The organism is Novosphingobium sp. PhB165 (genome assembly GCF_004341845.1).
Classification (GTDB): domain Bacteria; phylum Pseudomonadota; class Alphaproteobacteria; order Sphingomonadales; family Sphingomonadaceae; genus Novosphingobium.
Map to the genome: position 1 here is coordinate 461,374 of NZ_SLVB01000003.1, position 111,662 is coordinate 573,035.

General features: G+C 66.2%; 105 protein-coding genes, 1 tRNA gene and 1 riboswitch (1 of these 107 running past the window's edge). Of the genes, 51 read left to right on the plus strand and 55 right to left on the minus strand.

Features of this window, described 5'->3' with window-relative positions; translation table 11 throughout:
• Positions 1-1,605, plus strand: the 3' portion of a protein-coding gene (locus tag EDF56_RS10630; protein ID WP_132387087.1) for a TonB-dependent receptor. It extends 687 nt beyond the left edge of the window; only the last 1,605 of its 2,292 coding nucleotides appear in the window; the start codon falls outside the window, past its left edge; it ends in the stop codon at positions 1,603-1,605.
• A 270-nt stretch (positions 1,606-1,875) separates the two neighbouring features.
• Here EDF56_RS10630 and EDF56_RS10635 read toward each other — a convergent pair whose 3' ends face one another.
• From EDF56_RS10635 to EDF56_RS10650, 4 genes are all read right to left on the minus strand, one after another.
• Positions 1,876-3,609, minus strand: coding sequence for a tannase/feruloyl esterase family alpha/beta hydrolase (locus EDF56_RS10635; RefSeq protein ID WP_132387089.1), 1,734 nt, complete (start codon positions 3,607-3,609; stop codon positions 1,876-1,878).
• Positions 3,610-3,748: 139 nt separating this feature from the next.
• Positions 3,749-5,539 carry an acyl-CoA dehydrogenase C-terminal domain-containing protein gene (locus EDF56_RS10640; RefSeq protein WP_132387091.1) on the minus strand — a complete coding sequence of 597 codons (1,791 nt, stop codon included), beginning with the start codon at positions 5,537-5,539 and terminating at the stop codon, positions 3,749-3,751.
• A gap of 169 nt (positions 5,540-5,708) precedes the next feature.
• Positions 5,709-8,039, minus strand: coding sequence for a 3-hydroxyacyl-CoA dehydrogenase/enoyl-CoA hydratase family protein (locus tag EDF56_RS10645; protein ID WP_132387093.1), 2,331 nt, complete (start codon positions 8,037-8,039; stop codon positions 5,709-5,711).
• Positions 8,036-9,172 (minus strand): thiolase family protein, encoded by a 1,137-nt coding sequence (locus EDF56_RS10650; RefSeq protein WP_132387095.1) that lies wholly within the window; start codon positions 9,170-9,172, stop codon positions 8,036-8,038. The genes EDF56_RS10645 and EDF56_RS10650 overlap by 4 nt, the downstream gene beginning before the upstream one ends.
• 188 nt (positions 9,173-9,360) lie before the next feature.
• On the opposite strand from EDF56_RS10650, the gene EDF56_RS10655 reads away from it, so the two are divergent.
• The 5 genes from EDF56_RS10655 to EDF56_RS10675 all read left to right on the plus strand — a co-directional run bounded on the left by EDF56_RS10655 (position 9,361) and on the right by EDF56_RS10675 (position 14,265).
• On the plus strand, positions 9,361-9,807 hold the full coding sequence (locus EDF56_RS10655) for a DUF2147 domain-containing protein (RefSeq protein ID WP_132387097.1): 447 nt from the start codon (positions 9,361-9,363) through the stop codon (positions 9,805-9,807).
• Between the two features lie 88 nt (positions 9,808-9,895).
• Positions 9,896-11,194 carry a porin gene (locus EDF56_RS10660; protein WP_132387099.1) on the plus strand — a complete coding sequence of 433 codons (1,299 nt, stop codon included), beginning with the start codon at positions 9,896-9,898 and terminating at the stop codon, positions 11,192-11,194.
• Positions 11,195-11,280: 86 nt separating this feature from the next.
• Entirely contained in the window at positions 11,281-12,927 is a 1,647-nt protein-coding gene (locus tag EDF56_RS10665; protein WP_132387485.1) for a long-chain fatty acid--CoA ligase, read from the plus strand.
• Positions 12,928-13,022: 95 nt separating this feature from the next.
• The gene (locus tag EDF56_RS10670; RefSeq protein WP_132387487.1) at positions 13,023-13,418 is read left to right on the plus strand and encodes a MerR family DNA-binding transcriptional regulator; all 396 of its coding nucleotides are present in this window, start codon (positions 13,023-13,025) and stop codon (positions 13,416-13,418) included.
• Entirely contained in the window at positions 13,411-14,265 is an 855-nt protein-coding gene (locus EDF56_RS10675) for an acyl-CoA thioesterase II (RefSeq protein ID WP_132387101.1), read from the plus strand. The genes EDF56_RS10670 and EDF56_RS10675 overlap by 8 nt, the downstream gene beginning before the upstream one ends.
• Before the next feature lie 126 nt (positions 14,266-14,391).
• Here EDF56_RS10675 and EDF56_RS10680 read toward each other — a convergent pair whose 3' ends face one another.
• A complete protein-coding gene (locus EDF56_RS10680; RefSeq protein WP_132387103.1) occupies positions 14,392-15,552 on the minus strand; it encodes an isovaleryl-CoA dehydrogenase in 1,161 nt (386 codons plus the stop codon).
• Between the two features lie 113 nt (positions 15,553-15,665).
• On the opposite strand from EDF56_RS10680, the gene EDF56_RS10685 reads away from it, so the two are divergent.
• From EDF56_RS10685 to EDF56_RS10695, 3 genes are all read left to right on the plus strand, one after another.
• The gene (locus EDF56_RS10685) at positions 15,666-16,565 is read left to right on the plus strand and encodes a LysR family transcriptional regulator (RefSeq protein WP_132387105.1); all 900 of its coding nucleotides are present in this window, start codon (positions 15,666-15,668) and stop codon (positions 16,563-16,565) included.
• A 247-nt stretch (positions 16,566-16,812) separates the two neighbouring features.
• Positions 16,813-17,730, plus strand: coding sequence for a LysR family transcriptional regulator (locus EDF56_RS10690; RefSeq protein WP_132387107.1), 918 nt, complete (start codon positions 16,813-16,815; stop codon positions 17,728-17,730).
• Positions 17,731-17,815: 85 nt separating this feature from the next.
• Positions 17,816-18,349 (plus strand): phosphoribosyltransferase domain-containing protein, encoded by a 534-nt coding sequence (locus tag EDF56_RS10695; protein ID WP_132387109.1) that lies wholly within the window; start codon positions 17,816-17,818, stop codon positions 18,347-18,349.
• 194 nt (positions 18,350-18,543) lie between these two features.
• On the opposite strand, the gene EDF56_RS10700 is transcribed toward EDF56_RS10695, so the two are convergent.
• The 13 genes from EDF56_RS10700 to EDF56_RS10760 form a co-directional block, all read right to left on the minus strand.
• Positions 18,544-19,560 carry an adenosine deaminase gene (locus EDF56_RS10700; RefSeq protein WP_132387111.1) on the minus strand — a complete coding sequence of 339 codons (1,017 nt, stop codon included), beginning with the start codon at positions 19,558-19,560 and terminating at the stop codon, positions 18,544-18,546.
• Entirely contained in the window at positions 19,557-20,840 is a 1,284-nt protein-coding gene (gene guaD, locus EDF56_RS10705; protein WP_132387113.1) for a guanine deaminase, read from the minus strand. Before guaD ends, EDF56_RS10700 begins: the two co-directional genes overlap by 4 nt.
• Positions 20,840-22,204: an NCS2 family permease gene (locus tag EDF56_RS10710; RefSeq protein ID WP_132387114.1), complete on the minus strand. Its 1,365-nt coding sequence runs from the start codon at positions 22,202-22,204 to the stop codon at positions 20,840-20,842. Before EDF56_RS10710 ends, guaD begins: the two co-directional genes overlap by 1 nt.
• A gap of 94 nt (positions 22,205-22,298) precedes the next feature.
• Entirely contained in the window at positions 22,299-25,829 is a 3,531-nt protein-coding gene (locus tag EDF56_RS10715; protein ID WP_132387116.1) for an SdrD B-like domain-containing protein, read from the minus strand.
• 41 nt (positions 25,830-25,870) lie between these two features.
• Complete coding sequence (locus EDF56_RS10720; protein ID WP_132387118.1) at positions 25,871-26,815, minus strand: hypothetical protein; 945 nt, start codon at positions 26,813-26,815, stop codon at positions 25,871-25,873.
• A gap of 76 nt (positions 26,816-26,891) precedes the next feature.
• Positions 26,892-27,425, minus strand: coding sequence for a DUF4402 domain-containing protein (locus EDF56_RS10725; RefSeq protein WP_132387120.1), 534 nt, complete (start codon positions 27,423-27,425; stop codon positions 26,892-26,894).
• A 120-nt stretch (positions 27,426-27,545) separates the two neighbouring features.
• On the minus strand, positions 27,546-28,043 hold the full coding sequence (locus EDF56_RS10730; protein WP_132387122.1) for a DUF4402 domain-containing protein: 498 nt from the start codon (positions 28,041-28,043) through the stop codon (positions 27,546-27,548).
• A 189-nt stretch (positions 28,044-28,232) separates the two neighbouring features.
• Positions 28,233-28,823: a DUF4402 domain-containing protein gene (locus EDF56_RS10735; RefSeq protein WP_165912170.1), complete on the minus strand. Its 591-nt coding sequence runs from the start codon at positions 28,821-28,823 to the stop codon at positions 28,233-28,235.
• Positions 28,824-29,005: 182 nt separating this feature from the next.
• Positions 29,006-29,542: a DUF4402 domain-containing protein gene (locus tag EDF56_RS10740; RefSeq protein WP_243652548.1), complete on the minus strand. Its 537-nt coding sequence runs from the start codon at positions 29,540-29,542 to the stop codon at positions 29,006-29,008.
• Between the two features lie 115 nt (positions 29,543-29,657).
• Complete coding sequence (locus EDF56_RS10745; protein ID WP_132387128.1) at positions 29,658-30,230, minus strand: Pycsar system effector family protein; 573 nt, start codon at positions 30,228-30,230, stop codon at positions 29,658-29,660.
• Between the two features lie 70 nt (positions 30,231-30,300).
• On the minus strand, positions 30,301-31,575 hold the full coding sequence (locus EDF56_RS10750; RefSeq protein ID WP_132387130.1) for an MFS transporter: 1,275 nt from the start codon (positions 31,573-31,575) through the stop codon (positions 30,301-30,303).
• A 1-nt stretch (position 31,576) separates the two neighbouring features.
• On the minus strand, positions 31,577-32,458 hold the full coding sequence (locus tag EDF56_RS10755) for an alpha/beta hydrolase (protein ID WP_132387132.1): 882 nt from the start codon (positions 32,456-32,458) through the stop codon (positions 31,577-31,579).
• 35 nt (positions 32,459-32,493) lie between these two features.
• Complete coding sequence (locus EDF56_RS10760; protein ID WP_132387134.1) at positions 32,494-34,872, minus strand: TonB-dependent receptor; 2,379 nt, start codon at positions 34,870-34,872, stop codon at positions 32,494-32,496.
• 130 nt (positions 34,873-35,002) lie between these two features.
• Here EDF56_RS10760 and EDF56_RS10765 point away from each other — a divergent pair, with 130 nt between their 5' ends.
• Both EDF56_RS10765 and EDF56_RS10770 read left to right on the plus strand, forming a co-directional pair.
• Positions 35,003-35,638, plus strand: coding sequence for a TetR/AcrR family transcriptional regulator (locus EDF56_RS10765; RefSeq protein WP_132387489.1), 636 nt, complete (start codon positions 35,003-35,005; stop codon positions 35,636-35,638).
• Positions 35,639-35,780: 142 nt separating this feature from the next.
• Positions 35,781-36,422: a L,D-transpeptidase family protein gene (locus tag EDF56_RS10770; RefSeq protein WP_132387136.1), complete on the plus strand. Its 642-nt coding sequence runs from the start codon at positions 35,781-35,783 to the stop codon at positions 36,420-36,422.
• A 370-nt stretch (positions 36,423-36,792) separates the two neighbouring features.
• Here EDF56_RS10770 and tilS read toward each other — a convergent pair whose 3' ends face one another.
• The 5 genes from tilS to EDF56_RS10795 form a co-directional block, all read right to left on the minus strand.
• Entirely contained in the window at positions 36,793-37,794 is a 1,002-nt protein-coding gene (gene tilS, locus EDF56_RS10775) for a tRNA lysidine(34) synthetase TilS (RefSeq protein WP_243652534.1), read from the minus strand.
• Positions 37,775-38,797, minus strand: coding sequence for a hypothetical protein (locus EDF56_RS10780; RefSeq protein ID WP_243652535.1), 1,023 nt, complete (start codon positions 38,795-38,797; stop codon positions 37,775-37,777). Before EDF56_RS10780 ends, tilS begins: the two co-directional genes overlap by 20 nt.
• A 204-nt stretch (positions 38,798-39,001) precedes the next feature.
• A complete protein-coding gene (locus EDF56_RS10785) occupies positions 39,002-39,967 on the minus strand; it encodes a helix-turn-helix domain-containing protein (RefSeq protein WP_132387140.1) in 966 nt (321 codons plus the stop codon).
• 236 nt (positions 39,968-40,203) lie between these two features.
• Entirely contained in the window at positions 40,204-42,480 is a 2,277-nt protein-coding gene (gene ptsP / locus EDF56_RS10790) for a phosphoenolpyruvate--protein phosphotransferase (RefSeq protein ID WP_132387142.1), read from the minus strand.
• A 190-nt stretch (positions 42,481-42,670) separates the two neighbouring features.
• The gene (locus tag EDF56_RS10795; RefSeq protein ID WP_132387144.1) at positions 42,671-42,826 is read right to left on the minus strand and encodes a DUF465 domain-containing protein; all 156 of its coding nucleotides are present in this window, start codon (positions 42,824-42,826) and stop codon (positions 42,671-42,673) included.
• Between the two features lie 290 nt (positions 42,827-43,116).
• Here EDF56_RS10795 and EDF56_RS10800 point away from each other — a divergent pair, with 290 nt between their 5' ends.
• Both EDF56_RS10800 and EDF56_RS10805 read left to right on the plus strand, forming a co-directional pair.
• Positions 43,117-43,314 (plus strand): DUF465 domain-containing protein, encoded by a 198-nt coding sequence (locus EDF56_RS10800; protein ID WP_132387146.1) that lies wholly within the window; start codon positions 43,117-43,119, stop codon positions 43,312-43,314.
• 289 nt (positions 43,315-43,603) lie between these two features.
• The gene (locus EDF56_RS10805; protein WP_132387148.1) at positions 43,604-44,071 is read left to right on the plus strand and encodes a DUF1465 family protein; all 468 of its coding nucleotides are present in this window, start codon (positions 43,604-43,606) and stop codon (positions 44,069-44,071) included.
• Positions 44,072-44,356: 285 nt separating this feature from the next.
• Here the strand turns inward: EDF56_RS10805 and glpK are convergent, their stop codons facing one another.
• Positions 44,357-45,835, minus strand: a complete 1,479-nt coding sequence (gene glpK, locus EDF56_RS10810; RefSeq protein ID WP_132387150.1) for a glycerol kinase GlpK — start codon at positions 45,833-45,835, stop codon at positions 44,357-44,359.
• A gap of 68 nt (positions 45,836-45,903) precedes the next feature.
• On the opposite strand from glpK, the gene EDF56_RS10815 reads away from it, so the two are divergent.
• From EDF56_RS10815 to EDF56_RS10830, 4 genes are all read left to right on the plus strand, one after another.
• Positions 45,904-46,791, plus strand: a complete 888-nt coding sequence (locus EDF56_RS10815; RefSeq protein ID WP_132387152.1) for an MBL fold metallo-hydrolase — start codon at positions 45,904-45,906, stop codon at positions 46,789-46,791.
• A gap of 110 nt (positions 46,792-46,901) precedes the next feature.
• Positions 46,902-47,612, plus strand: coding sequence for a hypothetical protein (locus EDF56_RS10820; RefSeq protein WP_132387154.1), 711 nt, complete (start codon positions 46,902-46,904; stop codon positions 47,610-47,612).
• Positions 47,613-47,715: 103 nt separating this feature from the next.
• Complete coding sequence (gene nadA, locus EDF56_RS10825; RefSeq protein ID WP_132387156.1) at positions 47,716-48,702, plus strand: quinolinate synthase NadA; 987 nt, start codon at positions 47,716-47,718, stop codon at positions 48,700-48,702.
• 683 nt (positions 48,703-49,385) lie between these two features.
• Positions 49,386-49,472, plus strand: a tRNA-Leu gene (locus tag EDF56_RS10830).
• 91 nt (positions 49,473-49,563) lie between these two features.
• Here EDF56_RS10830 and EDF56_RS10835 read toward each other — a convergent pair.
• A complete protein-coding gene (locus EDF56_RS10835) occupies positions 49,564-50,445 on the minus strand; it encodes an NTP transferase domain-containing protein (RefSeq protein WP_132387158.1) in 882 nt (293 codons plus the stop codon).
• Between the two features lie 147 nt (positions 50,446-50,592).
• On the opposite strand from EDF56_RS10835, the gene EDF56_RS10840 reads away from it, so the two are divergent.
• Positions 50,593-51,270 (plus strand): response regulator transcription factor, encoded by a 678-nt coding sequence (locus EDF56_RS10840; RefSeq protein WP_132387160.1) that lies wholly within the window; start codon positions 50,593-50,595, stop codon positions 51,268-51,270.
• A 142-nt stretch (positions 51,271-51,412) separates the two neighbouring features.
• Here EDF56_RS10840 and EDF56_RS10845 read toward each other — a convergent pair whose 3' ends face one another.
• Together EDF56_RS10845 and EDF56_RS10850 are read right to left on the minus strand one after the other, a co-directional pair.
• Complete coding sequence (locus EDF56_RS10845; RefSeq protein ID WP_132387162.1) at positions 51,413-52,339, minus strand: MipA/OmpV family protein; 927 nt, start codon at positions 52,337-52,339, stop codon at positions 51,413-51,415.
• Between the two features lie 91 nt (positions 52,340-52,430).
• Complete coding sequence (locus tag EDF56_RS10850; protein WP_132387164.1) at positions 52,431-52,979, minus strand: GNAT family N-acetyltransferase; 549 nt, start codon at positions 52,977-52,979, stop codon at positions 52,431-52,433.
• A gap of 119 nt (positions 52,980-53,098) precedes the next feature.
• Between EDF56_RS10850 and crtY the strand changes: the two genes are divergently transcribed.
• The 6 genes from crtY to EDF56_RS10880 all read left to right on the plus strand — a co-directional run bounded on the left by crtY (position 53,099) and on the right by EDF56_RS10880 (position 58,420).
• A complete protein-coding gene (gene crtY, locus EDF56_RS10855; RefSeq protein ID WP_132387166.1) occupies positions 53,099-54,313 on the plus strand; it encodes a lycopene beta-cyclase CrtY in 1,215 nt (404 codons plus the stop codon).
• Positions 54,310-55,803, plus strand: a complete 1,494-nt coding sequence (locus tag EDF56_RS10860; protein WP_132387168.1) for a phytoene desaturase — start codon at positions 54,310-54,312, stop codon at positions 55,801-55,803. Before crtY ends, EDF56_RS10860 begins: the two co-directional genes overlap by 4 nt.
• Entirely contained in the window at positions 55,800-56,237 is a 438-nt protein-coding gene (locus tag EDF56_RS10865; RefSeq protein ID WP_132387170.1) for a hypothetical protein, read from the plus strand. The genes EDF56_RS10860 and EDF56_RS10865 overlap by 4 nt, the downstream gene beginning before the upstream one ends.
• A 1-nt stretch (position 56,238) precedes the next feature.
• A complete protein-coding gene (locus EDF56_RS10870) occupies positions 56,239-56,835 on the plus strand; it encodes a TIGR00730 family Rossman fold protein (RefSeq protein WP_132387172.1) in 597 nt (198 codons plus the stop codon).
• 7 nt (positions 56,836-56,842) lie between these two features.
• Positions 56,843-57,829, plus strand: coding sequence for a phytoene/squalene synthase family protein (locus EDF56_RS10875; protein WP_132387174.1), 987 nt, complete (start codon positions 56,843-56,845; stop codon positions 57,827-57,829).
• 444 nt (positions 57,830-58,273) lie between these two features.
• Positions 58,274-58,420, plus strand: a complete 147-nt coding sequence (locus tag EDF56_RS10880; RefSeq protein WP_132387176.1) for a lmo0937 family membrane protein — start codon at positions 58,274-58,276, stop codon at positions 58,418-58,420.
• 12 nt (positions 58,421-58,432) lie between these two features.
• On the opposite strand, the gene EDF56_RS10885 is transcribed toward EDF56_RS10880, so the two are convergent.
• The 4 genes from EDF56_RS10885 to EDF56_RS10900 form a co-directional block, all read right to left on the minus strand.
• Positions 58,433-59,704 carry a multidrug effflux MFS transporter gene (locus tag EDF56_RS10885; RefSeq protein ID WP_132387178.1) on the minus strand — a complete coding sequence of 424 codons (1,272 nt, stop codon included), beginning with the start codon at positions 59,702-59,704 and terminating at the stop codon, positions 58,433-58,435.
• Positions 59,705-59,775: 71 nt separating this feature from the next.
• Positions 59,776-60,165, minus strand: a complete 390-nt coding sequence (locus tag EDF56_RS10890; RefSeq protein ID WP_132387180.1) for a type II toxin-antitoxin system death-on-curing family toxin — start codon at positions 60,163-60,165, stop codon at positions 59,776-59,778.
• A gap of 5 nt (positions 60,166-60,170) precedes the next feature.
• Positions 60,171-60,398, minus strand: a complete 228-nt coding sequence (locus EDF56_RS10895; RefSeq protein ID WP_132387493.1) for an AbrB/MazE/SpoVT family DNA-binding domain-containing protein — start codon at positions 60,396-60,398, stop codon at positions 60,171-60,173.
• 40 nt (positions 60,399-60,438) lie between these two features.
• Positions 60,439-61,197, minus strand: a complete 759-nt coding sequence (locus tag EDF56_RS10900; RefSeq protein WP_132387182.1) for a DUF72 domain-containing protein — start codon at positions 61,195-61,197, stop codon at positions 60,439-60,441.
• 72 nt (positions 61,198-61,269) lie between these two features.
• Between EDF56_RS10900 and EDF56_RS10905 the strand changes: the two genes are divergently transcribed.
• Positions 61,270-61,578, plus strand: coding sequence for an alkylphosphonate utilization protein (locus EDF56_RS10905; protein ID WP_132387184.1), 309 nt, complete (start codon positions 61,270-61,272; stop codon positions 61,576-61,578).
• 164 nt (positions 61,579-61,742) lie between these two features.
• On the opposite strand, the gene EDF56_RS10910 is transcribed toward EDF56_RS10905, so the two are convergent.
• Positions 61,743-62,027 carry a hypothetical protein gene (locus EDF56_RS10910; protein WP_132387186.1) on the minus strand — a complete coding sequence of 95 codons (285 nt, stop codon included), beginning with the start codon at positions 62,025-62,027 and terminating at the stop codon, positions 61,743-61,745.
• Positions 62,028-62,159: 132 nt separating this feature from the next.
• Entirely contained in the window at positions 62,160-64,040 is a 1,881-nt protein-coding gene (gene thiC, locus EDF56_RS10915; protein WP_132387188.1) for a phosphomethylpyrimidine synthase ThiC, read from the minus strand.
• A gap of 48 nt (positions 64,041-64,088) precedes the next feature.
• A riboswitch (TPP riboswitch) is annotated at positions 64,089-64,234 on the minus strand.
• Between the two features lie 46 nt (positions 64,235-64,280).
• Here thiC and EDF56_RS10920 point away from each other — a divergent pair.
• The gene (locus EDF56_RS10920) at positions 64,281-64,913 is read left to right on the plus strand and encodes an SOS response-associated peptidase family protein (RefSeq protein WP_132387190.1); all 633 of its coding nucleotides are present in this window, start codon (positions 64,281-64,283) and stop codon (positions 64,911-64,913) included.
• Positions 64,914-64,916: 3 nt separating this feature from the next.
• Here the strand turns inward: EDF56_RS10920 and EDF56_RS10925 are convergent, their stop codons facing one another.
• Complete coding sequence (locus EDF56_RS10925; RefSeq protein WP_132387192.1) at positions 64,917-65,315, minus strand: hypothetical protein; 399 nt, start codon at positions 65,313-65,315, stop codon at positions 64,917-64,919.
• 107 nt (positions 65,316-65,422) lie between these two features.
• On the opposite strand from EDF56_RS10925, the gene EDF56_RS10930 reads away from it, so the two are divergent.
• On the plus strand, positions 65,423-66,019 hold the full coding sequence (locus EDF56_RS10930; RefSeq protein ID WP_132387194.1) for a uracil-DNA glycosylase family protein: 597 nt from the start codon (positions 65,423-65,425) through the stop codon (positions 66,017-66,019).
• 990 nt (positions 66,020-67,009) lie between these two features.
• Here EDF56_RS10930 and EDF56_RS10935 read toward each other — a convergent pair.
• Positions 67,010-69,154 carry a PAS-domain containing protein gene (locus tag EDF56_RS10935; RefSeq protein WP_243652536.1) on the minus strand — a complete coding sequence of 715 codons (2,145 nt, stop codon included), beginning with the start codon at positions 69,152-69,154 and terminating at the stop codon, positions 67,010-67,012.
• A gap of 129 nt (positions 69,155-69,283) precedes the next feature.
• Between EDF56_RS10935 and EDF56_RS10940 the strand changes: the two genes are divergently transcribed.
• From EDF56_RS10940 to EDF56_RS10950, 3 genes are read left to right on the plus strand one after another with little or no spacing between them, the layout of a single operon-like run.
• Positions 69,284-70,756: an ATP-binding protein gene (locus EDF56_RS10940; protein WP_132387196.1), complete on the plus strand. Its 1,473-nt coding sequence runs from the start codon at positions 69,284-69,286 to the stop codon at positions 70,754-70,756.
• Between the two features lie 9 nt (positions 70,757-70,765).
• On the plus strand, positions 70,766-70,966 hold the full coding sequence (locus EDF56_RS10945; RefSeq protein WP_132387198.1) for a DUF4169 family protein: 201 nt from the start codon (positions 70,766-70,768) through the stop codon (positions 70,964-70,966).
• Entirely contained in the window at positions 70,966-71,169 is a 204-nt protein-coding gene (locus EDF56_RS10950; protein WP_132387200.1) for a hypothetical protein, read from the plus strand. The genes EDF56_RS10945 and EDF56_RS10950 overlap by 1 nt, the downstream gene beginning before the upstream one ends.
• 184 nt (positions 71,170-71,353) lie before the next feature.
• On the opposite strand, the gene EDF56_RS10955 is transcribed toward EDF56_RS10950, so the two are convergent.
• The gene (locus tag EDF56_RS10955; RefSeq protein WP_132387202.1) at positions 71,354-71,842 is read right to left on the minus strand and encodes a hypothetical protein; all 489 of its coding nucleotides are present in this window, start codon (positions 71,840-71,842) and stop codon (positions 71,354-71,356) included.
• A 246-nt stretch (positions 71,843-72,088) separates the two neighbouring features.
• Here EDF56_RS10955 and EDF56_RS10960 point away from each other — a divergent pair, with 246 nt between their 5' ends.
• Positions 72,089-73,123 (plus strand): MBL fold metallo-hydrolase, encoded by a 1,035-nt coding sequence (locus EDF56_RS10960; RefSeq protein ID WP_243652537.1) that lies wholly within the window; start codon positions 72,089-72,091, stop codon positions 73,121-73,123.
• A 305-nt stretch (positions 73,124-73,428) separates the two neighbouring features.
• Here the strand turns inward: EDF56_RS10960 and EDF56_RS10965 are convergent, their stop codons facing one another.
• Complete coding sequence (locus EDF56_RS10965; protein ID WP_132387206.1) at positions 73,429-74,496, minus strand: L,D-transpeptidase family protein; 1,068 nt, start codon at positions 74,494-74,496, stop codon at positions 73,429-73,431.
• Between the two features lie 312 nt (positions 74,497-74,808).
• On the minus strand, positions 74,809-75,765 hold the full coding sequence (locus EDF56_RS10970; protein ID WP_132387208.1) for a GAF domain-containing protein: 957 nt from the start codon (positions 75,763-75,765) through the stop codon (positions 74,809-74,811).
• A 162-nt stretch (positions 75,766-75,927) separates the two neighbouring features.
• Between EDF56_RS10970 and bioF the strand changes: the two genes are divergently transcribed.
• The 6 genes from bioF to EDF56_RS11000 all read left to right on the plus strand — a co-directional run bounded on the left by bioF (position 75,928) and on the right by EDF56_RS11000 (position 81,191).
• The gene (bioF, locus tag EDF56_RS10975) at positions 75,928-77,091 is read left to right on the plus strand and encodes an 8-amino-7-oxononanoate synthase (RefSeq protein WP_132387210.1); all 1,164 of its coding nucleotides are present in this window, start codon (positions 75,928-75,930) and stop codon (positions 77,089-77,091) included.
• Positions 77,088-77,708 carry an alpha/beta hydrolase gene (locus EDF56_RS10980; RefSeq protein WP_132387212.1) on the plus strand — a complete coding sequence of 207 codons (621 nt, stop codon included), beginning with the start codon at positions 77,088-77,090 and terminating at the stop codon, positions 77,706-77,708. Before bioF ends, EDF56_RS10980 begins: the two co-directional genes overlap by 4 nt.
• On the plus strand, positions 77,705-78,451 hold the full coding sequence (locus EDF56_RS10985; protein ID WP_132387214.1) for a methyltransferase domain-containing protein: 747 nt from the start codon (positions 77,705-77,707) through the stop codon (positions 78,449-78,451). Before EDF56_RS10980 ends, EDF56_RS10985 begins: the two co-directional genes overlap by 4 nt.
• Before the next feature lie 7 nt (positions 78,452-78,458).
• The gene (gene bioD / locus EDF56_RS10990) at positions 78,459-79,103 is read left to right on the plus strand and encodes a dethiobiotin synthase (RefSeq protein WP_132387216.1); all 645 of its coding nucleotides are present in this window, start codon (positions 78,459-78,461) and stop codon (positions 79,101-79,103) included.
• On the plus strand, positions 79,100-80,353 hold the full coding sequence (locus EDF56_RS10995; RefSeq protein WP_132387218.1) for an adenosylmethionine--8-amino-7-oxononanoate transaminase: 1,254 nt from the start codon (positions 79,100-79,102) through the stop codon (positions 80,351-80,353). Before bioD ends, EDF56_RS10995 begins: the two co-directional genes overlap by 4 nt.
• A 178-nt stretch (positions 80,354-80,531) precedes the next feature.
• The gene (locus EDF56_RS11000; protein WP_132387220.1) at positions 80,532-81,191 is read left to right on the plus strand and encodes a peroxiredoxin; all 660 of its coding nucleotides are present in this window, start codon (positions 80,532-80,534) and stop codon (positions 81,189-81,191) included.
• 181 nt (positions 81,192-81,372) lie between these two features.
• Here the strand turns inward: EDF56_RS11000 and EDF56_RS11005 are convergent, their stop codons facing one another.
• Positions 81,373-82,149, minus strand: coding sequence for a class I SAM-dependent methyltransferase (locus tag EDF56_RS11005; RefSeq protein WP_132387222.1), 777 nt, complete (start codon positions 82,147-82,149; stop codon positions 81,373-81,375).
• 81 nt (positions 82,150-82,230) lie between these two features.
• Here EDF56_RS11005 and EDF56_RS11010 point away from each other — a divergent pair, with 81 nt between their 5' ends.
• A complete protein-coding gene (locus EDF56_RS11010; protein WP_132387224.1) occupies positions 82,231-83,016 on the plus strand; it encodes a helix-turn-helix transcriptional regulator in 786 nt (261 codons plus the stop codon).
• 167 nt (positions 83,017-83,183) lie between these two features.
• Here the strand turns inward: EDF56_RS11010 and EDF56_RS11015 are convergent, their stop codons facing one another.
• The 3 genes from EDF56_RS11015 to EDF56_RS11025 all read right to left on the minus strand — a co-directional run bounded on the left by EDF56_RS11015 (position 83,184) and on the right by EDF56_RS11025 (position 86,123).
• The gene (locus EDF56_RS11015) at positions 83,184-84,233 is read right to left on the minus strand and encodes a hypothetical protein (RefSeq protein ID WP_132387226.1); all 1,050 of its coding nucleotides are present in this window, start codon (positions 84,231-84,233) and stop codon (positions 83,184-83,186) included.
• 107 nt (positions 84,234-84,340) lie between these two features.
• Complete coding sequence (gene map, locus EDF56_RS11020; protein WP_132387497.1) at positions 84,341-85,171, minus strand: type I methionyl aminopeptidase; 831 nt, start codon at positions 85,169-85,171, stop codon at positions 84,341-84,343.
• A gap of 88 nt (positions 85,172-85,259) precedes the next feature.
• On the minus strand, positions 85,260-86,123 hold the full coding sequence (locus EDF56_RS11025; protein WP_243652538.1) for a DUF4163 domain-containing protein: 864 nt from the start codon (positions 86,121-86,123) through the stop codon (positions 85,260-85,262).
• Positions 86,124-86,170: 47 nt separating this feature from the next.
• Here EDF56_RS11025 and EDF56_RS11030 point away from each other — a divergent pair, with 47 nt between their 5' ends.
• The 8 genes from EDF56_RS11030 to EDF56_RS11065 all read left to right on the plus strand — a co-directional run bounded on the left by EDF56_RS11030 (position 86,171) and on the right by EDF56_RS11065 (position 94,157).
• Positions 86,171-87,571, plus strand: a complete 1,401-nt coding sequence (locus EDF56_RS11030) for a leucyl aminopeptidase family protein (RefSeq protein WP_132387228.1) — start codon at positions 86,171-86,173, stop codon at positions 87,569-87,571.
• A gap of 186 nt (positions 87,572-87,757) precedes the next feature.
• Entirely contained in the window at positions 87,758-88,069 is a 312-nt protein-coding gene (locus EDF56_RS11035; RefSeq protein WP_347812979.1) for an SH3 domain-containing protein, read from the plus strand.
• Positions 88,069-88,992: an N-acetyl-gamma-glutamyl-phosphate reductase gene (gene argC, locus EDF56_RS11040; RefSeq protein ID WP_132387232.1), complete on the plus strand. Its 924-nt coding sequence runs from the start codon at positions 88,069-88,071 to the stop codon at positions 88,990-88,992. The genes EDF56_RS11035 and argC overlap by 1 nt, the downstream gene beginning before the upstream one ends.
• 413 nt (positions 88,993-89,405) lie before the next feature.
• Positions 89,406-89,744: a P-II family nitrogen regulator gene (locus EDF56_RS11045; protein WP_021233466.1), complete on the plus strand. Its 339-nt coding sequence runs from the start codon at positions 89,406-89,408 to the stop codon at positions 89,742-89,744.
• A gap of 209 nt (positions 89,745-89,953) precedes the next feature.
• Positions 89,954-91,363: a type I glutamate--ammonia ligase gene (gene glnA, locus EDF56_RS11050; RefSeq protein ID WP_132387234.1), complete on the plus strand. Its 1,410-nt coding sequence runs from the start codon at positions 89,954-89,956 to the stop codon at positions 91,361-91,363.
• Positions 91,364-91,522: 159 nt separating this feature from the next.
• Positions 91,523-92,641, plus strand: coding sequence for a hypothetical protein (locus EDF56_RS11055; protein ID WP_132387236.1), 1,119 nt, complete (start codon positions 91,523-91,525; stop codon positions 92,639-92,641).
• A gap of 23 nt (positions 92,642-92,664) precedes the next feature.
• Positions 92,665-93,264 (plus strand): fasciclin domain-containing protein, encoded by a 600-nt coding sequence (locus EDF56_RS11060; RefSeq protein WP_132387238.1) that lies wholly within the window; start codon positions 92,665-92,667, stop codon positions 93,262-93,264.
• A gap of 257 nt (positions 93,265-93,521) precedes the next feature.
• Positions 93,522-94,157 carry a lysozyme gene (locus EDF56_RS11065; RefSeq protein ID WP_132387240.1) on the plus strand — a complete coding sequence of 212 codons (636 nt, stop codon included), beginning with the start codon at positions 93,522-93,524 and terminating at the stop codon, positions 94,155-94,157.
• Between the two features lie 11 nt (positions 94,158-94,168).
• On the opposite strand, the gene EDF56_RS11070 is transcribed toward EDF56_RS11065, so the two are convergent.
• Complete coding sequence (locus EDF56_RS11070; RefSeq protein ID WP_132387242.1) at positions 94,169-94,687, minus strand: Lrp/AsnC family transcriptional regulator; 519 nt, start codon at positions 94,685-94,687, stop codon at positions 94,169-94,171.
• Between the two features lie 115 nt (positions 94,688-94,802).
• Here EDF56_RS11070 and EDF56_RS11075 point away from each other — a divergent pair, with 115 nt between their 5' ends.
• A complete protein-coding gene (locus EDF56_RS11075) occupies positions 94,803-95,783 on the plus strand; it encodes a DMT family transporter (protein WP_132387501.1) in 981 nt (326 codons plus the stop codon).
• 7 nt (positions 95,784-95,790) lie between these two features.
• On the opposite strand, the gene EDF56_RS11080 is transcribed toward EDF56_RS11075, so the two are convergent.
• The 3 genes from EDF56_RS11080 to EDF56_RS11090 all read right to left on the minus strand — a co-directional run bounded on the left by EDF56_RS11080 (position 95,791) and on the right by EDF56_RS11090 (position 98,640).
• A complete protein-coding gene (locus EDF56_RS11080; RefSeq protein ID WP_132387244.1) occupies positions 95,791-96,147 on the minus strand; it encodes a VOC family protein in 357 nt (118 codons plus the stop codon).
• Between the two features lie 74 nt (positions 96,148-96,221).
• Complete coding sequence (locus tag EDF56_RS11085) at positions 96,222-97,058, minus strand: arginyltransferase (protein WP_132387246.1); 837 nt, start codon at positions 97,056-97,058, stop codon at positions 96,222-96,224.
• 328 nt (positions 97,059-97,386) lie between these two features.
• Positions 97,387-98,640, minus strand: coding sequence for a threonine ammonia-lyase (locus tag EDF56_RS11090; protein ID WP_132387247.1), 1,254 nt, complete (start codon positions 98,638-98,640; stop codon positions 97,387-97,389).
• Between the two features lie 180 nt (positions 98,641-98,820).
• Between EDF56_RS11090 and EDF56_RS11095 the strand changes: the two genes are divergently transcribed.
• Together EDF56_RS11095 and EDF56_RS11100 are read left to right on the plus strand one after the other, a co-directional pair.
• Positions 98,821-99,717, plus strand: a complete 897-nt coding sequence (locus tag EDF56_RS11095; RefSeq protein ID WP_132387249.1) for an NAD(P)-dependent oxidoreductase — start codon at positions 98,821-98,823, stop codon at positions 99,715-99,717.
• Entirely contained in the window at positions 99,714-101,420 is a 1,707-nt protein-coding gene (locus EDF56_RS11100; RefSeq protein WP_132387251.1) for an amidohydrolase, read from the plus strand. Before EDF56_RS11095 ends, EDF56_RS11100 begins: the two co-directional genes overlap by 4 nt.
• A gap of 233 nt (positions 101,421-101,653) precedes the next feature.
• Here EDF56_RS11100 and tatC read toward each other — a convergent pair whose 3' ends face one another.
• From tatC to argS, 8 genes are all read right to left on the minus strand, one after another.
• Positions 101,654-102,472 (minus strand): twin-arginine translocase subunit TatC, encoded by an 819-nt coding sequence (tatC, locus tag EDF56_RS11105; RefSeq protein ID WP_132387253.1) that lies wholly within the window; start codon positions 102,470-102,472, stop codon positions 101,654-101,656.
• A gap of 30 nt (positions 102,473-102,502) precedes the next feature.
• Positions 102,503-102,937: a Sec-independent protein translocase protein TatB gene (tatB, locus tag EDF56_RS11110; RefSeq protein WP_132387255.1), complete on the minus strand. Its 435-nt coding sequence runs from the start codon at positions 102,935-102,937 to the stop codon at positions 102,503-102,505.
• A 23-nt stretch (positions 102,938-102,960) separates the two neighbouring features.
• On the minus strand, positions 102,961-103,209 hold the full coding sequence (locus EDF56_RS11115; protein ID WP_132387257.1) for a twin-arginine translocase TatA/TatE family subunit: 249 nt from the start codon (positions 103,207-103,209) through the stop codon (positions 102,961-102,963).
• A gap of 158 nt (positions 103,210-103,367) precedes the next feature.
• On the minus strand, positions 103,368-103,985 hold the full coding sequence (scpB, locus tag EDF56_RS11120) for an SMC-Scp complex subunit ScpB (protein ID WP_132387259.1): 618 nt from the start codon (positions 103,983-103,985) through the stop codon (positions 103,368-103,370).
• Positions 103,986-104,014: 29 nt separating this feature from the next.
• Positions 104,015-104,797: a ScpA family protein gene (locus EDF56_RS11125; protein WP_132387261.1), complete on the minus strand. Its 783-nt coding sequence runs from the start codon at positions 104,795-104,797 to the stop codon at positions 104,015-104,017.
• Between the two features lie 45 nt (positions 104,798-104,842).
• Positions 104,843-105,853 carry a beta-N-acetylhexosaminidase gene (gene nagZ / locus EDF56_RS11130; RefSeq protein WP_132387263.1) on the minus strand — a complete coding sequence of 337 codons (1,011 nt, stop codon included), beginning with the start codon at positions 105,851-105,853 and terminating at the stop codon, positions 104,843-104,845.
• A gap of 90 nt (positions 105,854-105,943) precedes the next feature.
• On the minus strand, positions 105,944-106,780 hold the full coding sequence (locus EDF56_RS26590) for an SPOR domain-containing protein (protein ID WP_132387265.1): 837 nt from the start codon (positions 106,778-106,780) through the stop codon (positions 105,944-105,946).
• A 3-nt stretch (positions 106,781-106,783) separates the two neighbouring features.
• Positions 106,784-108,529 (minus strand): arginine--tRNA ligase, encoded by a 1,746-nt coding sequence (gene argS / locus EDF56_RS11140; RefSeq protein ID WP_132387503.1) that lies wholly within the window; start codon positions 108,527-108,529, stop codon positions 106,784-106,786.
• A 411-nt stretch (positions 108,530-108,940) separates the two neighbouring features.
• On the opposite strand from argS, the gene miaB reads away from it, so the two are divergent.
• Both miaB and EDF56_RS11150 read left to right on the plus strand, forming a co-directional pair.
• Entirely contained in the window at positions 108,941-110,275 is a 1,335-nt protein-coding gene (miaB, locus tag EDF56_RS11145) for a tRNA (N6-isopentenyl adenosine(37)-C2)-methylthiotransferase MiaB (RefSeq protein ID WP_132387267.1), read from the plus strand.
• Complete coding sequence (locus tag EDF56_RS11150; protein WP_132387269.1) at positions 110,272-110,967, plus strand: alpha/beta fold hydrolase; 696 nt, start codon at positions 110,272-110,274, stop codon at positions 110,965-110,967. Before miaB ends, EDF56_RS11150 begins: the two co-directional genes overlap by 4 nt.
• A gap of 3 nt (positions 110,968-110,970) precedes the next feature.
• Here EDF56_RS11150 and EDF56_RS11155 read toward each other — a convergent pair whose 3' ends face one another.
• Positions 110,971-111,561, minus strand: coding sequence for a hypothetical protein (locus EDF56_RS11155; RefSeq protein ID WP_132387271.1), 591 nt, complete (start codon positions 111,559-111,561; stop codon positions 110,971-110,973).
• Positions 111,562-111,662 lie beyond the last annotated feature (101 nt).

The following is a 111,662-nucleotide window of genomic DNA, read 5'->3' on the forward strand; positions in this document are numbered from 1 at the left end:
TACACCGGTAACGACATCCAGAACGGCAAGTCATGGGGCGGCCGCGCCAAGCTGCTGTGGCAGCCTTCGGACCAGACCAAGGTGCTGCTGTCCGGTGACTTCAACGGCCGCAATTCGGCCGCACCGGCCTTCCGCAACTTCGGGCTCAACGCGCTCGGCATCGATGTGCCCACCGCGATCGAGGCGCTGGGCGGCGATGTCCACCGCGACATCCTGGCCGATATCGATCCCAAGATGTCCACCCGCGCCTGGGGCACCAGCCTGACCATCGAGCAGGACGTGGGCTTCGCAACGCTGAAGTCGATCACCGCCTATCGCCATTCGAAGTTCAGCTACAACTTCGATCCGGACGGCACCACGATGCCCCGCATCATTGTCGACAACCACCAGTTCGACAAGCAGTTCACCCAGGAACTGAACCTGATCTCGACCGAGGGCGGACCGTTCAAGTGGGTGCTGGGCGGCTTCTACATGCACGGCAATGCGGGCAACGATGCCTCGCGCACGACCGGGCTCTTCACGTTCGGCAACAACGGCTATTCGCAGGACGACAACACCGTCAAGCTGGACTCCTTCGCGGGCTTTGCGGAAGGCACCTATACCTTCGGCGAGTCCACGAACCTGACCGCGGGCCTCCGCTTCACCAGCGACCAGCGCTCGCTGGATGCCACGGTGACGCAGTTCAACGGCAATGTGCCCCCGGCCGGCCTGACCACCGTCACCCAGATCCCGTCCGAGAGCCACACGTTCAACAAGCTGACCTGGCGCCTCTCGCTCGATCACCGCTTCTCGCCCGAGCTGCTGGCCTATGCCAGCTACAACCGCGGCTTCCGGGGCGGCACCTACATCACCCAGTCGGACCCGATCGTGCTGCTGAAGCCCGAGCAGGTGGACGCCTTCGAAGTGGGCATCAAGTCGGACCTGTTCGGCCGCAAGGTGCGCCTGAACGTGGCGGGCTATTACTATGACGAGAAGAACATCCAGGTGATGCAGGTCATCTCGGGCGCGCAGACCGTCTACAACGCCGATGCTGCCGAGATCTACGGTATAGACGCCGACCTGACCTGGCGCGTGACCAGCAACTTCCGTCTGTTCGGCGGCATCAACTGGACCCACGCCCGCTACACCGACTTCGACACGGCGGTTATCAGCTATCCGTTCCCACTCGCCCCGGGCTTCGTGATCCCCACCGGCCAGTCGTGCCTGGGCACGTTCGGCAACCCCTTCGCGCAGCTGGGCGGCAACTGCCTGCTGATCGGCAGCGCCACGGGCAACAAGTTGCAGAACACCCCCAGCTTCACCGCCAGCATGGGCGGTTCGTACGACCTCGAAACGGGCATGGGCAAGTTCACGCTGGCGGGCAATTACTACTACAACTCGGGCTACGTCGGTTCGCCGGACGAGCGGGTGAAGCAAAGCTCGTACAACACCGTCGACGCCTCGCTGACCTGGCGCTCGCTGGACGACAACCTGTTCGTCCGCCTCTGGGGCAAGAACCTGACGAACGCTTTCTACTGGGGCCAGATCGGCGCCACCAACAGCGGCGACAACGGCACTTATGCCGCGCCGCGCACGTATGGCGTGACGGCCGGTTTCGACTTCTAAGCCGTTATAGGAACCACTCTCCATGGCCGGAGTCCTCTGGACTCCGGCCTTTTTTGTGCGAGCGCGGGATAGCGTCGTGTCTCCAGACCACACAACGCCCCGTCATCCCCGCGAAGGCGGGGATCCCGCTTGTTCTCGGCGGCAGGGCAAAAAGGAAGCGGGGCCCCCGCCTTCGCGGGGGCGACGATGCTGTGAGGCTGGTGACCCCCGCGCGTTGTCGATGTCGGACAGGCACGCACCCGCAACGGGACCGCCGTGCAGTCAGAGCAGCTACTGGTTGATGAACGTATAGGGCCCGAACAGATCCGCCCCCGACCAATTATGGGTCAGCACCACTTGCGTAGAGGCACTGCGCGTCCAGCTTGCCGGATCGGTATAGCTGCCGCTGCCGGTATGGCTGGCAACCGCCGGCCAGGGATAGACCGGGCGCAGCATCTCCGGGCGAGCCGGTTCGGATGGCGCAGTGCTCGCCATGCCCACCGGCTGGCCGAACGTACTGCGATGCCGGGTGGTGCCGCTCATGATCGCCTCGGGCGCGTGGCCGCTTTCGACCCAGGTCATCATCGGGGTCAGCAGATCGATGCTGCTCGGCCCCTCACCCCCGCCGCAATGGCCGACGCCGGGCAGCATGTAGAGCCGCTCGAACTGGCCGACCACGCGCTTGCCCATCGTCGAGAACAGCGCCTTCTGGTACGAGACGGTGTTGGCCGGGGCGATATGCTGGTCGGAAAGACCGTGCCACATGATGAGCTTGTGCCCCTTGGCCGCAAAGGCGCTGAGGTCCGGGTTGGTGGCATCGAACAGGCGGTGATGGTCGCGCAGATCGTCAAGCGTGGCGCGCGTGAATTCGAGGCTCTCCAGCGTCGCATCGGGCCGCGGCTCCGGGAAGGCGAGGTAGCGCATCACCGGCGGCACCACCATCTGGCTCATCATCCGCCCCTGTGGCCCGCCCGGCACGAAGACGCCCGGCCATTCCAGCTCGGATCCATAGAGCGGCTGTCCGGCGGTGAGGAAAGCATGCGTCTCCGGATCGCGCGGGCCTTCGTAGAACTTGCGCGCGACATCGGCTTCGGCGGCCGTAAGGCAGGCCGAAGTGTCGGTCGTCCCCGCCGGGCAGGTCACGCTCGCCATGTCGAAGCGGCAGGCAGCGGGCAGCGAGATCAGCCCGTCGACCACGCCGTCGGTGCGGTCGCAGGTGGCGACGACGGCCTTGTGCAGGATCGGCAATCGGTCCGCGAGCAGGATCGGATGGCCCGCCGCGTCGAGGTTCGAACGCGCCATCCAGCCGTGGTAAAGCGTGTTCTGCACGGTGAAGAGCATGGCCGGAGCCCCGGCGATCACACCGTCGAAGTCGTCAGGGAAGCGCTGGGCCTCCATCAGCCCCTCACGGCCGCCGTCGGAGCAGCCGTTGAAGTACGAATAGCGCACTTCCTGCCCATAGAAGGCGCGGATCAGCGCCTTGGACGCCTGCGAGGTCAGATGCTGCGCGCGGTAGGCGAAATCGGCGCGGCGCACCGGGTCCAGCGCCCATGCGCCGTCGCTTTCGGCCATCGTGTGGCCCATGTCGGTCGCGGCCATCACGAAGCCGCCGTCGTTCAGCACCTTGCAGCCCTCGGACGCGCCCGAGCGCAGCGTGATCGCGCCGCACAGGCCGCCGCAGCCGACCTGAAGGTAGCGCTGCGTCCATGTCTTGAGCGGCAGCAGCACCTGGAAATTGACCGCCGGGGCCAGCGTGCCCCTGACCGAGCAGACGCCGATGCCGTCGCTGGTGGTCTCGCTGGCCTGCGTGATCTTGCTGCCCGGGCCGCCGATCGCAGTCATGTCGGTGCCGGTCAGCGAGGCGCAGGTCACTACCGGGCTTATGGCGGCAAGATTGGCGGGGCCCTGATTCTGGCTGTTCGTTGCGGCCGGCGAATCCGCCACGCCCGAGCACGCCGCCAGCGCCAGCACGGCTACGAACGCCGTAACGCGATTCCAAATGACCTGATTCCAACCGCGCGCCATGGAGTCTCCAGTAACGACAAGGGGGACGGAACGCCGGAGCGTCCCGTCCCCCCGTTGGGAGCACTTAAATGGGATAAGCAGACCGGCGGCAACCAAAATTTCAGGCGAAATTTCCGACAGCCACCGGGCCTGACCTGAATCAGAACATTTCGACTTCCAGCGCCATCATCGAAGCCTTGCCCGACTTGATCGCCAGGAACGCCGCCGTCGCCTGCGGCAGCAGACGGTCGAAGAAGAACCGGGCGGTCGCGATCTTGGCGGTGTAGAACGCCGCATCCTCGGCGCCTTCGTCCAGCCTGGCCTTGGCGATCAGCGCCGCCTTGGCGAAGCAGTAGCCCATGGCGACAAGGCCCAGCAGGCGCAGGTAGTCGGTCGCGGCGGCGCCGGCTTCCTCGGGATCCTTCATGCCCTTCTGGGCAATCGTGCCGGTCGAAAGCTGGAGCGCGCCGAAGGCCTTTTCCAGCCCTTCGATCATCTTGCCGAACGTGGCGTCCGCCTTGTTCGCCTCGATGAAGTCCGAAACGGGGTGGAAGAACGAGCGCAGGTAACGACCGGCATGCGCAGGCATCTTGCGGCCGACGAGGTCGAGCGCCTGAATGCCGTTGGTGCCTTCGTAGATCATGGCGATGCGGGCATCGCGCACGTACTGCTCCACGCCGCTTTCGGCGATGTAGCCGTGGCCGCCGTAGACCTGCACGGCCAGGTTCGCGCTTTCATAGGCGCAGTCCGTGAACAGGGCCTTCACCACCGGGGTCATCAGCGCGATGAAGTCTTCCGCGCGGGCCTTCACGGCCGGATCGGTCGAATGCTTTTCGGCATCGAGCGCGCGGCTGACCCAGCCGCCGATGGCACGGCTGCCTTCGTTGTAGGCGCGCGCGGTCATCAGCATGCGGCGCACGTCGGGGTGGACGATGATCGGATCGGCCGGGCCCTTGGGGTTCTTCACGCCCGAAAGCGAGCGGCCCTGCAAGCGATCCTTGGCGTACCACACGGCCGACTGATAAGCGGCTTCGCCCACACCAAGACCCTGAATGCCCACCGAAACGCGTTCGGTGTTCATCATCTTGAACATGGCTTCCATGCCCTTGCCCGCCGTGCCGACCAGCCAGCCGGTCGATTCGTCGAAGTTGAGCTGGCAGGTGGCCGAAGCCTTGAGACCCATCTTGTGCTCGATCGCCGCGACCGAAACGCCGTTGGACGGACCGGGCGTGCCGTCTTCCTTGGGCAGATACTTCGGCACCAGGAACAGGCTGATCCCCTTCACGCCTTCCGGCGCATCGGGAAGCCGCGCGAGGACGAGGTGGATGATGTTCTCGGTCAGGTCGTGCTCGCCGGCCGAGATGAAGATCTTCGCGCCGGAGATCTTGTAGCTGTCATCGCCCTGAGGAACCGCCTTGGTGCGCAGCATGCCGAGGTCCGTGCCGCAATGCGGTTCGGTAAGGCACATCGTGCCCGACCAGGTGCCCTCGACCATCTTGGGCAGGTAGGCCTGCTTCAACGCGTCGCTGGCATAGCCCTCGATCGCGGTGGTCGCACCGTGGGTGAGGCCGGGATAGAGGCTGAACGACAGGTTGGAGGAGCAGATCATCTCCTCGGTCAGCTTGTTCAGCGCTTCAGGGAGCCCCTGCCCGCCCCATTCGGGGTCGGACGCCAGCGCGCACCAACCGCCTTCGCGGAACATCTCGTAGGCTTCCTTGAAGCCTGCGGGGGTGCGGACCACGCCGTTTTCCAGCGTGCAGCCCTCGATGTCGCCGCTGCGGTTCAGTGGCAGCAGGACTTCCTGCGCCACCTTGGCAGCCTCTTCCAGCACCGCGTCGACAAGGTCGGGGGTGAATTCGGCCAGGGCTTCGAGATTGCCGAAACCGTCATCGTTGTGGAGTTCGTGGAGCACGAACTTCATGTCGCGCAGGGGCGCTTCGTAGACTTGCATGTCACTCTCCTCGCGGGTCGCGACGCCGTTCCATTTTATCCGTCATCCCCGCGCAGGCGGGGATCCCGCTTCTTGCGGCAATCACACCGCCAGAAGAAAAAAGCGGGGTCCCCGCCTGCGCGGGGACGACGAGGGAGTTAGGCGGCGTCGCGATCCTTTCTCAGTTCAATCAGTTGCGAAGGGGCTTGCCGGTTTCGAGCATGTGCTCGACGCGGGCCACCGAACGGCCATCACGCAGACGCCCCATGAAGGCATCGCGCTCCAGCTTGAGCAGTTCGCCCTCGCTCACCGTGTCGACGAGGTCGAACTCGTCGCCGCCGGTCAGCACATCGGCCAGCACGCCGGAGACGACCACGTCGTAGTCGGTCGCCATGCCGCGTTTGTGGAAGCCTTCCACCGCAAGACCAAGCGCGGTGCGGCCACCGGCGCCGGGCAGCTTGAACTCGGGCGCTTCGGGCGGGGTATAGCCTTCCACCAGCGAAAGCGCCTTCTGCTTGGCGTCGTAGAGCAGGCGATCACGGTTCATCGAGATGCCGTCATCCTTGCGCAGGATCATCATCTCGCGCGCCTGCTGGGCAGACTTGGAGACTTGCGCGGTGGAGACCATCTCGAACACCTTGGCCACGGCCGGCATCGGGCCCTTGGGCATGCCCGGAGCCTTGCGCCAGCGGTCGAGCATCTCGCCATTGCCGCCCCAGCCCGGAACGAGGCCGACGCCGCATTCCACAAGGCCGCAGTAGAGTTCGGCATAGGCCTGGATCGCGTCGCAGTGCAGCAGGATCTCGCAGCCGCCGCCCAGCGCCATGCCGGCAGGCGCGCCGACGACGGGGAACGGAGCGTACTTCAGGCCCTTGTAGGCGAGCTGGCCACCGGCAACGAGCTTCTCGATCTCGCCCCATGCCGCGATGTTCACCGCGAAGAGTGCGAGGCCGAGGTTGGCACCGGCCGAGAAGGTATCGGCATCGTTGTAGACGACGAGCGCCTTGTACTGCGCCGCCACCAGCGGAATGGCTTGCCCGATCAGCTTCATAACTTCGCCGTCGAGCGCGTTCATCTTGCCGGTGAATTCAAGGCAGACGACACCGTCGCCAATGTCCCAGAGCGCCGCCGAGGCGTTCTTGAGGATCGGCTTGGACGAAAGCTTCACGTCGGCAAGGCGCATCACGCCTTCAGGGCGGACGATGTCGCGGTATTCACCGTCGAGGCCAAGGAACTGGCGCTTGCCGTTCTCGATCCGGTAGAACGTGCGGTCGCCCGCCACGGTCAGGATCTCCGGCACGGCCTTGCCTTCGGCGGCGAGGCGTTCGGCAAGGTACTTGGCGCCGAGCTTGTCGATCATCTCGAACGGGCCGGCCTTCCAGTTGTAGCCCAGCTTCATCGCATCATCGACGGCAACCACGTCATCGGCGGCCGAGGGCACGAGGCTGGCGGCATAGGCCAGCGTGGCGCCGAGCACGGCCCATGCATAGGCGCCGATCTCGCCCTTGCTTTCGACCAGCGCCTTGAGATCACCACGCGAAGCCGCGCCGCGCGGGCCCTGCGCGGTAATGGTCGGGCGGTATTCGCCAGTCTGGAGGTCGATGGTTTCCTTGCGGCGACCAGCTTCCTTGTTGAGGCGATAGAAGCCGCCCTTGCCCTTGCGGCCGGTGTAGCCTTCACCGATCATCTTGTTGATCAGCGGAATGTCACGGGCGATGCCGTGATAGAGGTCGCCAGCCGGCAGCGTCGAGGTGAGGCTGGCCTGCAAATGCGGCATCAGATCGATGCCGACCAGGTCGACAAGGCCGAAGATGCCGGTCTTGGGCACGCCCATCGGCTTTCCGGCAATGGCGTCTGCCAGTTCGACGGTGATGCCCATGTCGAACGCGGCGTTGAGGCCAAGCTGGATCCAGTAGGTGCCGATACGGTTGGCGATGAAGCCCGGCGTATCCTTGGCCGTGACCACCGTCTTGCCGAGCGAAATGTCGGCGAACCGTTCGACCTTGGCGGCGACGACAGCGTCGGTCGCCGGGCCGGTGACGATCTCCAGCAGGCGCATGTAGCGCGGCGGGTTGAAGAAGTGCGTGATCAGGAAGTCGCGCTTGAACGCGTCCGAACGCCCTTCGACCAGATTGGCGAGCGGGATCGTCGAAGTGTTCGACGAAACGGCAGTGCCGTCGCGCTTCACCGCTTCCAGCTTGGCGTAGAGGCCCTGCTTGATGTCCAGACGCTCGATCACCGCCTCGATCACCCAGTCGCACTCGGCAACTTTGTCGAGGTGATCTTCGATGTTTCCGGTCTCGACCAGCTTGGCGGCCGACTTGCTCATGAACGGCGCAGGCTCGGTCTTGAGCATCTTCGCCACGGCGCCTTCGGCCACCACGTTACGATTGGTGGCGTCCTTGGGAACGATGTCGAGCAGCAGCACCGGCACACCGGCATTGGCGACCTGAGCGGCGATCCCGGCACCCATGGTGCCGGCGCCGATCACGCAAACTTTCTTGATAATGGTGTCGCTCATTCCACCGACTCCAGGATCGTGGCGATGCCCTGACCGCCGCCGATGCACTGGCTGGCGAGTGCGTACTTGCCGCCTTCGCGCTTCAGCAGCGAGGCCGCCTTGCCGACGATGCGCGCGCCGGTGGCGCCGAGCGGGTGGCCGATGGCGATCGCGCCGCCGTCGATGTTCACCTTGGCAAGGTCGAGGCCGAGGTCCTTGATGCAGGCCAGCGCCTGCGAAGCGAAGGCTTCGTTCAGTTCCACCACGTCGAGATCGCCGGCAGCGATGCCCGCGCGCTCAAGCGCCTTCTGGCTGGAAAGGATCGGGCCAAGGCCCATGGTTTCCGGCGCGCAGCCCGAAATCGCCACCGACTTGATGCGGGCGAGGATCGGCAGGTTGTGGGCGCGGGCATATTCCTCGGTGGTGACGAGCACGGCGCTGGCGCCATCGGTCAGCGGCGAGGAGGTGCCGGCGGTCACCGAACCGGCGGCGTCGAACGCGGGCTTGAGGCCTGCAAGCGCTTCGGCAGTGGTGTCGCCGCGAATGGTGCCGTCTTCGCTGACGACGCCGGCCTTGGTCTGGATCGGCACGATCTCGTCGGTCAGCTTGCCGGCGTCACGCGCAGCGGCGGCCTTGTGCTGGCTGGAGACGGCAAGCGCTTCCTGATCGGCGCGCGAAATCTGGTACTTGGTGGCGACGTTCTCGGCCGTCTCGCCCATCGACATGTAGGCCGCGCTCTTCGCCGCCAGCGCCGGATTGGGCAGCGGGTTGAAGCCCATCATCGGCACGCGGCTCATCGATTCGACGCCCGCGCAGACGAACACTTCGCCCGCGCCGATGGCGATCTGGCCCATGGCGTAGTGGATCGAGCTCATCGACGAACCGCAGAAACGGTTCACGGTCATGCCGCCGACCGTGATCGGCAGGTCCGCCAGCAGCGCCACGAGGCGCGCGATGTTGAAGCCCTGCTCGCCTTCCGGGAAGGCGCAGCCGACCACGACGTCTTCGATATCAGCCGCATCCACGCCGGTCTTGGTGATGAGCCCGCGAATCACCTGCGCGGCAAGGTCGTCGGGACGAACACGGGCCAGCGCGCCCTTGTTGGCCAGATGGAAGGGCGAGCGGGCGTAACCCGCGATCACGACACTTTTCATGCACTCTCTCCGTCGGAGCTCGACCGCTCCCCACCTGTCGGAGAGCGTCACCGTTCTTCCCTAAGGGTGCAATTCTTTCCCTATACGTCAAGCAAATTTTCGGTTACGTCTTCGGAACACCCCACCCTAAGGGCACACGCCCCAAGGTGCAGAAGGTGCCCGTTGGAGAGATGATGGAAAGGTCGCTCATGAGACTTTGGAAACCCGTGGGGGTGGCTTTGGTTGCCGCCGTCATTCCGGCAATTCTCGGTGTTAATCCGGCATTTGCAGCCAGCGCCGACCAGGTCGTCGGCAAGTGGCTCACGCCTTCCAAGCACGGCGTAATCGAACTCAGCCGCTGCGGCGAATCGCTCTGCGGACATGTCGTCGATTCGGACGGCGTCCGGGCCAATCCCGACATTCGCGATGTGAACAACAAGGACGCCTCGCTGCGCAGCCGCAAGATCAAGGGCTTGCAGATGGTCGGCGGCTTCAAGCGCCAGGGTGAGGAGTGGGTCGAAGGCCAGATCTACAATCCCGAAGACGGCGGCACCTACAAGGCCACGATCACCCCGGTGGACGCCAACACGCTCAAGCTGAAGGGCTGCATCGTCTGGCCGCTGTGCAAGACGCAGACGTGGAAGCGTATTCCCTAAACGGGACAGGTCCTGTCCCGCACTCCCCCTGATGCGCGACGGACAATTCGATAAAGTTCAGGGAAAAGAGAAGTAAGGGAGATAAAAAATGAAAAAGATTACGGGCCGTATCCTGCTGGCTGGCACTGCTTCGGCCATGGCGCTCGGTGCAGCCGGCGCCGCCCATGCGCAGGCCTTCTATCTTCAGGAACAGTCGGTGCGCGCACAAGGCCGCGCTTTCTCGGGTGAAGCTGCCGATACCGGCGTGGATTCGCTCTGGTGGAACCCGGCAGCCATCGGCGGCCTCGAAGGCGGCCAGGCATCGGTGCACGCCAGCGTGATCCTGCCCAAGGGCAAAGTCGTCGATGACGGCACCGCCATCGTCCGTCCGGGCCAGGCCCCTGCCTCGGTGGGCGGCAACCCGGTTGCCAAGAACCCGATCAACAACGGCGTGCTGCCCTCGGGCTCGATCGCCTATGGCTTCGGCAAGGTCGCCTTCGGCCTGACCGTGACCTCGCCCTACTCGTTCACCACCGACTATGCTTCGGACAGCTGGGCGCGCTATTCGGCCGACAAGACCAAGCTGCGCACCATCGACATCCAGCCGAGCATCGCTTTCCAGCCGGTAGAAGGCCTCTACGTCGGCGCGGCGGCGAACGTCGAGCATGTGGACGCCACCCTTGGCAACTACCTGCCCAACCTTCTGGCAACGCTGCCGGACGGTCATCAGCAGCTCAAGGGCAGCGGCTGGGATGTGGGCTGGTCGGTCGGTGCCCAGTACCACAACGGCCCCGCCTCGATCGGTGTCGCCTACAAGTCTGCCATCAAGCACAAGCTTGACGGTTCGCTGACCATCGACGGCCTGCTTGGCCCGCTGGCCGGCCAGAACATGTCGCTCGACACCACGGCAGAATTCACCACCCCGTGGCAGGCGATCATGTCGGCCCGCGTGAAGGCCACCAAGCAGCTGACGCTGAACGCGCAGGTCGTGGCTTACGGCTGGAGCAAGTTCAACGCCATCCAGCTCGGCGCCCCGGTCAACACCTCCATCCCCGAGAACTACAAGGACGGCTTCTCCTACGCCTTCGGCGCCGATTACGACGTGAACGCGAAGTGGACGGTGCGCGGCGGTGTCCAATACGGTGAAACCCCGACCAGCAGCGGCGACCGCGATGCCCGCGTGCCGGACAGCAACCGCTGGAACTTCTCGGCCGGTACCACCTACAACATGACCAGCAAGATCGCGATCGATGCGGCCGCCTCGTACATCTCGTTCAAGGACGCCCCCATCAACCGCATCACGGCGGCCTATGTCGGCACACCGGTCCAGACCCCGGTCCTGACCAACGGTTCGCTTCAGGACGCCTACGCGATGGTCTTCTCGCTGGGCGCACGGGTGAGCTTCTAATGAGCACAGCGGCGACGATTGACGACAACTCCCCCGTGAATGGAGGTATTTTGGAAACTCCCCTCTCCTCCCATGTCGCGGATGAAATGCCGCCGATCTCGCCGCGTTTACTTACCGATCTGCTGGACCACGCCGTGGAAGCCCACGGCGCCTGGCCGGCGATCGACTTCATGGGCCGCAAGTGGTCCTATGCCGAAGTCGGAGACCTCGCGCGGCGTGCCGCGCGGGGCCTTCAGGACCTTGGCGTCGTAAAGGGCACCCGCGTCGGCCTCTGCCTGCCGAACACGCCCTATTACGTCGTTTGCTATTTCGCGATCCTGCGCATCGGCGGCATCGTGGTGAACTTCAACCCGCTCTACACCGAGCGCGAGATGGCGCATCTGGTGAAGGATTCGGGCGCCGAGATCATCATCGCCTCCGACCTTGCGCTCTCGCTGCCCAAGATCGAGCCGCTGGTCGGCTCCACCAGCTGCGGCGGCGCGCTGAAGCGCGTGGTGGTCTGCCCGATCGCCGATGCCCTGCCCAAGCTGAAGGGCCGCGCCTATCGCCTGCTCAAGCGCAAGGACATCGCGCATGAGCCGCACGACTTGCGCTTCATTCGCTTTGCCGATCTGATCGCGCGCAATGCCGATCCCGAACCGGTCGAGCGTTCGCCTTCCGACCTTGCCGTGCTCCAGTACACCGGCGGCACCACCGGCGTGCCCAAGGGCGCGATGCTGACCCATGCGAACCTCGCCGCCAATTCGGCGCAGATGGTCGCCCACGTCGGCCACATGCCCGAACAGCAGGAGCGCACGCTGGGCGTGCTGCCGCTGTTCCATGTCTTCGCGCTGACGACGGTGCTCAACTACTCGGTCGACACTTCGGCCGAGATGATCCTGCTTCCGCGCTTCGAGATGAAGTCGTTCCTGGCCACTGCCAAGCGCACGCGGCCCACGCAGTTCTTCGGCGTGCCCACGCTCTATACCGCGCTCAACAACCAGGCGCTGCACGGCGAATTCGACGAAGTGCGCGTCTGCATCTCGGGCGGCGCGCCGCTGCCGCTGGAAGTGCGCCAGAAGTTCGAGCAGCGCACCGGCGTGCGCGTGGTCGAGGGCTACGGCCTGTCCGAAGCCTCTCCGATCATCGCCTGCAATCCGCTGGAAGGGCTGGTCAAGAACAACTCCTGCGGCCCGGCCTTCCCGGGCACCACGCTGGAAATCCGCGACCCCGACAATACCCACCGCCTGATGCCACAAGGCGAGCGCGGCGAAGTCTGCGCGCGCGGCCCGCAAATCATGACCGGATACTGGAACCGCCCCGAGGAATCGGAAAAGACCTTCATCTTCGGCGCCCTGCGCACCGGCGACATCGGCTATCTGGACGAGGACGGCTATCTGTTCCTGGTGGACCGCATCAAGGACATGATCCTGTGCGGCGGCTACAACGTCTATCCCCGCGTGATCGAGGATGCGCTTTATGAGCATCCGCTGGTGCACGAGGCGATCGTCATCGGCGTTCCCGATGCCTATCGCGGGCAGAGCCCCAAGGCCTTCGTGGCGCTCCATCCGGGCGACGTGCTGGACGAGGCAACGCTGATGGCGTTCCTCAAGGACAGGCTCAACAAGATCGAGATGCCCAGCGCCATCGAATTCCGCGACAGCCTGCCCAAGACGCTGGTCGGCAAGCTGTCCAAGAAGGAACTGGTCGAGGAAGAAGCCGCCAAGCGCGCCGCCGGGGGGCCGGCTGCGTGAACGGGGCGGGGGCAGCCATCGACGGAGACGGGCCGCAGGCGGAAGGTGGGCCGCAGGAAGGTGGACCGCAGGCGGAAGCGGGCCAGAACGCGGACATGGTCGGCATTCAGGAAGCCGCCACCCAGCTTGGCGTGACCATGCGGACCTTGCGCTTCTATGAAGACAAGGGCCTGATCGCGCCGACCCGCGTCGGCACCACGCGCATTTATTCCAAGCGCGAGATGGGCCGCATGCAACTGATCCTGCGCGGCAAGCGGCTGGGTTTCTCGATCCGCGAGATCAAGGAATTCCTCGACCTCTACGATGTCGATCCCGAGCATCAGGAGCAGGTGCGCCAGCTCCTTGCCCGCATTCGCGACCGGATCGACGAACTGCGCAAGCAGAGCATCGCCATCGAGCAGACCTTGCAGGAACTGCTCTCGATCGAACACCAGTCGCTCCTCTGGCTCAAGGGTACGCCGGGCAATCCGCTGGGCGGCGCCCATGACTGAGGGGCAAACCGCGGTAGCGGCGCTGCGCGATCTGCTGAGCGTCGAGGAAATCGACACCGGCATCTTCCGGGGCGCTGCCGTGGCCGAACAGCCGGGCCGCGTCTATGGCGGGCAAGTCGTCGCGCAGGCGCTGGCCGCTGCCGCAAGGGGAATCGATCCCGAACGGCAGGCCCATTCGCTCCACGCCTATTTCCTGCGCGCCGGCGATGCCGGGCGGCCGATCATCTACCGCGTCCTGCCCGATTTCGACGGCAACAGCTTTTCCAACCGCCGCGTCGTGGCCATGCAGGGCGGCAAGCCGATCCTGAACCTGGCCGCCTCATTCCACCGGCCCGAAGAGGGGCTGTCCCATGCCGTGCCGATGCCGGATGTGCCCGCGCCCGAACAGTGCCCCGACTTCCGCACCGCGCTTACCGCCGCCGGGCAAAAGCTGCCCGCTTTCCTGCTGGAGCGGCTCGCCGCATTCGATATCCGGCCTTGCCCTCCGGTACCGCAGGGCGGCCTGCCGCACCGCTGCCAGTGGTTCCGGTTGGCCGCGCCGCTGGGCGATGACGCCGTGATGCAGCGCGTCGTGCTGGCCTATGCCAGCGACTTCGCGCTGATCTCCACCGCGCTGATGCCGCACGGGATGGGCTTCTTCTCGCCCGGCGTGTCCGGCGCCAGCCTCGACCATGCGATCTGGTTCCACCAGACCCCGCCGATCGACGACTGGCTGCTCTATGCGATGGACAGCCCCTGGTCGGGCCACGCCCGCGGCTTCGCCCGCGGCGCGATCTACTCGCGCGACGGGACATTGGTGGCCAGCGTGGCGCAGGAAGGCCTGCTGCGGGTCAAGCCGCAGGACTAATACAGCGAACCCGTCGCCCCCGCGAAGGCAGGGGCCCCGCTTCCTTGCAAGGGGGGCTGGATGGAAACGAGGTCCCCACTTGCGCAGGGACGACGGGTAGCTCGCTCGGGGCAGGCCCCTATTACCTCAGGCCCCGATTAACTCTCGCCCGATCAACATGCGGCGGATCTCGTTGGTCCCCGCGCCGATATCGAGCAGCTTGGCATCGCGCAGATAGCGCTCGACCGGCCAGTCCTTGGTATAGCCCGCACCGCCCAGCGCTTGCACCGCCTCGCCCGAGACGCGGAAGGCGTTCTCGCTGGCGAGCAGGATCGCGCCCGCCGCGTCGAAACGCGTGGTCTGCCCGGCATCGCAAGCGCGGGCCACGGCATAGACATAAGCCCGCGCCGATTGCAGCGCGACGTACATGTCCGCCACTTTCGCCTGCATCAGCTGGAACGTGCCGATGGCGGTGCCGAACTGCCGGCGCTCGCGCACATAGGGGATCACGGTGTCGAGACAGGCCTGCATGATGCCGATCTGAAGCCCCGCCAGCACCACGCGCTCGTAATCAAGGCCGCTCATCAGCACTTTCACGCCGCCGTTCAACGGGCCCATCACGTTCTCTGTGGGCACGAAGCAATCGTCGAACACCAGCTCGCAGGTGGGCGAGCCGCGCATGCCCATCTTGTCGATCTTCTGGCCGATGGAGAAACCGGGCATGTCCTTCTCGATCAGAAAGGCGGTGATGCCCTTCGATCCGGCCTCGGCATCGGTCTTGGCGTAGACCACCAGCACTTCGGCATACGTGCCGTTGGTGATCCAGAACTTGGTGCCGTTGAGGCGGAAACCGCCCTCCACGGCATCGGCACGCAGCTTCATGCTGACGACATCCGACCCGGCGCCGACTTCGGACATGGCCAGACTGCCGACATGCTCGCCCGAGATCAGCTTGGGCAGATACTTCGCCTTCTGCGCGTCATTGCCCCAACGGCGGATCTGATTGACGCAGAGGTTCGAATGCGCGCCGTAGGACAGGCCGACCGAGGCCGAAGCCCGGCTGACTTCCTCCACCGCGATCACATGTTCCAGATAGCCGAGCCCGGTGCCGCCCCACTCTTCCTCGACCGTCAGCCCGTGCAGGCCCAGTTCGCCCATGGCAGGCCAGAGTTCGCGCGGAAACCAGTCCTCGGCGTCCACTTTGGCGGCCAGCGGCGCGATCTGTTCGTCAGCGAAGCGGGCAACGCTTTCGCGGATCATATCGGCGCTTTCGCCCAGTGCGAAATCGAAGTCGGGGGTGGCCTTCATCTCGTCTTCCCAAAAATTCCACGGCGCGTCGGTGCGGCCTTTGCGCGCAAATTACCGGAAGGACCTGATGCAAACAAATTGAAACTTACAGGCACATTGAATAGATTTTACCAATGATAAAGCGCGCCCATATCCGGCACTTTCTGGCCGTCGCCGATTCCGGCAGCTTCAAGCAGGCCGCCGCACGGCTGCACGTCACCCAGCCCACCGTCTCCACCAGCATCGCCGAACTGGAGCGTCTGGTCGGATCCCCGCTCTTCGTGCGCGACCGTCGCCACGTGCGCCTGACCGAACCGGGCGGCGCCTTCCTGCCCATTGCCCGCGACCTTGAAGCCGGTTTCCGCCGTGCCGACCAGTTTGCCAAATCCTCGCAATACGCAGAGCAGCCCTGGCCCGACCTGAAGCTGGGCGTGATCCCCACCGTCTCCGGCCCGATGCTGCAATCGATCGCCTCGGAACTGGCGCGGGACTACGGCGTGGAACTGGTCGAGGGCGACGACCACGAATTGCGCGGCCAACTCGCCAGTGGGAAAATCCAGCTCGCCCTCACCCTGCTGGGCCAGACGGAGAGCGGCCCGGAAATCGTGCCGCTGCTCGAAGAGCCTTATGTGATGGTGATGGCCGGAAACCATCCGCTGGCCGAAACCGCCGAAGTCGCCGCCGAGGAACTTGCCAGCGAGATCATGATCGCCCGCCGCTCTTGCGAGGCCCTCCAGCGCACCAGCCGCTTCTTCACCGATGCGGGCGTGCGCCCCCGCTTCGCGCTGCGCAGCGAGAACGAGGACCGCTGCTTGCGCATGGTCGCGGCGGGGCTTGGCATCACGGTGGCGCCGCGCTCGCTGGCCCCGGAAGGGACAGCGACGGCCGAAGTGAGGAATTTCGGCCTGACACGGCGCCTGGGTTTCATCTGCGCGCCGTTCCATCCCGGCAACGCGGACGAAGCGAAAAGGCTGACAACGATCCTGGAGACGATCGTCATCGGCCATCACTCCCGGCAGGAAATCACCAATTAAATCCGAGCCATGTTCCCGCCCCCGCAATGGGGCGCCTTCCCCAGTCCGGGTGTTGGGAAACCCTTGTGGAAATTGCGCCCCCGATCCAACAGCCCACCAGTCCGCCCTCCCGAAAGCGCGAAAATCCGCGCATTTTCGGGAGGGCGTCCGTGCCGCTCCTGTTGCTTCCCATTGCGTAAGGGCTTGACTCACTGCCAGCAAACGCAATGATTTCCACGCAGCGTTGCAAAAATTAGAGCGGGTCCCAATGCCGGCATTTTCGCGGTTTCTCCGATATTTCATGGCGGTCGGCCGGCTCGGCTCGATCCGCAAGGCGGCGGACGAGCTGAACGTCTCCGCCTCGGCCATCGACCGGCAGATCCTCAATGTGGAGGCCGAACTCGGCCTGCCGCTGTTCGAACGCCTGCCCACCGGGCTCCGGCTGACGGCGGCGGGCGAGATGATGATGGCATCGGGCGGCCAGTGGCAGCACGACATGGCCAGCCTGCGCGCCCGGATCGAGGATTTGCGCGGGCTCAAGCGCGGGCATGTCGACATCGCGGTGATCGACGCACTGGCCAAGGGCTACGTCCCGGACATGATCCACGCGGTCCAGCAGCGCTATCCCGGCATCACCGTGGGCGTCAGAGTGCTGGGCAACGACAAGGTCCGCCGCGCCATCGCCGAGGGCGAGGTGGACTTCGGCATCCTGTTCGAGCCGCATTCCTACCGCGACCTCACGGTGCGCGCTTTCGTCGAAGTGGTGCCCGGCTTCCTGACGCCGCCGGGGCATCCGCTGGGCGAGAAGGCAGAGGCCCGCTTTTCGGTCTGCGCGGGCGAACCACTGATCGCGCCGGCCGAGCCGCTGGCGGTGTGCCAGCAGCTTGCCGTGCTGGAAGGCGCCACCGGCGTCACGCCCGACCGCAAGGTCACCAGCGACAATATCCAGATCATCACCTCGCTGGTCATGCGCGGGGCGGGTCTGGGTGTGCTCACCTCGCTCGATGTCGCCACCGAGGTACGGCGCGGGCTGCTGCAATTCACCCGCATTTCCGACCCCTTGCTGCGGCCGATGACGCTGGCGCTGTGCACCGCCACCGCGCGCACGCCGTCGCATGCGGCCGCGCTGGTACTGGGCGAGATCGAGAACGGTTTCGCCGATCTGGGCTACGCCGCCGCCAAATAGGGTGCTCGATTGCCCCCGATTGCCCATCGCGCGCGAACCCGATAGTCGGCATAACCAATTCTCTTTTCCGCCAGGATCGAAAGTCATGTCCGACCCCAACGAGCCCCAGCTCCACTTCCTCGAATATTACGAGGACTTCCTCGCCAAGGTCCGCCTGCTGGCGCGCAACGTGCGGGAGGGCGACTGGAAGCCCGACTTCGTAATCGGCGTCGGTCGCGGCGGGCTGGTTCCGGCGGTCTATCTTTCGCACCAGCTTGACCTGCCGATGCTTTCGATCGACCATTCGGCCAAAGTGCCGGGCTTTGCCGACGAACTGCTCGCCAAAGTCGCGGCGATGAGCGCGGCGGGCACGCGCCTGTTGTTCATCGACGACATCAACGATTCCGGCGGCACCATCGAGTACATTCGCGGCCTGCTCGCCAGCAATGGCAGCATGCCGGACAACTTGCGCTTCGCGGTCCTCATCAACAACCAGCGCTCCAAGGTCGAGGTGGACCTGTGGGTCGACGTGATCGACCGCGCCGAGGACAAGCGCTGGTTCGTGTTCCCGTGGGAATCCGTGGGCACGCGCGATTCGATCATGGAAGAGGCGCGCTCGGTTCCCGATCGGCTGGCCTGAGGGATAGCCCGAGTTCCGGATACAAAACCCCGTCGGCCCCGCGCAGGCGGAGACCCCGCTTTTCTTGGCGGGCGGGGGTGAAAAGGAAGCGGGGCCCCCGCCTTCGCGGGGCGACGGGGTGTGTTTTGCAAGCTTGGTGCTTGGCCCGCATGCCAAAGGTCCGGCCCGTCGCCGACAATGCGCTCCGGTGAAATTCAGCCCTGCGCCGCCATATAGGCATCGATCCGGTCGAGATGCGCCGCCACGTCCTCAGCCGGCAGGAACGAGCCGGTGAAGCTGTTGCGCGCCAATGTCGCCAACGCCTCCCGGTCCAGTCCGCGCGCTGTGGCGACGGCGCGGTAATTGTCCGCCACATAACCGCCGAAATAGGCCGGATCGTCCGAATTGATCGTGGCCTTCAGGCCATGCGCCAGCATCGCATCGATAGGATGATCCGCCAGATCCTCCACCACGCAGAGCTTGTGGTTGGACAGGGGGCAGACCGTCAGCGTCATCTCCTCCCGCACCAGCCGGGCGATCAGCGCCGGATCTTCCAGCGCGCGGTTGCCGTGGTCGATGCGATGGACGCCCAGCAGGTCGAGCGCCTGATGGACATATTCCGGCGGGCCCTCCTCGCCCGCGTGCGCGGTGATCCTGAGGCCCTTTTCCCGCGCCGCGGCAAAGACGCGGGCGAACTTTTCCGGCGGGTGCCCCACTTCGGAAGAGTCGAGCCCCACTGCCGCGATCCGGTCCAGCCACGGCTCCGCCTCGGCCAGCGTCGCGAAGGCCGCCGCTTCCGGCAAGTGGCGCAGGAACGAGAGGATCAGGCTGCTCGTCATGCCGAACTGCGCCTCTGCCGCGGCCATGGCGGAGAGCAGGCCCTCGATCACTTCGGCAATGGGCACCCCGCGATCGGTGTGGGTCTGCGGATCGAACATGATCTCCGCATGGACCACCCCGTCCGCCGCCGCGCGCGCGAAGTAGGCCATGGCCAGATCGTGGAAATCCTGCCGCGTCAGCAGCACTGCGGCCCCGGCGTAATAGATGTCGAGGAAGTCCTGAAGATTCGTGAAATCGTAGGCTGCCCGCACCTCTTCCACGCTGGCGAAGGGGATCGACACGCCGTTGCGCGCGGCCAGCGCGAACATCAGTTCGGGCTCAAGACTGCCCTCGATGTGGAGGTGCAATTCGGCCTTGGGCAGGCCGGCGATGAAAGTGTCGAGGTCGGTCATGGCGTGTCCCGGTTCCAGGCGCATTGGCCCAGCAAATAAGTGCGCGCGACGGCGCGGTCGTCGCCCAGCACCTGCAATGCGAAAAGCCGCGTCGCAAGGTCCGCGCCTTGCGTGCGCCGCGCCAGCAGCGGTGTCGCCTGCGGATCGAGCACCACGAAATCGGCCTCCTGCCCCACTTCGAGGCTGCCCACGCGATCATCGATGTGCAGCAAGACCGCGCTGCCCGCCGTCGCCAGCCACAGCGCGCGGAACGGATCGAGCGCCATGCCCTTCATCAGCGCGGCCTGATAGGCGATCCCCTGTGTATGCAGCAGCGAAAAGGTCGTGCCCGCGCCCACATCGGTACCTAGGCCCAGCCGCACCCCATGCCGGTCCGCCTGCCCAAAATCGAAGAAGCCGGACCCGAGAAACAGGTTGGACGCGGGGCAGACGGCAATGCCCGCTCCGCTCTCGTGCAATCGCTGACAGGCCCGGTCCGGCAAGTGGACGCCATGCGCGAAGACCGACCGGCCGGTGACAAGCCCGAAACGGTCGTAGGCGTCGAGATAGTCCGCCGCCTCGGTAAACCGCGCCGCCACTTCAGCGCACTCGCGCAGGTTTTCGGCGAGGTGGGTGTGCATCAACACCTCGGGATGCTCGGCCAGCAGCGCCCCGGCGTCCGCCAGTTGCGCGTCAGTCGAAGCCAGTGCGAAACGCGGCGTCACCGCGTAGCCCAGCCGCCCGCGACCGCGCCAGCGGTGGATCAGCGCCTCGCTGGCCGCGCGGCCCGAGGCGAGCGTGTCGTTCAGCCCCTCCGGCCCAAGGTCCATCAACACTTTACCCGAGATCACCCGCATGTTCCGTTCGAGCGCGGCTTCGAACAGGGCATCGACCGATTGCTCGTGCACGGTGGGATAGACCAGCGCGCTGGTGGTGCCGTTCTTCAGCAGCTCGTCGAGGAAGAAGGCCGCCACGGCATCGGCATGGGCCTTGCTGGCGAAGGCCTTTTCGGCGGGAAAGATGTGCCGTTCCAGCCAGTCCAGCAACTGCTCCCCGTGCGAGGCGATGCGGTCGGTCTGCGGATAGTGGATGTGGGAATCGACGAAGCCGGGCACGACGAGGCCGGGCAGCATCTCCACCGGGACATCGGCATGGCGCCCGGCCAGTTCGGCATAGACGCCGCGCGCGATGACCACCCCGTCTTCCACCACCAGCAGCCCGTCGGCCTCATGACGGACGGCTTCGGGATCGCTGCGCGGGTCTCGGGAAACGGACAGGAATTCGCCGCGGAAGGCCCGCATCAGGTGGCCCCCATCCAGACGAAGCGGGCCACGAACAGCACTGCCAGCAGTAGCAGGAACCAGTCCTTCTTCTCGACCGTCCCGCGCACGATCTTCAGCGCGGCATGGGCGGTGATGCCGAAAGCGAGGCCATTTGCGATGGAGAAGGTGAACGGGATCATCGCCACCGTCAGGAAAGCGGGGAGCGCCGCCAGCGGGTCTTCCCACTTCACTTCGGTCAGCGGCAGCAGCATCAGACCGCCGACGATGATGAGCGCCGGAGCGGTCGCCGCCAGCGGGATCAACTGCGCATAGGGCGCCACGAACATGGTCGCCAGGAACAGCAGGCCGGTGACGACGGCGGTCAGGCCGGTGCGCCCGCCCGCCTGCACGCCCGCCGCGCTCTCGACATAGCTGGTGACAGTGCTGGTGCCCGCCAGCGAGCCGACGATAGTGGCCGTGGCATCGGTGATGAGGATGCGGTTGAGGCGCGGAATGCGGCCCTCGCTGTCCATCAGCCCGGCGCGCTTGGTGACGGCGACCAGCGTGCCGATATTGTCGAACAGGTCCACGAACAGGAACACGAAGAGGATTTCCATCAGGCCCAGCCCGTGGCTGCCGCCCAGCCCGAACACGCCTGCAAGGTCCAGCTTGAACGCCGTGCCGGTCAGCGCGGCGAGCGAATAGGGCTCGGGCGAGACCGAGACCATACCGAAGAGCCAGGCGACCACGGTCGTCGCCAGAATGCCGATCAGCATGGCCCCGCGCACGTTCCACACGCTGAGCGCGCCGATCAGCAGGAGGCCGAACATCGCCAGCGCCGCGCCGGGGGCCCTGAGATCGCCCAGCGCCACGAACGTTGCCGGATTGGCCACGACGATCCCGGCGTCCTTGAAGCCGATAAAGCCGATGAACAGGCCGATCCCGCCCGCCACCGCCGCGAACAGGTATTGCGGGATCGAGGCGACGATCAACTGGCGCACCCCAGTCAAGGTCAGCACGAGGAAGGCGACGCCCGAGACGAACACGCAGCCCAGCGCGACCTGCCAGGGCACGCCCATCTGCTGCACCACGGTAAAGCTGAAATAGGCATTGAGCCCCATGCCGGGCGCCAGCGCCAGCGGAGTATTGGCCACGAAGCCCATCAGGATCGACGCGAAAGCCGCCGCAAAGCACGTGGCGGCCGCGACCGAGGCCACCGGCATTCCCGCCGTGCCAAGGATCGCCGGATTGACCAGCACGATATAGGCCATGGTCAGGAACGTGGTCACGCCGGCCAGCACTTCGGTACGGGCAGTGGTGCCGCGCTCGCGCAGCGTGAACCAGCGTTCCAGCGGGCCCCGTGGTCCGTCGGGCGTTTCTATCGTCGTAGTGCTCTCGCTCACGCGTCTGCCCCTTGCGGCGGCCCGGTTGTCGCTGCCGGCCGCATTCGTCCCGGACGGTACAACGGAAACAGCAGTGAGGGCAAAAATCAAAGCGCTATTGCTGCACCACGAAAACATCGTGCGACAGGGTGCTGCCTTTCGCTCCCACGTCGAGCGCAATCGCATCGCGCAAGGCGATCTTCAGCCGCGCCGCCTGCTGCGGATCGATGGCCACCGTGTAATGGCCGGGATGGACCTGCTCGAACAGATAGAACCCGTCTGCCTCGGTACGCGCGGTGGCGACCGTCTCGCCCGAGTCATCGCGCAAGGTGAGTTGCAGGCCCGAAACCCCACGCGAACGGCCTGCGCCCTCGAAATAGGCGGAGCCCTCGATCTCGCTCATCGCCACTACCGCGAAGTCGGTGCGGTGGATGCGCCCCGGCCGCGGCACCAGCTCGATGCCCCGCGTCACCGGGGCCAGCGCGATATCGGGCAGCGACGTGGGATCGACCTGTACGCTGGCCCGCGTTCCGGCAGGCAGGCCGGTCAGCAGCACCACGCCGTCCTTGTCGGTCTCGCCCGTGCCGGTGCCCGAACCGAAGGCGACTTCGGGCAGCACCTTGTCGCCCGCGTCATACCGGCCGTCGCCGTTGAGGTCCTCATAGGCACGCAAGGCCACCGCGCCGGACAGCGCATGCCCCGGCGGCGCCACGTAGACCCGGTCGGTCACCGGATCGCGCCCGAAGCCGAAGCCCAGCCGCAGCGCCAGCGAATGGACCTTGTTGCGCAGGCCATAAGTGCCGTCGAACGCCAGCGTGAAGCGGCGGAAGCGGCGCTCTGCGGAAAGCCCGAACTGCGTATCGCTGCGATGAAAGGTCTGCGCTACCGAAGCCCGCACGAGCGTGCGATCGTCCAGCGAACGGTCCACTTCCAGCGACGCCGCCTCCAGGCGCGGATCGGGCAACACGGTATAGCTGGTGGAGGCGCGGACTTGCGTGTGCGATCCGTTGAGTGTGGATAGATCGAAAGTGCCGATCAACTGGTTGCTGGCGCCGCCGCCCACGTCTTTGCCGGGCTGATAGCGCGAATATTCCAGCGTATTGGAGGCCAGCACCCCCGCCACCCGCATCGATCCGCGCAGAGAGGCCGTGGTCTGCACTTCGCCAGAGGCATATTCGATCCGCCGCGCCCGCGCATAGAGCGGGATCGACAGCCCGCCCTCGCCCAACGGCCGCAGCGTGGCATTGGCGTCGAGTTCGGTCACGCGGCGCAGCGGCTGCCCGTCGAACACCCGCACTTCGTCGAGGAAATCGCCGCGATATTCGGCGTGGGTCAGCGTGAAGGACGCGCCCAGCAGCCGCCCGCCCAACCCCGCTTCGATAGCACGCCCGACCTTGCCGCTGCCGCCCAGCGGCGTCGCCCCGTTCTGCATGGCGAAATCGAGCTTGGCCGCCAGCCCGCCCAGCCCCGTACGCAGGCCCGCACTGCCCAGCCAGCGGTCGCCGAAGTCGCTGTCGAACCAGCCGCCGCTAACCATCGCCGTCACACCCGAAGTCACGCCATAGGCCAGCTGCGCGCTCGCCCGCCAGCGGCCGTAATCGAGCCCCGGAATGAAGCGCGGCGCGGTGACGCCCAGCAAGTTCTCGTCCTTCTGCGCCGCGCCCACGGTGTAGACGACCTGCCCTTTCGACAGCCGCCCATCGCCCACCGAGATCCGCCGCACTTCCTCGCTGCGCTGCCCCTGCGGCCCGTAGAACACGAGGCGGAACAGGTTGAGCCCGTAATCGACCGGGACTTGCAGGAACTGGTATTGCCCGTTGACCGCCAGCCGCGTCGATCCCACCAGCACACCGTTGCGGTAAAGCTCCACTTCGTAGCCATCGGGAAGCTGGCCGCGCAGGTCGATCCTGTCGAACACCGATGCCGCCTCCACCGGGGCGTTGGTCACCGTGCCGCCGCGCCCCGCTACGCCGCGCAGGCCGATGGGCAGCGAGGCGGTCGCCACATCGCCCATCGCGAACAACGTGGCATGGAGCGGGCCCAGCAGATCGGCATCGGGATCGGTGCGGCCCAGTTCGATATGCGCCGCCGTCAGCCCATCGCGCGTGGAATGGGTGAGGAAGACCTGCGCGCTCATCCAGGCCAGATCGCCCGCCAGCCGCAAGTCGGTCTCCACCCGCTCGCCCAGCGTCGTGTCGGAAACCGCGCGCGTCTCCACATCGGCCATCGGCACCGAGATCGGCAGCCACGGCGTATCCTCTCGCGGGAAACGGCGTTCGGCGTTGGCGGAGGAGGCCTGCTCATTGCCCAGCCGCTCGCGCTCGGCCTCGCGGGCGAGGCGCTGTTCGAAGGGGAACGGTTCGTTCGTCTTGATCGTGATCGACTGGTCGCGCAGGTCCGGCGTGATCGTCAGCGGCAGCAGATCGCCGATACGCTCGGCGCGAACGTAAAGTTCACCGTCGAAGGCCACGGCATCGCCCTTCGGCAGCGAGACGGCCCTGCCGCCTGCCTCGGCCGTGCCTTCGCGCAAGTTGATCGTCAGCCGCCGATTTTCGGAGAGGAACCAGCCGCTGGCGTAATTGCCCTCGTCCCCGACCGAGATCGCCAGATCGAGCGTCCGCGCCAGCGCCCCCAGCGGCAGGTAGAGCCCGCCCCGCGTGCCATAGGCGATCACGGTATCGTCGCCGCCGCTGGTGCCGGTGGCGGTGGCGACTTTCACCGCAAGGATCACCTCGTCGTCGTACGTGATGACGGGCGTGACGTTGGCGGGGAAGGTCTGCGTGGCATTGGCCGGCGCGAGGTTCGCCGTGTCCTTCGCGGCGCCTTGCGGGCCTCCGAGGCCGAAACTGGGTGCAGGCAGCGCGCGCGCGGCGGCGAGAGCTTGGGGCGGGGAAGTGCTTGGCGCAGCCTCGTGGGCGGGCGGACTTTCAACCGGATGCACGGCCGCCTGCTGCATCGCTCCGGGCACTTCGGTCACGTAGGCCGCTGGCACCAGATGCTCAGGATGTGGCAGCAATGCCGGTTGCCGATCGCTCCCGGAAACCTCCTTGGACGGTGCCAGCGCAATCAGCGGTACCGGAGCGGGCAAATCGAGCGCCGTTACCGACGGCTCGGAGACCGATGGCGACGCCAGCCCAACAGGTCCCTCGGACGGTACGAGTGGGTGCGCTGCATTAAGCGGTGCAGCGTCCGCCACTCGGGCTGCGAATGCAGCAGGTCCCGGCGCGTCTTGACGAGCCTCCGCCGCCGTCAGTGCCTGCCCGTTTGCGTCGGTTTCAGTTGCGGCGGCGGACTGGTCCGTCTCGGATGGCTGCGAAACCTGTGGCAACGCCAACCGCAAGGGCGCGGCGCGGACTTCGGCGGGCACCATTGCTATGGAGGCGGTGGAAGCCCGCAAAGCCGCCCTCACCAGCACCGGTCGCGGGGCGGCAATCGGCGAGGCGAAGGGCTCCGCTGCCCGCACCGTCAGCCCCGGCAGTTCGAGCGCAGCGAAGCCCGGGCGTGGAACCGAGCGCTGCGCCAGCGCGTGATGTGGCGCGGGCGGTGCGTCCTCCCCAGCCGCCGCAACGGCCACCGCAGCACGGTCCCCGCGCGCCAGCAGCGAGGCGCCGGCAAGGAACGGTACGAGCCTGGCCGCCCTCGGCAACCCGCCCCGTCCTGCTTCCCGGCCGTCCCCCCGGCCTTGACTCACGGCACGGTGATATCCCGGCTCGCCAGCACTTTGCCGGGATCGACGTCGTCATCGGTGTAAGTGACGGTCAGTTTCGCACCGCTAGCGAGCAGGCGCGGATCGGCGGCGGGGTCGAGCGGGACAGTCACTTGCCGCGCGTCGATCTCGGTATAGACGCCCAGCCCCCTGAGCACCGCCAGCGGCGCCTTCGCACCCGGCGCGGTCACGGCGATATCGCCGAAGGCGGAGCGCGTGCCGGAGCGGGTGATGGTCAGTTGCAGGCCCCTGCCGCCACCCGGCAGCGGCACGAGATGCGCGTTCTCAATCCCCGCCGTCAGCGTGGTCTGGCCGACGCGGACGATCACCGGGATCGAGATGCCGAAGCGGGGCACGATGCGCACGCCGATCGAATTGAGCTTTTGACCGCCCGCCGCCTGCTCGATCGAATAGGAACTATCTTCCGGCGGCACCGCGACGGCGGAAAAGTGCGAGCGATACTCGCCCGGCGGCGTATCGGGCGCGACGCGGGCCATGATGCGGATCGTCTGCGCCTCGCTGCCGCCCAGCACCACGCGGCGCGGCGACCAGCGCAGCATCGCGGCGGCGCCATGGACTTTGGCGCGCTCGACGGGGTCGGTGACGGTCTCGATATCGAGCAGGCGGCCGTCGCTCGTCATCATCTTGTCGGCAATGGCGATGTCGTACTCGCCGCGCTCGATGCTGCGGTTGTAGAGCCCGACCGACGCAATGCGCGCGCGGTCGTCGATTACCACGCGCTTGGGATAGAGGTTGATATCGCCCATGCCGCCCACAGCGCCTTCGGGCACCAGTGTAGAGGCTTGAGGTGGAGGGGCTTTAAGCGGTTTGTCCTGCGCCATGGCGGCGCTCGCAACGCAAAGCGTCGCCAAACCGCCGACGCGCAACAGGCGCGCGCCGCTCCCCAGTACCGATGCGACGCGCAAAACTGCGACCCCCGAATGCCCCTAGTAATTCTACCCATGCAACTGCGTGGAATCAGGTGCAATCATACTTAGGTCTTTAAAGATAGTAGACAGTCAGCGTGAAAGTGCCCGAATAGTTACCCGGCGCCTGATTGGCCGAGACATTGAGCGTCCCGCCGACATTGAGCGTGTCCTGCCCCAAAGCGCCCAGTACGCCGATGCCGAACGTGCCGGCGTCCGACGTAAAGTCGCTCACCTGCATTGTCGCCGCGCCCGATGAAATCGTCGTGGTGCCCGGCAGAGTGACGAGGAACAGCCGATAGGCGGATCCGTTGAGCTGGAAGCTGGCCGCACCGCGGCCGCCACTGCTCTGCGCCAGCGAAAGGTTGCTCGCCATGCCGCCAGTGCCGGTGACGGCACCGGTGGTGCTGACGGTTTCGGTTCCCGCCGTGGTCGGCCGCGTGAAGGCGCCGAAGCGCAAGTAGGCCAGCGGCACGATCTGCGCGGGCGCCACCACTTCGGCAGTGGCCGACCCCTTGGCCTCGGCCGCCAGCGCTGCCCCCGGAGCCAGCGTGCAAAGCACGGCTCCGAGCAGGGCAAGATTGGCCCGGTTCTGTCTCCTGCCGGTCATCCTCGTCCTTTGCAGCTGCTGACGGAAAGGTATGTCGGCCCCGATCCCCCTCGGGGCCGACACGGACGAGCCTTCGGATGGCGGCCCGCGCCGCCTCCGGAGGGCCCACCCCCAACGGGATCAGTTGTAGGTGACGGTCGCGTCGTAGCTGCCGGTGTAGCTGCCGGCGACGGCGGTCGACGGAACGGTCAGCGTGCCGCCAACCGTGAAGCTGGCCGCGCCCGAACTGCTGAGCGTGCCGCTGGTGGCCGATGCAAGGGTGGTGAAGCTCAGAGTGTTCGAGCCGCTGGCAACGGTGCTGCCGGTGGTCGAGATCGTGAAGGCGCGGCTGGCATCGCCGCCGACCGTGAAGGAATCGGCGGTGTTGGTCGAACCGGCGACAAGAACGACGCCGCCGGTCTTCGAACCGGCACCGGCCGAAGAGACGATCACGGTGCCGCCCGTGCCGGCGGTGAACGAACCGAAGGCCAGCGCCGAACCCGAAGCGTGGGTCAGCGTGATCGGCGCGACAACAGTGGCGGTGGCAGTACCCTGCGCGGTAGCCGCCAGTGCCGAACCGGTAAGAAGCGGCGAAGCGGCGGCAACCGCCAGAGCGGAAACGAGAGCAAGCTTCTTCATGATAAGTACCTCCTGAATAGTCCGGACAAAGCGGAGAGCCCGGACCACACGAGGCGACCCCCGTCTCGTGTCGACTAGGGGCTTATGCTGAGGATTCTTACTGAAAAATAATCAATATTGCCGTTTCACACCAAAGTACTAGGCGCTTCATACGGTTGTCGGAGAAATCTTCCCCAAAATGGCATGTAATCAACCGTAGACAACAATGACCGGTACTTGCGCGCGGTAGTGCGAGGCTTCGGTGCCCGGCGGGATGCGCAGTTCGCCCCCGATCTCGAAACCGTCGCCGCCGGCTTCGTCGAGCACGCCTTGCGCGCCGGCCTGCGGACGGCTGTCGGTCCGCACGGTCAGGCCGGTGACCGGCAATGTCGGCATTTCGGCGGCGGTATCCGCCGCGTGGGCCAGGACCGATTCCGGCACGACGACACGGTAGGCGCGGCCGGGCTGGCCCTCAACCCGCAGGCGCGCAGCGTGAGGTGCGGCGCATTCGGCCTCGGCAGCGGGGCAGGCGGAATGGGCGGCTCCGGCATAGCGCGCCTCGCCGCCGCCGGGCAGGACCATCAGGCTGCCACCCTGCGCACCGACATCGCCAACCGATCCGAAGTCGAGATCCGAAAGCGCGCGGACCGAGAGCGGATCGACCACCGTAGCACTCGCCACGCCAGCCGCATGCGTGCCCCCCTCGGCTACGCCATCCGCAGCCAGCGCCGGTGCGCCCTCGACAAGCGCTCCGGCGGCGAGCAGTCCGGCAGCGACGGGAAGGACAGGCGATCGGGACACGGCATTCTCTCGCAGCGCGGCGCACGGGCCGCATCCGGGTCGTCGGGCCCTGCGTATGGCAAACGGACGGACGGCAAGCCGGTTCCGCGCCCGATGCGTGGCGGGCCCTTCGCCTTCATTTTAGGAAGAAAATCGCAAGACCGGCCGTGCGCGCGGCTAGGGAAATTCCCGTGACCTTTGCTTCAGTCGATGCCGACAACGGTGGCATCGATCGGCAACGGCATCGCCAGCGTGCCGCCGCCATAGCGCCGCGTCAGGTCGATCCGCGCGCCGACCCGGAAGCTGCGCGAGCAGATGCGCTGGGCGCAGCTTTCGAACGTGATACGCATCACTTGCCCCGGCACGACCGTGCCATATCCGGGCAAGTCCGTCTCGAAAGCGGAAAGCTTACCCGTGACGCCGCCGCTGGCCACCGTTCCCGGTGCGGAGAGCACGACCTCCACCGTGATATCGAGCGGCTGGCGGTTCTCGTTCCCGCGATCGTAGGCCACCGTGAACTGAGCCGGCCGCGTGCTGCCGCCGGATACGGGCATGACGCCGCTGTCAGTCACCATGCCGCTTGCCGAGATGCGCCGACTGCCGCTGTCGACCACCACCATCTTGCCGAAATCGAGCCGGACATCGGCAGTAACCGTGGTACGCGCGGGATCCGCCAAGGCCGGAACCGCAATAACGGCGATAGAGAGGGCAGCGGGCAGCAACGGCGCCCGGCGGAGCACGCGCAAGTTTCCCGTTCGATTAATAGAACCGCAGCTGTCCATCCCGCCGCCGAGCTTATACCGCCCCTCCCGCGCAGGCCAGCCCCGCCGAAGGGGCGCACGAAGCTGTCCCCTTTCAGGTCAGCCGCAGAAAAGCCGCAAAGGCCTGCCGGTTCTCGATCAGGAAGGCGATCATCGCCAGCACCAGCCCGGCGCGCAGGCACTGGAAGGCCAGCCCGAGGAACCGGTATTTCTGCCGCTGAAGCACGGTGCCGTTCTGGTGGATATCGCGCAGCATGGTGGTCAGCACGGCCTCATCGGTCGCGGCGCGGTCGAGCATGCGCTGGACGAACACTTCCTGATCCAGCGCAGTGAACACGCCGAAGAACAGCAGGTTGTCCAGCCGCTCATCCTCAAGCTTTGGCGCCCGGGTGCGCGGCATCACCGCGCCCATCGCCAACAGCGCGGACACGAAAGCGAAGCAGACGAGGATCAGCAGCGAATAGCGATAATGCCCGGCATCGAATTCGCGCATGGACAGCGTGAAGACCAGAAAGGTCGTGCCCATCAGGATATTGGCCTTCTGGTCCGCCATCTGGCTGAGCGCCATGTGGTTGGTCATGGCGGTGCGCACCATGTGGATCGAATGGACCGAGACCGTGCGCGGCACGCTCTCCGCAATGGCCAGATCGTGCGTCAGATCGTTCATGAGCAGCCCCCTGCCGGCCGCCGCCGCCCCCGGGCCGCGACGTTCACGAAGGTGGCAGCATATCAGGCAATCAGCCCTCGCGCACCCATTCCCGGCGCAGCGCCGGTCCGGCAAGTGCCATCAGCAGCGCCGCCAGCAGGTAGAGCGTGAGCCCGATCAACATCGAATAGCGCAGCGCCTCCGCGCCCCAGACCGGGGTCAGCGCCTTGGACAGTGCGCCCAGCGCATAGATGCCGCCGCCAAGGCCGATCAGGTTGTTGATGAGCAGGAACAGCGCCGAGGCGGTCGCCCGCGCGGGCGGCTCGACAAGGTGCTGCACCGCACTCGTCACCGGGCCCAGCCAGACATAGGCGAGCGCCTGCGGCAACAGGAACAGCACGAAGGCGGTGGGCACGCTGTGCGTCCAGATCCCGCCCGCATAGAGCGGCACGGCCAGCACATAGGCCATGGCCGGAACCCAGCCGTAGAACGCCCGGTCGGCGCGGCCCAGCCGGTCCGCCAGTCGCCCGCCTGCCAGCACGCCCACGGTCCCGCCCAGCAGCAAGACCGCGCCGAGGAACCACGAAGTCTGCACCAGATCGAGCCCGAAGCTGCGCTGGAGCAGGCTGGGCATCCAGAACATCACGCCGTAGCCCAGCATCGAACTGGACGCCGCGCCGAACGAGAGCAGCCAGAACGCCTTCTTGCGCATCAAGGTGGCGGCCACTTCGGCAAAGCGCACGGTGGGCGGGGCAACCGCCGGTTTGGGCTTGTCGCGCACGATCATGCGGAACGGCACCGCCGCCAGCAGGCCGGACAGGCCGACAACCACGAAAGCTGTGCGCCAGTCCACCCGCGCGGCGACATAGCCGCCCGCCAGAACGCCCGTCGCCGCGCCGATGGGAATGCCCAGCGAATAGATCGACAGGGCAAAGGCCCGCTTCTCGCTTGGAAAATGGTCGCCGATCACCGCGTAGGACGGGGCGACGCCGCCCGCCTCCCCCACACCGACGCCCAGCCGTGCCGCGAACAAGTGCCAGAACCCCTGCGCTGCGCCGCAGAGCGCGGTGAACAGGCTCCAGACCAGCAGCGATCCGGTGATCACCCAGGACCGGCTGGTGCGGTCCGCCAGCCATGCCAGCGGCACGCCCAGCGTCGAATAGAGGATCGCGAAGGCCAGCCCGCCCAGCATGCCCATCTGCGCATCGTCCAGCCCCAGATCCTTCTGGATTGGTGCGGCCAGTATGGCGAGGATCTGGCGGTCCACGAAGTTGAACACATAGACCAGCAGCAGCATCGCCAGCACCAGATTGGGCGAGGCGGATGGGCTTGATGAAACCTTCGGCAAGGAGGCAGAGGCGCTCATGTCAGTCCAGATATTCCTTGCAGAATGAGAGGATCGCCGCGAGCGCGGACACCTCGTCGAGAATCGGGGCATGGCCGACGCGCGGCACCTCGACATGGCTGTAGGGCCCGGAATGGCGCTGCGCCATCTCGCGCACGGTCTCGCGGCTGAGCAGGTCGGACAGTTCGCCGCGCACCACCAGCACCGGGGCGGCGTCCAACGCATCCCACAGCGGCCAGAGATCCACCGGCACGGTCTGCGGCGCATCGCCCGCCATGCTTTGGGCGATGGCGGGGTCGTAATCGAGCGAGACGGTGCCGTCTGCATTCTCACGGCAGGTGCGGCGGGCGAAGGCCAGCCATTCGGCCTTGCCGTAGTCTGGAAAGGCCACGGCATTGACCGCCCGGCAACGCGCCGCCGCCGCCGTCCACGAGGCCATCGGCTCCGACGGCCCGACGTAGCCCTGAATCCGCGCAAGCCCCGCCGGATCGAGCACCGGGCCGATGTCGTTGAACACGAACCCGGTGGCAAGGCCGGGCCGCACGGCATTCATCACCATGGCCATGAGCCCGCCCATCGAGGTGCCGACAAGGCAGGCGCGTTCGATCTCCAGCCCGTCGAGCAGGGCGAACATGTCCTGCGCATAGACATCGGGCCGGTAATTCGCAGGCTCCGGGTCCCACTGCGAAAGCCCGCGCCCGCGCTGATCGGGCACGATCAGCCGGTAAGTGTCGGAAAGGTGCGCCGCGAGTGGCTCGAAATCGGCACTGTTCCGGGTGAGCCCGTGCATCAGCAGCAGCACGGGCGCGGGTCCGGTCCGCGTGTAGTCACGGGCCGGGTAATCGCGGGCGACAAGATCCAGCCGCCCGCAGGCGCTGCGATAGCGGTGGAGGCTGTAGTCCATCTCTTGCGAAATCCTCTTGTACCGGAAAGGGGTTCCTAGAATTTGACCGTGCCGGTTACGAAGACCTGACGCGGGTTGCCGTAGAACCCAGTCAGTGTGCCTTGCGTACCCAGCGTCGGGATCGGGTTTCCGGCGGCATTGAGGTTCACCGCCCCGGTCAGCGCATCCTGGCTGATGTAGCTGTAGCCCGAGGTGATGTACTCCTTGTCGAGGATGTTCTTGCCATAGACGCCCAGCGTCCAGCGGCCGCCCGGCGCCGAATAGACAAGGCTGGCATCCCACAGCGCATAGCCCTTCTGGTCAAGATAGGGGTTGGGGAACTCGAACTGGTGGACCTTCGAACGGTAGGACACCGTGGTCTGAAACAGCAGGTCGCCGGAACCGACGGGGGTATCGTAGCTGAGCGTGCCGCTGGCGGTCCACTTGGGGGTATTCTGGATATTGCGGTACTTGGCGACGTCCACCGTCTGGCCGGCGATCAGCGTTTCGTACTTGCGGAACTTGGCATCGATATAGCCCATCGAGCCGGACAGGCTCAGCCGGTCGCCCGAAGTCACGAGGTTATGGGCAAGCTGCGCGGTGCTCTCCAGTTCGAGGCCCTGCAAACGCGCCTTGCCCGCATTGGACACGACGCCGCAGAAGGTGGGCACGCCGCTAACGGTGCAGGCCACCGATCCGGGGATCTGGATGTCCTTGTAATCCATCCGGAACGCCGCAGCCGCCACATAGAGCGCGCCGCCGAAGAGGTTGCCCTTGTAGCCGAGTTCGTAGCTGTTCACGGTTTCCGGCTTGAAGCTCAGGTAATCGGCGATCTCGGCATCGCTGGGGATGCCGTTGGCATTGCTGGTCGGCGCGTTCTTGCCAACGCCGCGCGGGTCGAAGCCGCCGCCCTTGAAGCCCTGGCTGTAGCTTGCATAGATGTTGTTATCGCGGTTCGGCTTGAACGAGAGCGAGGCGCGCGGGGTGAACTTCTTGTAGACCGCGCTGCCGGAGAAATTGGTGTCGGTGGAGAACAGCACGCCCGGATTGCCGAAGCGCGCGCCGCCGCCCCGGAAGTAGGTCTGCTTGACGATATCCGCCTCGCGCTTGTCCCAGGTATAGCGGCCGCCCACCGAGAGGCTGAGCTGGTCGGTGAAGTTGTAGGTCACGTCGCCGAAGACTGCCCAGGTCTTGGTGTCGACATCGGCCTCGGTATGTCCGGTCAGCATCGGCAGCAGCGCGGGCAGCGTGGTGTAAGTGCGCGAATCGAAGTAGGTGTCGGCGCTGGCGTTCAGCCAGTAAAAGCCGACCAGCGCCTGAAGCGGGCCCTTGTCGTAGGCGAGCTGGAATTCCTGGCTGAGTTGCTCGTTATCGTAGAAAGCCGGCACGTCCAGATCGACCGTGGGGCTGGCGTCGAAGTCGATCGGGGTGGCCGAATGGTCCTTGCGCCAGGCGCTGATCGATTTGAACGTCAGCGCGTCCGACAGGTCCACCTTGATGTTCATGGCAAGGCCCCATGCCTCGATATCCTGCTTGGGATCGTCGATGGCACCGGCGCTGTCGAACACGTCGGGCAGGATCTCGCTGCCCGGCGCCGAACCGGCGATCAGGCGGTGCCCGCCGCGCGGATTGCTGCGGTCGCGCGTATAGTCGCCGGTGATGCGGATCAGCACCGGCTGGCCGCTACCACCCATCTCCAGCGTGCCGCGCGCGCCCCAGATGTCCTTGTCGTAATTGTCCTTGCCGGTGGTGATATTCTCGCCAAAACCGTCGCGGGTCAGCCGCGCCACCGAACCGCCGACACGGACGATATCGTTGATCGGCGCGGAAGCGGTGACCACGCCGTCAAGCTGGTTGTAGGTGCCATAAGTGGCACGGGCCTTGAAGGCGAACTCGTCCGGCAGGGACTTGGTGACATACTTGACCGCGCCGCCGATGGTGTTGCGCCCATAGAGAGTACCCTGCGGACCGCGGAGCACTTCGATGCGATCGACGTCGTAGATATCGAGCACGGCGGCCTGAGGACGGTTGAGATAGACGTCGTCCAGATAGATGCCGACGCCCTGTTCGAAGCCCGAAACCGGGTCCTGCTGGCCAACGCCGCGGATGAAGGCGGAAAGCGTGGAGTTGGTGCCTCTTGAGGGCTCCAATGTCACGTTAGGTACCGTCTGGGCCAGATCGGTGATGTCGGCCGCGCCCGAGCGTTCGAGCTGCGCGCCGCTGAAGCTGGTGACGGCGATCGGCACATCGACAAGGCGCTCCTCGCGGCGGCGGGCAGTGACGATGATCTCGCCCTCGCCCACGTCCGAGGATGCCGCCGGGGCCGCATCCTGCGCCAGTGCCGGGGTTGCGCCGAAGCCCGCCAGAACCGTTGCCAATGTCAGAAAACCGGTAGTCGCACGGCCACGCAGGCCGCCCCTCTGCGCCTTTTGCATCACTAGTCGCTCCCAATGAATCTTATCGTTGGAGAGGACCATATTGATAGTTGAACCATGTTTCAACATTGAACATTTGCCAAGGGGCGGTTGCGGGTCTAGCTGTGTCCCTGTGAGCACAGATGCCCCCCTGCCCCCGGCCGACATCGCACCGGAAGAGCGGCTCGCCTCGGCCAAGACCCCACGCACCGAGCGCGGCCGGAAAACCTTGCGCAAACTGCTCGACGCAGCGGCGGTGGAGTTCGGAGAGCGCGGGTTTCACGAAGCCTCGATCACGGGCATCACCCAGCGCGCAGGCACGGCACTGGGCAGTTTCTATACCTACTTCGATTCGAAGGATGAGATCTTCCGCGCGCTGGTGGACGACCTCAGCGGCAAAGTCCGGCAGGCCGCGCGCGAGGCGCTGCGCGAGCCGCTGCCCGCGCTGGAAACCGAACGGGCCGCGCTCACCGCGTTCCTCCAGTTCGCCCGCGATCACAAGGAAATCTATCGCATCATCGACGAGTGCGAATTCGTCGATCCAGCCAGTTTCCGCATCCACTACGAATCCACTGCAAGGCGCATTACCGAACGTCTGGGCGAAGGCGTCCGCAAGGGCGAACTGCGCGAGGGCTTGGGGGAAGCGCATGCCTGGGCGATCATGGGCATGAACGTGTTCCTGGGCCTGCGCTACACCGTCTGGTCCGACGAAATGCAGCCCGAAGACGTTGCCGAACTTGCCAATTCGATCCTGCGCAAGGGCATCGCGGCTCCGGAAAGCAGCTAACCGACTAACACAGCATGTTAACACTTTGGCCGGTAAGTAGTCTCACAACGAGACGCCATTAGTTAACACTCTGGCAACTTCCGCGATTCCGCGCGATAAGCGTCTCGTGGAAAACAACGCTCATCCCCGCAAGCGCGCCCCGATGAGGGCCCGGCTCCTCCTCGCTTCGGCGGCACCTGCCCTGGCGGTGATCGCGGGCGTGCTGGTCATGGCCATGCAGCCCTCGACCCCGGCCAGCGCCGAGGCGACTTTCCATCCCGCCGCGAAGACCGCACCCGCTCCGGCACAAGCTGCGAGCCCGAAACCGGCGGCCGACAGCGCTTTCGTCATCAAGCGGATCCTGCCGATCGAAGGCGCGATCAAGTACGGCGAATGGCATTGGGACGAAGCGGGCGTGCCTGCCGGTCCGATCGTCATCACCGTGGACCTCGACGCCCGCGTGCTTTCGGTGTTCCGCGACGGCTACGAGATCGGCGCGACTGCGGTGCTGCTCGGTACCGAGGACACGCCCACCCCGCTCGGCGTGTTCCCGATCACCGAGAAGGACAAGGATCACGTCTCGAACATCTACACCGGCGCGCCGATGCCCTACATGCAACGCCTGACCAACGACGGGATCACGTTGCACGGCTCGGAAGTGGCCAAGGGCTACGCCAGCCACGGCTGCGTCGGCATGCCGGACGATTTCGCCGCCAAGCTGTTCGCGGTGACCAAGCTGGGCGACAAGGTCTACATCACGCGCGGCAAGCAGGCCGGTCTGGGGGACGATCTGGTCGGTGCGTGAGTTTGGCCGAGTGTAATTCGGCGAACTGAGGAATTCCGTCTCCTACCGAGCCCGCCTCCGTCGTCATTGCGAGCGTAGCGAAGCAATCCAGAGCGGCTCAATGCGGCCCCTGGATTGCTTCGCTACGCTCGCAATGACGAAAGATGGCGTTGGACCGCTTTCGCCAACCCGCGAAAATGATGGCGAGCCCTCCCGCGACCTCACAATCACAACACTCCGTCGCCCCCGCGAAGGCGGGGGGCCCCGCTTCCTTCTGCAACCTCTCGCATGCCGCAAGAAAAGCGGGATCCCCGCCTTCGCGGGGATAACGGATTTGCACTTTGGAACTGCCGAACGCGCGACTATGTGATCAGAGAATAGATCGCCGCAGTCAGCTCTTGATCTTCTTGGCCGCCCGAACCGGTGCTTTCGCGAAACTCCAGCCCCCGGCATTCGGCCTCACCACGAGTTCGCCGATCGAAGCGGGCTTGCCTTCACACAAAGCCTCGAACAACCGCGCCACCGCGCTTCCGCGCGGCTCTTCGCCGTCCAATTCGGCCACGCAACGCGCCAATACGCGCAGCGCGATGGCACGCGGAGCCTGGGGGCGGTAACGCAGCCCCATCGGCTCTTTCTTGACGCAGGACCGCCATTCAAGCGCGGCCATCCATTCCAGCGCCGCATCGGCATCCGCGAGGTTCTCCGCACTGCGCGCCACGGCGGCCACATCGAGCCAATCCGCGTCGGCCAATGCCTTGCGGATGCGCACGCGGTCGAATCTGTCGTTGGCATTGCTGGGATCGTCGACCGCCGAAACGCCCGCCGCCACAACGACGGCACCCAGTTCCGCGCGCCGCCATTCCAGCATCGGCCGCAAGAGCGGGATCGCAGTTTCCGGCACCCGCCCGCGCCCGCGCGTTCCGGCGAGCCCGGCGACGCCGCTGCCCCGGTTGAGCCGCATTAGCAGCGTTTCAGCCTGATCGTCGGCATGGTGCGCCGTGGCGAGCGCGGAAAGGCCGCGTTCGGTCACCCAGCCCGCCATCGCCGCATAGCGCGCGGCACGCGCCTCGGCCTGCACATTGCCCGGCGCGACCGTCACCCTTAGCGTTGCATGGGGTATTCCGAGGCGCCCGCACAGTAGCGCCACATCGGCGGCCTCGCGCGCGCTTTCAGGGCGCAGGCCGTGATCGACCGTTGCCGCCTCCACCCGTCCGGGCAGCGCGGCGGCTGCGAGCAGCAACAATGCGGTGCTGTCCGGCCCACCGGAAACGGCCACGCCCAATCGCGTAGCTTCTTGGCCCAGCTCGGGCCAGACCGCGTCCAGCCCGGACCGGAAGCGGGAAACCGCTTCCGGCGCCGGGATCAGCGCGGGATCAGGAACAGGCAAGTCCACTGCGCGTGGTATCGTAGAGGCCCTTGAGACGAGCTGCCGCCTCGGCCGCATAAGTCTCGCTGAACTCGGCCAGCGCGATGCAGGCGCGCTTGGTGTCCTTCATCTGCTTCATCGAGATGGCGAGGTACAGCAGGCTGTCCGGTGCACGGTCGCCGCGCTTGTCGGCCTGGTAGTTCTGGACGAACCACTTGGCGGCCTCAAGCGGCTTGCCATCGTCGAGATAGGCGCGGCCCAGCAGATTGCGGCCCCAGCTGACGCGGGCATGCTTGGGGTACTGTTCGAGATAGAGCTTCAGCTGCTGCTCCGCCTCGGGGTAGAACTTGGCTTCCCACAGGCGATAGCCGTAGGAATATTCATCGTCCGCCGCATCGGCCGATTGCGGCTTGGCAATCGCCTTCACGCCATCGACACGCGCGTTGGACGGGCCGACGGGCCGGGTCTCTACCGCGGGCTTGAGTTCGGCGGGCTTGGTGCTCGGCCGCACTACTGCCGGCTGGGACACGTTGCCGTTCGTCGCCGTGAAGTTCGCCGGCATGGCGCCGGGACCGGCCGGCGCGGCCGGCTGCGGATCGACCGGAGCAGGCGCCGGTGCCAGCGCCGCCATCTTCGCTTCAAGCTGGTTGATGCGGTTGGTGTTCTGCTCGACCTGGCCGGTCAGGCGCGCCATCTGCCCTTCGATCGCATCCATGCGCACGAGCACGTCGCTCAGCGGCGTGGTGGCGGGCTGGCCGGGCGCCGCAGGCGGCGCCGCAGCCGGAGCGGTGATCTCGGGCGAGAAATACTTGCCGTCCGAACCGGGGAATACCTTGCGCTGAAGTGCGCGCACCTCGGCCTCGACCTTCTTGAGGCGGGCATCGGGCGAGACATCCTCGGCCTGCGCGGGCAAGCTGATGCCGACAAGCGCGAGTGCGACCACGCCGGTAGCGGCAAGCCGCATCCGACGCACGGTGGTCAGGGAAAGCGCCTTGTTGCCGAAACCCTGCGATCCCAGTGAAGAAATCATTGCCTAATCAACTCCGTCTCGGACGATGCCCGTTGACACGCCCTCTTTACGCCAACCGCTTCTGCGCGGCAGGCTGATCGCCCGGCGAGTTGGTTCTCAACAGGCCGCTTGCGACCGAGGCTGCCTCGCTCGTTCCGAACGGGGCATTAACCAATGCCTGCCGACAGAGACGTGCCGCAAGACGCCCGTCCTGTCGAGGCGGGGCTATTCGGAAGTCGTGGAAAGCGGCGTGACGGCAGGCGCCGGAGCGTCAGCCGCACCGCCCGCCGGGATCGCTGCCGGGCTCGGGGCCACAGCCGACGTCACCGGAACCGTCGCGCCCGCCGAAGCACGCGCCGGAGCGCCCGGAGCGGTGGCAGCGGCCTGCGGATTGGTCCGCGCAATAAGGTCGGCCGGGACCAGCGACACGTTCGACATCGTCATCGGCTTGCTGGCAAGCGGCGGCAGCGTGCGGCCACCGACCGTGATCGCCAGCGCATCGGGACGGCCGAGGCGAAGCTTCGGCGCTTGCACGCCTTCCGGCACGGTCCAGGTCTCGCCCTTCTTGAGCGTGGTCTCGACAAGGCGGGTGCCAGTACCATCGGTCACGCGCAGCCAGACGCCTTCTTCCGTCGCGGTCAGCACGACCGGGCCGGTGGTGGGCGCGGCCGTCGGCGTCGCGACGGGAACCGGCACCGCCACATGGGTCGGCGCGGGTGCGGGCTGGGGCGAAATCAGGTCGGGCAGCTTGCCCTCGGGCGAGAGATAGCTGCTCCAGAACACCACCAGCAGGGCAACCACGACCAGCGCGCCAAGACCGGCGATCCAGGCCAGCCTGGCCGAAGGAACGCGGGCCGGATCGCCCGGCTCGAAATCGTGGACCACCACCGGCTCGCGGCCGCCATCGGCTTCAAGCTGGCGATGCACGATATCGGCGATCACCTTCTCGTCCAGCCCGAGAGCGCGCGCATAGGCGCGCGAGAAGCCCACGGCATATGTGCGCGCGGCCAGGTCGCCCAGGCGGTCTTCCTCGATCGCGGCCAGGTGCCGTTCGGCGATCTTGGTCTGCGTGGCGATGTTAGCGCGGGTCAGTCCCGCAGCCTCGCGCGCGCGGCGCAGCACAGGGCCGACAGTCGTTGCTGCCTGCTCGCCCGCCTGCCCAGTCGCGTCTTGATTTTCGACGTGTTCCATTCCGCTCCCGAAGGGAATTTCGCTAAAAGTGATAGTTCCGAACCGGGATCGACATCAAGCCGGGTGGCCCCTCAAAGTCAATCGGGGCCCCGGCTATTCTCTCAGAAATCTGCGGCGGATGCGACCCCGTGCACGGTGAGTACCCTTCCCGCAAGGCAAACCGGCGCAAATACCCGTGCAAGCTCAGTCGTTTCGCGACGACCGGAGCCGCTGGAACGACAGGCGCCGCGAATGGATCAATCCACCGCTATATCGCGCTCTGCCGCCCATGCCGTCAGCGCGGCACGCAGGTCAGGCGGCGGCGCCGCCAACCATCCCTCGACCGCGGCACCGATTTCGGCGAGATCGACTTTGCCGATCAGTTCCTTGACCGGGCCCACCGAGGCCGGCGTGATCGACAATCTGTGGATACCCAGCCCCAGCAGCGCCAGCGCTTCGAGCCGCCGCCCGCCCATCTCTCCGCAGACCGCGATCTCGACATTGTGCCCCTCGCAGCTGCGAACGACCCGGCGCAGGAAGCGCAGGATCGCCGGGCTCAGCCAGTCGTAGCGCTCGGCAAGCTTGGGATTGGAGCGATCGGCCGCGAAGAGGAACTGTGTGAGATCGTTGGTGCCGATCGACAGGAACGAGATCTTCGGCGCCAGAATGTCCAGCTGCTCCGCCAGCGCGGGCACTTCGAGCATGACGCCGTAGTGGATCGCCTCGGGCAAGGTCTTCTTCTGCTTGCGCAGATAGGCAAGCTGCCGCTCGAAGACTTCCTTGGCCTGATCGAACTCCCACGGTTCGGCCACCAGCGGGAACATCACGTGAAGCGTGCGGCCCGCCGCCGCTTCGAGCAACGCGCGCGCCTGGACCTTGAGCAGCCCCTCACGCTCCAGCGCGACGCGCAGCGCGCGCCAGCCCATCGCCGGGTTTTCCTCACCCTCGCCGTCGTCGTGGCGCAAGTACGGCAGCGTCTTGTCGCCGCCGATGTCGACCGTGCGGAACTTCACGGGCTTGTCGCCCGCCGCTTCCATCACGTCGCGATAGAGCCGCGTCTGCCGCTCGCGCGAAGGCAGCGTGGCGGAAACGAGGAACTGGAATTCGGTGCGGAACAGGCCGATGCCGTCGGCGCCGGTCATTGTCAGGTTGGCGATATCGTCGCGCAGGCCCGCGTTGATCATGACCTGGATGCGCGTGCCATCGCGTGAGGTCGGGTGCACGTCGCGCAGCGCCGCATAGCCGGCCTGCCGCTCACGGCTCTTGGCGAAACGCGCCTCGAACGCCTCGACCACGCCGGCCGGCGGGCGCACCATCGCGGTCGCCTGATCGGCATCGAGCAGCAACTGGTCGCCCTCGCGCACCACGCCGCGCAGGCCCCGCACGCGGCCGAGCACCGGGATGCCCATCGCCCGCGCCACGATCACGACATGGCTGGTGAGCGAGCCTTCCTCAAGGATCACACCCTTGAGGCGGCGCTTGTCGTATTCCAGCAGTTCCGCCGGGCCGAGGTTGCGCGCGATCAGGATCGCATCGTTGCGCAGGCCCATCGAGGCTGCCGTGCCAAGCTGACCGGAAACGATGCGCAGCAGGCGGTTCGCCAGATCCTCCAGATCGTGCATTCGGTCCGCCAGCAGCGGATCGTCGATCTGGCGCATGCGCATGCGGGTGCGCTGCTGCACGCGCTCGATGGCGGCTTCGGCGGTGAGGCCCGAATCGATCGCTTCGTTGATGCGCCGCGTCCAGCCCTCATCGTAGGCAAACATGCGATAGGTCTCCAGGACCTCCTCATGCTCGCCGCCGACGCCGAATTCGGCCTGGCTGGACATGCGGTCGATCTGTTCGCGCATCTTGTCGAAGGCGAGGATCACGCGCTGGCGCTCGGCCTCGGTATCCTCGGCAACGATGTGCTCGATGGTGACGCGCGGCTGATGATAGACCGCCACGCCCGAGGCGAGGCCCTTGACCAGCGCCAGCCCGCGCAGCTGCTGCGGGCCCGACTGGAGCGAACCGGCGGCGTTGACATCTTCCTCGTCGATGAGGTCGGCATTGGTGATCAGTTCGGACAGCACCATGGCCACCGTCTGCAACGCCTCGATCTCGACTTCCTCGTAGCGGCGCGGCTCTACATGCTGGACGCAGAGCACGCCCACCGCCCGTTCGCGCCGCACGATCGGCACGCCTGCGAAGGAGTGGAAGCGATCCTCGCCCGTCTCGGGGCGATAGGAAAAGTCCGGGTGGGCGGCCGCCTCGGCAAGGTTGAGCGTCTCGATCCGGTCGGCGATCATGCCGACAAGGCCTTCCGCCACCGCCATCCGGGTGACGTGCACAGCCTCCTGCGCAAGGCCGCGCGTGGCATAGAGTTCGAGCATCCCCTCGCGCAGCAGATAGACGGAGCAAACCTCGCTATTGAGGCACTCGCCAATCACTTCCACCACGTTGTTGAGCTTGGACTGCGCGTGGTTGCGCGAGGCCATGACCTCATGGAGGCGGGTGAGGATATTCCGGGCTGCTTCGACGGCTCCGCTGGTCATGGCTACCCGACTAACCGAAAGCGCACGCTTTGGAAACGCGGCAGACCCATGAAATCAGCCATTATCTTGAAATCGGCACTTATCGCACGAGCGGCCGATAAGGCTTCGCGTGCCGGAGCGCCCTTCGGGGGCCTGGGTGCGGGGGCGGCGCCCGAAAAAAGGCGCCGCCGACAGCACGGTCAGAATGCGCTCAGTGGCGCGACAATTCCTCCTTGAGCTTGAGCTTTCGCTTCTTGAGGGCCTGGATCATCACGGCGTCAGGCATCGGGCGGCTCAATTCGTCATGAATCTGACGTTCTATTCCGGCATGCTTGAGCTGCAGCGCGCTGACGTGACGACTATCCATGGACAGTTCTCCTCTTCTCGGGGGGTGAAGCCCGTACCCGCGACCGCCTTCTTGCGAAGGCTGAATCGTCGAATTTCCGACGACCGAATGTTCTGTTCACCGCGGTTTGGTACGGCGCTTTTGGCGACTCGGCATCGTGCAGATGCGGCGCGAAAGAGATCGAACCATATTCGCGCCATCTTGCGAAGAGTGTGAATGCTTCATATCGGTGAATCGCGTGACACCTGCGCCAAGCGGGGCCTCGCAAAAATCACCGTGAAACGGCCAAATCGAGAGTAGGGATTCCCTGAGTGACCGAAGAGGAAATGCGCAAGCGCCTCGAAATACTCAAGATCGAGCACCGCGATCTCGATGCCGCCATCGACGCGCTCAACGCGGCGGGGGCCGGTGATCAGTTGCAGATTGCCCGCCTGAAAAAACGCAAGCTGAAGCTCAAAGACCAGATCTCGCTGATCGCGGACTACCTTATCCCCGACATCATCGCCTGACCGGCCCCGCCCAACTCCGAGTCGCTTCCCGACCCCCGTCTTTGCAGCCGCCGCTGGCTGGCGCACTGCGCCTTGATGGTTCGGGCGTGCTCTTGCAGGGGCAGCGGAGAGCGGCCGTAGCTGGACGCCAGCCCGCGAAATCCGACTCGAGATCCAAAAGTTCCCAATGAATTCAGTTAACAAGCGTTAGGCACGAAGCGTACCGAACGGGGACAATCGCGAAATAGGTTTGGAAATTTACCTTTGGGCAGTTGCTCGCGAGTCGTTGTTAAGAAATATCGACCGTCGAATGTCCGAACCCGCGATCATAAACCCACGCATCGTCGAAGCGCTCTATGCCGAAGCGCTGCTGCTTTCCGACGAGGTGCGCCATGCCTTCTCGTACTCGGGGCGGCTGAGCGGCGTGCCACCTTGCGAGGACGATTTCGCCCGCGTCGCGCTATCCAGCGAGGGGCTGCGTACGACCACGCGGATGATGCATGCGATCGCCTGGCTGCTCAATCATCGCGCCTATTTCATGGGCGAAATCAGCGAGTTCCAATTGCGCCGCCATGGCCGGCTGTCTCCGGTGATGCGTCAGTCCGATGCCCGGCAACTGGTCTTGCTGGAGCCTGAAATCATCCGGCTGGTCGAACGCACCCGCCGCTTCTACGACCGGCTGCTGCGCCTCGAAGGCAGTTGGAAACTGGCCGACGAAAACACGCCCAGCGTCATCGAACGCCTGCGCGAACGCATCGAACAGCGCCTCGCCAGCTGACAGTCGCGGACTGTACCCGAACGACACCTAAAGCCACCTGAGCGGCCAATAGAATTCGGCGCCGCGTGCCGCCCGATTGATGCCCCCAATTTTGACGGCGAGCTCCCGGTTTCAAAACATCGTCGCCCCCGCGAAGGCGGGGACCCCGCTTCTTTCGCGACCTATCGCCCTGCACAACAGAAGCGGGATCCCCGCCTTCGCGGGGATGACGGAATTAGGTTGGCTGTCGCTCTCCGGTCGTCGTCACTTTCCGCTTGGGGCAAGAGCCTGCTCGTTCGCATCTCCTCAGACGGAACTCAGCGCCTTGTTCCACGCCGCGATCCGGCGGCCGCGCTCTTCGTCCGTCATATGCGGCGCGAAGCCGCTGCGCTCACTGGCCATCGCGCTTGCCGCAGCTTCCAGATTCGCAAAGAGCCCTGCCCCATACGCCGCCAGAATCGCCGCACCTAGTGCAGTGGTCTCGACGAAGCCGGGCCGCTCCACCGGAATGCCGAGCACGTCGGCGATGTCCTGTGCCATCCAGTCGTTGGCGCTCATGCCGCCGTCGATCCTGAGGTGCGTCCAGCGCGCGCCGTCGGCGGCGAAAGCTTCGGCCAGATCGCGCGTCTGCATCGCCATCGCCTCCAGCGCCGCGCGGGCGAGGTGGGCGCGGCTGCTCGCGAAGGTCAGCCCGGTGATCGCCGCACGCGCATCCGGCCGCCAATGGGGAGCGCCAAGCCCCGATAGCGCCGGAACGATAACCACGCCGCCACTGTCCGGAACCGAGCGCGCCAGAACCTCGGTTTCGCCCGCCGCGTCGATCAGGCCGAGGCTATCGCGCAGCCACTGGACCAGACTGCCCGCCACAAAGACCGAGCCCTCCAACGCGTAGATCCGCTCCCCGCCCAACTGGTACAGCACCGTCGCCAGCAACCGGTGGCGCGAGGCGGGCACTTCGCGGCCCATGTTGGCGAGCACGAAAGCCCCGGTGCCATACGTCGCCTTGGTCGCGCCGGGCACGAGGCAGCCCTGCCCGATGGTCGCCGCCTGCTGATCGCCCGCGACGCCGGTGATCGGGATCGCCGCGCCCAGCCATTCGGGCCGCGTCGTGCCCAGCAGGCCCGCGCTGTCGCACACGTCCGGCAAGGCGCCGCGCGGGACGCCGAAGAGATCGCACAGCCCCTCGTCCCATGAGGCTCCCGCCAGCGCCATCAGCGCCGTGCGGCTGGCATTGCCCGCATCGGTCAGGTGCGCGCCGCCGGTCAGCTTGAACAGCAGCCACGAATCAATGGTGCCCAGCGCCAGAGTTCCGGCATCGGCCGCCGCGCGCACGGCGGGCTCATGGTCGATCAGCCAGCGCATCTTCGTGGCCGAGAAATAGGGATCGAGCACCAGTCCGGTCGCCGTCTGAACCGCCTGTTCGTGCCCGGCCTCGCGCAGCGCCGCGCACATCGCTTCGGTGCGCCGGTCCTGCCAGACGAGCGCACGGGCGAGCGGCTCCCCGCTGACTTTGTCCCAGGCCACCACCGTCTCGCGCTGATTGGCCAGACCAACAGCGGCGATCCGGGCCGCCCCGCCCACTTGCGACACGGCATGGCGCGCGCAGGCCAGCACGCTCTGCCAGATTTCCGATGCATCGTGCTCCACCCAGCCGGGCTGCGGGTAATGCTGCGTCAGCGGGCGCTGCGCGGTGGCGCGCACGCTGCCGTCGAGCGCGAAGACCATCGCCCGGTTGGAGGTGGTCCCGGCATCGATCACCAGGATCAGTTCGCCCTCACCCGCCATGCAACTCCCCTTTTCGCACCTTTATACGCGACCTCGACACCGGAGCCGCGAATGACCATATCGGCCAGATGAACGCACCGGACCTGATCGACAAGCCTTACGCCGTCTCAGAGCGGATTGCCCCGCTCGTACGGCGCGTGCTCGCGCGCAATCCTTCGCCGTTCACCTATACCGGCACGCAGACTTATATCGTCGGCGACGCCGCCGAAGTGGCGGTGATCGATCCCGGCCCGGCCGACGACGAGCATATCGAGGCCATCCTCCACGCCGTCGGCTCCGCACGCGTCGTGGCAATTGCCTGCACCCATACGCACCGCGACCATTCGCCCGCCGCCGCCCCGCTCAAGGCCCGCACCGGCGCGCCCATCATCGGCTGCGCGGCGCTCACGCTCGACGACGACGGCCCCCGCGCCGACGCCGCCTTCGATGCCGACTATCGGCCGGACCGCGTGCTGGCCGATGGCGAGACGATCTCCGGAGACGGCTGGACGCTGGAAGCGGTCGCCACCCCCGGCCACACCTCCAACCACTTGTGCTTCGCGCTCGTCGAGACGGGCGCCGTGTTCACCGGCGATCACGTGATGGGCTGGTCCACCAGCGTCGTCTCCCCGCCCGACGGCGACATGACCGCCTATCTCGAAAGCCTGTCCAAGCTCTACGAGCGCCAGCAGGACACGATCTATTTCCCCGCCCACGGTCCGGCGGTGGAAAAGCCGCGGCAGCTCGTGCGCGGCATGATCGGCCACCGCCGCCAGCGCGAACGCCAGATCCTGAAGCAGATCGCGGCGGGCCACCAATCGATCGGCCAGATGGTGCCGCTAATGTACAAGGGCGTCGACGAACGGCTCTGGCCCGCTGCGGGGCGCTCGGTTCTGGCCCATCTGATTGATCTGGAAAGAAGAAGCCTCGTAAAGCGCGAAGAAGAGGACTGGACGCTCGTCGCGCCGAATTCGTAATTCGTCGAATGGCTATATGACCTGAACCCCAATTCACGTATTCTCTGCAAGTATTGACAGCGCCGAAACACAATACGGCGCAAGAACAATGCAATGCGTGGGGAGAATTCATGGCGACTTTGCCTCAGGCGCGGATCGGCGCCTTTTCGTTCTGGCAGAAGCTGGCAATCGGGCTTTCACTGTTCATCGTCTTCGCCTTTGCGCAGTTCGGCCTGCGCGGCTTTGTCGATTATGCCCATGCCCCGCTGGTCATGCACTTGCATGGCATGGCGATGCTGACATGGCTGGCGCTGCTGACCACGCAGTCCTTGCTGGCCGGAAGGGGCGGGCTGGCGATCCATCGCCGGCTTGGCTGGGCCAGCGCGGTCATGGTGCCGACGGTCGTCGCCCTGGCCAGCGCGCTGTGCTTCACCGCGCTTCGGCTGCACATGTTTCCGCCGTTCTTCACGCCCGCCTATTTCCTCGCACTCGTCCATGTCGAGGCGGCGTTCTTCGCGCTGCTGGTGGCGATGGCGGTGGCGCGGCGCGGGCAGAGCGACTGGCACAAGCGCCTGATGGTCGGCTCCACCGTGCTCCTGATGGAACCCGCGCTCGGCCGCCTGCTGCCGATGCCGCTGATCGTGCCGTGGGGCGAATGGCTTTCGATGGTGATCCAGCTTGGCGTCGTGCTGCTGATCGTCCGCCACGACCGGCGCGAGATCGGCCATGCCCATCCGGCCACCGTGGCCGTGGCCATGACCGTGATCCTCAGCCACGTGATCGTCGAACTGCTGGCGATCACCCCTTGGTGGATCGCTCTGGCGGACCGCATCGCGGCCTGAGCTTTTTCTGCTTGGGCATTCCGGCAAGCCTCCCTAGATAGGCCCCGAATTCCGGCACCGGACTTTCCAACACCGGGCCGCACCGGCCAGACAGAGAGACACCATGACCGCAATGCCCGCAAACCTCTCCGGACTCGACTTGCGCGCCGAGATCGAACGGCTGCGCAAGGAGCGCAACGCGGTTATCCTTGCGCACTATTACCAGCGCCCGGAATTGCAGGACATTGCGGACTTCGTGGGCGACAGCCTCGAACTCAGCCGCAAGGCGGCCGAGACCGATGCCGACGTAATCGCGTTCTGCGGCGTCAAGTTCATGGCGGAGACCGCCAAGATCCTCAGCCCCGAAAAGATCGTGGTGCTGCCGGACATGGAAGCCGGTTGCAGCCTTGAGGATTCGTGCCCGCCGGAAAAGTTCGCCGCCTTCCGCGCCGCACATCCGGATCACATCGCGCTGACCTACATCAACTGCTCGACCGAGGTGAAGGCGCTGTCCGACATCATCGTCACCAGCTCCAGCGCCGAAACGATCCTCCAGCAGATCCCTGCCGACCAGAAGATCATCTTCGGGCCGGACCGTCACCTTGGCGGCTATCTCAGCCGCAAGTTCGGGCGCGAGATGCTGCTGTGGCCGGGCGTCTGCATCGTGCACGAGGCGTTCAGCGAGACCGAGCTGCTCAAGCTCAAGGCCCAGCACCCCACGGCGCCGATTGCGGCGCACCCGGAATGCCCGCCGCACATCGTCGACCATGCGGACTATGTCGGTTCGACCAGCGGCATTCTGAACTATGCGAAGACGGTGGAAGCCGACACGCTGATCGTCGCCACCGAGCCGCACATCATCCACCAGATGCAGCTGGCGATCCCGAACAAGACCTTCATCGGCGCGCCGGGTGCGGACGGCAACTGCAACTGCAACATCTGCCCCTACATGGCGCTCAACACGATGGAAAAGCTCTACATCGCGCTTCGCGATCTGGAGCCGCGCGTGGAGATCGACGAACAACTGCGCCTCGACGCCAAGCGCAGCCTCGACCGCATGCTCGACATGGCGAGCGGCACGGTGGGCAAGGGCGACCTCGGCAGCCGTTGAGGATTTGGGCGGCCTGTAAAGGCAGCCCAAACACGCCGACCTATCACAAATCAGCCCGTCGCCCCCGCGAAGGCGGGGGCCCCGCTTTCTTAGGCGCATAGCAAATAGGGTTCACGCGGAGGCGCGGAGACGCGGAGTAACCGACGCTCCCGTACTCGAGCGCAGTCCGCCTTCCCTTTTTCTTCTCCGCGTCTCCGCGCCTCCGCGCGAAACCATTTCCATAACCCAACCCGCGCCAAAGAAAGCGGGGCCCCCGCCTGCGCGGGGGCGACGGAGTCAAAACGATACTCCTGTCCTCCCTTCTGGTCGCGGGCGGCACGCTGACGATGTGGAGCATTCCCGGCCGCGCCCGGGGCACCTTCAAAGGACTGGGGCTTTGTGCAAAGGCACGGCGGATGAAGCGTGAAGCTTCACCCTGTCGGACGCCACCGCTCCTCCGGCCGAAAATGCAGTTTTGGCGCCTTCCCCGAATCATGGCGCGGAAGCCGCCACCACTCCCGCAACCCGGCCCGCAATTTTCTTTCCTGCCGAAAACCGCGAAATTCCGGGGGTTTTTGCCCGAAATTGGGAAAATAATGCCCTGTGAATAAATAATCGAACCCGAATCGCTTGCAGGGTCCGAAGCTCCTTGCTAGTGGCGCGCTCCTACCACGGAGCGGTAGCAATACAGCTCCGGTGATTATGCGGTCGTGGCGGAATTGGTAGACGCGCAACGTTGAGGTCGTTGTGGGCGAAAGCCCGTGGAAGTTCGAGTCTTCTCGACCGCACCATCACCCTAAATCGGAATTGATAAAAGCCTTCGGGCGCCTTCCGGTTTTCTTTCCCTGATACTTGGAACTACCCTTCGGGGCCCTGCTCCGGTCAGGCGAATGCGGCTTTTGAGCTGCCGCTACTCTCCCGCTTCAGATCCGTCACTTCACCGGGATCGCCCAGCAGTTCGCGCACGATCGCGTAAGTGCGCTCGTCGTCGACATCGATCGCCTGCGTGCCGTCCGCCAGCACCACCGCCCGCACCCGCATGCCCAGCCGCCGCGAGGCGCGCACGATGGCGCCTGCCAGCGTCTCCATCCCTAGCCGCACCATGAGGAAGCCCACCAGCCCGATCGCGCGCCAGATCCGCAGCGCCTCCCGGTCCGTCCGCACGCCGCGAAACACTTTCACGGCATCGACGAAATGCGCGGAGGCCATGCCGTAGAGGTCGCAAGCCGCATAGTCGCCGTCATGCAGCGTGATGAAGCCGCGCTGGGCGCCCGAATGTGCGGCCTCCACCGCCGCGCGGCTGGTCAGCGCGAAAGCGACATCCGCCGTTTCCAGCGCCTCGATCATCACATCGATCGACTCTGCGGACAGCAGCGCATGGTCCGCAGTGGTGACCAGCAGCGGCCCGTCCCAATCCTTTGCCGCCGCGCGCACGCTGGAGGCGATGTCCGCCTGCGCCTCCACCAGTGCCACGGTGCCGCGCCCGGGAAGCTGGGTCAGCACGTCCCACACCGGATCGAAGGCCTCGCGCTCCACGCAGATGGCAAGGCTGGTAACGCGCGGATGCTGCGCGGCGGTCTGCAATACGTGCGCGATCAGCGGACGCCCCGCCAGCGGTACGAGGCAGCGATGGCTCTTGCCGAACCGCGCGGCCAGCGCATCCACGCCCCGGCTGGCGGCGCCGGGTCCGTGCCCGGCAAGCACGATCAGCCGCAGCGGCTGCGGTTCATCGTCGCGGCTGTCAGGGAGATCCGAAGAAGCCATTACCTATGCGGCTATGCCGCGCGCGTGTGACAGGCCCGTGACCCTTCGCGCCCTTCATGCGGTGTTTGCTCCAGACCCGATCCAGCGCCGATGGCGCTCCCGCCGCAGGCGGGGTAGAACTCCGAAAGACCACAGGGGGAGAACAATGTGGCCGCGGACTTCGTGAGCCCGGAGCGGGCGCTGATCGTCGACGACCATGCGCTGGTCCGCGACGGCCTGCGCACGGTCTTCGAACAGGCCTTCCCGGCCTGCGAGGTGCTGGACGCGGCGGACCTTGCCGAAGCGCTGGACAGGTTGGAGAGTTCCGGCAGAGACATCGGTGAGCAGGGCGGCGATGTCGATCTTGTCCTGCTGGATCTCCTGATCCCCGGAATCGAGGGGCTATCCGGGCTGGAAACGCTGCGCGGCCGCTTCCCGACGGCGCCGGTGGTGATCGTCTCGGGCGTGTCCGACCCGCAGGCGGTGCGCAGCGCGCTGGCGGCAGGCGCCGCCGGGTTCGTGCCGAAATCGCTGAGGCGCGACCAGCTTGTCGAGGCCCTGCGCCTGGTACTGGCGGGCGGGATCTATCGCCCGGAACTCCTCGCCGGAGACCCCTACGCGGCCGAGGACGCCTCGATCCGCGCGCGGATAGACAGCCTGACACCGCAGCAACGCGTGGTGCTGGGCCAGCTTGCGGCGGGCAAGCTCAACAAGCAGATCGCCTATGAACTGGATGTCTCGATGACGACGGTGAAGGCCCATGTCTCGGCGATTCTGCAGAAGATGCATGTCTTCAGCCGCACGCAGGCGGTGATCCTTGCCAACCGGATCGATTTTCGCGGGTGAGGTCGGGTATTTGGGGCTAACGCGGCGGTCCCGCTTTTTTGCGACCTCGCGAGGAAGAACAAGCGGGGCCCCCGCCTTCGCGGGGGCGACGAGGACGGGACGTGTTCCCCTTCAGCCGATCGATGCTCACGCGGGATCCAGCCTAAAACGTGTAGGACACGCCGCCGCCCAAGGTCCACTGGTTGGAGCTGCCCCGCAACGAGGTGAACGGCGTGCGCTTGGCATCGTTCAGCATGGCCGAATAGTTCAGCGCCGCGAACAGCGCGAAGCCGCCATCGGTGAAATCGCCCGAGAGGTCATAGCCTGCGAGGATACCCGCGCTCACGCTGCTCCAGCCGCCCTTCGCGTCGAATTCCGGCAAGCCGCTCTTGGCCGACTGTTCGGGCGTGACCGAGAAGTAATAGCGCGCGTATTTGTCATCGACATGGTGCGCGCGCACGTTGAGCGCGACGATCACCGCCTTGCTGAGCGGGGTCTTATACGTGATCCCGGGGCTCCAGGTCATGCCGTGGTAGGCATTCACATCCCACATCACGTCCGTCGAAAGCGTCAGGGAATCGTAGGGATTGAGCAGCCGGTTGGCGGTGACGCCGGTATTGACGCCGAATTCGATCGCCGGGTCGAGCTTGCCGAGCGATTTGACCACCGGGTCCTCGATATGCCGGACCCGGTTGTATGAAATCGACCCCACCGGGCCCAGTTCGAAGCCGAACTTCGCGTCCTTGCCGTCCGGGATCAGGTCCAGCGATACGCCGCGCGGGCGCGGGTTGATTTTTACGCCGTGAAACCGGCCCATCACGACGGGTATCGCCGAGAATACCTGATCGTTGGAGCCCTGATAGCTCGGCCCGTAGAGGGCCCCGACGCCGATGAGCAGATAGTCGCCCTTCATCACGTCCTTGTGAGGCTTGGCGGTGCTGTCCGCGCTATCGCCGCTGGCAGTGGCGGCGTCGCTGCTGACATCGCTGGTCCCGGCGGCATCCTGCGCGGCGGCGGGGGCAAGCGGAAAGGCTGTGGCAAGCAGCGCGAAAGGTAAGCCAAGGGTAAGTGCAGTCGGCGGAAAACGCATGGGATTTCTCTCCATCCTTTCCCCACCAACGCCTGTCGCGCCGTGCGGTTGCGAGATAGCGCGCGTCAGCGGGTCGGGGTACGCCGCCCGTTCAGGTCACGGTCTCCTGCGGAAGCGACTGGTTTCCCTCGTCCAGTTGGCGCTGCATGATGAACACGTCGAGCCACTTGCCATGCTTCCACCCGGCACCCGCAAGCGTGCCGACCGGGCGGAAGCCCGCGCGGGCATGGAGCACGACCGAGGCCGGTTCGCTTTCGGCAATCACCGCGAAGGCCTGCCGGAACCCCCGCGCCTCGCACTGGGCCAGCACCGCGCCGAGCAGGGTGCCACCGATGCCGCGCCCGACGCTGGTGGGCTCGACGAAAATCGTGGTCTCGACACTGTAGCGATAGCCCACGCGCGGGCCGTAGCGATGCGCGAAGCCGAAACCGATCACGCGCCCGGTCTCTCCGCCGTCGCGCACCAGCACGAAGGGATAGCCAGCCTCCAGCGTGGCGGCGATGCGCCGGCGCGTTTCCGCTTCGCTCGGAGGCTCGGTTTCGAAAGTCGCGGTGCTTTCCAGCACGTAATGCGCATAGATTTGGGCGACCGCGGCGGCATCGTCCAGCCGGGCGTCGCAAACAGTCAGTTCCCCAGTCATCGTCATAAATATGCCGTAAACCTAACGGGCTGCCAAGCTGCGCATCCGGGAACACTAAATCCCTTCGGGTAACCGACTGAGCCGTTCCATTTATCCATTATCCGCCTAAACGTGGTGCGATGACTGCTCGCACCTGCAACCTGGCGATCCTTGGCGGCGGCCTTGCCGGCGCGTTGATCGCGCTCGCGATGGCGCGGCACCGTCCGGACTTGCGCGTGCTGCTGATCGAGCGCGGCAACACGCTGGGCGGCGAGCATGTCTGGTCGTTCTTCGAAAGCGATCTGAACGCGGAGGGTCGCGCGCTGGTGGAACCGCTGGTGGCGGCGCGCTGGCCCGGATACGACATTCACTTTCCCGCATTTTCGCGCAGGCTCTCCACCCCCTATGCCAGCGTGACGAGCGACCGGCTGGACAGCGCTGTGCGCGCGGCGTTGCCTGCGGAAGCCGTGCTCACCGGGGCGGACGTGCACCACGCCACGCCGGTCTCGGTCACGCTGGCGGATGGCACCGAGATTGCCGCCGATGCAGTGATCGACGCGCGCGGCGCGCGGGCTCTGCCCCACATGGCAGGCGGATGGCAGAAATTTGCGGGGCAGATGCTGCGCCTCTCCGCGCCGCACGGGCTCGACCGCCCGGTGGTGATGGATGCGCGGGTCGAGCAAGTGGACGGCTATCGCTTCGTCTATGCCCTGCCCTTCTCGCCCACCGAGGTCTTCGTCGAGGATACGTACTACGCCGATAGTCCCGTGCTGGACCTGCCGGTGCTGCACGCCCGCATCGCCGACTATGCGCGGCAACGCGGCTGGCAGGTGGCGGCTGTGGACTATCAGGAAACCGGGGTACTGCCGGTGATCGCCGCCGGGGATTTCGAGGCGTTCTGGGCCGCGACGGGCGAACCGGAAATGGCGCGGGCCGGGACGCGTGCAGCGCTGGTTCATCCGCTCACGTCCTATTCGCTGCCCGACGCGGTGCGGTTCGCGCATCATCTCACCACTCTCGACAACCTCTCAGGCAACAGCCTAGGAAGGGCCAGCCATGCATGGGCCGCAAACCATTGGCGCGGGGGGCGCTACTATCGGATGTTGACTCGCATGCTGTTCGCTGCCGCACCGCCCGGTGCGCGCTGGCGCGTGCTCGAACGTTTCTACCGGCTGCCCGAGCCGCTGGTGGAGCGTTTCTACGCGGGCCGGTCAACGCTGGCAGACCGCGCCCGGCTGCTGATCGGTCGTCCGCCGGTGCCGGTGGGTGCCGCGCTGGCCAGCCTTTCCGGCGGCGGCAGGGCGCTTGCGGACCTTGGCGCCGATTTTGGCATCACACGGGAACCTTCGCGATGAATACTGTCGAGTCCAGCAGGGCCTGCGTCGTCGGCGCCGGTTTCGGCGGCCTCGCCCTCGCCATCCGCCTGCAAAGCGCGGGCGTGGCAACCACTCTGGTCGAAGCGGGCCAGCAAGTGGGCGGCCGCGCCTGGGTCCGCGAGCAGGAGGGCTTCACGTTCGACGGTGGCCCCACCGTCATCACCGATCCCGCCGCCCTGCGCGAACTCTGGGCCCTGTCCGGCAACGACATGGCAAGCGACATCGAACTGATGCCGGTCATGCCGTTCTACCGGCTCAACTGGACCGACGGCGTGACGTTCGATTACGCGAACGACGAGCCGGCGCTGCGCCGCGAGATCGCCCGCGTCGCCCCCAACGATATCGGCGGCTACGAGGAATTCTCGCGCTATGCCGCCGGGGTCTATCAGGAAGGCTACGTCAAGCTGGGGCACCAGGCATTCCTCGATTTCAGCAGCATGGTGAAGGCCGCGCCGGCGCTGGCCCGCTATCAGGCCTGGCGCTCGGTCTATTCGATGGTCAGCCACTATGTGAAGGACGAGCACCTGCGGCAGGCGCTCTCGTTCCACACGCTGCTGGTGGGCGGCAATCCGATGACCACCAGCGCGATCTATGCGCTGATCCACAAGCTGGAAAAGGACGGCGGCGTCTGGTGGGCGCGCGGCGGCACCAACAAGCTGGCGCAGGCGATGGCCCGCCAGTTCGAGCGGATCGGCGGCACCCTGCGGCTGGGCGACAAAGTCGCGCACATCCACACGGTGGGCGACCAGGTTACTGAAGTCGAATGCGAGAGCGGCTGGAAAGCCCGCTTCGACGCCATCGCCAGCAATGGCGACATCATGCACTCCTACCGCGACTTGCTGGCAGGCAGCATGCGCGGGCAGGAAATGGCCAAGAAGCTGGCGCACAAGCGTTATTCGCCCAGCGTCTTCGTCGTCCACTTCGGCCTTGAAGGGGCATGGCCGGGCATTCCGCACCACTCCGTGCTGTTCGGCCCGCGTTACAAGGGCCTGCTGGACGATATCTATGAGCACGGCGTGCTGCCGCGCGACTTCTCGATCTATCTCCACCACCCCAGCGTCACCGATCCCTCGATGGCGCCCGCCGGCAAGAGCACGTTCTATGCGCTGGTGCCGGTGGCCAACATGGGCAAGCTGCCGGTCGACTGGGACGAAGTGGGCCCGGTACTGGAACGCCGTGTGCTCGCCGAAGTGAGCCGCCGCCTGATCCCCGATCTGGACGACCGGATCGTCACCAAGTTCCACTATGCCCCGCCCGATTTCGAACGCGATTTCGGCGCCTACAAGGGCAATGCCTTCAGTCTTGAACCGCTGCTGACGCAGAGCGCATGGTTCCGGGGGCACAACCGGGACGACAAGCTGAAGAATTTCTACCTCGTCGGCGCGGGCACTCATCCGGGCGCGGGCATTCCCGGCGTCGTCGCCAGTGCCAAGGCCACCGCCAAGCTGATGGTCGAGCAACTGCGATGAGCCGCGAGGTCAACGCGCTGAATGCCGCATGGGGCTGGACCGGCGTCACCTTCGCCGAAGTGGTGGCGCACAGCCTGATGGGCCATGCGCTGGTCACCGACAGCACCGGCGCCTTCCACTACCTCGACCCCGACCTTGGCGAACTGACGCTCTTGGGCGACGAGGCCGCCGCCAGCGCGCACATGGCGCTGGAAGAGACGCAGGCGATCTGGCGCGCCACGGCCCTGGTAGAGGCGGCGGCGAAGCGGCTGGGCCCGCCCGCGATTGGGGAAGTCTACAGTCTCACGCTTCCGGCGCTGCTCGCGGGAGACTATGCGCACGAAAATCTGATCAGGATCGAATTCGTGAAACTGATCTTTCTTACCGGCGACCTTGCCCGGCAGACACGCGATCTGCCGGATGGCGCGCCGGTCCAATTGAAGGTTATCGACTGACATGAAGCGTCTCGCGGTCTACTGCGGCTCGGCCACCCCCGCCGATCCGCGCTATATCGAACTCGCCCGCGAAGTGGGTGCGACTCTGGCCCGCAAGGGCATCGGCGTCGTCTACGGCGGCGGCAGACTGGGCCTGATGGGCGCGGTGGCCAGCGGCGCGATCGAGGCCGGCGGCGAAGTGATCGGCGTGATCCCCGAAGCGCTTACCGGCACCAACGGCGCGGGCGGCGAAGTTGCCAACCACGACTGCACCGAACTCCACATCGTCAAGACCATGCACGAGCGCAAGGCCGAGTTCACGCGCCTGTCGGACGGCTTCATCGTCATCCCCGGCGGTGTCGGCACCATGGACGAGCTGTGGGAAGCGGTGAGCTGGGCCCAGCTCGGCTATCACGACAAGCCGGTGGGCGTGCTCAATGCCTTCGGGTTCTACGACCTGCTGCTGGCCTTCAACCGCCACATGGCCGAAACCGGCTTCGTGCGCCCCGCGCATCAGGGCATCATCATGGCCGAGACCGAGCTGGAGGCCTTGCTGGACCGCATGGCGGCGCATGAGCCGATCGTGCCGATCGTCCGGATGGACCCGAAGACGCTCTAGACCCACCATGACGTCCGATCGCACCGCTCTGGTAGAGGCCGCCCGCAAATCGATCCGCAAGGGTTCGAAAAGCTTTGCGGCGGCCAGCCGGCTGTTCGATCGGACCACGCGGGAGCGGGTCTGGCTGCTCTACGCCTGGTGCCGCGCCTGCGACGACATTGCCGACGAGCAGGACCACGGCCGCGCCGCCCGCGCGGTGCCGCTGGGCACGCGGCTCGCCCCGCAGGACCGGCTGGCGACGATCCGCACACTGACCGAACTCGCGATGGCGGGGGAGACCACCGGTACCCCCGCTTTCGATGCGCTGGCGCAGCTCCGCCGCGAAGTGCCGATTGCCGATGGGCTGATCGAGGACGTGCTGGCCGGCTTCGCGCTGGACGCCGCCGACTGGCGTCCCCGCAGCGAAGCGGACATGCTGCGCTATTGCTACCACGTCGCCGGGGCCGTGGGGGTCATCATGGCGCTGGTCATGGGCGTGGACGCCGGGGACGACGACACGCTGGACCGAGCCTGCGACCTTGGCATCGCGTTCCAGCTCGCCAATATCGTGCGCGATGTCTGGGAGGATGACGCGCATGGCCGCTGCTACCTGCCGGAAGAATGGCTGGCCGAAGCCGACATCCCGCCCGGCGAAGTGACCAAGCCGCACTATCGCGGCGCGCTGGTGCCCATGGTGGCGCGCGCCTGCGGCCTCTCGCGCGATTACGAGGCATCGGCCCGCGTCGGCGCCACCCGGCTCGCCTTCCGCCAGCGCTGGGCGGTGCTGGCCGCCGCCGATATCTACGGCGGCATTGCAAGAGACGTGGAGAAACTGGGCAGCCACGCCTGGGACCACCGCGTGCGCACGTCGGGCATGCGCAAGCTGGTATATCTCTGGCAGTCCTGGTGGGAAGCGCGGCGATCTCCGCCGCTGGACGCCGCCCCGCACCCGGCCCTGTCACGCCGCGAACTGGCGGACATGGCGCATGGCCGGACGGTTCACCAACCCGGCTGACGAACTTGCGAGGCGAGGCGAGGCCAGCCCGCTTCGCAATCGAAACAAGCCTCCGCTGAACCATAAAACCCGTCGTCCCCGCGAAGGCGGGGACCCCGCTTTCTTCTCGCAAGTCCCCGCCCATACGCAGCGGTCACACAATCAGGAACAAGCGCACAAAAACAGGCAGGCCGCCGGTTCTTCCCGGCCGGCCCGTCATGCCTGTCAATTTTCTGAAACTGTGGACCCGAGGGGCGGTAGCGAGATGCGCGCAAGGGCGATTCGCGGTCGCAGGGGGACCATGCCCGGCCCGATACCGGACGGCAACCGCCCGGCGCCCTGCAATCTGCCGTCTGCCCCGCGCCTGAGACGAGTTGCATTTTTCGGCATCCAGACCGCACCGTCGCATGCAGCCAAGCGCGCCCATGCGCGTTTCTATCGGTGTCTCACGAAGGAGAAGATGCCATGCTTTTCACCATCGCCGCCATCCTCATTGTTCTCTGGCTGCTCGGCTTTGTCGTGTTCCACGTTACGGGCGCGCTGATCCATGTCCTGCTGGTGGTCGCGATCATCGTCGGCCTTGTGCAGCTGTTCCGCGGCCGAAGCGTCTAGCCCGTCAGGCCGCTAGAACTCGTGCCCCGCCGTTGGCGGGTGCGCCTTGTAGAAGCCGGGCGGGTTGACCCTGCGGAAGAGCCGCCCCTTCTCCGAATACAATACCAGCACCAGTGAAATCAGCCCGCAGACCACCATGGCGCCCAGGATCGGCCGCGCCGTCCCGTCATAGGCCTGCCCAATCAGCGAGCCGAGCCCGGCGCCCAGCACCGTACGCACGAACGACATGACCGAAGCCGCCGCGCCCGCGATCCGCGCGAACGGCTGGAGCGAGATCGCCTGGAAGTTCGCACCGATGAAGCTCATCATGCACATGGTGGCGGTCATCAGCGGGATGAAGGTCCACAGCGTCTCGCCGCGCATCGCCAACGCCAGATGGATCGCGGCGAACAGGATGTAACAGAGCAACGCCGTGTGCGAGACACGCCGCGCGCCGAACTTCTCGACAATGCGCGAATTGGCGAAGTTGGAGCAGGCCATGACCAGCGCCATGCTGCCGAACACCAGCGGGAAAAGCGTGCCCGCGCCGAAGTGCTCGCCCACCAACTGCTGCGCCGAGTTGATGTAGCCGAACAGCGCGCCCTGCACGAAAGCCGCGCCAAGGAAATAGCCCAGCGAAGCCCGCTCCTTCAGCGCCATCGCCATGTTGCCCGCGATCACGCGTGGCCGGATCGGCTGGCGATAATCGGCATGCAGCGTCTCGGGCAAGCGGAGCGCGCTCCACACGAGTACCAGCACGCCCATCGTGCACATGATCCCGAAGATCCAGCGCCACCCGGCAAAGAGCAGCACCGTCTGCCCGATCATCGGCGCCACCATCGGCACGACCATGAACGTCATCGCCACCAGCGACTGCGTGCGGGCCATGCGGTCGCCATCGAAACGGTCACGCAGGATCGTCATCGGCATGACCATCATCGCCGAACAGAACGCGCCCATGAACCCGCGCGCGATCAGCAGCAGCATGAAACTGCCCGAAATCGCGCAAAGGAAGGCGGTGAGCACGTAAGCCGCAATCGCGGTAATCACCACCGGCCGCCGCCCGAACCGGTCCGCCAGCGCGCCGGGAAACAGCGAGCCGAGCCCCGAGCAGATAAGGAAGACGCCGACGATAAGCTGGCGGCTGTTCGGATCGGTGAGCCGCAAATCGTGCGAGATCGCGCCGAGCGCGGGCAGCATGACATCGATCGAGAGCGCCATCAGCGCCTGGAGCGAGGCCATCAAGGCGACGAATTCGACTTCCCCCATCGGGAAGCGGTCGGACCTGGCATCGGCGGACTGCATGCCCAAGCCCATGCCGCATGCGCGAAGCGAGCGCCAGCCCCTTGCCGCGGTTTCCGTGCTTTGGAGCCGATTCAGGGCCGGGCGATGTGTTCCCGGAACCAGTCGGCCAGTTCCTCTTCCGACAGATCGCCCCCGGCAAGTGCCACGAAAGCGACGACCATTTCGGCATCGCTTGCCGTGAGGACATGGCCGTTCAGCATCAGGAAGGTTTCCGCGATCACTGCCGCCGTGCGCTTGTTGCCATCCACGAAAGGATGATTGCGCGCAATCCCAAAGGCATAGGCCGCCGCCAGCGCGCAAGCGTCCGGTTCGCCATATTCCGCGAGATTGCGCGGACGCGCCATGGCGCTTTCAAGCCCGCCCCGATCCCGCACGCCATCTCCGCCGCCGTGTTCGACTATCTGCTCGGCATGCGCCGCCAGAGCGACCTCATCGGCGATCCAGACCCAGGCTCTTGCCACGATGGCTACTTGGCCAGTTCGCGCAATGCCCGCTTGCGCCGCGCCATCACCTCGCGCGCAGCCGCCATCTGCGCCTCGAAATCCGGCTCCGCCGCCGAAAGCTCGATCCCGCGCGGTGTGACGACCACCGACAGGGCCTCCCCCACCTCGGCATGCAGATGCGTGAGCAACTCCTTGGGCAGGATAACACCTGCCGAATTGCCGATCCGGGTGATCTTGAGCGTGGTGTTCATACGCAAGTTATAACGAATTCACGGCATGGATGCGAGGGGGTCAGCGCAGCTTTTCGATCAACGCCATTGCGGCGGCGGGGGCTCTTTCCTTGGCGCCGTTGATGAAGAAGATGAAGACTTCCTTGCCGTCCTTCGACCAGTCGCGGGCGCGGTTTGCCCAGGCATCGAGTTCGGCGTCGGGATAGCCCTGCTCAATTTCGGCGCGGGCGTTCTGGAGGCGCGCGTAGATGAACGGCGCATTCTCGGTGGTATCCATCACCGGGTACTTCGGGGAATCGGCAAGGATCACGGCAACCCCGGCCTTGTGGACGAGATCGAAGAATGCCGGATCGTCAAAGCTCTCGTGACGCGCCTCGATGGCGTGGCGCAGGGTCAGGCCCTCGTGCCTTGCGGGCAGCAGGGCCAGGAAGGCGGCGATTTCGTCGGCATCGAACTTCTTGGTGGCGGCGAGTTGCCAGTTGATCGGGCCCAGCTTGTCGCCCAGTTCGACCAAGCCCTGCTCGACGAAATTCATGATGCTCTCTCCCGCCTCGCCAAGGTTCTTGCGGTTCGTGCAATAGCGCGAGCCTTTCAGCGCGAAGTGGAAGCCGTCCGGCACGGTGTCGCGCCACTTGGCGAAGCTGGCCGGTTTCTGGCGGCCGTAGAAAGTGGCGTTGATCTCGGTGCCGGTCAGATTCTGGCCGACATATTCCAATTCGCGCGCCTTGGAGACCGTCTTGGGGTAGAACGTCTCGCGCCAGGGGTCGTAGCTCCAGCCGCCGATACCGATATGGATGCTGCCCTGCTTGCCCGCGCTCATGCCCGATCTCTCCTTGGTGCTCGCCAAAGCCAGCTTGCCCTGTCATGGGCAGCGATAACAGGAGAATACGACATGTCGGGCGACGACGAAGACTATATCTACGACGAAGAGAGCGGCGAATGGCTGCCCGCTTCCGAGCTTGCGGCCAAGCGCGCGGCGGCGGACACCATCGAAGTGCGCGACGCGGTCGGCAACCTGCTGGCGGACGGCGATGCGGTGACGCTGATCAAGGATCTGGATGTGAAGGGCGCGGGGCAAACGCTCAAGCGCGGCACGCTGATCCCCTCGATCCGGCTGACCGGCGATGCGCAGGAGATCGACTGCAAGTATCCGGGCATCAAGGGCCTCGTCCTGCGTGCGGAGTTCGTGCGCAAGCGGTAGTCGCGCGCCGAAGCCATCGCTCCCATTCGTCATTGCGAGCGCAGCGAAGCAATCCAGAGGCGCGTGGAGCCGCTCTGGATTGCTTCGCTGCGCTCGCAATGACGAGGAATGGGGCGAGAATACAGGCTAGGCTAGCGGGGATGCGGCAGACGCCGCGGATCCCTCTACCCCTTGGAAAGCCGCTTGCGATTGGCCCTGACGCGTTTGCGGTAGTGCCGCACGGCCTTGCGCGCCGCCTTTTCGGGCGCGATCGGGCCGCCCCAGAACAGCTTGGCCGCCAGTTCGGCATTGGCCTCCACCTTTTCGGTGACCATGCGCATGTTTTCGTGGCTGCTGCCCTGGCCGGTCATCATGTCCGAGGTCCGCATCCCGATAACCATCATGGAATCGGCCCAGAGCCAGTAGCTTTCTTGGGCCAACTTCATCCAGTCGGCAGTGGGGTTGTGCATGGAATCGGAACTCCTGAGTGGTCCTCATTCTAGCATCCCCTTTCGCAACCGCGAAGGCGAGAGACCCCGTTTTTCTTGCAGTGCAGCGCAAAAAGAAACGGGACCCCGCCTGACGGGCGAATTTGCGCGGGTTCAGTCGTGCTCGCGGCCGCCCGCGCCCATGTAGAGTTCGCTGCCGGTTTCCCTGAACACCTTGCTCATTTCCTGCATCCCGGCCTCCGCAGCGCGTTCTTCGACCGGCTCGGGATGCGCGGCGAGGAATGCGTCGCTTGGCTGGTTCTGCTTGGCCGCGAAGTCCCTCACTTCCTGGCTGATCTTCATCGAACAGAACTTCGGCCCGCACATCGAGCAGAAATGCGCGGATTTGGCGCCTTCGGCCGGAAGCGTCTGGTCATGGTACTGCTCGGCGGTGTCGGGATCGAGGCTGAGGTTGAACTGGTCGCGCCAGCGGAACTCGAAACGGGCGCGGGACAGCGCATCGTCGCGGACTTTGGCGGCCGGGTGCCCCTTGGCCAGATCAGCGGCATGGGCGGCCAGCTTGTAAGTGACGACGCCGACCTTCACGTCGTCGCGGTCCGGCAGGCCAAGGTGTTCCTTGGGCGTGACGTAGCAGAGCATCGCCGTGCCGTACCAGCCGATCATGGCCGCGCCGATGCCGCTGGTGATGTGGTCGTAACCCGGCGCGATATCGGTCACGAGCGGCCCGAGGGTGTAGAACGGCGCTTCGCCGCAAGCCTCAAGCTGCTTTTCCATGTTCTCCTTCACCTTGTGCATCGGCACATGGCCCGGCCCCTCGATCATCACCTGCACATCCTGCGCCCAGGCGCGCTTGGTGAGTTCGCCAAGGGTGTAGAGTTCGGCGAACTGCGCCTCGTCATTGGCGTCCGCGATCGAGCCGGGGCGCAGGCCGTCGCCCAGCGAGTAGGCGACATCGTAGGCCTTCATGATCTCGGTAATCTCGTCAAAGCGCTCGTAGAGGAACGATTCCTTGTGATGGGCAAGGCACCACTTGGCCATGATCGATCCGCCGCGACTGACGATGCCGGTCACGCGCTTCGCCGCAAGCGGCACGAACGGCAGGCGCACGCCGGCGTGGATCGTGAAATAGTCCACGCCCTGCTCGGCCTGTTCGATCAGGGTGTCGCGGAACACTTCCCAGGTCAGATCCTCGGCAATGCCGCCGACCTTTTCCAGTGCCTGATAGATCGGCACGGTGCCGATCGGCACGGGCGAGTTGCGGATGATCCATTCGCGGGTGTCGTGGATGTTGCGCCCGGTGGAGAGATCCATCACCGTGTCCGCACCCCAGCGGATCGACCAGACCATCTTGTCCACCTCGCTCGCCACGTCGGAGGCGACGGCGGAGTTGCCGATATTGGCGTTGATCTTGACGAGGAAATTGCGGCCGATCGCCATCGGCTCGCTTTCGGGGTGGTTGATGTTGGAGGGGATGATGGCCCGGCCGCGCGCCACTTCCTCGCGCACGAATTCGGGCGTCACGTAATCCGGGATCGCCGCGCCCCAGTCTTGCCCGTCGCGGACGTATTCCTTCAGCATTGCACGGCCGAGGTTCTCGCGCTCGGCGACGTATTCCATCTCCGGCGTGATGATGCCGGCCCTCGCGTAGTGCATCTGGCTGACGTTCATGCCCGGCTTGGCGCGCAGTGGGCGTTTCACCACGTTGGGGAAGGCCGGGACGCCGCCTGAGCGGTCAGGGCCGAGCTGGCCGTTGTCTTCCGGCTTCACGGCGCGGGCGTCGTATTCCTCGACATCGCCGCGCGCCATGATCCATTCGCGGCGCTTGACGGCAAGACCCGCCGCGATGTCGATGGTGACGTTTGGATCAGTGTAGGGGCCGGAGGTGTCGTAGACACGAACCGGCGCCTCGCCCGATCCGGGCTCAAGGTGGATTTCCCGCATGGCAACGCCGAGCGGCCCGACGTGAATCTTCTTCGACCCGCGAATAGGGCCAGTGGTAACGCCGATTTCCAGTTTGGAATTGATGTCGGCCATAAGCGATTTCCTTCGACTTATGGACGAAAGAAAGGTCGCGACAGAATAGTCCTGTGGCCCGCCCTTCCCTCCGCCCGTGTTAACGGGTTCAGGTTCAACGGGTCGGGCAGCGTGACCTGCCCCTCTCAGCCATTTGTTTCCGTTCGGCTTTCGGGATTCGAAAGCCTTGGGCACAAGCTCCCCGGGGATGGCGGGGACAATAGACGCGGCGTTTACAGGCGTCTAGACCGCCAACGAGACATGCCGGTAATCTATCGCCTCGACGCGCCCGCCTCCGAAGTCGCCCGTGCCATGGGCGCGGAAGCGGGCAATGATCCGTGGAGCGGCGGCCCGATTTCCGCCGGTGGCTTCGCGCCCGTCATCACCATGGGGCGCGAGTTCGTGGCGGGTCCGCGTCCGCAGCACCGCCTCCCCCGCCGCATGATCCCGCGCCTCTGGGGCGTGCCCCCGCCGCCCGCCGCGTTCGACGAGCGCCGCCACGGCATTCTCACGGTCCGCAATCCGGGCAGTCCGTTCTGGACCGGCAACCTCCGCAACAGCGAATTCCGCTGCCTCGTCCCCGCCACCGCCTTCATGGAATGGGGCAAGGCGGACCCGCGCGACGGCAAGCGGCGGCAATGCTGGTTCGGCACGTCCGACCAGCCGATCTTCGCGATGGCGGCGGTGTGGAAGGACAGCGAAGTGCCCAGCTTCGCGCTGCTCACCTGCCCCGCCAATGCAGCACTGCGCAGCGAGGGGCGCGACACCATGCCGGTGATCCTGCCCGCCGATCCGGCCGCGCACGACCTCTGGCTGCGCGGCGAATGGAAGCGGGCGGCGGAACTGATCGCGCCTTACTCCTCCTCGCTGATGACCATGCGCGTGGCGGGATGATATTCAGCGATTGATGAGGGCCGCCGCGATCAGCGCAAGCCCGAAGGCGGCCGAAATCCACGCCCATACTCTCGACAGGGGGCTGAACCGCCTGATCCAGACCCCGAGGTAGCGGTCGGGAATGGCAAGGATCAGCAGCGCCTCCGCCCCCATCAGCACGCCGATCACGTTCATCACGCGCGACAGCCAGTCGGGTGAGGGCCACGGGTTGAGGAACCAGATCGCCACGCCGACGGGGAACTCGATCATGGCCGTCAGGAGTTGCAGCGCGGGCGAGCGCGTGATCTCGTCCAGCAGTTTCTGCCAGTGGCCCGGCCGACGCAATTCGCCAAGGCTGGTGAAGAGCGTGAACAGTCCGAGAAGCAGCGCGGACCAATGGGAAATCGGCACAAGCTCGTTCATGCGGAACCTCCGTATCTGAACAAGTGCCGGAAAGCGTTGTCGTTCCCGGCGAGCCCCGCGATCACCCAAGGCTTGCGGCGGGGATCGGGGAGCGCCATTTGCCTCCCGTGACCGATACGCCTGCCGACATCGATGCCCTGCTCCGCGCGATCCGGGCCTGCCGTGTCTGCGCGGCAAGCCTCCCGCACGAACCGCGCCCGGTGGTGCAGGCGGGCGCGGGCGCGCGCATTCTGGTGATCGGGCAGGCGCCGGGCAGCAAAGTCCACGCCAGCGGCATTGCCTGGGACGACGACAGCGGCAACCGCTTGCGCGACTGGACCGGTCTATCGCCGGAGACGTTCTACGATCCCGCGCGGGTGGCCCATATGCCCAGCGGCTTCTGCTATCCCGGCAAGGGTGTCGGCGGCGACCTGCCTCCGCGCCCGGAATGCGCGCCGCTGTGGCACGGGCCTTTGCGCGCTGCGCTGCCCGAGGTGCGGCTTACGCTGCTGGTGGGCCAATATGCGCAGAAACTTTACCTCCCGCGCGGCTTTGCACCCAATTTGACCGAGGCCGTCCGTCGGTGGCGCGAGGCGCCGGAAGGGCTGTTTCCGCTGCCTCATCCGGCATGGCGGAGCCGGTTGTGGATGGGGAAGAATCCGTGGTTCGAGGCGGAAGTTCTGCCCGATTTGCGAGCGCGAGTGCGTGCGGCGCTGGGGGATTAGGGTTGGCCTAAGAGGGCCCGCTTCGAATTGTGCGGTGCGCTTCTCTCGTTTCCGCTCAGGTTGAGCCTGTCGAAGCCGCCGAGGTGGGGCGCGAGGCCTCCATCCTTCGACAAGCTCAGGATGAGCGGAGTTGGGGCTGGAGATGTTCGCGCTCCGCAACACGAGATCATCCCCTGCCCCCTCCCAACCCCGCTCAGGCTGAGCCTGTCGAAGCCCCCGAGGCGGGGCGCGAGGTCTCCATCCTTCGACAAGCTCAGGATGAGCGGAGTGGGGGTGGAAATGTTCGCACTCCCCAACAGGAGATCATTTCCTGCCCCCTCCCAGCCCCGCTCAGGCTGAGCCTGTCGAAGCCCTCGAGACGGGGCGCGAGGTCTCCATCCTTCGACAAGCTCAGGATGAGCGGAGTGGGGGTGGAGATGTTCGCTCTCCCCAACAGGAGATCATTTCCTGCAGCCTCCCAGCCCCGCTCAGGCTGAGCCTGTCGAAGCCCCTGAGGTGGGGCGCGAGGCTTCCATCCTTCGACAAGCTCAGGATGAGCGGAGTTGGGGCTGGAGATGTTCGCGCTCCCCAACACAAGACCATTTTCTGCTCCCTTCCAGCCCCGCTCAGGCTGAGCCTGTCGAAGCCCCCGAGACGGGGCGCGAGGTCTCCATCTTTCGACAAGCCCAGGATGAGCGGAGTGGGGGTGGAGATGTTCGCGCCCCCTAACACAAGACCATTTCCTGCCACCTCCCAGCCCCGCTCAGGTTGAGCCTGTCGAAGCCGCCGAGGCGGGGCGCAAGGCCTCCATCCTTCGACAAGCTCAGGATGAGCGGAGTCGGGGCTGGAGATGTTCGCGCTCCCCTACATGAGATCATTTCCTGCCCCCTCCCAGCCCCGCTCAGGCTGAGCCTGTCGAAGCCCCCGAGGTGGGGCGCGAGGCTTCCATCCTTCGACAAGCTCAGGATGAGCGGAGTTGAGGTGAAAGTCGGGATGGACACGATCCCGACATCAAAGTACCTCCAGCTGCCGCAGCAGTGCGCGCAGGCGGGCCGGTTTTACCGGCTTGGTGAACAGCGGCAGCCCCAGAGCGGCGGCGCGAGTTTTTAACGCCTCGCTGCGGTCGGCAGTGACGAGGCAGGCGGGCAATTCCCGCCCCAGCCGCAGGCGAAGCTCCGCCACGACCGTCTCGCCGGTCACGCCGTCGTCAAGGTGATGGTCCACGATCACCATCGCAGGCGTCCGTTCCAGAACCGCTTCCAACGCCGGATCGTCTGGCCCGCCCGCGGTGGCGACTTCCAGCCCCCAGTTCTCCAGCAGCGCCGCCATGCCCGCCAGAATCGCCGGCTCATTGTCGATCACCAGCACCAGCGCGCCGCGCGGCCCCGCTCGGCCGGAACGTGAGCGATCGCCCTCATCCCCCGCCGCCGCAGGATCGGCCAGAGAATCGCCCGGCGGCTCCGCGCGCGGCAGGCGGACCGAGAAGGCGGAGCCCTCCCCCGGCGTGCTCTCCAGCCCCAGTTCGTGGCCCAGCATGGCCGAAACCCGGCGCACGATGGCAAGGCCCAGCCCCTTGCCCGGCACCCGGCGCGTGGCGTCGAGGCGTCGGAATTCCTCGAAGATCGCCTCGCGCTCGGCCTCGGCGATGCCGGGGCCGGTGTCGCGGACGGTGACCACCACTTCGCCGTCGCTCTCGGCCAGTTCGATCGCCACCCGGCCCGCCTCGGTATAGCGGATCGCGTTCGAGATGAAGTTTTGCAGCACCCGGCGCAGCAGGCGCGTGTCCGAGCGGACCCAGACCGCGCTTACCGGCACGACCAGAGCCAGCCCCCCGCTTTCCGCCAAGGGCGCGAATTCCCGCTCCAACGCTGCCAGCAGCGGCGTCAGCGGCATGGCCGCGACCTCCGGATGGATCGCCCCGGCATCGAGCCGCGATATCTCGAACAGCGCCTCCAGCAAGTCCTCCACCGAATCGAGCGCCGAGGCCGCCTGCCGCACCAGCACGCGGGGCCGCTCGGGCATGGCCTCGCCGTCGAGTGCCGAAACGAACAATCGCGCGGCATTGAGCGGCTGGAGCAGGTCGTGGCTGGCCCCGGCAAGGAAACTGGTCTTCGAACGGTTGGCGCTTTCCGCCGCTTCGGTAGCGGCGACCAGCCGGTGATTGACCTCCACCAGTTCGGCGGTGCGTTCGGCCACGCGGCGTTCGAGCGTCTCGGCCGTCTCGGTCAGCGAGCGGCGGAAGCGCACCTGATCGGTCACGTCGTCGAACGTGAAGACCATGCCCCCGCTGCCCAGCGGCACCGAGCGCACGGTGATATGCCGCTGCCCCTCGGCATCCGCGAACATGCGACAATCGGCCACCACGCGTGCGCCGCCGCCCACGCGCCATTCCAGCGCCTCGGGCCGGTCCAGCCCGCCCCGCTCGACGCACCAGCGCACCAGCACGTCATGCGTGGCGATCGGCGGGCGTTCGCCCTCGCCGCGGCCGGGCCCGTCGAACCCAAGCAGCATATCGACCCCCTGGTTCCACGCCTGAAGCCGGCGATGCGCGTCGAACAGGCAAACCCCTTCGGACAGCGTGTCCAGCGTGGCCTGCAAGGCAAGGTTGCGCTCACCCAGTTCGCGGGCACGCTGGCGGGCGTCCTCCGCCTTGACCGTGGTGACATCGGTATAGATGCCGACGATGCCGCCTTCGCGCGTGCGCAGCTCGTTGATCTGGATCCAGCGTCCGTCGGCCAGCGCCTGCACATGCGCGCCGCGCGCCTCGCGGTGCAGGGCCACGCGGTCTTGCAGCCAGCGCTCGGGCGCGATGCGCGCGCCGATAGTGGCCCCCGCCTCCGCCATCTGCCGGGCGAGATCGAGGAACGAGGGCCCCGGCACGGCACTCGCATGGCGCAAAGACTCGAACCACGGGAACATCCCGAAAAAGGCCTCGTTGCAGAGCACCAGCCGGTCCTCGGCATCGAACAGGGCGAATCCGTCGGCCAGCGAATCGATGGCATCGCGCAGCAGCATCCGCGCGGCATCGGCAGTCGCATGCGCTTCGGCCAGATCGCGATGGGCCTCGGCCAGTCGGTCCAGCGCCTGCGACAGATCGGCCCTATCGGCGCATTCCGCTCCGGACTTCAATACCCTGCGCTTCACTGGATCCGCCACGCCGACGCGCTCCCGCTGCCGCCGCGATCATAGGCCGGACGGGGCGGCGGGTGCCATTCGGGTGGCTACCTATGGATAAAGGGGTGGTGCCCCTTGCGCCGCGCCGCCCGCCTTTGCCAATAGGCCCTCGTGAGCGCCAACATCGTGATCGGACAGACGCCGGACGGCCAGCCGATCGAGATCGACATCAAGGAACTTCTCGCGACCCGCCTGCTGGTGCAGGGCAATTCCGGGTCCGGCAAGTCGCACCTGCTGCGCCGCCTGCTCGAAGAATCGGCCCCGATCGTGCAACAGGTCGTGATCGATCCCGAGGGCGACTTCGTCAGCCTTGCCGAGGAATTCGGCCATGTGGTGATCGACGGCGCGGCCTATGCCGAAAGCGAGATCGCCCGCCTTGGCGCGCGCATCCGCCAGCACCGCGCCTCGGTAGTCCTCGCGCTCGACGAGCTGGAGATCGACCAGCAGATGAAGTGCGCCGCGCAGTTCCTCAACGCCATGTTCGATGCCCCGCGCGAGCAGTGGTACCCGGTGCTGGTGGTGGTGGACGAGGCGCAGATGTTCGCGCCCGCCGCGGCGGGTGAAGTGACCGAGGAAGCGCGCCGCGTCAGCCTTGCGGCGATGACCAACCTGATGTGCCGTGGCCGCAAGCGCGGCCTGGCGGGCGTGATCGCCACCCAGCGTCTGGCCAAGCTGGCCAAGAACGTGGCGGCCGAAGCCTCGAACTTCCTGATGGGCCGCACCTTCCTGGACATCGACATGATCCGCGCCGCCGACCTGCTCGGCATGGAGCGGCGGCAGGCCGAAGCGATCCGCGACCTTGCGCGCGGTCAGTTCCTCGGCCTTGGCCCGGCGATCAGCCGCCGTCCGCTGGCGGTCAACATCGGCACCGTGCGCACGGGCGCCAAGTCGGTGACGCCGGGGCTCACCCCGCTGCCCACCGCGACGACCGACGAACTGCGCGAGCTGCTGCACGACAATCTCCACGTCGAGCCCGAGCGCCCCGACTTCCACCGCCCGCCCCCGCGCCCGGCCATGGATGTCGAGGATTTGTCCGAATCGATCGCCGCCTCGCCCACGATCGCCGCCGCGCCGCCTGCCCGCCCCGAGCGGCCGGAGCCGGAGCCGGAGGAAAACCGCGCGGCGATGCTCGAAATTCTCAATGCGATGGCGAACGACGACGATTGCGCGTTCCAGCCTTCCACCACGCTGTTCCAGGACTTCACGATCCGCTGCCGGATGAAGGGCATCTCCGTTCGCGGGCTGGATGCAACGATGTTCCGCCGGGGCTTCGCCGCCGCGCTCGCGGGGATCGAGGATCCGGAGGACGAGCGCTGGTTCGACCTGTTCAATCTGGCCAAGCACGTGCCGGACGATGCTCTGGCGCCGTTCTACCTGATCGCGCGCGCCGCCATGGAAGACCAGCCCTGCCCGGACGACATGGTGCTGGCGCGCATCTACGGCACCAGCAGCCCGCGCCGCGTGCAGCGCCTGCTGGACTATCTGGAAAAGGACGGCCTGATCGTCGTGCGCACCGACTTTTCGGGCAAGCGCTCGGTCGGGCTGCCCGATCTCGGGGTTACCACCGCGCCTGTTGAGGCGTAGAAGGATCTCATGGCCGAGATCATCAACCTGCGCATGGCCCGCAAGGCGAAAGCCAGAGCGGAGACCAAAGCGCAGGCAGAGACCAACCGCGCGCAACACGGCCGCAGCAAGAGCGAACGCCGGGCAACCGAGGCGGAGATCGCCCGGATCGACCGCACCGTCGACGGCGCGAAGCGCGAACGCGCGGACCATGAAGGCGGGGACGACTGATGCGCACCACCAGCGGCGAGGCCAGCGTGCGCCTCTGTCACCTCGACGGCGGCCCTGAGGGCGGCGGCGTGACCACGATTTTCTACGGCTCGCTGTGGGAAGCCATGGAGATCGCCGCGCAGCAGACCGAAGACGTGCAGGACGGCCTGTTCATCGCCACCGACAACGATGTGATCGCGTATATCGACCTGCTGGAGGGGTAAATCCTCCCCTGCAAGGGACGTGGCAGCACGAAGTGCCCCCCTCTCAATCCCGCTCAGGCTGAGCTTGTCGAAGCCCCCGAGGCGTGGCGCGAAGCCTCCATCCTTCCTTCGACAGGCTCAGGATGAGCGGGAGGAGGGGGATTCCCCCTACGGCTCCCCCCGCGCAAGGACGAAACCAAGCCGCTCAGAACCGCGCCTGCAACCCCGCCGCAAGGTAGTGATCGCCTACATTCCCCTTGAGATTGAGATGCGGGAACACCGGCATCGATACGGTGCCGTAAGGACGCAGGTTGTCGCCCGTCAGCCGCGCCCCCACGCCGACCGCGAGCGACATCGGCAGGCGATAGGTCGCCTCCAGCTTGGCGAAGATGGTCGTGCCGGAATTGTCGCACTTGCCGCCGGAAACCTGATTGCCGCTCTGCTTGCTGAAGCAATCGCCATTGTCGTGGTAGTAGTTCGGGTGGTCGCGGTCGTGGAAGAACAGGCCGACGCCGGGCGTGATCTCGAACCCGCCATCCTGGACTACGGGAACCCCCACTGCCAGTTCGCCGCCCCAGTCGCCTTCGGAGCGGGCCAGATTGGCCTCTGCGGTCACGACGCTGGCCATGGCGGGCGTGGCGGCGAGCGCGCTGGCGCCGGCGAGAACCGCAAGCGCGGCGGATGCGAATTTCATGACATGTCCTTGATCTGAAAATCGGGATCGGGACGCCGAGGGTTAGGATTCCCGTACCGCCCAAGGCAAGACGGGCGGATTCGGTCCACCCCGGCCATGGCTCGCCCCGTCCGGAACTGCCTGCCCGGCGCGCGGGCCGGCACGGAATCCCGCCGGGATATCCGAAAGATATGCGCCCGAAACGGACTCGCGCCCTTGTTGCCCACGCCGATGAGGGGCAAGAATACGCCACTCTTGCCGGGGAAGATGCCGATGATCTTCGAGCAGATCGCGACAGGTGGCTGCCAGTCCTACCTCCTCGCCTGCGGGGATACGCGTGCGGCGATCCTGATCGATCCCGAACAGTCCCAGATAGACCGCTACATGGGCCTTGCCGGGCAGATGGGCGTGCACGTGCGCTATGTACTCGACACGCATACCCATGCCGACCACTTCTCGGCCAGCCGGGAGCTTGCCGGATTGCTCCACGCGCCGGTGGTGATGAACCGGCTCAGCCCCGCGCCTTATGCCGACATGCGGCTGGACGATGGGGACATGCTGATCGTCGGCAGCCTCCGGCTGCGGGCCCTGCACACGCCGGGCCATACCCGCGATTCGATGTGCATCGTGGCGGAAGACCGGGTGTTCACCGGCGATACCCTGCTGATCGGCGGCACCGGACGCACTGACCTGCCGAGCGGCGATCCCGAGGCCCTGTTCGACAGCCTGTTCAGCAAGCTGCTGACCTTGCCGCCAGACACGCTGGTCTTCCCGGCACACGACTACAAGGGCCGCACCCATTCCACCATCGCTGCCGAGATCGCCGGAAATCCGCGCCTCCAGAAGACCGACCGCGCCGAATTCGTGGCGATGATGCAACAACTGGACCTCGCCGCGCCGACACACCTGACCGAGGCGCTGCGCACCAACATGAACGGCGGGCGGACGGTGGCGCAATTGCTGGCCGATGCCGCTGCCCGCGTGCCGTTCATCGCGCTGGAGGAGCTGGCTGCACGGGTCGGCGCCAATCGCGGCGACTTCGTGGTGCTGGACGTGCGCGAAAAGGACGCGTTCGAGGCCGGTCACGTCCCCGGGGCGGTGCACCTGCCGCGCGGGCAACTGGAACTGCGCGTCAATGCGATGCTCTGCGATCCGACCGTGAAGATCGTGACCTGCTGCGAGTTCGGCAAGATCTCCACGCTGGCCGCCGCGACCCTGCGCGACCTTGGCTTCCCCCGCGCCAGCGCGCTCGACGGCGGGATGACGGCATGGCGCGAAGCCGGGTATCCGCTGGAAAGTTGAAGCGATTTCCTTTGCGCTGCGAAAGATCGGGCATCCGGTCGAGATATGGCCTTCGCTCGTGGAGCGGTGGCTGGCGGAAATTTCGATCCTCTAGCCTCGGCAGCGGCTCGGTCGCTCCCCCTCAATCCGTCATCCTGAACTTGTTTCAGGATCCATTTGTCAGCCTGCCGGGAACGGCCGCGCGCAAGGGGCGGCGATTTCCGCTTGCCGATCGAAGCACGGTGCAGGTGGCGAGATGGATCCTGAAACAAGTTCAGGATGACGTCGGTTGGTGGGAGGGCGTTTGCGCCCCCAACCGGCCGCCCTCAGATCTGAAACACCACCTTCGTCCCCGGCGAGACCATCTGCGCCAACCGTGCCGCGTCCCAGTTGGTCAGGCGCACGCAGCCGTGGCTTTCGGTCTTGCCGATATTCTGCGGCTCAGGCGTGCCGTGGATGCCGTAATGCGCCTTGGACAAGTCCAGCCAGACCACGCCCACCGGTCCGTTCGGCCCCGGTTGCAGCAGCTTGTCCTTGGCGCTCTTCTTCGCGTCCCAGAACAGATCCGGGTTGAAGTGATAGTCCGGATTGCGCGCCTCGCCGACGATTTTCCAGGTGCCGATCGGCAAGGGATCGTGCGCGCTGCCGGTGGTGACGGGGAATTGCGCGATGAGCCGGTCCTGGGTGTCGAAGGCACGAAGCGCGCCGTCCGAACGGTCAACCACGATGTGATCGGCGTGGGGCTGATCGCCGCTGACGCCGAGGCGCACCAATGTATCCGCCCAGCCGGTCTTGTCGTCCCGAATCTGTGCGGGCGCGGCGTCGGGAATGTCAGGCACACGCACCTTGCGGCCTGCGCCCAGCACGGTGCCCGGGCCGTTGAGGGCAAGCAGCATTTCGGGCGTGGTGTGGAAACGCTCGGCCAGCGCCTCGCTCATGCTGCGGTAGCCGAGGTGGTCAAACCGTGCCTGCCCCGCGATGTCGCGCGGCAGGTCGGGATGGAACGGTCCGCGCGCGAAAGCCACCGGGATCACCACCAGCCGCGTGCCGGTACTGTCGATCCCCGCAAACAGCGCCTGCTGCGTCGCCGGGTCGAACTTGCCGGTCGTTGGCAGGCCCTGCGCCTGCTGGAAACCGCGCAGCGCCAGCGCCGTTGCGGCATTGTCCTTGCCGTCGATCACGCCGGGCGAAAAGCCCCGCCGGTCCAGCGCGACTTGCCCACGCAAAACCGGATTATCGGGCGCGCCGGCATCCCGCGCATCGCCGAATGCAAGCGGGTTTGCCGGAGCGCTGGAAGCCGGCGCCTCGGGCTTGCGAGGCTGGGAATTACAAGCGGCGAGCAGTGCACAGAGCACAAGCGAAGAGGGAAGAAGCAGTTTCAAGCGCGACCCCATCGGGATTGTTTTCGATGCCGTTGCAACGCGTGAACCGGCCTGCGGCTCCGATTGCATGGCCCCCGAAGGGTCCGATGAAAGAATTTAAAGCGCCGGCGAGGCCCCGTGCGGGGGGATGGGAGAGAGGGACGGGTCTCGCCAGCGCCAGCGCTTCCCAAGGCTGCGGAGGGGAGGAGACCTCGGGAAACTGCATATGGAAAATATGACAGCGTAATCAGGCGAGCAAGGGGCCGGAGGAAGTGCTTTTGCGAACCTGTCTCAGCAGCGGGACAGGTCGGAGCCCTATCGCCTTGCCCGTCGGCCGTTAGGCACTCAGGCAGTCAGGCCGACACGCTCCATCCGGCGGTAGAACGTGGCCCGGCCGATTCCCAGCAGCCGTGCCGCAGCGGAGACATTGCCCCCCGCACGTGCCAGCGCCCGGCGCAGCACGGCCCGGTCGCCATCATCGAAGCCGCCCGTCGCGGGCTGGCCCAGCACGTCGCCCAGCGGGCGCGGGTCTAGCATGGTGCCGATCTCCAGCCCCAGCCGCCGCCGAGCCGCGCGGGTGGCGCCGATCACCAGATCGTCACGGTCCACGGCCAGCAGCGACGGGCCGCCGCCCGGACGCTCGCCGGGCGCCAGCACGATGCGCGCGTCCGCAAAGCTCTGGCAGAACACGTCTCGCTCGATCGTGCGCGCGGCGTCATGCACCAGCGCGGCGACCAGCAGCGCCATCGCATCGTCCAGATCGCTCCGGGCGCTGGAGACATTGAGCGCCGCCATCACCCGCCCTTCGGGATCGAAGACGGGGGCGGCCATGCAGGAAACGGCGGTGTTGCGGCTGGCGAAGTGCTCGTTGCGGCGGATCGTGACGGGCCGCTGCTCGACAAGGCAAGTGCCGATGCCATTGGTCCCCTCGCGCGCTTCGCCCCAGTCGGCCCCGGGCGCAAGGCCGTGCGACACGAAGTGTGCGTGGTCCGCTGCCCCGGCGCGCATGTCCAGCACCACCCCGTCGCCATTGGCCAGCAACAGGCAGGCGCCGCTGCGCGCGACGCTGCCGAACAGCGTGTCGATCACCGGCCCGGCAATGAGAGGAAGCGCGCCGCTCGCCTCGCGGATCCTGGCCAGCATGGCGGCCTCTATCGGCTGGACGGCGGGCATGCCATCGGGGTCCAGCCCATAGCGCAATGCAGAGCGGCACCACGATGCCGCGACGGGAGACAGCGCGGCGGCACTTTCGGACCGCACCGTGCGAAGGACCTGCTCGCCGTGATGGGAACCGTCGTCCATCATCACCCCTCCCCCTGTTCGCGGCAAACCTATCTGCAATTGGGCCGTTCGTCGATCATCCAATTGATTGCGGGACATGACGCATGCGGCTGGGCGCGTTCGCGCACTCTATTCGCCGATATCGATTGTCTCCGCCGTCCGCTTGCCATACCGGCGGCGGCGATGAAGAGGCTCGATTCCTTCCTTGAAGCTGCGCTCGCGCGGATCGACAGCGCGGGTCAACGCCGCATCTTGCGGCCCGCAGCCCTCGCCCCGGCCGGGCGCATCCGCCGCGATGGCCGCGAACTCGTGGACTTTTCGAGCAACGATTATCTAGGCCTCAGCCGCCATCCGCTGCTGGTGGAGCGCGCGGGCGAGTGGGCGCAGGAGCATGGCGCAGGCTCGGGCGCCTCGCGGCTGGTGACGGGGACGAGCGCCGAACATCTCGCCCTCGAAGCCCGGATCGCCCGGTTCAAGCATGCCCAAGCGGCGCTGGTGTTCGCCAGCGGCTGGCAGGCCAATGCGGCGGTGATCCCCGCGCTGATCGCGGCCATGCCCGGCGTCGCGGTGTTCGCGGACCGACTGATCCATGCTTCCATGCATGCCGGTGTCGCCATGTCCGGCGCGCGGCAGCACCGGTTCCGGCACAACGACCTCGATCATCTCGAACAGCTTCTCGCCACCAAGGGCGCTGACGCACCCGCGCGGCTGATCCTGACCGAGAGCGTGTTCTCGATGGACGGTGACCGCGCCGATGTGGTGCGTCTGGCTGAAATCGCCGAGCGGTATGACGCCGTGCTCTATATCGACGAGGCCCATGCCACCGGCGTACTCGGCCCGGACGGCGCCGGTCTTTCCGCGCTCGCTCCCGGGCGCGTGGACGTGATCATGGGCACGTTCAGCAAGGCGCTGGGCGGGTTCGGGGCCTATATCGCCGGGTCGCAAGTGCTGATCGACTACCTCGTCAACGCCGCCAGCGGGATGATCTTCACCACCGCGCCGCCGCCCGCCGTGCTGGGGGCGGTCGATGCCGCGCTGGATCTGGTGCCGACGATGCACGCCGAACGCGCGCATCTTGCCGCGCTGGGCGACCGGCTGCGTGCAGGGCTGGCAAGACTGGGGCTGGACCATGGCGACTCCTCCACCCAGATCGTGCCCGCCGTGATAGGGGCCGAGGCCGATGCCATGGCGCTCTCCCGCAAGCTGGAGGAGGCAGGCTTCCTCGCCTCCGCGATCCGGCCGCCGACGGTGCCGCCCGGCACCAGCCGGTTGCGCCTTGCTCTGCGCGCCACGCACTCCGAAGCCGATATCGACGCGCTGCTTGCCGCTATCGAGGGGCATCTGTGAAGCTGCTCTTCGCGCACGGCTGGGGGTTCGATCGCAGCTTCTGGCAGCCGCTCGCCGCGCTGCTGTCCGATTTCGACAGCGTGATCGACGATCGCGGATACTTCGGCGCGCCTTTCGCGCCCGAAGTGGACGGCGCCTACATCGCGGTGACGCACAGCTTCGGCACCATCCGCATGCTCACCGATCCGCCGCCGGGGCTTGCCGGTGTGGTGGCGATCAACGGCTTCGCGCGCTTCACAGCACCGCTCGGTCAGCCGGGCGTGCCAGTGCGCGTGGTGGAGCACATGATCCGCCGTTTCGGACAGAGCCCGGCAGGCGTGCTCGCCAGCTTCCACCAGCAGATCGGCGGCACGGTTCCCGAAGGCAAGATCGACGCCGACCTGCTCCGCCGCGACCTGCTGCGCCTGCGCGACGCCCGCGCGCCGCTGCCCAAGGTGCCGGTGATCTCGCTGCAAGGCGGGCAGGACCCGCTGCTGCCCGGCCCCATGCGCGCCACCACCTTCGAGGGCGGCGACGTGCGCCGGATCGAAAGCGAAGCGGGCGGCCATCTCCTGCCGATCCAGGACCCCGAACTCTGCGCCGAAGCGGTGCGCGGTTTGGCGGGGCTGCTGACATGAACGTCCCGCGCGAGAAAGTCCGCCGCGCCTTCGCCGCCGCCCCCGACTACGATGGCCATGCCCGCGTGCAACGCGAAGTGGCCGAGGCCCTGGCAGCGCGGATCGCCACGCTGGACCTGCCTGACGCGCCCCGCGTGCTGGAGATCGGCTGCGGCACCGGCTTTCTTACCGAAGCTCTCGGCAATGTCGGAATCGGCGGCGACTGGCTGATCACCGACCTCGCACCCGAAATGCTGGAGCGCTGCCGCGCCCGCCTTGGCGAAAGCGCGCACCGCCGCTTTGCCGTGCTCGACGGCGAGTATGGCGCCCCCGAAGGCGGGCCGTTCGACCTGATCTGCTCCAGCCTTGCCGTGCAGTGGTTCGACGATGCCCCTGCGGCGCTCGCCCGCATGGCCGAATGGCTGGCGCCCGGCGGGCACCTGATGGTCACCACGCTCGGCCCCGGCAGCTTTGCCGAGTGGCGCGCCGCCCATGCGGCCGAGGGTCTGAGCGCCGGAACCCCCGCTTTCGCGCCGGTCGAGGCTTTCAGAGACTGCGCCGTCACGGTGGAAAATCACGTGGAGCGCCACGAAGACCCGATGGCCTTCCTGCGCGGCCTCAAAGCAATCGGCGCGCAAGCCGCCGACGGCAATCACCGCCCGCTGACGCCGGGACAATTGCGCCGCACGCTGGGTCGATTTGCCCAAAGCGGATGCGAAGTGACTTACGAGGTCGTGACCTGTCACTTATGCCGCGCTAGTTGAGCGGCTTATGAGCACCCTGATCGTCACCGGCACCGATACCGAAATCGGCAAGACCGTCTTCGCCGCCGCCCTCGCAGGCGCGCTTGGCGCGCATTACTGGAAGCCGGTGCAGGCCGGGCTGGAAGAAGACGGCGGCGATGCCGATCGCGTCGCCCGCCTCTCTGGCCTGCCGCGCGAAAAGGTGCTGGCGGAAGCCTATCGCCTCACCACCCCCTGCTCGCCCCACCGCGCCGCCGAGATCGACTGCGTGGAGATCGATCCCGTCCGCCTCGCCCTGCCACATGTTGAAGGCCCGCTGGTGGTCGAAGGCGCAGGCGGCGCACTGGTGCCGCTTTCGCGCAGCATGACTTTTGCCGACCAGTTCGCGCGCTGGCAGGCGCCGGTGATCGTGGTGGCGCGCACGGTGCTGGGCACGATCAACCATTCGCTGCTGACCATCGAGGCACTGCGTGCGCGCGGTGTCGACGTGCTGGGTGTGGCCTTCGTCGGCGAGCCTCAGGAAGACAGCGAGGCAACAATCTGCGCGATGGGCAAAGTCCGCCGCCTCGGCCGCCTGCCGCACGTCTCGCCGCTGACGCCGGATACGCTGCGCGAGGCGTTCGAGGCGAATTTCGATCTCAATGATTTCGTCGCGAAAACGGGGGCAGCATGACCTCTTCGATCTGGCATCCCTTCACCCAGCACGGCCTGCAGGAGCCGGTGCCGCTGGTCACCCGATCCGAAGGCGCGCTGCTGCACACGGCGGACGGCCGCGCGGTGGTGGACGCGATCTCCTCGTGGTGGGTGACGACGCACGGCCACTGCCACCCGCGCATCATGGGCGCGATTGCCGAGCAGGCCGGCAAGCTGGACCAGCTGATCTTCGCAGGCTGGACGCACGAACCTGCCGAGGAAGTCGCCGTCGGCCTGCGCGCGCTGATGCCCGAGAGCCTGACGCGCGTGTTCTTCTCGGATTCGGGCTCCACCAGTGTCGAGGTGGCGCTGAAGATGGCGCTCGGCTTCTGGCATTGGAAGGGCGAAAACCGCCACCGCATCGTGGTGATGGACCATTCCTACCACGGCGACACCATCGGCGCGATGTCCGTGGGTGCGCGCGGCGTGTTCAACCGGCCTTATGACCCGCTGCTGTTCGACGTGGGCCGCATCCCCTTCCCCGCCGCCGGTGCCGAGCAGGAAACGCTGGACGCACTGGAAGCGCTCTGCCGCCAGCCGGATACCGCCGCGCTGATCGTCGAGCCACTGGTGCTCGGCTCCGGCGGGATGCTGTTCTACGGGCCGGAAACGCTGGCGGCGATGCGCGCTATCTGCGCGAAGTACGGCGTGCTGTTCATCGCCGACGAAGTGATGACGGCATGGGGCCGCACCGGCACCCTGCTCGCCTGCGAACAGGCGGGCGTGGTCCCCGATATCCTCTGCCTGTCGAAGGGCCTGACCGGCGGCGCGATCCCCCTGGCGGTGACGATGGCCAGCGAGCCGATCTTCGAGGCCCATTACTCGACCGACCGGGCGCGGATGTTCTTCCATTCCTCCAGCTACACCGCCAACCCCATCGCCTGCGCGGCGGCAGCGGCGAACCTTGCCATCTGGCGCGAGGAACCGGTGCTGGATCGGGTCTCGGCACTAGCCGAAAAGCAGGCGGCCTGGATCGAGAAGCTGGACCGCTTCTGCCACTTCGACAATCCGCGCACGCTTGGCACCATTGCCGCGCTGGACCTCAAGACCAGCGGCGAAACCGGCTATATGAGCGACCTTGCCCCGCGCCTGATGGCCTTCTTCCGCGAGCGCGACGTGCTGCTGCGCCCCCTGGGCAACACCGTCTACGTCATGCCGCCCTACTGCATCACTGACGACGAACTGGCGCGGATCTGGGACGCCATCGGCGCGGCGGTGATCTCCTTTTAGGCTCGCCTCATCGCCTGTGGCTGCGGCGGGGATGAAGATGTGTTCACCACTGCACGAAAGGTTCTGTCCAGCTTTCGACGAATCGGATACTCAATCGCGCGAATAACGCTTCTCGAATTCGACGTTTCACTTGTTCGGGAAGCCCCAAGGTCTTCCCAACGCCGAGAGGAAGACCGCGATGACGCTCCGCATCAATTCCGAAGCCCCCAATTTCAGGGCAGAGACCACCGAAGGCCCGATCAATTTTCACGAATGGATCGGGGATAGCTGGGCGATCCTGTTCTCGCACCCCAAAGACTTCACGCCGGTCTGCACCACCGAGCTGGGCTACATGGCCAGCTTGAAGCCCGAGTTCGACAAGCGCAACACCAAGGTGATCGGCCTCAGCATCGATCCCGTCGGCAACCACGAACGCTGGGCCGAGGACATTGCCGAAACGCAAGGCACCAAGCCCAACTTCCCGATGATCGGCGACACCGAACTGACTGTCGCCAAGCTCTACAACATGCTGCCCGAAGCGATCGAAGGTGGCGCCGAAGGCCGCACCGCGGCGGATAACGCCACCGTGCGCACCGTCTTCGTGATCGGCCCGGACAAGCGGATCAAGCTGATGATCAGCTATCCGATGACCACCGGCCGCAACTTCGACGAGATCCTGCGCGTGCTCGATTCGATGCAGCTTACCGCCCGCCATCGCGTGGCGACGCCGGTGAACTGGCAGGATGGTGAGAAGGTGATCATCGTTCCGGCCGTGTCGGACGACGAGGCGGCGACGATCTATCCGGAGGGTTGGGAGACGTTGAAGCCGTACCTGCGTCTGGTGCAGCAGCCGGAGTAAGCAGTCCCAAGATCCTCCCCCACCGGGGGAGGTGGCAGCGCGAAGCGCTGACGGAGGGACCGGGGGAGGTGGCAGCGCGAAGCGCTGACGGAGGGGGCTTTCGGCAGCACTGCGCCATTCCCCCTCCACCACCCTTCGGGCGGTCCCCCTCCCCCGCAGGGGGAGGAACGTTTTGCGGCAATCAAACCGCTTCGATCGTCACCGTATCGATGGTGAACGAACCATCCGCCTCGATCCCGAACCACGCCGCCACCTCAGCCGGAGCGACCGCCTGAAGCGCCCGGATCGCCGCCACCCGCTCTGGCGGCGTGCGCATGCGGGCAGTCCAGACCGGGAAGTCCATCCGCAGCCGCGCGGTCCGCACCTCACGTACTGTGAACCCGGCGCGATCCAGCATCGCGATCCACTGCGCTACGGTGTAATCGCGCACATGGCTGACATCGCGGAGCAATTCCACAGCCTGCAAGTGCGTGTCCGCCGAAGCATCGCCCGGCGCGACCACGTCCACGAAGATCGCCGGCGAACCCGCCTTCAGCACCCGCCGCGCCTCACGCAGGCCCGCTTCGGCATCGCGCCAGTGGTGCGTGGAAAAACGGCAGCCGAGGAAATCGAAGCTGTCATCCGCGAACGGCAGCGCTTCTGCCGGTGCCGCTTCCACCGCGATATTCCCAAGGCCGCGCCGCGCGGCCTCAGCAGCGACTTGTTCCAGCATCTCCGGCGACAGATCGCAGGCCGTCACCTTCTCCGCATGGGGCGCCATGGCGTAAGCCACGTGCCCACCGCCCGCGCCAAGATCGATCGCGTGGCGCGGCGCGGCGACGAGCGCGCGGGCAGCGATGGTTTCGAGATCCGCGCCAGAGGCGTGGACGGCGCTGGTCACATAGGCTGCGGACATTTCGCCGAACTGGCTTTTCGCCAATCCATGCTGCGTCGGGGCATATTCAGTCTGATCGGTCATGGTCGATCTCCTTTCGCCGCCTCAAATGAACCCAATTTAGCCTGTTACAATGTAGATAATTATCCTGTTATAAATGGCACCATGTCCACCGAGGAACAACGCCGCCTGCTGGGCGCCTTCGTCCGCGCCCGACGCGAAGGGCTCGCGCCTGAAGGGCATGCTCGCCGTCGCCGCACGCCTGGTCTGCGGCGAGAGGAACTGGCCGCGCGCGCCGCCATTGGCACCACATGGGTCGCCTGGATCGAGCAGGGCCGCGAAGTTCGCCCTTCCGCCGAAACGCTCGGCCGCCTTGCCGGTGCCCTCAGCCTCTCGCCGGCCGAGCGCGACTACCTCTTTTCGCTCGCCGAGCGCCGCGATCCCGCCGATCCCTTCGCCGCTTCGCGCGAGGCCGCGCCGCCCGCGATCACCGCCGCCGTGGCCGCCCTGCCCTTCCCGGCCTATGCGCTGGATCCGGCATGGTCGGTCTGCGCCGCCAACGCTGCCGCGCGCCGCTTGTTCGCCGGACTGTTCGACAGCGAAAGCGCGCCCAACTTGTTGCGATACGTCTTCACTCACCCCGCCGCGCGCAACCTGCTGCCCGACTGGCACACCCGCGCCATGCGCCTGCTCGCCGAGTTCCGCCGCGACTACGGCCGGGTGATGAGCGACCCGCGCGTTGCCGCCGTGGTGGAATGGCTCCAGAACGAAAGCCCGGAATTCCGCGAAGGGTGGGAGAGCCAGTCGGTGCTCGCGCGCGAAGGCGGGGCACGGGATTTCCTGCATCCGGAGGACGGGCTTTTGCGCTTTACCCAGCACACTCTGGCGGATGTGGAGCGGGAGGATTTTCGCCTGGTGTTTCTGGAACCGGCCGAGGCGGCAAAGCCCTGACGTCAGCATAAAAACCGCCCCCCCCCTACACTCCGTCGCCCCCGCGCAGGCGGGGGCCCCGCTGCCTTTTTACCTCGCCTCAAAGAACAAGCGGGGTCCCCGCCTGCGCGGGGACGACGGGGAGTATTGGGGGTTGGTTTGAGAAGATCCGAACCGAGTGTTGTGCCCTAAAGCTCCATCACACTCGGCTTGCTAGACCGCTCGATCATGCCGGTCGTCCGCTCGCCATCCCAGGTGTAGAACGCGTGGCTCTGCTGCACGAGCGGGAAGTCCTTCGGCCAGTCCGGCGGCAGCACATGGCCGCCGCGTGAGCGGATATTGATGAACGTCTCGCCCGCGATCTCGACCCGGCGGCCGTCAATGGTTTCCAACACGAAGGACACGTTCTCCCCCCCGGTCAGGAAACGCCGCAGCCAAGGCACCTGCACCGGACGCGCGGGCGTGCGCGTGCCGTCCGCATCGATGATCCAGCCCTCGGCGTAATTGAGGCCGCCATCGTCACGCGGAGGGTAGATATTGAACCCGAAGGCGCGGCCGCTGGGGAAGACGGCAGATTGCCAGCAATGCCCCCAAAACCCGGCAAAGGCACGGAAGCCGGTGCGGCGGATGCGGAGGCCGTTGGCCTTGAACGGGCGGCTCTCGCCATTGACGGTCAGCGTGCCGGTGCAGCGGAAAAGCTGTTCGTAGCGCGGGCTCATGAAACTGCCCTGCTCGCCGCCCAGTGCCTCGGCGGCTTCGGGCAGGAGCGAGCCCGGCACCCAAGGCGGCGCGGCCATTTCCATGTCGACGGCGATTTCGAGGTCGGCCCAAGCCGTTTCCTCGAAGCCGGGATTGTCGATGATTTCCTGCGCCGTGGTTTCGGCCACTTGGCCCTTGTAGGTCGCAGTCCAGCGGCGGAAGGGCTCGACACATTCGAAGCGGACCGGCCCGGTGCCGCGCACGGTGGGGCGGCCGTCGGCGCCGTAGGGCGCGTGCGTATCGCCATCCCCGCGCTTGGAGAGCAAGCGGCCATCGGCGAAAGCGACGTCCAGCCAGAACTCGTGGCGATCCCAGTGCGAGCCCACTGCTTCGACACCGATGCGCATGGCGAAGAGGCCGTTTTCCTCCTCAATCCAGACGTTCACGGCATCGCGGAGGCCATCGTCGGGCTTTTCGGCCACGACGAATTCACGCTCTTCGGGAACTCCGCCTGACAAGTCCATCGCTGCGGTGGCCATGGCAATCTCTCCTCGGTTTTGCCGGGGAGGCTGTCATGACATGCAAACGAGGTCACGCCCCGGCACATGCGCCGGGGCGATATCCTGCGTGCCTCAATCGGTAACGATCAGGCGTAGGGCGGCTTGTGGAGGCCTTTGGGACTTGTCGTGAAGATCTCGCAGCCCGTTTCGGTAATGCCGATCGAGTGCTCGAACTGCGCCGAGAGCGACTTGTCGCGCGTCACCGCCGTCCAGCCATCCGAAAGCAGCTTCACCGGCGGCTTGCCGAGGTTGATCATCGGTTCGATGGTCATGAACATGCCGGGCTTGAGCAGCGGCCCAGTGCCGGGGCGACCGGCGTGGACCACTTCGGGCGCGTCATGGAACAGGCGGCCGAGGCCGTGGCCGCAGAACTCACGCACGACGCCATAACGCTGCGACTCGGCATAGGCCTGAATGGCCGCGCCGATGTCACCCACGCGGTTGCCGGGCTTGGCCTGCTCGATACCGATCATCAGGCATTCGTAGGTCACGTCGACAAGGCGGCGGGCCTTCAGCGCGACATCGCCGGCGAGGTACATGCGGCTGGTGTCGCCGTGCCAGCCATCGAGCAGCGGGGTCACGTCGATATTGACGATATCGCCGTCCTTGATCGTCTTTTCCGACGGAATACCGTGGCAGACGACGTGGTTGATCGAGATGCAGCACGAATGCGCATAGCCGCGATAGCCGAGAGTCGCGGGCACGGCGCCGCCGTCGAGCGTCAGTTCGCGCACCTTGTCGTCGATCTCGGCGGTGGACACGCCCGGCTGCACCATCGGCGCGATTTCGTCGAGAATCATGGCGGCAAGGCGGCCTGCCTTGCGCATGCCCTCGAAGCCCTCAGGCCCGTGCAGCTTGATGGTGCCGTCGCGCAGGACGGTTTCGTTTCCGGGTTCGACGGTCTGGTATTCGGTCATGTTCACCAAGATAGCGAGGGCGAGCTGAAAATGCGAATCGGGAGTGCGCAGTCACGGTTGCCTTTCATGCAGCCGCAGCCTTCCGCGCTTATTTTCCCAGCGAAAAGCTCGCGCGGTACTGCGGTTTCAGCGCCGCCATCACGGCAGCGGTGACCGGCAGCGTGATCTCATAGCTGCCCTCCGCATAAGGTCCTGCATTGTAGGGCGGCACCAGCAGGCCGATGCGGTTGAAGGTCTGCCCGTTGGTGGAGCCCAGAATCACCACTTGCTCGACCGGATCGATGCAGTCCGAGAACATCTCGTCGCTGCCCGAGGCGACCGGGGCGCCGCGGCGCTTGCCGCGTTCCTTGTCCAATGCTGCGCAGAACGGCGTACGCAGCGCCTTCGAGAGCGCAGCCTTGCTGACGAACAGATCCTCCGGCTTGCGCACTGTTTCGGCGTGGCGGTCCCACAGCACGGTTTCAAACGTGCTCATCCCGTGAGCCCCGCCGGTAAAGGTATAGAGCTGCGATGACAGCGAGAGCCAGCCGGGCAGATCGGCCACGACCTTCCAGTCCTCTCCATAGCTGTGTGCGTGATAGGGGAAGCCCTGCTTCTTGGCCTCTCCCCGGTCGGTCCGCGAGGACGAGATCAGTTCGGACCGCGCCTGTTCAAGCTGCTTATCAAGCTCCGCCTTCAGGCCGGGGATCGAGCCCGCCGCGTCGGGGTAGGAATAGCTGAATTCGTAAAGGTCGTTCTCGACCTTTTCCGAACGGCCGCCGCCGACCGGGCCGCTGGCGGGAACGGCGCTGGCATCGGCCGCTGGTTCGCTCGCTTCCTCGGTCACGACCGCCTCCTGCGTGACGGTTTCGGTGACCGTTTCGCTCGGGTTGGGCATGGTCCCGGCCTTGCAACCGGCGGTCAGAAGCATCGTCGTGACCACGGGGGTCAGCAGCCATCCGCGATTTCGCATCATTTTCCTCTCGGCTCACGCTCGCTGCGAGGCTAGAGAATCCCGCCATGAGCGACAAGAACGCATTGATTCAGCCCGACCGCGGCCAGAAGGCCGTGACCATCCATCTCGTCACGCGCGATGGAATGGAGCAATTCCTCAAGGGACTGCCGGTTCCACAACGCGCCGCGCTGGATGCCCAGAAATTCGTGGGCGATGCGGGCAGCCATGCCATCGTGACCGATGGCGACGGCTGGTCGGTGGTCGCGGGCGTCGCCGATCCGGCGAAGCTGACCTCTTGGTGCCTCGGCAAGCTGGCCGATGTGCTGCCCGCCGGTACTTATCGCTGCGCGGGCGGCGAGGCCGGAAAGGCCATGCTCGGCTGGATCGCCGGGCAGTACCGCTTCGACCGCTACCGCTCCGATCCTTCGGAAGAAGGCCCGCGCGTGCTGCTGACCACCGAGGTCAAGGCGATCGACGCCATGATAGCCGAGGCCGAGGCGACCGAACTGGTGCGCGATCTTGTCAACACGCCCGCCGAGGACATGGGGCCCGGACATCTTGAGGCCGAAGCCGAATCGCTCGCCAAGGCGTTCCGCGCCGAAGTGCGGGTGACGCGCGGGGAAATGCTCGAACGCGAATATCCGATGGTCCACGCCGTCGGCCGCGCGGCGGGCCGCGCCCATGCGCCGCGCCTGATCGAGCTGGAATGGGGCGATCCCAAGCATCCGAAGATCGCCGTCGTCGGCAAAGGCGTCTGCTTCGATTCGGGCGGTCTCGACATCAAGCCGGGCGCCGGCATGCTGCTGATGAAGAAGGACATGGGCGGCGCCGCGCATGCCCTTGGCCTTGCCCGCCTTATCATGGGCGCGCAGCTTCCGGTGCGCCTGCATCTGCTGATCCCGGCGGTGGAGAACGCGATCTCGGGCAATTCCTTCCGCCCCGGCGACGTGCTGCGCAGCCGCGCGGGCATCTCGGTTGAGATCGGCAATACCGATGCCGAAGGACGTCTGATTCTGGGCGATGCGCTCACCCGCGCGGGCGAGAAGGAGCCCGAACTGGTGATCGACTTTGCCACGCTGACCGGCGCCGCGCGCGTGGCGGTGGGCCCGGACCTGCCCGCGCTGTTCACGCGCGAGGACAGCACCGCGCAGGAGATTCTCGATGCCGGTCTGGCCGTGGACGATCCCTGCTGGCGCCTGCCGCTTTACGACGGCTACCGCGAATATCTGAAGTCCGACCTGGCCGACATCAACAATGCCGGATCGAGCGGCTTTGCGGGATCGAGCACTGCCGCGCTGTTCCTCGACCGCTTCCTGCCCAAGGACATCGACTGGGCCCATTTCGACACTTTCGCATGGCGCCCCGCCGCCCGGCCGGGCCGTCCCAAGGGCGGCGATGCGCTGGGTCTGCGGGCGGCGTGGTATATGTTGAAAGCGCGCTACGGCGGTGCCGCCGCCAAGGCCTGAACCGCGCTTCGCAAAGGGACGCCGCGAAAACGGCGTTCATCGATTGACGGCCGAACCTTGCGAAAAGTGCGCGCCCCCGCTAAGCGCGCGCTCCTTGCATTTGGAGATTTACCCGCGTTGGCCACTGAGGATTCCTTTACCCGCCCTCCCCGGATCGATGGACAACTTGCCATGACCGGGCCGAGCGTGACCGCGGATCCCGGCTGCCTGCCCGTTCGCGGCGACCTGGCGCACATCAAGCTCGCCGGGCGCTGCTTCGTGCCGCACTACGCAGTGCCGATGCCGCATCGGATCGCGGCAGGCGCCGTGTTGCGCGCCACTGGCCGCGACGACGCCGATGCCATCCGCGACCTGCCCGAGGGCGAGACCTTCAACGTGCTCGACATTGCCGGAAGCTGGGCCTGGGGCCAGCTGGGCGAGGACGGCCAGGTCGGCTATGTATCGCTCGACCGGATTGCCGCGATGGATGCGGCGGCCGGTGCGGGAGTTCAGGGCTGATGGCAAAGAGCGTCTTCATCGACGGCGCGGCCGGTACCACCGGCCTTGAAATCGCCGAGCGGCTTGCCGGGCGCGACGAGTTCGAACTGATCGTTCTCGATGACGCGCGCCGCAAGGACGACGCTGCCCGCGCCGAGGCGCTCAATGCCGCCGATTTCGTGATCCTCTGCCTGCCCGACGATGCCGCCAAGGCCGCCGTAGGCATGATTCGCAATGACACCACGCGCGTGATCGACGCCTCTTCGGCGCACCGCGTCGCGCCGGGCTGGGCCTATGGCTTTCCCGAACTGGTCGGCCGCGAGACGATTGCCGCCGCCCGCTTCGTCAGCAATCCGGGCTGCTATCCTACCGGCTTCATCGCCCTTGTCGCGCCGCTCGTGCGCGCGGGCCTGCTGCCGGCTGACTGGCCTTACGTCTGCCACGCCGTTTCCGGCTATTCGGGCGGCGGCAAGGCATTGATCGGCCGGTTCGAGGAAGACCGCGACATCGCTTTCCGCGCCTATGGCCTCGGCCTTGGCCACAAGCACGTGCCCGAGATGCAGACGCATGTCGGCCTGGCCCATGCGCCGCTGTTCGCACCGGCCGTAGTGCCCGCGCATCGCGGCATGCTGGTGGAAGTGCCGCTGCACCTCTCGGTCATGCAGAACGCCGGAAGCCCCGCCGAACTGCGCGCCGCGCTCGCCGCATTCTATGCCGGCAGCCCGATCGTCTCGGTGATCGATGACCAGCCCGACGAACTGCTGCTGCGCGCATCGATGGAACCGGTGGACTCGCTGACGCTGCGGGTGTTCGGTGCCAAGGACGGCACGCAGGCGCGCCTCGTTGCCATGCTCGACAATCTCGGCAAGGGCGCGAGCGGGGCGGCGGTGCAGAACCTCAACCTGATGGCGGGCCTTCCGGAGACTGCCGGACTCCGGCTCTGAAGCTCCGGACATCCGTCTGGACAAAGCTTTCCAGCTGAACGAACATGAGCGCCGCAGGTCCGAACCGGACCTGCGGCGCTTTTCGCATGGGCCACGGCATGGCGTTAACCATGCCGCTTGGGGCTGTGCCCGAACACCGGGCACGCGGACGCCGCCTGCACAATTTTCAGGCACGCCCTGCCTGTTTCTTGAACAGAAGTTGTGCCTCCGTCGGGGTTTACCCGCATAAGGCTGCTAAACAGCCATGGTAAAAGGTACAAATCCGGGCTTTTCGCGCCTGCACACTTCGCCTAGGACTTTCTCATCCGCATTGGCACGATTCTTGATGGGAATCGCGCGCGAGGCAGCTGGTTCCCGGGACCGGACTCCTCATCGGAAGAAGCCGGGAAACAAGCGCAGGGGTCTAGACAGGCGTGAAGAAAATCGAAGCTATCATCAAGCCGTTCAAACTCGATGAAGTGAAGGAAGCGCTGCACGAAGTGGGCGTCTCGGGCATCACGGTTACCGAGGCCAAGGGTTTCGGCCGCCAGAAGGGCCACACTGAACTCTATCGCGGCGCCGAATACGTGGTGGACTTCCTGCCCAAGGTGAAGCTTGAGGTGGTCGTGCCCGACGCGCTGGCCGAACGCGTGGTCGAAGCGATCGCGGACGCCGCGCAGACCGGCCGCATCGGCGACGGCAAGATTTTCGTGGTGCCGATCGAAACCGCCGTGCGCATCCGCACCGGCGAGCGCGACGACGACGCGCTCTAAACCAGGAGCGCCGAACTGAATTCAAGGGAAGCCCCCGCCTGTCTTCTGACCGGCAGGCATTCCCGCACAAAGCTTTTCCAGCCCTTTGCTGAATTCAGAAAGGGGCCGGATCGGGAATGGATGGTCGGGGGGCCATCCATTCCCGCAAGAATGCCAAAACCCGAAAGACTCTTTCGCAGGCGGAAGAGCATCACTGGAGAACCAAGATAATGGCTAGTGCAAAGGACGTCCTGAAGAAGATCAAGGACGAGGAGATCGAGTGGGTCGATCTGCGCTTCACCGACCCGAAGGGCAAGTGGCAGCACCTCACCATGGTCTCGACGATCCTCACCGAGGATGAGCTCGAAGACGGCCTTATGTTCGACGGTTCGTCGATCGAAGGCTGGAAGGCCATCAACGAGTCGGACATGATCCTCAAGCCCGACCTTGACGCCGTCTATGTCGATCCGTTCTCGGCAACCCCGATGCTGATCGTGTTCTGCGACATCGTCGAGCCCTCGACCGGCGAACTCTATGCCCGCGATCCGCGCTCGACCGCGAAGCGCGCTGAGTCGTTCGTCCGTTCGGCCGGTTTCGGTGACACCGTCTACGTCGGCCCCGAAGCCGAATTCTTCATGTTCGACGACGTGAAGTTCTACGACGGTTACGACGGCAACGGCTTCAAGATCGACGACATCGAACTGCCGACCAACACCGCCAAGGACTACGACGTGGGCAACCTCGCCCACCGTCCGCGCGCCAAGGGCGGCTACTTCCCGGTCGCTCCGGTCGACTCGGCTGTCGACATTCGCGCCGAGATGGTCTCGACCATGCTCGAAATGGGCCTGCCCTGCGACAAGCACCACCACGAAGTGGCTGCTGCCCAGCACGAACTCGGCCTGACCTTCGGCACGCTGGTCACCACTGCCGACCGCATGCAGATCTACAAGTACGTCGTGCACATGGTCGCACAGGCTTACGGCAAGACCGCCACGTTCATGCCGAAGCCGATCATGAAGGACAACGGTTCGGGTATGCACACGCATATCTCGATCTGGGACAAGGGCAGCCCGCTGTTCGCCGGTAACGGCTACGCCGGTCTCTCGGACATGTGCCTGTACTTTATCGGCGGCGTCATCAAGCACGCCAAGGCCCTCAACGCCTTCACCAACCCGACCACCAACAGCTACAAGCGTCTGGTGCCGGGCTACGAAGCCCCCGTGCTGCTCGCCTACTCGGCGCGCAACCGTTCGGCTTCGTGCCGCATCCCTTACGGTGCGGGCGACAAGGCAAAGCGCGTGGAATTCCGCTTCCCCGACGCGATGGCCAACCCGTACCTGTGCTACGCCTCGCTGCTGATGGCTGGCCTGGACGGCATCAAGAACAAGATCCATCCTGGCGACGCCATGGACAAGAACCTCTACGATCTGCCGCCGGCCGAACTCGCCGAAGTGCCGACCGTTTGCGGTTCGCTCCGTGAAGCGCTCGACTCGCTGGCGGCTGACCACGACTTCCTTCTCGAAGGCGGCGTGTTCACCAAGGACCAGATCGAAGCCTACCTCGAACTCAAGTGGCCCGAAGTGCTGCGCTGGGAAACCACGCCGTCGGCCGTTGAATTCGACATGTACTACAGCGCCTGATCGCGCGTCCTTCCTTTCGGGGAAGGAGCATCAGTTCGCCGAGTGGGGCGCCCGGAGCAATCCGGGCGCCCTTTTCGTTTCCTGTGCGTTTCCCTACGATGCGCCTGCGGGGAACAGCCGCCCTGATGCGGCGTTGCCCCTCATCGAAAGGAATTCCCGATGGTCCGCATCCGCAGCACGCTGACGCTGGGAACCGCGACGCTGGCGCTGCTTTCGCTTACCCCGCCGGCAAGCGCGCAGCAGCAACCGGGCGAAGGCCACGGCACGCCGGAGCGTGAAGGCGGGCCGCAAGCCCCTTCCCCGCAAGGCCCGCGACAGGACGCCCCGCCGCCTCACGAAAACGCACGGCCGGGCGAAGCGAGACCGCAGGAAAGCGCCCGCCCTGCCCAGCCGCACCCCGAAGCATCGCCCCACGCGCTCCCGCGCGAGGATCAGCGCCAACAGACTCCGGATGGTGGCCGCCCGGCCCCCAAGGACGTGGGGCCCGGACAGATCCCGGCTCAGCCGCGCCAGCAGCAGGAAGCCGAACGACGGCGCGAACAGGAGCAGCGCTGGCAGCAGCAACGCACAGGCCAGCGGCCGATTCGTGAGGATGTGCGCGAAGTCGCCCATCGGGACGCGCATGGCCGGTCGTTCCAGGTGCCGACCAATGACCGTGTCAATGTCGTCACCAACTCCAGCCGGTCCGACTGGGCCGCCGCCGCGCAGCGCCGCAGTTTTGAGGGTTGCCCGCCGGGGTTCGGGGCCCGCTACCAGAACTGCGCGCCGCCCGCGCTGGCCGAGCCCGTCCACCACCGCTGGAACCAGCCCGACTGGTACGGCGCCTACGATCGCAATACCGGCTATCGCTACGCCGACGGCTACCTGCTCCGCCTTGGCCCCAACAGCGCCGTGGCCAGCTACGTCCCCTTGCTCGGCGGGGCGCTGGCGGTCGGGCGATCCTGGCCGGGAGCCTATAACGCCGTGGCCCTGCCGGATCATTACACCCGTTACTACGACCTCGGCCCCTCCAGCACTTATCGCTACTATGACGGTGTGATCTACCGCGTGGCTCCGACCAACGCGGCGATTACTGCTGTTGCGGCGCTGCTTACCGGCGATGCCATCGCGGTGGGCCAGCCGATGCCGGCGGGCTACGACGTCTACAACGTGCCTTACAATTATCGAGACCAGTACTTCGATGGGCCCGATGCGTTATACCGCTATTCAGATGGCGCAATTTACCAGATCGATCCCGCCACCCGCCTCGTGCGGGCGGCGATCGAACTGCTCGCCTGACCTGCTCCAAGGAAATGCCTCCGATGCGCAACGCCCTCCTCGCCGCACCGCTGCCCGTTGCGCTCGCACTGGCCCTGACCCTCTCCGCCGCGCTGGGGCTGGCCGCCTGTTCGGGCAAGCAGAGCCCGGCCGCCGAAACCGCCAGTGAGACGCCGGCCGCCGCGGTCACACCTGCGAGCGCGACCCTGCCCGAAGTGCTGGACGATGCCGACGGCATGCAGACCATGGCCGAAGCGCTCAAGACCACCGGCATCGAGGGCGTGTTCAACGACAAGGGCAGCTACACCCTGCTCGCGCCCGAGGACGATGCTTTCGACGCACTGGGCGACAAGGGCAAGGCGCTGATCGAGGCCAATGACCACGCCGCTCTGGCCGCGCTGGTGCGCAATCACATGCTCACCGGCTATATGACGCCCGAGGACATTGCCGCCGCAATCGCCGCCAGCAAGACCGGCAAAGTGACGATGCCGACCCTCGGCGGCGGCACGGTGACGTTCTCGAAGACTGGCGAGGCCATCACGGTGACCGCCGATGACGGATCGCAGGCGACGATCGAGGACAGTCCCGTGGCCGGCGGATCGAGCATCGCCATTCCGGTGAGCGGGGTCCTCCGGAAGATCTAGTCCGCCGGAGCAAATGGAGCGCTGGGGCTACTCCGCCCCTCTGTGCCGGCGGAGAATCCTTGCGAAGTCCATGTGCTTAGGCTCCAATCTCACGGGAATCGGCGCGTTTGGCCGCGACGATTAAGTTATGTTCACTATATGTTCTTTCCTCGACAGATAACGGAAACTGCGATCTAGTCGCACCCGTCCAGCTCGGCATCGAATCGGGCGGTTCGGGAACGCGCCTTTTCCGTTCACGCGATCGAGAAGGACAGGACATGAACAGGAAACCGATCTTCGATGCGGTCCGCAAGCTGTTGGACCGCCCGTTCACGCAGCCCGAAGTCGATGCACTGGACGAGGCGATAGACCTCGCCACCTCCGCGCTTCCCGCCACTACCGCACCCGAACCCACGGCGCCCGAACCTGCCTCGGTGCCCGACGCTTCGGGCCGGACGCTCGGTGCGGCGGGCGCCAAGCTCATCAAGAAATGGGAAGGCTGCGAGCGGCACCGCGCCGATGGCAAGTTCGATGCTTATCCCGATCCCGGCAGTGCCGACGGCAAGCCCTGGACCATCGGCTGGGGATCGACCGGCCCCGACATCCGGAAAGGGACGGTCTGGACCCAGGCGCAGTGCGACGAACGCTTCGATGAGGACATGAAGTCCTACGTGGGCCAGGTCGCGCACTTCATCGGCGACACGCCCACCACGCAGAACCAGTTCGATGCCCTCGTCTCGTTCCAGTACAATACCGGTGCGATTGCCTCTTCGACGCTGGGTAAGCTGCACAAGCAGGGGAAGTTCGAAGACGCGCAGCGGGAATTCGCCAAGTGGATCTTCAATAACCACAAGCCGATGGCCGGTCTGAAGGCGCGGCGGGCTGATGAGGCGAAGCTCTACGGCACGCCCTGATCCTCGCTAGCTCAGCCGGGTGGGGGAATCACGATCCCCGTATCCACCTTCACCCGGTCGAGCGCGATCAGCGAACCGTAGCTGGCGATGCAGTCGTTCTCTGCAAACAGCTCGCGCGTCAGCGCCTCGTAAGCGCGCATGTCGCTGGTGACGATGACAAGGACGAAGCTGACGCCGCCGGTAACGTAATAGCATTGCTGCACTTCGGGGCGGGCGCGGAACAGCGCCTTGGCGGCATCGACCGTTGGCGCGCGTTCGTCGCGCAAGTTCACTTGCACGATCGAGGTGATGCCCTGCCCCAGCGCCTCGGGATCGACCAGCGCGACATTGCGCACGATCACGCCCGCTGCCTCCATCGCCGCGATACGACGCTGCACGGCTGCCGCCGAGAGGTTCACGGCCTCGGCAATGCGGCGCTGGGGCGTCCGCGCGTCCTGCTGGACGATGCGCAGGATGGCCCGGTCGAACGAATCGAGGCGGCGGCCGGAAGATGGCGGGGATTGCTCGGTCGGTGTGGTTCGCCTGGTCATGAAGCGGGTTTTTGTTGCATTCGGAAGCCAAATCAAGAGCACACGCCTCACCACGGTGATGATATGTCTCGCCGCATCGGCATCGTGGAGTGGGAAGATGGAAATGGCGGGAAGCATGGCTGCGGGCACGGGCGGGGCGCGCTCGACACTGCTCGGCGTACTGTGCGGTGTGGGCGCGGGCGCGCTCTGGGGGCTGGTGTTCCTTGCGCCCGAACTGGCGCGCGCGTTCAGTCCGCTCGAACTCACCATCGGCCGCTACCTCTGCTACGGCGCGATTTCGGCCCTTTTGCTGGCCCCGCGCTGGAAATCCATCACCGCACACCTCTCGCGCGAAGCATGGATCGCGCTCGTCTGGCTCGCGCTGGCCGGCAACACGCTCTATTTCGTGCTGCTTGCCAATGCCGTGCAGATCGGCGGCATCGCCATGGCATCCATCGTCGTCGGCTTCCTGCCGGTGACGGTCACTGTAGTTGGCAGCCGCGACCATGGCGCGGTGTCGCTCGCCCGGCTGGCGCCTTCGCTGCTGCTCTGCGCGGCGGGCGTGATCTGCATCGGCTGGCAGGCCATCGCGTCACCGGGGAACACGCCGCTGGCGACACGCGCCCTGGGCCTTGCCTGCGCATTCGGCGCGCTTGTTTCGTGGAGCGCTTTCGCGGTGGGCAACAGCCGCTGGCTCACCCGGCTCGATGCGGTGTCCGCGCATGACTGGAACCTGCTGATCGGCGTCGTCACCGGGCTGCAAAGCCTGCTGCTGGTGCCGCTGGCGCTATGGCAAGCCGACGCCGCGCGCAGCTCCGCCCAATGGACCACATTCCTCTCGGTCTCGCTCGGCGTCGCCGTACTGGCCTCGATCACCGGCAATGCGCTGTGGAACCGGATGAGCCGCTTGCTGCCGCTGACGCTGGTCGGGCAGATGATCCTGTTCGAAACGCTCTTTGCGCTCGCCTATGCGCTCGTCTGGGAGCACCGCTTGCCCACCGTGTTCGAATCGGCGGCCTTCGTCCTGATGGTGGCCGCCGTGCTGAGCTGTCTGGCCGCGCACCGGAAACCCGCCAGCGCCGATCTGGCCCCGCTCAGCGAAGGCGCTGCCCACTGAGCGCCGCTCATTCGGCGGGCGGCTCCCACAATTCGATCGGATTGCCTTCCGGATCGTGAATACGGGCGAACTTACCCGTCTCGGGCGTATCCCATTCCGGATTGGTGGTGACCGCGATCCCGGCCTCGCGCAGCGCCGAAAGGAGCGGATCCAGCGCGTTGACGCGGAAGTTGATCATCCACTGCCTGTCAGCGGGAAAATAGTCCGTGTCGCGCGCGAAGGGCATGAACACGGTGGGCCCGGCCTGCTGCATCCACTGATACGAATCGTTGAGAGCCACGCCCAAGTGCGTGCGATACCACGCCTGCAAGGCCCCCGGATCGTCTGCCCGAAAGAACACGCCGCCAATACCGATTGCAGCCATGAAGCGCTCCCACCCAGGCCGTGAACCGGCCGAATTCTACCGCAGCGCGCTCGGGACTCAGCCGCTGCGCGGCGTCACCGCGCGATCGAGGGTACGCCGTCCTTGCGGGCATTCTCACCTAGGTCGGCGCGGCTGCGGGGATTGGCCACGGCGGCGGCGATCAGGCGGTCCTGCTCTTCGGCGGTAAAGCGTTCCCAGCCGGTGCGGCCGAGCTTTTCCATCGGGCGGAAGCGCACCTTGTACTGCATCCGCGGCGAGCCTTCGACCCAGTAGCCGAGATAGACGTAGGACAGCCCCATCTCACTGGCGCGGCTGATATGATCGAGGATGATGTAAGTCCCCAGCCCCTGCCGCTCATGCGCGGGATCGTAGAAGCTGTAGATCATCGAAAGACCATCGCACTGGCGGTCGGTCAGGCAGGCGCCGACAAGGCGACCGGGCGTCACGCCGTCCACCGAAGGTTCGCGATATTCGATCACGTAGCTGGTGACGGGGGTGTGTTCGACCATGTCGGCAAAGTCGACATCGTCCATCGAGGTCATCCCGCCTTCGGGGTGACGCGCCGCAAGGTAGCGCTGGAGCAGTTCGAACTGCTCGCTGGTGGACCAGGGGCGGCAGACCGTGGCGACAAGGTCGCTGTTACGCTTGATCAGGCGCTTCTGCGTGCCCGATGGCACGAATTCGTCGGCCACCACGCGCACCGAGATGCAGGCGTTGCAATCGAGGCAGGAGGGGCGATAGGCCACCGTCTGACTGCGGCGGAAACCGATCCGGCCGAGCGCATCGTTGAGCGAATCCGCGTGGGGGCCCTTGAGTTCGGTGAAGACCTTGCGCTCGCTGCGCCCCGGAAGATAGGGGCACGGCGCCGGGCTGGTCACGAAGAACCGGGGAAAGCGAACGGGAGCCGTCACGGGCGCAGTCTATCCTCTGGCTGACGGTAGACGGACTTTTCTTAAGCCGCCTATCCGTGTCTGCCCTGAATATGCATGCGCCCGCGAGGTGTTGAAAGTCTTTTAACCACAAATATGGAGCTGTTCGCGGCAAAATCGGACCGGAGGCCCGCCGTTAACCGTCTATTGTCCCGTAACGGGGCGCCCGATGGTTCAGGCAACGGCCGGGCCGCGCCGCAAACCCGCTCCGAGACTCATTCCGAATCCAGCGCGTCACGCCACCGGTCTAAATCGGGAAGTCCGTTTGGAATCGGGATCTTGCCCGATTCCAAACGGATACTTCGCAAGTTCAATCGGTTTCGACCTGACGCACTTCATACCCTTCGCGGCGCAGCGCGGCGACGAGGGCATCAAGCTGCGCCCGGTCTCGCGCCTCGCACTCGATCTCGGTCACGAGTCCCTTGGCGGGCAGGTGCGTGAAGATGCGCTGATGGAACACCTCGATGATGTTCACATTGTGCTCCTGAAACACCTTGGCGACCTTGAACAGCGCGCCTGCGCGGTCCTGCAAGCCGATCTTCAGGCGCGCGAGACGGCCCGAACGGGCAAGGTCGCGCAGCAGCACGTTGGCGAGCAGGCGCGTATCGATATTGCCGCCCGAGAGCACGATGCCCACCTTGCGGCCCGCGAACAGTTCGCGATTGGCCATGACGGCGGCAAGGCCGGTGGCGCCCGCGCCTTCGACCAACGTCTTTTCGATCTGCAACAGCAGCGCCAGCGCGCTTTCGATGCCCGATTCGCTCACCAGCAGGAATTCGTCCAGCAGCTCGCGCAGCACTTTCGAGGTGAACTGGCCCGGCGCGAAGACGGCGATGCCTTCGGCCAGCGTGTCTCCGCCGATGGGCAGGCTGGTGCCCTTGAGCAGGTTGTACATCGAGGGATAGAGCTGTGCCTCGACACCCACGAGCCGGATGTCGGGCTTGATCGCGCGCGCCGCCGTGCCCATGCCAGAGGCGAGCCCGCCGCCGCCGATCGGCAGCACCAGGGTGTCGATCTCCGGCACGTCTTCCAGCATTTCGAGCGCAACAGTGCCCTGCCCCGCGGCGACATGCGGATCGTCGAACGGGTGGATGAAAGTCAGGCCCAGTTCGGTCTCAAGCTTGCGGGCATGGGCATAGGCCTCGTCGAAGCTTTCGCCTTCGAGCACGACTTTGCCGCCCACGCTCTCGGTCTGCATGACTTTCACGGTCGGCGTCGTGCGCGGCATAACGATGGTCACGGGCACGCCGAGCCGGGTGCCGTGGTACGACAGGCCCTGCGCATGGTTGCCGGCCGAAGCGGCGATCACGCCGCGCGACTTGCGCTCCTCGTCCAGCAGCAGAAGGGCATTGAGAGCGCCGCGTTCCTTGTAGGCGGCGGTGAATTGAAGGTTTTCGAACTTGAGCCAGATGTCGGCGCCGGTGATCGCGCTCAGCGTGGTCGAATAGAGCGTGGGCGTGCGGACGATCTTGCCAATAATGCGGCCGGCCGCGCTGCGAACGTCGTCGGCAGTCAGCAGGGGCCCTTCGGGCTCCGCGGCGATCGTGAGAATTGGCTGTTCCATAGTGGCCGCGCCTAAAGGAAAGCCCGGGCCAAGGAAAGGCCGGCGTTATGAAAAAGCGCAGCACCCGATTTCACGGTAATTTTATTACGCGAGGATGGCCATCATCGATTCGCCCCGCAACGCACAAATTAAGCACGCGCCGTGGTTTGCTTTCGTGCAAAAAACGGTAGAACGCTTGCCATGAGCGAGCGACGCAAGGTTTCCTTCATCGGCCTCGGTGTAATGGGCGGCGCCATCGCGCGGCACATTGCGCTCGCGGGCCACGAACTCACCATCTACAACCGCTCGCCCGAGCGGGCGCGGAAATGGGCGGATGACAATCCCGGGCTTGCCCACCGCATCGCCGCGAATCCGGCGCATGCGGCGCAGGATGCCGAAGTGGTGATCACCTGCGTCGGCAACGACGACGACCTCTCCGAAGTCGTGCTGGGCCCCAACGGCGTGTTCCGCATGCTGAAGAAGGGCGCCACTTTCATCGACCACACCACGGTTTCCGCCCGCATCGCCCGGCAGATCTCGGTCGAGGCGCGGGACTTGCGGATCCACTGCGTCGACGCGCCGATGACCGGATCGCAGAGCGGGGCCGAACAGGGCACGCTCACGCTGATGTGTGGCGGGCGCGACGACGCCATCGAGGCCGCACGCCCGGTGATGGAAGCCTATTCCCACCGCATCGTCCATGTCGGCAAGGCGGGATCGGGTCAGATCGCCAAGATGGCCAACCAGATCTGCATCGCCGGCAATGTCGCCGCGCTGGCGGAAGCGGTGCGTTTTGCGCAAGCCTCCCACCTCGACATGGACAAAGTCTACGAGGCGATCTCGGGCGGCGCCGCGCAGTCGTGGCAGATGGACAACCGCTGGCATTCGATGAACGCGGACGATTTCGACTTCGGCTTCGCGATCGACTGGATGCGCAAGGACCTTGGGCTCAGCCTCGACGAAGGGCGCGGCCTTGGCGTCTCGCTGCCGGTGGCGGCGCTGATCGACCAGTTCTTTGCCGACATTCAGGCGCAGGGCGGCGGCCGTCTCGACACCAGTGCGATCATCAAGCGCCTGCCGAAAAAGGGTAATCCGTGAGTTTCAGGAAAAGCGCAGGGCTTGCCCTGCTGCTCGCCTCGGCCCTCGCCCGTCCGGCGTGGGCTGACGTGCTGGTGGACAACGTCAATGGCGTCACGGGCGACGGCAAGGGCGGGATCGAGCATTTCGAAGGCTTCTTGATCGACGATCAGGGACGCGTGGCGCAAGTCTTCCACCACGGCGACAAGCGGCCGAAGAAGGTCGCCTATCAGGTGGACGGCAAGGGCCGCAACGTGGTGCCCGGCATGATCGACGCGCATGGGCATGTCATGGCGACGGGCTTTGCGAAGATGACGCTCGACCTGTCGATGGCGAAGACGCTGGACGAGGCGCTCTCGCGAATCACCGCGTGGTCCGCCGCGCATCCGGACCTGCCGTGGATCCTCGGCGGCGGCTGGAATCAGGTGCAGTGGGGGCTGGACCGCATGCCCACCGCCGCCGAGCTGGACCGTGCGACCGGCGGCAAGCCCGCCTGGCTGACGCGCGTGGACGGCCATGCCGGATGGGCCAATTCCGCCGCACTCGCTGCCGCCGGCGTCTCGGCCGCGACCGCCGATCCGTCGGGCGGAGAGATCGTGCGCGCCGCCGGCTCCAAAGCCCCGGCGGGCGTCTTTGTCGACGGCGCGATGGCGCTGATCGAATCGAAAATGCCCAAGCCCCGCCCCGAGGACCGCGACACCGCCTTTGGCGAAGCGCAGCTCGCGCTCTTGGCACAGGGCGTTACCGCCGTCGCCGACATGGGCACTTCGATCGAGGACTGGCAGGCCTTCCGCCGCGCCGCCGATCTCGGCAACTTGCGCATCCGTGTGGTTTCCTATGCCGATGGCATCGACAACATGGTGCTGATCGGCGGCCCGCATCCAACTCCGTGGCTCTATGCCGACCGGCTGAAGATGAACGGCGTGAAGCTCTACCTTGACGGCGCGCTGGGTTCGCGCGGGGCATGGCTCAAGGCACCTTATGCCGATGCGCCGGGCACCAAGGGCCTGCCGCGCATGAGCCAGACGCAGCTCAGCAATCTGATGAGCCGCGCCGCCATCGACAACTTCCAGATCGCCGTCCACGCCATTGGCGACGAGGCGAACGCCACCCTGCTCGATTCGATTGCCGAGCTTTCCGCTACCTACAAGGGTGACCGGCGCTGGCGCGTCGAGCATGCGCAGATCGTCGATCCCGCCGATATCCCGCGCTTCGGGCAGTTCGGCACGATCGCCTCGATGCAGCCGCAGCATCAGGCCTCCGACCGGGTCATGGCCGAAGCGCGCCTTGGCCCTCAGCGCCTTGCGGGCGCTTATGCGTGGAAGTCGATAGCGGCCACCGGGGCGCGGCTCGCGTTCGGGTCGGACACGCCGGTCGAGCCTTCCGAGCCTTTCGTCGGCATGGCGGTCGCCACTTCGCGTCAGGGTGCTGACGGGCAGCCGGCGGGCGGCTGGCAGCCGCAGGAGATCCTCTCGCGCGAGGCCGCGCTCAACGCCTATACGACCGGCGCGGCTTACGCGATGTTCGCCGAAGACCGCCTTGGCCGCATCGCCAAGGGGTATCGCGCGGACTTCCTGTTCGTGGATGTGGACCCGATGCTGGCTACCCCGCAGCAGCTACGCGCAACGCGGGTCTCCGAGACGTGGATCGGCGGCCAGATGGCATGGTCCGCCGCGAAGGATCGGCTGATCCCGGAGAAGAAGGTCGACGACACCGGGCGCTGAGTTGTTTGCTGAGGGGCCCGGACCTTACTTAATCGGAGCGGCCCTTACGCTCCCTCTGCCTCATCTGCTTCCGCCCCAACCAACTCCGTCATCCCCGCGAAGGCGGGGATCCCGATTGTTCTTGCGGCGGGGAGAAAAGGAAGCGGGGCCCCCGCCTTCGCGGGGGCGACGGGGCTATTTATCAAGAGCCTGTGTTAATTAAGGGCGCGCGGCGGGGCCCTAAAGCCCCGCCATTATTCCGCGAGAACCTCGCCCTCGGCAGAAGCTTCTTCCTCAGCCTTGGCCTTCTCGCGCGCTTCGGACCGCTCCGTGAACCACATGACGATCAGCGTGCCCTCGTAGAGCGCCAGCAGCGGCACTGCGAGCAGCAGCTGCGACACGACGTCCGGCGGTGTCGCCACGGCGGCGATGATGAAGATGCCGACGATGGCGTAACGGCGAGCGCCCACGCACTGCTTGCGGGTGATGATCCCCGCGCGGTTGAGCAGCATCAGCAGCACCGGCAGCAGGAACGAGATCCCGAACGCCAGAATAAACTGCATGACCAGCGCCAGATAGTCGCCCGTGCCCGGCAACGCTTCCAGTTTCAGGCCGCCCTTGTCGCCCTGGAAATTGAGGAAGAAGTGGAACGCCGTAGGCATCACCACGTAATAGGCCAGCGCCGCGCCCATCATGAACAGGATCGGCGTTGCGATCAGGAACGGCAGGAAGGCCTTCTTTTCCTTGGCGTAAAGCCCCGGAGCGACGAACGCCCAGATCTGGTTGGCGATCACCGGGAACGACAGGAAAAACGCCGCGAACAGCGCGATCTTCACTTCCACGAAGAAGGCTTCGTAGAGCTTGGTGTAGATCAACCTGCCCTGCCCCGGCGGGAACGCCTCGGTCAGCGGCCGCACGAGGAAGGCGAAGATGTCGCCCGAAAAGTAGAAACACACGCCGAACGCCACCGCGAACGCCATGAAGGCGCGCAGCAGACGGGCGCGCAGTTCGATCAGGTGATCGAGCAGCGGCGCCTGCGAATTGTCGATATCTGAGATGCGGAAGGGCTGCATGGTTGCGGCTTTACAAGAGGACGCGGCGGATCAGGGCGGCGGAGGCGGTATGTGGAATTCATCCCGGCGCTCGCCCGCGTGCTCCACGGCGGGTGCCTCGGCATGAGGGCCGGCTTCCGGGGCGGGCAGCGAACTGGGCTCATGCTGATGCTGGGGCGTGTCCTCGGAAAGGATGTCCGCCGGCGTCACGCGGGAGGCCGGGGGCAGCATTTCCTCGGCACTAGGCAGAACGGGATTGGCCTTCATGATGGCCTCGTTCTGCTCGCGCCACTTGCGCTCCATTTCCTCAAGCTCGGCCTCGCGCACCATGGCGTCGATACCGGCGCGGAAGTGCCCGGAGATCTTGCGCATCTTGCCGATCCAGCGACCAGCCGTGCGCATCGCCAGAGGCATGTCCTTGGGACCGATGACAACGACCGCCACGATGACGATCAACAGGAGTTCGGATGCACCGACGTCGAACATGGCGGCGCCTTATCCTTGCCCGCTCAGACCTGCTCGGACTTGTTTTCGGCGTTCGCCGGAGCCACCGGGGCATCCTGCTGCGACGCCGTGATCTGCGGCGCAGGAGCTGGCGTGGAAGCCGACTTCTTGGCCTCTTCCTCGTTCATGCCTTCCTTGAAGCTCTTGATGCCCTTGCCGAAGTCACCCATGATTTCCGACACACGGCCGCGACCGAACAGCACGAGCACGATGACCAGCACGATCATCCAGTGCCAGATCGACAAGCTACCCATAACCTCAACTCCAAAAACTGTCGGTCGATTAAGACCTGCGATACCCGCTGGTCGATTCCGACCCTATCAAGTTCATCTAGGGACTTTCGTCCCAACTTGCCAGCCTGTCGTCATGGCGCCCCACTCCGACCTTGCCGCGATCGGCCCCGGAGACTCCATCAGGCCTCGTCCTCGGTATCCTCGTCACCGTCGTCATCCGGCGGTTCGTCGGAAGTATCGAGCGGCTCTGGCCGAAGCGCCGTTTCTATCATTTCCTCGTCGACCGGGTCCAGCAGGCCCGCCGCGCGCAATTCGTCTATCCCCGGCAGTTCCTTCAGCGATTCCAGTCCGAAATGGGCCAGGAAATCGGGCGTTGTGGCATAGATTACCGGGCGGCCCGGCACCTCGCGGCGGCCGGCGACGCGTACCCAGCCCGCTTCCATCAGCACGTCGAGCGTGCCCTTGGCGGTCTGCACACCGCGGATCGCCTCGATCTCGGCGCGGCTGACCGGCTCGTGATAGGCGACGATGGCCAGCACCTCGGTTGCCGCGCGCGACAGGCGGCGCGGCTCTTCCTTTTCGCGGCGCAGCAGGTGGGCAAGATCGGGCGCGGTCTCGAAGTGCCAGCGCCGTCCGCGCTCGACGAGGCGAATGCCGCGCCCGTCGTAATCGGCCTTGAGTTCGGCCAATGCGGGTCGCACGTCCGCCTGCCCGAGATGGGCGGATATCTGCTCGGCGGTCAGCGGCTGTTCGGCGGCGAACAGCGTGGCCTCCACCGCGCGGACGAGATCATCCATGTCTCGCTGTTCCTGCGCCTGGGGGAACGTCACGGGCGCAGCGCCTTCAGACGCAGCGGGCCGAAGGTTTCCTCCTGTGCGATCTCGGCCTTGCCGGTGCGCGCGAGTTCCAGCACGGCCACGAAGCTGGATGCCAGCGCAGAACGGCGGAGTTGCGGATTGGCCCAGGCTTCCTGCGCCGGCGGCAGGAAATCGCGCAGTTCCATCCAGTCAAGCGACACGCCCAGCATCGAGGCGACGCGGGCAATCGCGCTGTCGAGCGTCATCACCATGCGCTCACGCACCATATGGACCACCGGCTGGCTGCGGACTTTCACATCGCCGTAAGCGCGCACGAGGTCGTACCATGAACATTGCCAGAGCGCCTTGCGCTCGACCCGAAGGCCCTCGGGCGCACCGCGCGCGAAAACGTCGCGGCCAAGCCGGTCGCGCCCCATCAGCCGCGCCGCCGCCTCGCGCATCGCGCCAAGGCGCTGGAGGCGCAGTTGCAGGCGCATCGCAAGTTCTTCGGGGCTCGGATCGGGCTGCTCTTCCTTGGGCAGCAGCAGCGCCGACTTGAGGTAAGCCAGCCACGCCGCCATCACCAGATAGTCGGCCGCGAGTTCCAGTCGCAGCGCCTCCGCCTCCTCGACATAAGTCAGATAGGCATCGACCAGTTCGAGGATCGAGATGCGGCGCAAGTCCACCTTCTGCCGCCGCGCGAGGTCAAGCAGCAGATCGAGCGGGCCTTCCCAGCCGTCGATCTCCAGATGGAGCGTTTCCTTGCGGGCTTCGGCGCGTTCCTCGCCGTCCCAGGCCGAATCGTCAGCCATGTCCGCTGCGTTTTCTGCCGGAAGGTCGGCAGGCAGGTCCACCGCTCAGGCCGCCAGAGCCAGCAGCGCGTCGCGCCGGGCAACGAGTTCGCCATGAGTGCCGGTGCTTGCGATCCCGTCGACCGAGGCCAGCGCACGGTCCAACCGCGCCGCCGCCTCGCCGCCCAGTGCGGGCAAGACATTGGCGATGCCGATCATGTCGTCCATCTTCGCCCAGCAATTGAGCGCGATGTCGCAGCCCGCCGCAAGGGCGCGCGCGGCAAGGTCCGGAACGCTGCCCGAAAGCGCCTGCATATCGAGATCGTCGCTGAGCAGGAGGCCCGAGAAGCCGATGCGCTTCCGGATCACTTCGCCGATGACGAAAGGCGAGAGCGTGCCGGGATTCTCGGCGTCCCACGCGGTGTAGCGCACATGCGCGGTCATACCGATGGGCGTGTCATTGAGCGTGCGGAACGGCTCGATATCGAGTTCCAGTTCCGCCTCGCTGGCGGTCACGGTGGGCAGTTCCTTGTGGCTGTCCGCCATGGCGCGGCCGTGGCCGGGGATGTGCTTGATGCAGCCGACGACACCGGCGCGGGCAAGCCCCTGCAAGGTCGCGCGGCCGAGGGCTGCCACGCGCATCGGTTCGAAGCCGAAGGCGCGGTCGCCAATCACGTCGTGCGCGCCTTTCTGGCGCACGTCGAGCGTGGGGTGGCAATCGACCGAAATGCCCACTTCGGCAAGATCGAGCCCCAGCGCCTCGGCATTGTCGCGCGCGGCCTCGATGGCGCTGGCGGGGGCAAGATCGTAGAGCCGGTCGAACGCCTGGCCCGGCGGATAGGCTGGCCAGACCGGCGGCTTCATCCGGGCGACGCGGCCACCTTCCTGATCGATGCTGATAAGCAGCCGGTCGCGCCCGTGGATCGAGCGGAGATCGTCGGTCAGCGCGCGCATCTGCTCGCGGCTTTCGACATTGCGGCCGAACAGGATGTAGCCGGCAGGATCCGCATCGCGGAAGAACGCGCGCTCGTCGTCGCTAAGGGTCAGCCCGGAAAGGCCGAAGATCGCGGGTGTCATGCCGGTTTGCTCGCAAACTTACGGCCTAACCGCAAGGAAAGGCCGTTCGGAAGTGTGGAAAGGGCAGCGCGAACCGCCGCCCTTCCGTACTTACTGCTTCACCTGGCAGGACAGCCCGGCCGAGCGCATCCCGCTGCACAGCGCCTTCGCCGCGGCGAGATCGCCGGGAACGGCCTGAAGCCGGTAGACCTTGCCGATATCAGCCTGACCCTCAACGATGCGGTGGTTTACGCCGGCTAGCCCGGGGTACTGCACTTTCAGCGTGGCCCAGCCGGCTTCCGCCGTGGCCTTGTTGGCATAGGCGCCGACCTGCACGCCGACGCCGGAAACGGTCGGCTCGGGCTTGGCCGCAGGCGCGGCGGGCGCAGGCTTGTCGGCAGCCTTGGCGGAAGGCTGGCCAGCCGCTGGCTTCGCAGCGGACTGGGCAGCCGACTGGCCATCGGCCGGCTTGCCTGCCGAATCGAAGCCCGGCGCGGGTGCATCCGGCTGCCCCTCGCCGATCTGCGGCGCGCGGCTCTGACCCTCTGCCACCGCAAAGCTGGTGTCGCCGGTGCCGGCGACAACGTCGCCACCGGGGTTTTCCGGCCGGGTCTTGTACGGCTGCTTCGGCGCCTCGATCACGCCGCCGCTGGCGATCAGCGGCTGATCGCTCTTGTGCCGCGTGAACCAGAAGACGCCGCCGATAATGGCGCCGATCGCCACGAGCGCCAGCACGACCAGCAGCGCGGTCTGTCCCGTGCCGCCGCCGCGCTGGGGCTCAAACTCCTCGTCCTCGCCTTCCAGCCAGGGCAGGCGGACGTCCTCGTCACCGAGGTCAAGCTGCGCCGGCCGCTCGAAGCCCTGAGCGGTGCTTCGGCCCGCGTCGCGCTCCCCTTCACCGAAGGGATTCGCGCGCGTTTCGTCCCGATCGTCACCCCAGCCCATCATCGATTACATTTCCTCCACCGCTTCGACGCCGAGCAGTGCCAGCCCGTTGCGGATAATCTGCCCGATCTGCGTGGCCAGGAAAAGCCGCGCGGAAGTCAGGTTACCATCTTCGGCGTTAATAAAGCGCTTTTCCACACGGTCATTGCCGAGGTTCCAGTAACCATGGAACGCTGCGGCAATGTCCCCGAGGAAGAAGGCGATGCGGTGCGGTTCGCGCGCGGCGGCCGCAGCCTCGACGATGCGGGGGAACTGCGCGGCCAGCTTCACCAGCTCCAGCTCTTCCTCGCCCAGCAGTTCGAGGTGGCCTGCGCCGGGGGAGAAGCCCTCGCCCTCAGCCTTGCGCATGGTCGAGTGGACGCGTGCATTGGCGTACTGCACGTAGAACACCGGGTTGTCCTTCGAGGCTTCGACCACCTTGGCGAAGTCGAAGTCCATCTGCGCTTCCGGCTTGCGGGTGAGCATGGTGAAGCGCACCACGTCCTTGCCCACTTCGGTGACGACTTCGGCCAGCGTGACGAAGTTGCCCGAACGCTTGGACATCTTCACCGGCTCGCCGTCGCGCAGCAGCTGGACCATCTGGACCAGCTTGATCTCGAACGGCGTGGGCTCTCCATCCGCGCCGGTCATGGCGGCGACGGCGGCCTTGATGCGCTTGACGGTGCCCGCGTGATCCGCGCCCCAGATGTCCACCAGCGCGTCGGCGCTCTGGGCCTTCTGGAAGTGATAAGCGAGGTCGGCGCCGAAGTAGGTCCAGGTGCCGTCCGACTTCTTGATCGGGCGGTCCTGATCGTCGCCGAACTGGGTCGACTTGAACAGCGGCAGTTCCACCGCTTCCCAGTCCTCAAGCGTCTTGCCCTTGGGGGCTTCGAGCACGCCGTCATAGACGAGGCCCTTCGAACGCAGCCACGCCTCGGCCTCGTCCGGCTTGCCCGAGGCCTGAAGCTCGGCTTCCGAAGAGAACAGGTCGTGGTGGATACCGAGGAGCGCGAGGTCCTCCTTGATCATCACCAGCATCGCCGCGACGGCCTTTTCGCGGAACAGCGTCAGCCATTCCGATTCGGGCGCTTCCGCGTACTTGTCGCCGAACTCGGCGGCGAGCTGCTGGCCGACCGGGATCAGGTATTCGCCCGGATAGAGCCCCTCGGGGATCGCGCCCACGTCATGGCCCAGCGCCTCACGGTACCGCACATGCGCCGAGCGGCCGAGCACCTGCACCTGCGCGCCGGCATCGTTGACGTAGTATTCCTTGATGACCTTGTGGCCCGCGAACTCCAGCAGCGTCGCCAGCGCATCGCCGACCACCGCACCGCGGCAGTGGCCCATGTGCATCGGGCCGGTCGGGTTGGCGGAGACGTATTCGACATTGACGGTGCTGCCACCGCCCATCGTCGAGCGGCCATAGTCGGCGCCGAGCGCGGCAATGGCGCGCAGTTCGGTGAGCCAGGTCGCGGGCGAAAGGCGCAAGTTGATGAAGCCGGGCCCGGCGATCTCGGCCGAGGTGACCGCATCGAGCTTGGTCAGTTCGGCCACCAGCGCGTCCGCCAGATCGCGCGGCTTCATGCCGGCGGGCTTGGACAGGACCATTGCCGCGTTGGTCGAGAGGTCGCCATGCGAGCTGTCGCGCGGCGGTTCGACCGTGATCGCGCTTCGCTTCAACCCGCCGGGCAGCGTGCCCGCTGCTTCGAGCGCATCGAGCGCGGCGTTGAGGTGGCCTGCGAAGGCGGCGTAAAGGGTCTGGTTATCGCTCATCCGCGCGCGGATAGCCGAGTTGCGCGCAAAGGGAAACAGGCTGCGAGGTGGCAGTGCGGGAATGCGGGCGTTGTGAAAGCCCACCCCCAACCCCTCCCGCAAGCGGGAGGGGGCAAGACTTGCGCGTTAGTCCCAGCGCGGTGGGCATGCCCGAGGGGCCGCTTGCCCCCAATTCCAGCCCCCCCCCCCCAATCCCGCTCAGGCTGAGCTTGTCGAAGCCCCCGGCGAGCGGGGCGCGAGGTCTCCATCCTTCGACAAGCTCAGGATGAGCGGTGTGTGTGTGCCTGTGTGATGCGGAGAACCTGCCGCGCAGCGAAAGATTTCTGCGCCGCCGCGCGATTCAATCTTCTCCCGCCCGCCCCATAACCCCACCCCTTCAAAACCGCCCGAAACGCGTGTATCGCGCCGCTCATGCCATCCACCGCGAATCCCAAAACCTACCGGGTCAAGAGCTTCGGCTGCCAGATGAACGTCTATGATGGCGAGCGCATGGCCGAACTGCTCGCCGAGCAAGGCATCACCGCCGCGCCGGAGGGCGAAGAGGCCGACCTTGTCGTGCTCAACACCTGCCATATCCGTGAAAAGGCAGCGGAAAAGGTTTATTCCGACATCGGCCGCCTGAAGCGCGACGATGGCTCCTCGCCGCTGATCGCGGTCGCCGGGTGCGTCGCGCAGGCAGAGGGCGACGAGATCATGAAGCGCTCGCCCGCCGTCAAGATGGTGGTGGGCCCGCAGGCCTATCACCGCCTGCCCGACATGATCCGCGAAGCCACCGCCGGCAAGCGCGTCACCGATACCGACATGCCGGCCGAAACCAAGTTCGATGCCCTGCCCCGTCGCAGGCGCTCCGGCCCCACCGCTTTCCTCACCGTCCAGGAAGGCTGCGACAAGTTCTGCACCTATTGCGTGGTGCCCTATACGCGCGGCGCCGAAGTCTCGCGTCCGCATGCCGATCTGATCGACGAGGCGAAGCGGCTGATCGATGCCGGCGCGCGCGAGATCACGCTGCTCGGGCAGAATGTGAACGCCTGGTATGGCGAGGACGCGAAGGGCCGCCGGATCGGCCTTGACGGGCTGATCCGCGAACTGGCCGAGATCCCCGATCTTGCCCGCATCCGCTATACCACCAGCCACCCGAACGACATGACCGACGCGCTGATCGCCGCCCATGGCGACGTCGAAAAGCTGATGCCGTTCCTTCACTTGCCGGTGCAGGCGGGCAACGACCGCGTGCTCAAGGCGATGAACCGCAGCCACACCGCCGAAAGCTATCTGAAAGTGCTGGAAAAGGTGCGCGCCGTGCGCCCCGACATCGCACTTTCCGGAGACTTCATCGTCGGCTTCCCCGGCGAGACCGAGGCCGAGTTCGCGGACACGCTCGCGCTGGTCGATGCCGTCGGTTACGCGCAGTGCTTCAGCTTCAAGTACAGCCCGCGCGCCGGCACTCCCGCCGCGACGATGGACGGGCAGATCCCTGCCGAGGTCATGACCGACCGGATCCTGCGTCTGCAAGCCGCGCTGGGCCGCGACCAGACCGCCTTCAACGCGGCCTCGGTCGGCAAGACCTGCCAGGTGCTGGTCGAGCGCAAGGGCAAGTTCCCCGGCCAGTGGCTGGGCAAGTCGCCGTGGTTGCAATCGGTCTATTTCGAGGGCGATGTCGCAGTGGGCGATATGGTGACGGTGGAACTGATCGAGGGCGGCTACAACGCGGTTTCCGCTAGATTGCTGAGCACCGTACCGGCGTGAGCGAACGGGAAGCGCTGGTTCTCGTCCCGGGCCTGTCCTGCGACCGCCATGTCTGGCACGCGCAGATTTCCGGGCTTTCGGACATCGCGGACATCCTCATTGGCGATACGCTGAAGGACGATTCGATCGCCCTCATGGCCAGCCGCGTGCTTGACGCGGCGCCGGAGCGGTTCGCCATCGCCGGATTCTCGATGGGCGGCTATGTCGCGATGGAGATCTGGCGCCGCGCGCCGGATCGGGTCACGCGCCTTGCCCTTGTCGACACCAATGCCCGCGCCGATACCGAGGAGCAGGCGGCGTTGCGCCGCGCGGCGATCCACACGGCGCAGGCGCGCGGGTTCGAGCATGTGCTGCGCGGCTCGCTGCGCCAGTTGGTCGCACCCAATTGTCCGGAAGAGCTGTTCGAAGAGGTCGTGCAGATGGCGCTGCGCGTCGGTTTCGGCACGTACATGGACCAGCAGGCGGCGATCATCGACCGCGCGGATTCGCTGGAAACGCTCGGCACCGTAACCGTGCCCGCAATGGTCATGGTGGGCGCTGCGGACGCGCTCACTCCGCCACGTCTTGCCGAAGAAATGGTGCAGGCTCTGCCCGGCGCGGTCTACGAAGTGATCGCAGGCGCCGGGCATATGGCGCCGATGGAACAGCCCGAGGCGGTCAACGCCGCCTTCCGCCGCTGGCTGACACTCTAGAAGTCAGTCGAGCGGCTTGAGTGGGGCTTCGGGGATCAGTTCCTTGCCGATCGTCGCGGATTCGGTGGCGGGTGCCACGGTGGCGTTTTCGGCATAAGTCTTGCCGTCGAAGGGCAAGCGGCGGATGCCTTCGGTCACGCCGCCACCCGCGACCGTCACCGCAAGATCGCGCCAGCCATTGGTCTTGGTATTCAGCACGCCCACGGGAAGCTGGACCACGCTGATCTCGCTGACCTTGCGCAACTCCGTCCCGTCGCGCTTCAGCACCACGAGGTTGCAGCCGCCCGTGCCGCACAGCATCGGGCCGCCGAGATAGGCGAGCACTTCGGGCGTACCGTCGCCGTCGAGATCGACCTCGGCAGTGGCGTACTGCAACTTGCCGAGGTCGCTGGAGACCGCTTCCTTGTTATGGGCGCGGATCCAGTCCTCGACCGTCATCGGCGCGGCTTCGGTGGGTTCCTCGCTCTCCTCAACCGCCGTGGAGGCCGTGGGTTCGACCGGCGCCTTGTCCTGCTTGCAGGCGCCAAGCGAGAGGCCGAGGGCGAGCGCCAGCACCGAGGCGGCCCGGATGCGGAGTGAAGTTGTCCTTCTCATTCAGCAAGGTTAGCCGCTTGTTCGCCCTGCCCGCAAGGTCGGTCCGTCGCATGTCCGACACGGGCGGAAGACAAGGAAAAGGCCCCCGGCGTCATACGCCG

What these genes read in the sequence shown, in the direction of transcription:
- EDF56_RS10635 (WP_132387089.1), bottom strand. Translation starts at nt 3,609, where the DNA reads ATGGCGCGCGGTTGGAATCAGGTCATTTGGAATCGCGTTACGGCGTTC.
- EDF56_RS10640 (WP_132387091.1), bottom strand. Translation starts at nt 5,539, where the DNA reads ATGCAAGTCTACGAAGCGCCCCTGCGCGACATGAAGTTCGTGCTCCAC.
- EDF56_RS10645 (WP_132387093.1), bottom strand. Translation starts at nt 8,039, where the DNA reads ATGAGCGACACCATTATCAAGAAAGTTTGCGTGATCGGCGCCGGCACC.
- EDF56_RS10650 (WP_132387095.1), bottom strand. Translation starts at nt 9,172, where the DNA reads ATGAAAAGTGTCGTGATCGCGGGTTACGCCCGCTCGCCCTTCCATCTG.
- EDF56_RS10655 (WP_132387097.1), top strand. Translation starts at nt 9,361, where the DNA reads ATGAGACTTTGGAAACCCGTGGGGGTGGCTTTGGTTGCCGCCGTCATT.
- EDF56_RS10660 (WP_132387099.1), top strand. Translation starts at nt 9,896, where the DNA reads ATGAAAAAGATTACGGGCCGTATCCTGCTGGCTGGCACTGCTTCGGCC.
- EDF56_RS10665 (WP_132387485.1), top strand. Translation starts at nt 11,281, where the DNA reads ATGCCGCCGATCTCGCCGCGTTTACTTACCGATCTGCTGGACCACGCC.
- EDF56_RS10670 (WP_132387487.1), top strand. Translation starts at nt 13,023, where the DNA reads ATGGTCGGCATTCAGGAAGCCGCCACCCAGCTTGGCGTGACCATGCGG.
- EDF56_RS10675 (WP_132387101.1), top strand. Translation starts at nt 13,411, where the DNA reads ATGACTGAGGGGCAAACCGCGGTAGCGGCGCTGCGCGATCTGCTGAGC.
- EDF56_RS10680 (WP_132387103.1), bottom strand. Translation starts at nt 15,552, where the DNA reads ATGAAGGCCACCCCCGACTTCGATTTCGCACTGGGCGAAAGCGCCGAT.
- EDF56_RS10685 (WP_132387105.1), top strand. Translation starts at nt 15,666, where the DNA reads ATGATAAAGCGCGCCCATATCCGGCACTTTCTGGCCGTCGCCGATTCC.
- EDF56_RS10690 (WP_132387107.1), top strand. Translation starts at nt 16,813, where the DNA reads ATGCCGGCATTTTCGCGGTTTCTCCGATATTTCATGGCGGTCGGCCGG.
- EDF56_RS10695 (WP_132387109.1), top strand. Translation starts at nt 17,816, where the DNA reads ATGTCCGACCCCAACGAGCCCCAGCTCCACTTCCTCGAATATTACGAG.
- EDF56_RS10700 (WP_132387111.1), bottom strand. Translation starts at nt 19,560, where the DNA reads ATGACCGACCTCGACACTTTCATCGCCGGCCTGCCCAAGGCCGAATTG.
- guaD (WP_132387113.1), bottom strand. Translation starts at nt 20,840, where the DNA reads ATGCGGGCCTTCCGCGGCGAATTCCTGTCCGTTTCCCGAGACCCGCGC.
- EDF56_RS10725 (WP_132387120.1), bottom strand. Translation starts at nt 27,425, where the DNA reads ATGACCGGCAGGAGACAGAACCGGGCCAATCTTGCCCTGCTCGGAGCC.
- EDF56_RS10730 (WP_132387122.1), bottom strand. Translation starts at nt 28,043, where the DNA reads ATGAAGAAGCTTGCTCTCGTTTCCGCTCTGGCGGTTGCCGCCGCTTCG.
- EDF56_RS10745 (WP_132387128.1), bottom strand. Translation starts at nt 30,230, where the DNA reads ATGAACGATCTGACGCACGATCTGGCCATTGCGGAGAGCGTGCCGCGC.
- EDF56_RS10750 (WP_132387130.1), bottom strand. Translation starts at nt 31,575, where the DNA reads ATGAGCGCCTCTGCCTCCTTGCCGAAGGTTTCATCAAGCCCATCCGCC.
- EDF56_RS10755 (WP_132387132.1), bottom strand. Translation starts at nt 32,458, where the DNA reads ATGGACTACAGCCTCCACCGCTATCGCAGCGCCTGCGGGCGGCTGGAT.
- EDF56_RS10760 (WP_132387134.1), bottom strand. Translation starts at nt 34,872, where the DNA reads ATGCAAAAGGCGCAGAGGGGCGGCCTGCGTGGCCGTGCGACTACCGGT.
- EDF56_RS10770 (WP_132387136.1), top strand. Translation starts at nt 35,781, where the DNA reads ATGAGGGCCCGGCTCCTCCTCGCTTCGGCGGCACCTGCCCTGGCGGTG.
- EDF56_RS10780 (WP_243652535.1), bottom strand. Translation starts at nt 38,797, where the DNA reads ATGATTTCTTCACTGGGATCGCAGGGTTTCGGCAACAAGGCGCTTTCC.
- EDF56_RS10785 (WP_132387140.1), bottom strand. Translation starts at nt 39,967, where the DNA reads ATGGAACACGTCGAAAATCAAGACGCGACTGGGCAGGCGGGCGAGCAG.
- ptsP (WP_132387142.1), bottom strand. Translation starts at nt 42,480, where the DNA reads ATGACCAGCGGAGCCGTCGAAGCAGCCCGGAATATCCTCACCCGCCTC.
- EDF56_RS10795 (WP_132387144.1), bottom strand. Translation starts at nt 42,826, where the DNA reads ATGGATAGTCGTCACGTCAGCGCGCTGCAGCTCAAGCATGCCGGAATA.
- EDF56_RS10805 (WP_132387148.1), top strand. Translation starts at nt 43,604, where the DNA reads ATGTCCGAACCCGCGATCATAAACCCACGCATCGTCGAAGCGCTCTAT.
- glpK (WP_132387150.1), bottom strand. Translation starts at nt 45,835, where the DNA reads ATGGCGGGTGAGGGCGAACTGATCCTGGTGATCGATGCCGGGACCACC.
- EDF56_RS10815 (WP_132387152.1), top strand. Translation starts at nt 45,904, where the DNA reads ATGAACGCACCGGACCTGATCGACAAGCCTTACGCCGTCTCAGAGCGG.
- EDF56_RS10820 (WP_132387154.1), top strand. Translation starts at nt 46,902, where the DNA reads ATGGCGACTTTGCCTCAGGCGCGGATCGGCGCCTTTTCGTTCTGGCAG.
- nadA (WP_132387156.1), top strand. Translation starts at nt 47,716, where the DNA reads ATGACCGCAATGCCCGCAAACCTCTCCGGACTCGACTTGCGCGCCGAG.
- EDF56_RS10835 (WP_132387158.1), bottom strand. Translation starts at nt 50,445, where the DNA reads ATGGCTTCTTCGGATCTCCCTGACAGCCGCGACGATGAACCGCAGCCG.
- EDF56_RS10845 (WP_132387162.1), bottom strand. Translation starts at nt 52,339, where the DNA reads ATGCGTTTTCCGCCGACTGCACTTACCCTTGGCTTACCTTTCGCGCTG.
- EDF56_RS10850 (WP_132387164.1), bottom strand. Translation starts at nt 52,979, where the DNA reads ATGACTGGGGAACTGACTGTTTGCGACGCCCGGCTGGACGATGCCGCC.
- crtY (WP_132387166.1), top strand. Translation starts at nt 53,099, where the DNA reads ATGACTGCTCGCACCTGCAACCTGGCGATCCTTGGCGGCGGCCTTGCC.
- EDF56_RS10860 (WP_132387168.1), top strand. Translation starts at nt 54,310, where the DNA reads ATGAATACTGTCGAGTCCAGCAGGGCCTGCGTCGTCGGCGCCGGTTTC.
- EDF56_RS10865 (WP_132387170.1), top strand. Translation starts at nt 55,800, where the DNA reads ATGAGCCGCGAGGTCAACGCGCTGAATGCCGCATGGGGCTGGACCGGC.
- EDF56_RS10870 (WP_132387172.1), top strand. Translation starts at nt 56,239, where the DNA reads ATGAAGCGTCTCGCGGTCTACTGCGGCTCGGCCACCCCCGCCGATCCG.
- EDF56_RS10875 (WP_132387174.1), top strand. Translation starts at nt 56,843, where the DNA reads ATGACGTCCGATCGCACCGCTCTGGTAGAGGCCGCCCGCAAATCGATC.
- EDF56_RS10880 (WP_132387176.1), top strand. Translation starts at nt 58,274, where the DNA reads ATGCTTTTCACCATCGCCGCCATCCTCATTGTTCTCTGGCTGCTCGGC.
- EDF56_RS10885 (WP_132387178.1), bottom strand. Translation starts at nt 59,704, where the DNA reads ATGCAGTCCGCCGATGCCAGGTCCGACCGCTTCCCGATGGGGGAAGTC.
- EDF56_RS10895 (WP_132387493.1), bottom strand. Translation starts at nt 60,398, where the DNA reads ATGAACACCACGCTCAAGATCACCCGGATCGGCAATTCGGCAGGTGTT.
- EDF56_RS10900 (WP_132387182.1), bottom strand. Translation starts at nt 61,197, where the DNA reads ATGAGCGCGGGCAAGCAGGGCAGCATCCATATCGGTATCGGCGGCTGG.
- EDF56_RS10905 (WP_132387184.1), top strand. Translation starts at nt 61,270, where the DNA reads ATGTCGGGCGACGACGAAGACTATATCTACGACGAAGAGAGCGGCGAA.
- EDF56_RS10910 (WP_132387186.1), bottom strand. Translation starts at nt 62,027, where the DNA reads ATGCACAACCCCACTGCCGACTGGATGAAGTTGGCCCAAGAAAGCTAC.
- thiC (WP_132387188.1), bottom strand. Translation starts at nt 64,040, where the DNA reads ATGGCCGACATCAATTCCAAACTGGAAATCGGCGTTACCACTGGCCCT.
- EDF56_RS10920 (WP_132387190.1), top strand. Translation starts at nt 64,281, where the DNA reads ATGCCGGTAATCTATCGCCTCGACGCGCCCGCCTCCGAAGTCGCCCGT.
- EDF56_RS10925 (WP_132387192.1), bottom strand. Translation starts at nt 65,315, where the DNA reads ATGAACGAGCTTGTGCCGATTTCCCATTGGTCCGCGCTGCTTCTCGGA.
- EDF56_RS10945 (WP_132387198.1), top strand. Translation starts at nt 70,766, where the DNA reads ATGGCCGAGATCATCAACCTGCGCATGGCCCGCAAGGCGAAAGCCAGA.
- EDF56_RS10950 (WP_132387200.1), top strand. Translation starts at nt 70,966, where the DNA reads ATGCGCACCACCAGCGGCGAGGCCAGCGTGCGCCTCTGTCACCTCGAC.
- EDF56_RS10955 (WP_132387202.1), bottom strand. Translation starts at nt 71,842, where the DNA reads ATGAAATTCGCATCCGCCGCGCTTGCGGTTCTCGCCGGCGCCAGCGCG.
- EDF56_RS10960 (WP_243652537.1), top strand. Translation starts at nt 72,089, where the DNA reads ATGCCGATGATCTTCGAGCAGATCGCGACAGGTGGCTGCCAGTCCTAC.
- EDF56_RS10965 (WP_132387206.1), bottom strand. Translation starts at nt 74,496, where the DNA reads ATGGGGTCGCGCTTGAAACTGCTTCTTCCCTCTTCGCTTGTGCTCTGT.
- EDF56_RS10970 (WP_132387208.1), bottom strand. Translation starts at nt 75,765, where the DNA reads ATGGACGACGGTTCCCATCACGGCGAGCAGGTCCTTCGCACGGTGCGG.
- bioF (WP_132387210.1), top strand. Translation starts at nt 75,928, where the DNA reads ATGAAGAGGCTCGATTCCTTCCTTGAAGCTGCGCTCGCGCGGATCGAC.
- EDF56_RS10985 (WP_132387214.1), top strand. Translation starts at nt 77,705, where the DNA reads ATGAACGTCCCGCGCGAGAAAGTCCGCCGCGCCTTCGCCGCCGCCCCC.
- bioD (WP_132387216.1), top strand. Translation starts at nt 78,459, where the DNA reads ATGAGCACCCTGATCGTCACCGGCACCGATACCGAAATCGGCAAGACC.
- EDF56_RS10995 (WP_132387218.1), top strand. Translation starts at nt 79,100, where the DNA reads ATGACCTCTTCGATCTGGCATCCCTTCACCCAGCACGGCCTGCAGGAG.
- EDF56_RS11000 (WP_132387220.1), top strand. Translation starts at nt 80,532, where the DNA reads ATGACGCTCCGCATCAATTCCGAAGCCCCCAATTTCAGGGCAGAGACC.
- EDF56_RS11005 (WP_132387222.1), bottom strand. Translation starts at nt 82,149, where the DNA reads ATGACCGATCAGACTGAATATGCCCCGACGCAGCATGGATTGGCGAAA.
- EDF56_RS11010 (WP_132387224.1), top strand. Translation starts at nt 82,231, where the DNA reads ATGTCCACCGAGGAACAACGCCGCCTGCTGGGCGCCTTCGTCCGCGCC.
- EDF56_RS11015 (WP_132387226.1), bottom strand. Translation starts at nt 84,233, where the DNA reads ATGGCCACCGCAGCGATGGACTTGTCAGGCGGAGTTCCCGAAGAGCGT.
- map (WP_132387497.1), bottom strand. Translation starts at nt 85,171, where the DNA reads ATGACCGAATACCAGACCGTCGAACCCGGAAACGAAACCGTCCTGCGC.
- EDF56_RS11025 (WP_243652538.1), bottom strand. Translation starts at nt 86,123, where the DNA reads ATGCGAAATCGCGGATGGCTGCTGACCCCCGTGGTCACGACGATGCTT.
- EDF56_RS11030 (WP_132387228.1), top strand. Translation starts at nt 86,171, where the DNA reads ATGAGCGACAAGAACGCATTGATTCAGCCCGACCGCGGCCAGAAGGCC.
- argC (WP_132387232.1), top strand. Translation starts at nt 88,069, where the DNA reads ATGGCAAAGAGCGTCTTCATCGACGGCGCGGCCGGTACCACCGGCCTT.
- glnA (WP_132387234.1), top strand. Translation starts at nt 89,954, where the DNA reads ATGGCTAGTGCAAAGGACGTCCTGAAGAAGATCAAGGACGAGGAGATC.
- EDF56_RS11055 (WP_132387236.1), top strand. Translation starts at nt 91,523, where the DNA reads ATGGTCCGCATCCGCAGCACGCTGACGCTGGGAACCGCGACGCTGGCG.
- EDF56_RS11060 (WP_132387238.1), top strand. Translation starts at nt 92,665, where the DNA reads ATGCGCAACGCCCTCCTCGCCGCACCGCTGCCCGTTGCGCTCGCACTG.
- EDF56_RS11065 (WP_132387240.1), top strand. Translation starts at nt 93,522, where the DNA reads ATGAACAGGAAACCGATCTTCGATGCGGTCCGCAAGCTGTTGGACCGC.
- EDF56_RS11070 (WP_132387242.1), bottom strand. Translation starts at nt 94,687, where the DNA reads ATGACCAGGCGAACCACACCGACCGAGCAATCCCCGCCATCTTCCGGC.
- EDF56_RS11075 (WP_132387501.1), top strand. Translation starts at nt 94,803, where the DNA reads ATGGCTGCGGGCACGGGCGGGGCGCGCTCGACACTGCTCGGCGTACTG.
- EDF56_RS11080 (WP_132387244.1), bottom strand. Translation starts at nt 96,147, where the DNA reads ATGGCTGCAATCGGTATTGGCGGCGTGTTCTTTCGGGCAGACGATCCG.
- EDF56_RS11090 (WP_132387247.1), bottom strand. Translation starts at nt 98,640, where the DNA reads ATGGAACAGCCAATTCTCACGATCGCCGCGGAGCCCGAAGGGCCCCTG.
- EDF56_RS11095 (WP_132387249.1), top strand. Translation starts at nt 98,821, where the DNA reads ATGAGCGAGCGACGCAAGGTTTCCTTCATCGGCCTCGGTGTAATGGGC.
- tatC (WP_132387253.1), bottom strand. Translation starts at nt 102,472, where the DNA reads ATGCAGCCCTTCCGCATCTCAGATATCGACAATTCGCAGGCGCCGCTG.
- tatB (WP_132387255.1), bottom strand. Translation starts at nt 102,937, where the DNA reads ATGTTCGACGTCGGTGCATCCGAACTCCTGTTGATCGTCATCGTGGCG.
- EDF56_RS11115 (WP_132387257.1), bottom strand. Translation starts at nt 103,209, where the DNA reads ATGGGTAGCTTGTCGATCTGGCACTGGATGATCGTGCTGGTCATCGTG.
- scpB (WP_132387259.1), bottom strand. Translation starts at nt 103,985, where the DNA reads ATGGATGATCTCGTCCGCGCGGTGGAGGCCACGCTGTTCGCCGCCGAA.
- EDF56_RS11125 (WP_132387261.1), bottom strand. Translation starts at nt 104,797, where the DNA reads ATGGCTGACGATTCGGCCTGGGACGGCGAGGAACGCGCCGAAGCCCGC.
- nagZ (WP_132387263.1), bottom strand. Translation starts at nt 105,853, where the DNA reads ATGACACCCGCGATCTTCGGCCTTTCCGGGCTGACCCTTAGCGACGAC.
- EDF56_RS26590 (WP_132387265.1), bottom strand. Translation starts at nt 106,780, where the DNA reads ATGATGGGCTGGGGTGACGATCGGGACGAAACGCGCGCGAATCCCTTC.
- argS (WP_132387503.1), bottom strand. Translation starts at nt 108,529, where the DNA reads ATGAGCGATAACCAGACCCTTTACGCCGCCTTCGCAGGCCACCTCAAC.
- miaB (WP_132387267.1), top strand. Translation starts at nt 108,941, where the DNA reads ATGCCATCCACCGCGAATCCCAAAACCTACCGGGTCAAGAGCTTCGGC.
- EDF56_RS11155 (WP_132387271.1), bottom strand. Translation starts at nt 111,561, where the DNA reads ATGAGAAGGACAACTTCACTCCGCATCCGGGCCGCCTCGGTGCTGGCG.